Consider the following 113,174-nt stretch of genomic DNA (forward strand, 5'->3'; position numbering starts at 1 on the left):
AGGAGGCTGGCCCACGTCATTACCGAGAATGTACGCCGACCGGCGGATCTGGTCGCACGTTATGGTGGTGAGGAGTTTTCGGTGATCCTGGCGGAGACCGATAGCCACGGCGCGCAGCAGATTGCCGAGCATATTCGGCAGGCCGTGGAGCAGTTGCCGTTGGTCGACGGGGCCGAGCGGCCGATGACCGTGAGTATTGGCATCGCGACGTGGACAGCGACGAGTGAGATGACGCTGGAGCAGTTGTTGTTTGCCGCGGACAAGGCGTTGTATCAGGCCAAGGAAGGTGGGCGTAATCGGGTGATTGTTTCTTAAGATCGCCGCCCTCGGCAGCTCCTACATTTGGAATGCGTCCCCCTGTAGGAGCTGCCGAAGGCTGCGATCTTTTGCTCTTTTAAAAAGCATAAAAAAAGGCCATCCGAGGATGGCCTTCAAAAAACTAGAGAGGTTTTTTACTTACACCGCCGCAACCGGGCGCATGTAAGAGATTGGTGCGGTGCTGGCGTCTTCGAACGTCACCACTTCCCAAGCGTCTGTCTGCTCAATCAACTTGCGCAGCAGCTGGTTGTTCAGTGCATGACCGGACTTGAAGCCCTTGAACTCACCAATCAGGCTGTTGCCCAGCAGGTAGAGGTCGCCAATGGCATCGAGGATCTTGTGCTTCACGAATTCGTCTTCATAGCGAAGGCCGTCTTCGTTCAACACGCCATCGGCATCGACCACGATTGCGTTTTCAACGCTGCCGCCGAGTGCGAGGTTGTGCTTGCGCAGGTACTCGATATCACTCATGAAACCAAAGGTACGGGCGCGGCTGACTTCTTTTACGAACGAAGTGCTGGAAAAATCCACGCTTGCACTTTGGGTGCGGTCCCGGAATACCGGGTGATCGAAATCGATCTCGAAGCTCACCTTGAACCCTTCGAAAGGGACGAAAGTGGCGCGCTTGTCGCCGTCTTCCACTGTCACTTCACGCAGGATGCGGATGAATTTCTTGGCGGCGTCCTGTTCTTCCAGGCCTGCCGATTGAATCAGGAATACGAAAGGTCCAGCGCTGCCATCCATGATCGGGACTTCGGACGCGGAGAGCTCGACGTAGGCGTTATCGATGCCCAGGCCAGCCATGGCCGAGAGCAAGTGCTCTACCGTGTCCACTTTGACGTCGCCATTGATCAGCGTCGTCGACATAGTGGTTTCACCGACGTTTTCCGCGCGGGCAGGAATCTGCACCACAGGGTCGAGGTCAGCGCGACAAAACACAATGCCAGTGTCGACAGGCGCAGGCTTGAGGGTCAGATAGACCTTCTCACCGGAGTGCAGGCCTACACCTGTGGCACGGATAATATTTTTCAGTGTGCGTTGTTTAATCATGGCTTGGGCCGCTTCAGCGCAAATTGCGAACTGGTATCAACAAAGGCTGGCGATGATAGCAGACCATGCCTTTGCTGAACACCAATCACCTTCATAGCCCTGATACATTCCATCAATCGGCCTGACGACGCAGGAAAGCCGGGATGTCCAGGTAGTCCAGATCATCTTGCGGATTCATCTTCGCGGCAGCCGCAGCACCGGCCTGAGCCTGGTTGCGCATGACGGTCGGACGGTCCAGATCACGGTAATTCACCGCTGGCGCTTCCTGACGGGCCGCAGCCGGTTGTTGCACCTGAGCCGAAGCCATGGAGGTGTGAACAGTGTTGTCGATGACCTTTACAGGCTTCTCGATTTTCGCGCCCAGACCGGTGGCAACCACGGTGACGTGCAGCTCGTCGCGCATGTCCGGATCGATAACGGTACCGACCTTGACCATCGCGTGCTCAGAAGCGAAGGCTTCGATGATGCTACCCACGTCGGAGTACTCACCCAGGGACAGGTCAGGACCGGCGGTGATGTTCACCAGGATGCCGCGTGCGCCTTGCAGGTTCACGTCTTCCAGCAGCGGGTTGCGGATGGCCGCTTCGGTCGCTTCACGTGCACGGTTCGGACCGCTGGCGCAGCCAGTGCCCATCATCGCCATGCCCATTTCGCTCATCACGGTACGCACGTCGGCGAAGTCGACGTTGATCATGCCCGGACGCTTGATGATGTCGGAGATACCGCGAACGGCACCGGCCAGTACATCGTCAGCCTTGGCGAAAGCCGACAGCAGGCTTGCGTCTTTACCGAGGATGGTCAGCAGCTTCTCGTTGGGAATGGTGATCAACGAGTCGACGCTTTCGGAGAGCATGCGGATGCCTTCATCGGCGATCTGCATACGCTTGCGGCCTTCGAACGGGAACGGACGCGTTACTACAGCAACGGTCAGAATGCCCATTTCCTTGGCCACTTCGGCGATGATCGGCGCAGCACCGGTACCGGTACCGCCACCCATGCCAGTGGTGATGAACACCATGTTGGTGCCCTGCAGGACTTCGGCAATGCGCTCACGGTCTTCGAGAGCGGCCTGACGACCTACTTCAGGGTTGGCGCCAGCGCCCAGACCTTTGGTCACGCCGGTGCCCAGTTGCAGAATGGTGCGCGCGCCGATGTTTTTCAGCGCTTGAGCATCAGTGTTGGCGCAGATGAATTCAACGCCTTCGATGTTGCTCTTGACCATGTGATTGACAGCGTTGCCGCCGCCACCGCCAACACCGATAACTTTGATTACCGGGCTTGCGGGGATGTTGTCTACGAGTTCGAACATTTTCCCTCTCCTTACATTCTCTAGTTTTTTCGCCTACTGCTTTTTTGTTGCGGTGTTGCGGTAAAACGTTAGAAGTTGCCTTGAACCCACTTCTTCAATCGGTCCAGCAACGGCGCCTGTGGCTCGTCGTTGCTGTAGCTGTCGCGGCTGCCGATGCCGGAGAACGAAACCCCGTCGGACTGCTTTTGCAGGCCGTACATCAACAAACCAACGCCAGTGGAATAAATCGGGTTGCGCACCACGTCATCCAGGCCTTTGACACCGTGCGGCACGCCCAGACGAACTGGCATGTGGAAGATTTCTTCGGCCAGTTCAGTGGCGCCTTCCATCTTCGAGGTACCACCGGTCAGGACGATGCCGGCCGGGATCAGGTCTTCGTAGCCGCTGCGGCGCAGCTCGGCCTGGATCAGCGTGAACAGTTCGTCGTAACGCGGCTCGACCACTTCGGCCAGGGCCTGACGCGACAGTTCGCGCGGTGGACGGTCGCCGACGCTTGGCACCTTGATGGTTTCACCGGCACCGGCCAGTTTGGCCAGAGCGCAGGCGTAGCGGATCTTGATCTCTTCGGCGTACTGGGTCGGGGTGCGCAACGCCATGGCGATGTCGTTGGTCACCTGATCACCGGCAATCGGGATCACTGCCGTGTGGCGGATGGCGCCTTCGGTGAAGATCGCGATGTCGGTGGTGCCGCCGCCGATGTCGACCAGGCACACGCCCAGTTCTTTCTCGTCGTCGGTCAGTACCGAGTAGGCCGAGGCCAGTTGCTCGAGAATGATGTCGTCGATTTCCAGACCGCAGCGACGCACGCATTTTTCAATGTTCTGTGCGGCGTTGACGGCGCAGGTGACCACGTGAACCTTGGCTTCCAGACGCACGCCGGACATGCCCAACGGCTCGCGCACGCCTTCCTGGTTATCGATCACGTAATCCTGCGGCAGGGTGTGCAGCACGCGCTGGTCAGCCGGTATCGCAACGGCCTGGGCGGCATCAAGCACACGCTCAAGATCGGCCGAGCTGACTTCGCGATCACGGATCGCGACGATGCCGTGGGAGTTCAGGCTGCGGATGTGATTGCCCGCCACGCCGACGAACGCCGAGTGAATGCGGCAGCCCGCCATCAGTTGGGCTTCTTCGATCGCGCGCTGGATCGATTGCACGGTGGACTCGATGTTGACCACCACGCCCTTCTTCAGGCCACGGGACGGATGGGTACCGATCCCGACGATTTCCAGCGAGCCGTCGTCGGAGACCTCGCCGACCAGCGCCACCACCTTGGAGGTGCCGATATCGAGACCGACGATCATTTTGCCGCTTTGCACGTTTGCCATGGGTCCTGCCTCTTCTTAATTCTTTGCGACAGCGGGTTGGGCTGTCGTCGGCGCTACAGGTTCCCGCCAGCCAACAGCGAGGCCGTTGGCGTAGCGCAGATCGATGCGCGCAATGTTCGTAATCTGGTCTTTAAGCGTCTTGTCATAGATGGCGATAAAGCGGCGCATCTTTTCCACCAGGTTGCCGCGTCCCAGCAGCAACTCGATGCCGGGGCCGGAACTGCCGGCACCGGTGGTCAGGAACCAACTCCCGCGTTCACGCAATTCCAGGCGCGCAATCGAGAAGCCCAACGGCCGCAGCATCTGGCTCAGCACCTGATACTGCTGCATGACTTGCTGCTGAGCCCGTTGTGGGCCGAACAGCTGTGGCAGGTGTTCGTAGTTCGCCAGTTCCTTGGGCGTAAACGCCTGGCCCTGGTTGTTGAGCAACGATTCGTCGCCCCAACGCGCCACCGGCAGTTGTTCTTCGAGGCGAATCACCACCTGGTCCGGCCATACCCGACGTACTTCGGCGTGGGCGATCCACGGCATTTGCTCAAGCTCGGTGCGCATGCTGGCCAGGTCGATGGTGAAGAAGCTCGACGCCACATACGGGGCGATCCGCTGCTGCACCGCTTGCTGGCTGATGTAGCTCAGGTCGCCTTGCACGGCGATCTTGGTGATCGGCCGGTCGGCGTACGGCAGCAAACGTGTCGCACCTTCGTAAGTACCAAAGCCCAGCACCACCAACAGCACCGGCCAGAACAGGCTCTTCAGAAAGCTGAAATTGGCTTTCGGCAGGCGCGCGGACATCGGCTCTTTCGCCACCATACGGCTGGCACCCCGTGGCACCGGCTTGCGGCCGGGTGCGGGAGGCTGATGTCTGAGCTGAGCGCCTTGCATCGTCTTAACCTCGAGCGTCTTCAACACTGGCGGCCAGAATGGCCAGGACCAGTTGCTGGAAATCCAGGCCGGCCGCACGGGCCGCCATCGGTACCAGACTGTGATCGGTCATGCCCGGAGCGGTGTTCACTTCCAGGAACCAGAACTGCCCGTCGGCGTCCTGCATCACGTCCGCCCTGCCCCAACCGGCAATACCCAGCGCCTCACAGGCCTTGGCCGTGAGATCCATGAGTTCCTTTTCCTTGTCCGCATCCAGCCCGCACGGAATGCGGTACTGGGTATCGTTGGCGATGTACTTGGCGTCGTAGTCGTAGAACGTGTGCGGTGTACCCAGGGCAATCGGAGGCAACACCTGGTCACGCAGGGTGGCGATGGTGAACTCCGGACCTTGAATCCATTGCTCAACCAAGACTTGCGAATCGTAGGTACTGGCCGCTTTCCATGCGTCGATCAACTCGGACGCAGAACTCACTTTGGCCATCCCGATACTTGAACCTTCATGCGCCGGTTTGACGATCAAAGGGAAGCCCAGTTCCGTCGCCGCCGAAATACAATCGGCTTCGCTGCACAGCACGGCGTGACGCGGCGTCGGAATCCCGAGGCTGTGCCAGACCTGCTTGGTGCGTAGCTTGTCCATCGCCAATGCCGAAGCCAGAATGCCACTGCCGGTGTACGGAATGCCGGCCACTTCGAGCAGGCCCTGCATGGAGCCGTCTTCACCGCCACGGCCGTGAAGAATGATGAACGCACGGTCGATCTTTTCGCTGAGCAGACGTTGCAGAATGTCATCGCCAACGTCGATGCCGAACGCGTCCACGCCGGCGCTTTGCAGGGCGTCGAGCACGGCGTTACCGGATTTCAGCGAAACCTCACGCTCGGCACTCAAGCCACCGAAGAGCACGGCGACGCGGCCGAAGTCTTTCGGCGCAATAGTGGAGAACAGCTTGGCGTAGGCAGCAGTCATTTCAACTTCCCCTCGACCGACGCCGCCACGGCGCCAGCGAACAATTCACTTTTCAACAGCTTCGGCGCGAGACCGCCGATATCACCGGCGCCCTGGCACAGCAAAATGTCGCCAGCACGCAGCAGTGGCTTGACCAGCGGCGCCAGATCGACGCCACGCTCGATGTAGATCGGGTCGAGCTGACCGCGTTGACGAATGCTGTTGCACAGCTTGCGGCTGTCGGCGCCCGGGATCGGCTCTTCGCCGGCCGGATAGACTTCCATCAGCAGCAGCACGTTGGCGTCGGCCAGGACATTGACGAAATCGTCGTACAAATCACGGGTGCGGCTGTAACGGTGCGGCTGGTAAACCATCACCAGACGGCGCTCCGGCCAGCCACCGCGTACGGCTTTGATTACGGCAGCGACTTCGGTCGGGTGGTGACCGTAATCGTCGACCAGCATCACGTTGCCGCCGTCCACCGGCAGTTCGCCGTAGACCTGGAAGCGTCGGCCAACACCCTGGAACCCCGACAGGCCCTGAACGATGGCTTCATCGCTGACGCCTTCGTCGGTGGCGATGCAAATGGTCGCCAGCGAATTGAGGACGTTGTGGTTGCCGGGCATGTTCACCGACACGTCCAGCGGTTCACGGTCCGGACGCAGCACGGTGAAGAACGTCTGCATGCCTTGCTGGCGAATATTGATCGCGCGAACGTCAGCGTCTTCGCTGAAGCCGTAAGTCACGGTCGGACGTTTCACCAGCGGCAGGATTTCACGCACCACCGGATCGTCCAGGCACATCACTGCCAAACCGTAGAACGGCAGGTTGTGCAGGAATTCGACGAAGGTTTTCTTCAGTTTGTTGAAGTCACCGTCGTAGGTCGCCATGTGGTCGGCGTCGATGTTGGTGACCACGGCCACCAGCGGTTGCAGGTGCAGGAAGCTGGCATCGCTTTCATCGGCTTCGGCAATCAGGTAGCGGCTGGTGCCGAGCTGGGCATTGGTGCCCGCAGCATTCAGACGACCACCGATGACGAACGTCGGATCCAGACCACCGGCCGCGAACACCGAAGCGATCAGGCTGGTGGTGGTGGTTTTGCCGTGGGTACCGGCGACGGCGATGCCGTGGCGATAGCGCATCAGTTCGGCGAGCATTTCGGCACGCGGTACCACCGGAATGCGCCGCTCAAGCGCAGTCGCGACTTCCGGGTTGGAGGTGTTCACAGCGCTCGACACCACCAGCACATCGGCGGTCGCGGCGTTCTCGGCACGGTGGCCGATGAAGATGTGCGCGCCGAACGATTCCAGACGCTCGGTGACCGGCGAGGCTTTCAGGTCGGAACCGGAGACTTCATAGCCCAGGTTCAACAACACTTCGGCGATGCCACACATGCCCACGCCGCCGATGCCGACGAAGTGGATGCGACGGATGCGGCGCATTTCCGGTTGTGGCATGGCTTTCTGATTCTCAACCATGGGCCACCTCCAGACAGGTATCGACCACGCTACGGGTGGCATCGGGTTTCGCCAGACGGCGGGCCGCTTGGGCCATATCTTCGAGTCGTTGCGGTTGCATCAAGACCTCTGTCAGGCGCGCGGCAAGGTCCGCGGCACCAGTCGTTCTTTGCGGCATCAGGAAGGCAGCGCCTTCGCGGGCCAAATAATCGGCGTTGCGGGTCTGGTGATCGTCGATTGCGTGGGGCAAAGGCACCAGCATCGAGGGCAGACCGGCGGCAGCCAGCTCACTGATGGTCAACGCGCCTGCGCGGCACACCACCAGGTCAGCCCAGCCATAGGCCTGGGCCATGTCTTTGATGAACGGCTGCACCTGCGCATCGACGCCGGCGGCGCGGTAGCGCTCTGCAGTCACTTCATCGTGGTTTTTGCCGGCCTGATGAAACACTTCCGGGCGCAAATCGGCAGCGACTTGGGCCAGGGCTTCAGGCAGCAACTTGTTCAACGGTTCTGCGCCAAGGCTTCCGCCGAGGATCAGCAAACGCGCTTTGCGACCGGCCAGGGCTGGTCGCGATGTGTCGAGGAACAGCTCGCTGCGCACCGGGTTTCCGGTGGTACGGCGGGTGTCCGACAGAATAAAGGTGTCGGGGAACGCTTCACACACCCGGGCGGCGAACGGCACCAGCAACCGATTGGCGGTGCCGGCCACGGCGTTCTGCTCATGAACGATCACCGGCACGCCGGCCAGTTTCGCGGCAAGGCCACCGGGGCCAGTCACATAACCACCGAAGCCGACCACACACACCGGCTTCAAGCGACGAATGATCGCCCGCGCCTGCCATACCGATTTCAACAGCATGAACGGCGCCTTGAGCAGCGACAGCTTGCCCTTGCCGCGCAGGCCGGTAGCGTTGATCCGGTGCAGTTCCAGCCCTGCGGCCGGGACCAGTTCGTTCTCGATCCCGCGTGGCGTACCGAGCCAGTGCACGGTGTAGCCGCGCGCCTGAAACTCGCGGGCACAGGCCAGCGCCGGGAACACGTGGCCGCCGGTGCCGCCGGCCATGATCAATACGTTAGCGCCCATGATTCGGCTCCTCGGCGAAGTCGCTCTCATGGAATTCCATCTCTTCACTGCCCAGGTGGGTCCGACTCTCCCACTCGATCCGCAGCAACAAGCCGAGACAGGCACAGCAGATCACCAACGAGCTGCCGCCATAACTGAGGAACGGCAAGGTCAGACCCTTGGTTGGCAGCAGGCCGACGTTCACGCCGATGTTGATCAGGAACTGACCAATCCACAGGAACGACAGACCGTAAGCCACATACGCGGCGAAGAACTGCTTGGCTTTCTCGGCCCACAAGCCGATGTACATGCCGCGAATACACACGAACACGAACAGCGCGACGGTGCACAGCGAACCGACGGCGCCGAGCTCTTCAGCGAGAACCGAGAACACGAAGTCAGTGTGCGCTTCCGGCAGGTAGAACTGCTTCTGCACGCTGTTGCCCAGGCCGACGCCCAGCCATTCACCGCGACCGAACGCGATCAAGGCTTGCGACAACTGATAGCCGGCGCCGAACTGGTCGGCCCACGGGTCGGCGAAGTTGGTCAGACGCGCCATACGATACGGCTGCATCTGAATCAGCAAGACCACGGCCCCGACTGCCAATACCACCATCAGCGAGAAGCGGAACAGCCCGACCCCGCCCAGAAACAGCATCGCTGCCGCAGCGCCCATCATTACCACGGTGGCACCGAAGTCCGGCTCCATCAGCAACAAACCGGCCATCGGCAGCAGCACGATGAATGGCTTGAAGAAGCCCATCCAGCTCTCGCGCACTTCTTTCTGACGCCGCACCAGATAACCGGCGAGGTAAATCACCACGAACACTTTGGCGATTTCCGACGGCTGCACGTTGAAGAAGCTGAAACCGATCCAGCGCATCGAACCGTTCACTTCGCGGCCGATGCCCGGGATGATCACCATCACCAGCAAACCGAACGCACCAATCAACATCAGCCAGCCGAGGCGTTGCCAGGTGGCGATCGGAATCATCATGGTGACGATGCACGCGCCCAGACCGAGCACCACATAGATCAAGTGGCGGGTCATGTAATACAGCGCGCTGCCCGACTGTGCCGCGCCGACCTCGGTCGATGCCGAGGCGATCATGATCAGGCCCAGGCCGAGTAACGCCAGGCAACCGGCGAGCATCGGGAAGTCGAGGTCGATGCCGCGCCCGGTGATGATCGGCGATGGATACGGCTTGATGATATTGCGCAGGCTCATGCCAGATCCTCCACGGCGCGGACGAACTGGTGACCACGGTCTTCGTAATTCTTGAACATGTCGAAACTGGCGCAGGCCGGCGACAGCAGCACCACATCACCCGGCTGGGCGGCGGCACGGCATTGCGCGACGGCGTCGACCAGCGAATTGGCGCGAATCAAAGGCACGGCGTCGCCGATGGCCTCGCCGATCTTGTCGGAGTCGCGGCCCATCAGGATCACGGCGCGGCAGTTGGCCGCCACCGAATCGCGCAGATCGTTGAATTCGGCACCCTTGCCATCACCGCCGGCGATCAGGATTACCTTGCCGTCGATGTCCGCGCCGAGGCCTTCGATGGCCGCCAGCGCGGCGCCAACGTTAGTGGCCTTGGAATCGTTGTAGTAAGCGACGCCATCGAGATCACGCACCCACTGGCAGCGATGTTCGAGGCCGGCGAACGCGCGCAGGGCCGAGAGCATGGCGTCGAACGGCAAGCCCACGGCATGCCCCAGCGCCAATGCCGCGAGGGCGTTGGACTGGTTGTGTGCGCCGCGAATCTTCAGCTCACGCACCGGCATCAGGTTCTGGAATTCGAAGGCCAGATACCTCTCGCCGTCTTCTTCACGAATACCGAACGCCTTGAAATCCGGTTTGGTCAGGCCGAAGGTCCAGCATGGCTGGCCCTCGCCCATCAGCGGACGGCTCAGCGCGTCCTGACGGTTGACCACGAACTGCTTCGCACCACGGAAGATCCGGTGCTTGGCCAAGTGGTACGCCGGCAGACCGCTGTAGCGATCCATGTGGTCTTCGCTGATGTTCAGCACGGTGGCCACTTCAGCGTTGAGCTGGTCGGTGGTTTCCAGCTGGAAGCTCGACAGCTCCATCACGTACAGCTCGACGTCGTCGCTGAGCAGGTCCAGCGCCGGGGTGCCGAGATTGCCGCCGACGGCGACGCGTATGCCGGCCGCAGCCGCCATCTCGCCGACCAGGGTGGTCACGGTGCTTTTTGCGTTGGAACCGCTGATGGCCACGATCGGCGCCTGCGCGTTACGCGCGAACAGCTCGATATCGCCGGACAGTTTCACGCCACGGGCCGCAGCGGCTTGCAGGGCCGGGGTCGCCAGTGCCAGGCCGGGGCTCACGTAAAGCTCGTCGGCACGGCACAGGAATTCGACGTCCAGCTCGCCACAACGCACTTCCACGTGCGGATAGTCACGCTTGAGCGTGGCCAGTTCCGGTGGATTTTCCCGCGTATCCGCCACGGCAAACGACGTGCCCCGGTTCGCCAGGAAGCGAACCAGGGACATGCCGCTCTTGCCGAGGCCGACAACAATGCGGAAGTGGTCAGAAGCGATCAGGGACACTCGTTCTACCTCAGCTTCAGGGTGGCAAGGCCGATCAGCACGAGAATCACGGTGATGATCCAGAAACGGACGATCACGCGCGGCTCGGGCCAGCCCTTGAGTTCAAAATGGTGGTGGATCGGTGCCATGCGGAACACACGGCGACCGGTCAGCTTAAAGGACGCAACCTGAATGACGACTGACAGGGTTTCCATCACGAACACGCCGCCCATGATGAACAGGACGATTTCCTGACGGACGATCACCGCGATGGTGCCCAACGCTGCGCCGAGTGCCAGTGCACCGACGTCGCCCATGAACACTTGCGCCGGATAGGTGTTAAACCAGAGAAAGCCCAGACCGGCACCGATCAACGCACCGCAGAACACGATCAGCTCGCCCGCGCCCGGCACATACGGGATCAACAGGTATTCGGCGAATTTCACGTTACCCGACAGGTAGCAGAAGATGCCCAGACCACCGCCAACCATCACGGTCGGCATGATCGCCAGACCGTCGAGGCCGTCAGTCAGGTTGACCGCGTTACTCGAACCGACGATCACAAAGTAGGTCAGCACGATGAAACCGAGGCCCAGCGGAATGCTGTAGTCCTTGAGCATCGGCAGGATCAGCGTGGTTTCCACCGGGGTGGAAGCCGTCATATAAAGGAAGATCGCCGCGCCGAGGCCGAACACCGACTGCCAGAAATACTTCCAGCGGCTCGGCAGGCCACGCGAGTTCTTCTCGATGACTTTGCGGTAATCGTCGACCCAGCCGATGGCGCCGAACAACAGGGTCACCAGCAAAACAGTCCAGACGTAACGGTTGCTCAGGTCAGCCCAAAGCAATGTGCTGACACCGATCGAAGACAGAATCAGCGCGCCGCCCATGGTCGGGGTACCCGACTTGGACAGGTGCGATTGCGGACCATCGTTACGCACGGATTGACCGATCTGACGGTTCTGCAAAGTGCGGATCATCCACGGGCCATAGCACAGCGACAAAACCAGCGCGGTCAGCACACCGAGAATCCCGCGCAGGGTCAGGTACTGAAAGACCGCGAAGCCTTTGTAGAACTGTTGCAGATACTCCGCTAGCAGCAGCAGCATTAATGTTTCTCCAGACTGGACCCGCACAGAGCCGCAACGATGTTTTCCATCGCTGCACTGCGCGAACCCTTGATCAAAATGGTGGTGTTTGTGTCCTGCTCGGCGTCGAGGGCCTGAATCAGTTCGGCTTGGCTGCCGAAGTGATGCGCCTGCTCACCGAAAGCGTTTACGGCGTGAACCATGTTTGGTCCAACGGCATAAAGCGCGGAAACCTTGCCCCGGGCGTACTCGCCCACGTCGCGGTGCCCCTGCTCCGCCCAATCGCCCAACTCGCCGATATCTCCGAGCACCAGGACGGTGCGGCCGGAAAAGCCGGCGAGTATATCAACGGCCGCGCACATAGAGGTGGGGTTTGCGTTGTAAGTGTCATCGATCACGCGCATGCCGTTCTTCGCCAGCTGCGCGACGGTGCGACCCTTGACCGGTTGTACCGCGCCAAGCCCGGTAGTGATGCCGAACAGCGACACGCCCAAAGCGTGAGCGGCAGCGGCGGCGGCCATGGAGTTGGCGACGTTGTGGGTGCCGAGCAGGTTCAGTTGAACGCGCTCGACACCTTCAGGTGTGTGCAGATTGAAGGCCGGGCAACCACGGGCATCGGTGCTCAAGTCGCTGGCGTAGAAGTCCGCCTGCGAATTGCTCAATGCAAAGGTCAGCACTTTGCGAGCGCCCGCACGGGTCTTCCAGATACCGAAGGCTTTGTCATCGAGGTTGAGCACGGCGACACCATCAGCCGCCAGCCCATCGATGATTTCGCCTTTGGCTTCGACGATTTTTTCCGGCCCGCCAAACTCACCAACGTGAGCGGTGCCGGCATTGTTGAGGATCGCCACGTGCGGCTTGGTCAGCCCGACGGTGTAGGCGATTTCGCCAAGACGCGAGGCGCCCAGTTCGATCACGGCCGACGTGTGCTCCGGGGCCAGTTCGAGCAGGGTCAGCGGCGCGCCGAGGTCGTTGTTCAGATTGCCACGGGTGGCCAGCACCGGACCGCGCGTGCGCAGGATGCTCGCGAGCATTTCCTTGACGGTGGTCTTGCCGCTGGAACCGGTGATCGCGGCGACTGGCTGAGTGAAGGCCGCACGGTTCAGCGCGCCCAACTGGCCGAGCGCCTGACGGGTGTCTTTGACCAGCAGTTGCGGCAGCGTGCTGTCGGCGACTTCACGCTCGACCAGCGCAGCCACCGCGCCTTTGGCGGCGACGTCGTTCAAGTAGTCATGACCGTCGAAACGCGGCCCGGTCAGGGCAATAAACAGTTGCCCAGGCTGGATCGCACGGCTGTCGATGCTGACGCCGTCGAAGCTGGCATCGGCGGCGATCAAACGTGCATTGAGCGCGTTGGTCAATTCGCTGAGGTTCAGGGCCTTAAGCATGGGCTACCTCCCAAGCGGTCAGGGCGTGATCGGCCTCGACCAGATCGGAGAAAGCGTGGCGCTCGCCATTGATTTCCTGATAGTCCTCGTGACCTTTACCGGCCAGGACAATCACGTCGTCAGCCGAAGCACCGGCAATCAGTTGCGCAATCGCCTGGCCACGGCCGGCGACGAAGGTGACTTTATCCACAGCCGTAAAACCGGCGCGGATATCATCGAAAATCACCGCTGGATCTTCGGTACGCGGGTTGTCGTCGGTGACCAGCACCTGATCGGCCAGACGCTCGACCACTTCAGCCATCAACGGACGTTTGCCGCGGTCACGGTCACCGCCGCAGCCGAACAGGCACAGCAGCTGACCTTTGACGTGCGGGCGCAACGCGGTCAGGACTTTTTCCAGGGCATCCGGGGTGTGGGCGTAATCGACTACCACCAACGGCTGCGTGCCACCGCCAAGACGCTGCATGCGCCCGGCCGGGCCTTCAAGTTTCGGCAGCACTTTGAGAATTTCGTCGAGCGCGTAGTCCAGACCGAGCAAGGCGCCAACGGCGGCCATTACGTTGCTCAGGTTGAAGCGACCGAGCAAGGTGCTGCGCAGATGATGCTCACCCTGCGGCGTGACCAGCGTGGCGCGCACGCCGTGGTCATCGAACTGCGCTTCGCGGCAGTACAGATAGGCGCTGCTGTCGAGCAGGCTGTAGGTGATCAGGCGCGACTCACGTTTTTCAGCGGCCAGTTGCCGGCCGAATTCGTCGTCGAGATTGACCACGCGGCACTTCAAATCATTCCAGGCGAACAGCTTGGCCTTGGCCTCGGCGTACGCTTGCATGGTGCCGTGATAATCCAGGTGATCGCGGGACAGGTTGGTCATCACCGCAACGTCAAACGCCAGCGCAGTGACGCGGCCCTGATCCAGACCGTGGGACGACACTTCCATGGCCACGGCTTTGGCGCCGGCCTTTTTCAGGTCGCCCAAGGTCGCTTGTACAGCGATCGGGTTTGGCGTGGTGTGCAGACCGCTTTCCAGTGCGCCATAAAAGCCGGAACCCAGGGTACCGACAATGCCGCAATGCTGACCGAGCAAATCCAGCGCCTGCGCAACCAATTGGGTCACGCTGGTCTTGCCGTTGGTGCCGGTCACGCCGATCAGGTTCAGGTGATGGCTTGGCTCGCCGTAAAAACGTCCGGCGATGTCCGACAACTGCGCCGCCAGACCTTTGACCGGGATCAGCGGCACGTCAGTGATCGGCAGCACGGTGGCGCCTTCAACTTCATAAGCAACCGCAGCCGCACCACGTTGCAGGGCATCGGCAATGTGCGCACGGCCATCGAATTTGCCGCCGGGCACGGCGAGGAACAAATCGCCCGCGCGTACGTTGCGGCTGTCCAGCGCCAATTCACGGATCAACAGATCGTGGCCGGCGTGGGGGAATATCTTGTTCAGACTTAATGACATCAGCCGCGCCCTCCATTGGCTTTCAGCGGAACGACCGGGGTGGCGTTGGCTTGCTGCGTCGCCGGCAGGTTGTCCGGCGTAACGTTCATCAGGCGCAGGGTGCCGGACATCACACGGCTGAACACTGGCGCCGATACCAGACCACCGAAGTAGCCGGCCTTGGACGGTTCGTCGATCACGACCACGATGGCGTAACGCGGATCGCTCATCGGGCCGAAGCCGGCGAACAGCGAGCGGTAGGAGTTTTCCGCGTAGCCCTTGGTGCCGACCGACGTTTTACGTGCAGTACCCGACTTGCCCGCCACGTGATACGCCGGCACCTGTGCGCGGAACACGCCGCGTGGGGCTTCGATCACCTGAGTCAGCATGCCTTGCATGGTTTTTGCGACCGCTTCCGGCAGCACTTGCGTGGTCTGCGGTGGTTTGTCGGTTTTGATCAAGGTCAGTGGTGCGAGGCGACCATTGTTGGCCAATGCCGAGAACGCATGGACCAACTGGATCGCAGTCACGGAAATACCGTAGCCGTAAGACAGGGTCGCGGTTTCAGCCTTGCGCCACTCGCGGTAGTTCGGCAGGTTGCCGACACGTTCGCCCGGGAAGCCCAGGCCTGTGTCCTGGCCGAGGCCGACTTTCTGCGCGAGGCGGAAAATCGTTTCGCCGCCGATATCGAAGGCGACTTTACTCATGCCGACGTTACTGGAATTGATCAGAATGCCGGTCAGGTCGAGCACCGGGCCTTCGGTCTTGGAAACGTCCTTGATCGTGTACTTGCCGATCTGCAGGGAACCCGGATACACCTCGACGGTGTCGCTCGGTTTCCAGCGGCCGGTTTCGATCGCGGCGCTCATCGAGATGGCTTTCATGGTCGAACCCGGTTCGAACACGTCGATCATCGCGCGGTTACGCATCATCGCCGGTTGCAGGTTGCGACGGTTGTTCGGGTTGTAGGTCGGCTGGTTGACCATGGCGAGAATTTCGCCGGTCTTGACGTCCATGATCACCAGGCTGCCGGCCTTGGCGCCGTTCTCGATGATCGCGTTACGCAGCTCGCGGTTGGCCAAATACTGCAGACGCAGGTCAATCGACAACGCCAAGGGCTTGCCGGCCTTGGCGTTTTTGGTGACCTGGACATCCTTGATCAGCCGTCCGCGCCGATCCTTGATGACCTGTCGTTTGCCCGGTACCCCGGCGAGCCATTCGTCATAAGCCAGTTCGACACCTTCGCGACCGTGGTCATCAATGTCGGTAAACCCGACCATGTGCGCGGTGACTTCACCGGCCGGATAGAACCGGCGGAATTCTTCGATGCCGTAGACGCCCGGCACTTTCAGGTCGAGCACAGACTGGCCTTGCTCGGGGGTCAGCCCGCGCACCAGGTAAATGAATTCTTTGTTGGCTTGCGCCTCAAGGCGCTCGGTCAGGGCTTTCGGGTCCTGGCCCAGCGCAGCGGCGAGTGCCGGCCACTTCTCTTTGGCCGTTTGCATTTCCTTGGCGTTGGCCCACAGCGTGGTCACCGGAGTACTCACGGCCAAAGGCTCACCGTTACGGTCGGTGATCAGACCACGGTGAGCAGGAATCGGAATATGACGCAGACTGCGCGCGTCGCCCTGACCTTTGAGGAAGTCACGGTCAACCACTTGCAAATCGATGATGCGCCAGCAGATCGCCGCGACCATCACGCCGAGCAGCGCCACCATCAGGCGGAAGCGCCATGGGAACAGTGCGCCTTCGAGCTTCATCATGGCGCCACCATCTTCACGTCAGCCGCGCCGGGAATGTGCATTTTCAATTGTTCGGTGGCCAGCACTTCGATCCGGCTGTGCGCGGTCCAGGTGCTCTGTTCAAGAATCAGCCGGCCCCACTCGGCCTGCGCCTTGTCGCGCACGCTGAGTTCGTTGTAAAGGGTGTTGAGCAACTGCCGGTTCCAGTGCGCGCTGTACGATACGGCGATGGCCGACACGAGCACGCCGATGAACAGCAGCAGCATCAGAAAGCTGCCGCCGGGCAGTGGCTTGGCGAAAAGCTTGCTCACCGCAGCTTCTCCGCGACGCGCATGACGGCGCTACGGGAACGTGGGTTGGCTTTGAGTTCGGCGTCGGAGGCCGTCTGCGCTTTGCCATGGACTTTGATTTTCGGTTCGAACGCCACGTGGCGAACCGGCAGGTTGCGCGGCAGGTTGTCGGCTTCGCCTTTCACCAGCTTGCGCATGAACAGTTTGACGATGCGGTCTTCCAGCGAGTGGAAGCTGATCACGACCAGACGGCCGCCGATTTCCAGGGCGTCCAGCGCGGCTTCGAGGCCGGCTTCCAGATCACCCAGTTCGTTGTTGACGTGAATGCGCAAACCCTGAAATGCACGAGTGGCCGGGTTCTTGCCCTTTTCCCACGCCGGGTTGGCGACTTTCAACACTTCAGCCAGATCGGCAGTGCGCTCGAACGGCTTGATATCGCGGCGTTCGGCGACGGCGCGGGCCATGCGACCGGAGAATCGTTCTTCGCCGTATTCCTTGAACACCCGGGCGATTTCTTCAGCCGGCGCGGTGTTGACGAATTCGGCAGCGCTGATGCCACGAGACGGGTCCATGCGCATGTCCAGCGGACCGTCGTTGAGGAAACTGAAGCCGCGTTCAGCGTCGTCGAGCTGCGGCGAAGACACGCCCAGGTCGAGCAGAATGCCGCTGACCTTGCCGCTCAGACCCTGCTCGGCAACCACCGAACCGAGTTCGGCAAAGCTGCGCTGCACAACGACAAAGCGGCCGTCTTCGGCCGCTAGCGTTTGCCCGGTGGCAATCGCTTGAGGATCTTTGTCGAATCCGATGAGCCGACCGTCCGTGCCGAGCTGGCTGAGGATCAACCGGCTGTGGCCGCCGCGCCCGAACGTACCGTCCAGATAGCAGCCATCAGGACGTACGGCGAGAGCCTCGACGGCTTCGTCAAGCAGTACGGTGATGTGGTTAAAGCCGCTATCAATAGTCACAGGATCAAATCACGCAGTTCATCAGGCATCGCGCCCGGTTGTTGAATGGCAGCAAGGTCAGCGGCAGATACCGCGTTCCATGCATCCTCGTCCCACAATTGGAACTTGTTCAGTTGGCCTACCAGCATCGCTTTCTTATCAAGCTTTGCGTATTCGCGCAGACGCGGCGGGACCAGAAAACGACCACTGCCATCGAGCTCGAGGTCGACGGCGTTGCCGATCAATAAACGCTGCAAGCGACGGTTCTCTTCGCGAAGCGAAGGGAGGGCGCGCAACTTGGTTTCAATAATTTCCCACTCGTCGAGCGGATAGACACACAGACACGGATCAACGGCATCAATGGTCACGATCAATTGGCCGGAACTGCGCGAATCGAGCTCGTCACGGTACCGGCTCGGCATAGCGAGACGGCCCTTTGCGTCGAGACTGATAGCGTTAGCTCCGCGAAACACGTCTGCGTTTCTCCAATTTTTATCGTTTTGAGCTCAAAAAACCCACTTCATGCCACTTTCCGCCACTTGCGCACACTATAGGAATGCGCCCACCACACCGTCAAGGCGCGGATTAAAGGAAAACCCTTACAGAACGGAGATTTAGGAGCATAAAAGGAGGAGTAACGACAATCTGGCGCAGAGTTTCGACCCATAACTTGATGCAGCACTGATAGCTGCGCTCGAAAGTTAAAGTAATTTGTTAAGAGTAAGATTTTTTCGGTATTACAAAAGTGCTTCTGCTGTTGATTGAAGCAAGGTGGGAAATGGCTATTACTGCATTTGCCGCTGCCGAACTTTCAGAGCAGGCCTGCTGATATTACACAGCCCTGTCGCCAATGATTCAAGCAGGGAAAGAAAAAGGTGGAGAGTCGATCTGTAAGCCGGGTTCTGTCTTGAACAGTCATTCGTCTACGATGGCCATCACTGGACATCTTTAGCAACCTACCCGGTCCCAGCGCGGGCCACGCCTTGGGACCCTATTTGGTCTTGCTCCAAGTGGGGTTTACCTAGCCACGAACTGTTGCCAGACGTGCGGTGCGCTCTTACCGCACCTTTTCACCCTTACCGGCGCCGAAGCGCTTAGGCGGTTATTTTCTGTGGCACTTTCCGTAGGCTCACGCCTCCCAGGCATTACCTGGCACTTCGCCCTATGGAGCCCGGACTTTCCTCCCCCCCCTAATTTTCATAGAGGGCAGCGACTGTCCGATCGACTCTCCGCCGCGCAGGTTAACGGCAGAGCGCCTGAAGAACAAGCGCTAAAAGCCTCAAGACCGCTGTGGGCGACGGCTTACACGTCTTTTTGTTTGTCGAGCGCGACCTGATACAGCACGTTTTTACGCTCGCCGGTGATCTGCGCTGCCAAGGCGGCTGCGCGCTTGAGCGGCATTTCTTCGAGCAACAGATCAAGGATACGCATCGCCTCGCTGCTGACCGCGTCTTCAGACTCCGGCGCGGTCCAGCCGGCGACCAGCACTACGCATTCGCCGCGCTGCTGATTGCTGTCGGACTCGACGAACGCGCGCAGCTCGGCCAATGGCAGGCCCTTGAGTGTTTCAAAGGTTTTGGTGATTTCACGGGCGAGCAATGCCTGACGCTCACCGCCAAACACTGCTTCCATATCCTGCAGGCATTCAAGGATGCGGTGCGGGGCCTCGTAAAAGATCAGCGTGCGCGGCTCTTCTTTTACGGCTTCCAGGCGCGCCTTGCGCCCGACCGACTTGGCCGGCAGAAAACCTTCAAAGATAAAGCGATCGGATGGCAGCCCCGCAGCCGACAGCGCTGCGATAAGCGCACAGGCCCCCGGCACCGGCACCACATTGATCCCGGCCGCACGCGCCTGACGCACCAGGTGATAACCCGGATCGGAAATCAGCGGCGTCCCCGCATCGGAAATCAGCGCCACGTTATCACCGGCCAGCAAACGAGTAATAAAGCGACTACCTTCATCTCTTTCGTTGTGTTCGTGACACGCGGCCAGCGGCGTGCCAATCCCGAAGTGTTGCATCAGACGCGCCGAGTGACGCGTGTCTTCGGCAGCGATCAGCGCCACTTCGCGAAGGATTTTCAGGGCCCGGGCGCTGATGTCGTCCAGGTTGCCGATGGGCGTCGCCACCACATAAAGCGAGCCAGCAGCGGAATTCAAAGGACCTGGAGCAGTCAAAGCGCACACCTCGTGTTCGGTAAAAGCGGGCATTGTAGCGCGTCACGCGACGGGCGATACGCCTGAGCCAAACCCGGTTTTGCCCGCAGTTGTGTGCTGTCGCAACATTTACTCCAGCTAAATTGCCCGTTTCACGCCACTAACATCGCGCCCCGGCCAGTGCTTGGGTACAATTCGACGCTAATTTGATCGAGTATCAGGAACACTTACATGATCGCTTGCCTGCGGCTGTTCACTGCCCTCTGCCTCGCTGCCTTGTTGGCGGCTTGCGCCAGCTCCCCCTCCTCCAGCCTTGGCGAACTTCCACGGACCCCGGATGCCAGCATCGAGCAACTGCTCGAACAGGCTAGCCAGGCGAAAACCCCGGAAAAAGCCGCCCTGCTGCGCCTGAGCGCTGCGGATCTGGCTTACCGTCAGGGTAACGCCGGACAGTCCGCGCAGATCCTGCAACAAGTGCCGATGGAGCAACTCAAGCCCGGCCAGCAGATTTTTGCCAGCACCTTGAACGCTGAACTGGCGATGACGCGCAATCAGCCGAAAGCTGCGCTGACCGCCCTGAGCCATCCAAGCCTGCAACACTTGGGCGAGATGCCTGAAGAGCAGCAAGTGCGCACCGGCACCGTACACGCCCGCGCCCTTGAGGCCGACGGCCAGACGCTGGCTGCCGCCCGTGAGCGCGTGTTCATCGCCCCGATGCTGCAAGGCGACGCCGCGAGCAAGAACCACGAAGCGATCTGGACCCTGATTGGCTCGCTGCCCACCGATCAGCTGCAACCGAACACCACTGATGACCTCGGCGGCTGGATGGGCCTGGCCATGGCGGTGAAATCCGCGGGCACCCTGGAACAACAGCAAGCCGCGATCGACACCTGGCGCGCACAGAACCCAAAACACCCGGCCGCAATCAACCTGCCGCTGCCGCTGACCAAGCTCAAGGAACTGGCCAGCCAGCCGCTGAGCAAAATCGCCCTGCTGCTGCCGCAGGACGGCCCGCTGGCCGCTGTTGGCAAGGCACTGCGTGAAGGCTTCATGGCTGCGCACTACCAGGCTCAACAGGCCGGACAAAAACCGCCAGCGATCGAGTTCTACGACAGCTCGAAGCTGACCTCGATGGACGAGTTCTACCGCAAGGCTCAGGCTGACGGCGTGCAACTGGTTGTCGGCCCGCTGGAAAAACCACTGGTCAAACAGCTCAGCACCCGTCCGCAACTGCCGATCACCACCCTCGCGCTGAACTACAGCGAAGGTGATCAGGGTCCGGCGCAACTGTTCCAGTTCGGCCTGGCCGCTGAAGACGAAGCTCGCGAAGTCTCGCGTCGTGCCCGTGCCGATGGCCTGCACCGCGCCGCGATCATGGTGCCGAAAGGCGAATGGGGCGCCCGCGTACTGCGCGCCTTCAGTCAGGACTGGCAGGCTAATGGTGGCAGCATCGTAGCGACCGAGCGTGTTGATCAGCCGGTGCAACTGGCTCAGCAGATCGCCGACATGTTCCAGCTGCGTCAGAGCGAAGCCCGCGCCAAGAGCCTGCAAAATGCTGCCGGCACTAACGTTGCCGCACAACCTTCGCGTCGTCAGGACATCGAGTTCATCTTCCTCGCTGCCACCCCTCAGCAAGCGCAGCAGATCAAGCCGACCCTGAACTTCCAGTACGCTGGTGACGTTCCGGTTTACGCGACCTCGCACGTTTACAGCGCCAGTGGCGACGTCAACCAGTACAACGACATGAACGGCATTCGCTTCTGCGAAACCCCATGGCTGCTGGACAGCAGCGACCCATTGCGTCAACAAGTGGTTGCGCAGTGGCCGCAAGCCGCGGGCAGCCTCGGCCGCCTGTACGCCATGGGTGTCGATGCCTATCGCCTGGCGCCACGCCTGGGTCAACTCAAGGCGCTGCCGGACAGCCGCATCGACGGTGAGTCGGGCAGCCTCGGCATGACCCAGACCCAGCGCGTTGTGCGCCAGTTGCCTTGGGCGCAGTTTGTCAGCGGCCAGGTTCAGCGCCTGCCGGACACCCCGCGCTGATGCCCGACAGGTCACGCTCGCAAAGCGGCAAGGATGCCGAGCGCCAGGCGCTCGAGCATCTGCAACAACAAGGTCTGCGCCTGCTGGCGCGGAACTGGTTGTGTAAACGCGGCGAGCTTGATCTGGTCATGCTTGATGGCGATACAGTAGTATTCGTTGAAGTTCGCTACAGAAAAAACACTCAATGGGGTGGCGCGCTCGCTAGCATCGATGGGCGCAAGCAGCAGAAACTGATTTTCGCTGCGCAGTATTTTCTTCAGCGCGAGTCGCGCTGGGCCAATTCCCCCTGCCGCTTCGACGTGGTGGCCATCGACAGCCATCCGGATCAATTGAACTGGTTGCAGAATGCTTTCGACGGTTGATCGTCGGCGTTGCGACCCGGACAATCCCACCGACAAATTTTGCTCTTTGCTTTGCGGGCTGCACATTCATGTGCCGGACAGCCGCGCTACTTAAGGTCACACAGATGGACATGCAATCCCGAATTCGCCAGCTTTTCCAGGCCAGTATCGACACCAAGCAACAGGCGATGGACGTACTTGCACCGCACATCGAGCAAGCCAGCCAGATCATGGTCAACGCCCTGCTCAACGAAGGCAAAATGCTTTCGTGCGGCAATGGCGGCTCGGCCGGCGACGCCCAGCACTTCTCTTCCGAGTTGCTCAACCGCTTCGAGCGCGAGCGCCCGAGCCTGCCGGCCATCGCCCTGACCACCGACACCTCGACGATCACCTCGATCGCCAACGACTACAGCTACAACGAAGTGTTCTCCAAACAGATCCGCGCGCTCGGTCAGCCAGGCGATGTCCTGCTGGCGATTTCGACCAGTGGTAACTCGGCGAACATTATTCAAGCGATCCAGGCCGCACATGATCGCGAAATGATTGTCGTAGCTATGACCGGACGCGATGGCGGCGGCATGGCGTCGCTGCTGCTGCCCGAGGACGTAGAGATTCGCGTACCGGCCAATGTCACTGCACGTATTCAAGAAGTCCACTTGCTGGCGATCCATTGCCTTTGCGATCTGATCGACAGCCAACTGTTCGGGAGTGAAGAATGACCCCTAATCGCCTTGGCCTTCTGGCCTTGACCCTATGCCTCGGCATCAGCGGCTGCACCTCGGTGGTGAACGCCAGCCGTGAAGCACCGATCGACGACGACCGTGGCACGCGCACCTTCGGCAGCAAGATCGACGACTCGTTGATCGAAACCAAAGTCGGTGTGAACGTGGCCAAGGCCGACCCGGCCCTGGACAACGATTCGCACATCGTCGTCACCAGCTTCAACGGTGTTGTATTGCTGGCCGGTCAAACCCCTCGCGCAGACTTGAAAGCCAAGGCTGAGCAGGCGGCAGCCGCCGTCCAGCGGGTAAAAACCGTTCATAACGAACTGCAGGTCATACCGCCGTCCGGCTTCCTGGCTCGCCAGAACGACACCTGGCTGACCTCCAAGATCAAGACCCAGATGCTCACCGACGCCAGCATCCCTGGCTCGCGCATCAAGGTCGTGACCGAGAACGGTATCGTCTACCTGCTGGGCCTGCTGACCAAACAGGAAGCCACTCAGGCGACCAATCTGGTACAAGGCGTTTCCGGTGTGCAGAAGATTGTGAAGCTGTTCGAATACATCGACTGAACACCCGCGCCTGCAGGAGCTGTCGAGTGAAACGAGGCTGCGATCTTTTGATCTATCAAAACAAGATCAAAAGATCGTAGCCTTCGGCGGCTTCTACAGTTTTGTAACGCGCACAAAAAAGGCGATCCATCTGGATCGCCTTTTTTTATTTCACCACTTTCAGGCTTGGCCGGCCACTAGGGCGCGGCGGCTCGCTGTCCGGTGGCGGCAAGTCGTCATCCGACTCGATCTCTTCTTCGTCATCCATTGGCGACTCGAGATCGAATACCATACCCTGACCGTTCTCCCGGGCGTAGATCCCCAGGATCGCGCTGATCGGCACGTACAGACTGTGCGGGACGCCACCGAAGCGACCCTCGAAGGTCACCACGTCGTTGTCCATGTGCAGATGACGCACGGCACTCGGCGAGATGTTCAGGACAATCTGCCCGTCACTGGCGAAACCCTGCGGCACTTGCACCGCCGGGTATTCAGAGTTGACCAGCATGTGCGGGGTGCAATCGTTATCAACAATCCACTCGTAGAGCGCGCGGACCAGATAGGGTCGACTGGAGTTCATAGCGGCTCCTTAAGCCTTAGCGCATATCGCGTTCGACACCAGACAGACTCGCCTGGAAAGCCTCACGCGCAAACTGACGCTCCATATAATCAAGCAGCGGCTTGGCCGGCCGCGGCAGTTCAATACCCAGAATAGGCAAACGCCAGAGTATTGGTAATAGGCAGCAATCCACCAGACTTTGTTCCTCACTGAGGAAAAACGGCTTGTCGGCAAACAACGGCGACACACCCGTCAGGCTTTCACGCAATTCCTTGCGCGCCACGACTCGCGCGGCCTCCTTGGACTTGGGATCCAGAATCAGATCCACCAAACCACACCAGTCGCGCTGAATGCGATGAATCAGCAGGCGGCTGTTGGCACGCGCCACCGGGTAAACCGGCATCAACGGCGGGTGCGGGTAACGCTCATCCAGATATTCCATCACCACGGTCGACTCCCACAACGCCAGGTCACGATCGACCAGCGTCGGCAGACTGCCGTAAGGGTTTACCTCAATCAGTTTAGGCGGCTGGCGACCAGCTTCCACATAAATGATCTCGGCGCTGACACCCTTCTCTGCAAGCACAATGCGCACTCGGTGGGAATAGTGGTCGGCGGGGTCGGAGTAACAGGCCAACCGATTGGTCACGCCCATGGCGATCCTCCTCGCTTGTTGAATTTGTCGGAACCGGAAAAACGCGCGCGCCCAGAGGGCACCTCCCACAACGCCTGGCGAACCAGACGTTGCGTTATTGGAGGCGCCCTTGGGCGCGCGCGATTAACAGCAATGCTTGAAGCGTATCAGTGCACGTCTTTCCAGTATTCACGCTTGAGCAGGTAGGCGAACACAAAGAAGAACGCCAGGTACAGCAAGACATAAGTACCGATGCGCTGATGTTGCAGCTTAACCGGGTTAGCCGAGTAAGCCAGGAAGGTTACCAGATTCTTGACCTTCTCATCGAACTGCTCTGCATTCAGAGTACCGGTCTTCGGCACGATGGTCAGCTGATCACACGCTTCATGCGTCAAAGGCGTGCCGGTCAGCGGATCGTATTGCTTCTTGCCGTCCTCGACGATCTGCACTTGTTTGCAACCCACGACCTGACGACCTTGCAGGCCGACCAGCACGTTAGGCATGCCGACGTTCGGGAAGACCTTGTTGTTTACACCCCAGGGACGTGCCGGATCCTCGTAGAACGAGCGCAGGTAACCGTAAAGCCAGTCAGTACCACGCACGCGCGCCACCAGGGTCAGGTCCGGTGGTGCCGCGCCGAACCAGGTCTTGGCGTCAGCCGGCTGCATGCCAATGTTCATGTGATCGCCGATCTTGGCGCCAGTGAACACCAGCTTCTCCAGCATCATCTCGTGAGGAACGCCCAGATCATCGGCAACCCGCTCGTAACGCTGGAACTTGGCACTGTGGCAACCCATGCAATAGTTGGCAAAGGTACGCGCGCCATCCTGCAAAGCCGCCTTGTCGGAAACGTCGATGTCGACCTTTTCCAGCTCAGGACCACCGTGTTCAGCGGCAAAGGACAGCACAGGCAAAGCAGCAAAAATCAGAGCAAAAAATAACTTTTTCATCAGCCAGTCACCCTTTCCGGAACCGGTTTGGTCTTCTCGAGCCTGGTGTAGAACGGCATCAGAATGAAGTAGGCGAAGTACAGGAAGGTGCAGACCTGCGATACCAGAGTCCGCTCAGGCGTCGGGGCCAGTACGCCCAGAATGCCGAGAATCACGAACGAAATGCAGAACACCAGCAGCCAGATTTTGCTCATCCAGCCTTTATAGCGCATCGATTTGACTGGACTGCGGTCCAGCCATGGCAGCACGAACAGCACCGCAATCGCCGCGCCCATGGCAATCACGCCCATGAGTTTGTCGGGGATCGCCCGCAAGATTGCGTAGAACGGCGTGAAGTACCAAACCGGGGCAATATGCTCTGGTGTCTTGAACGGGTTGGCTTGCTCGAAGTTTGGTTTTTCGAGGAAGTAGCCCCCCATTTCCGGGAAGAAGAACACAATAAAGCAGAAGATAAACAGGAACACCACGACACCGACAATGTCTTTCACGGTGTAGTACGGGTGGAAAGCAATGCCGTCCAGCGGGATGCCGTTTTCGTCTTTGTGCTTCTTGATATCGACGCCATCAGGGTTGTTCGAACCCACTTCGTGCAACGCCAGAATGTGCAGCACCACCAGACCGAGAATGACGATCGGCAGCGCGACAACGTGCAAGGCAAAGAAGCGGTTCAGGGTGATGCCGGAGATCAGGTAGTCACCACGAATCCACTGCGTCAGGTCGTTGCCGATCACCGGAATCGCACCGAACAGCGAGATGATCACCTGGGCACCCCAGTAGGACATCTGGCCCCACGGCAGCAGATAACCCATGAAGGCTTCGGCCATCAGCGCCAGGTAAATCAGCATGCCGAAGACCCAGACCAGCTCGCGCGGCTTCTGGTACGAACCGTAGAGCAGACCCCGGAACATGTGCAGATAAACCACGATGAAAAACGCCGAAGCGCCGGTCGAGTGCAGCAGACGCAGGATCGAGCCGTACTCGACATCGCGCATGATGTATTCAACGGAAGCGAAGGCTTCTTCTGCCGACGGCGTGTAGCTCATCGTCAGCCAGACACCGGTAACGATCTGATTGACCAGCACCAACAGCGCCAGGGAGCCGAAGAAATAGAAGAAGTTGAAGTTTTTTGGAGCGTAATACTTGCTGAGATGGTCTTCCCACATTTTGGTCGCAGGAAAGCGCGCATCAACCCAATCCATGAACTTGCTCATCACGCTTTCTCCGTATCGACGCCAATGACAATCAGGTCATCGGTCTCATAGGAATGCGGGGGAACTGGCAGGTTCAAAGGCGCAGGTTGCGACTTGTAGACGCGGCCAGCCAGATCGTAGTGGGAACCGTGGCAAGGGCAGAAATAGCCACCGACCCAGTCTTTACCCAGATCCGCAGGTGCCACTTCGGGACGGAAGGTTGGTGAGCAACCCAGGTGTGTGCAGATCCCGATCAGCAGCAGAATTTCCGGCTTGATCGAGCGCACTTCAGGGTCGACATAGGTAGGTTGCGTGGAGTTTTTGGAGGTTGGATCGGAGAGCTGGCCCTCGATCTTCTTGAGATTCCCCAGGATTTCCGCAGTACGGCGGACAATGAACACCGGCTGGCCGCGCCATTCAGCAATCATCTGCTGTCCTGGCTCGATTTTGCTGATATTCACTTTCACCGGTGCACCGGCGGCTTTCGCCTTGGCACTGGGAAACCATGACCCCACGAACGGGACCGCAGCCCCCACCGCTCCTGCAGCACCCACCACGGATGTGGCTGCTACCAAGAAGCGACGCCGGCCTGCATTCACGCCGTCATTGCTCATTCAGTCCTCTCCCATCAGCTTTTGTGGCCTGTTAAATCAGGCATCTACTAAATAAATCAATGTTACTTATAAAAATTTTGCCGAATGGTAATGAAAAGCCCCAATTCTGACAAGGGAATTACCCGGAGCTCTTACCCTCAAGCCTTGCAGTATAGGGGGTCTACGGAAGTGGCAAGTTGTCGCAGCGCAATTCTTTGATAAATCACAGGCATAAAAAAACGCCCGCTTCCGTGAGGAGGCGGGCGTTCTTTTTGAACGTGGAAGCGGAATTAACGCTTCGAGTACTGCGGACGCTTACGCGCTTTACGCAGACCAACTTTCTTACGTTCAACTTCACGGGCGTCGCGAGTAACGAAGCCAGCTTTGCGCAGAGCGCCACGCAGGGTTTCGTCGTAGTCCATCAGAGCGCGAGTGATGCCGTGGCGGATTGCGCCAGCTTGACCACTTACACCACCACCGATCACGGTGACGTAGATGTCGAACTTCTCGACAGTCTCAGTCAGCTCCAGCGGCTGACGAACTACCATGCGAGCAGTTTCGCGGCCGAAGAAGTTATCCAGCGAACGGTTGTTGATGGAGATGTTACCAGTACCCGGACGCAGGAAAACGCGTGCGGTTGCGGTCTTGCGACGGCCAGTGCCGTAATTTTGAGTCGCCGACATAATGTACTATTCCGTTAAAACTTCAGTTCTTGGGGCTGCTGAGCAGTATGTGGGTGTGCAGCGCCCGCATAGACTTTCAGCTTACGGTACATGTCGCGACCCAGTGGGTTTTTAGGCAGCATGCCTTTAACCGCGGTCTCGATCACGCGCTCAGGGGCTTTAGCGATCAGCTTTTCAAAGTTGATCGACTTGATGCCGCCCGGGAAACCGGAGTGGGAGTAGTACATTTTGTCAGTGGTTTTAGCACCGGTAACACGAATCTGCTCAGCATTGATTACGACGATGTAGTCGCCGGTGTCAACGTGAGGAGTGTACTCAGGCTTGTGCTTGCCACGCAGACGGCTCGCGATTTCGGTGGCCAGACGACCCAGGGTCTGACCAGCAGCGTCGACGACAAACCAGTCGCGCTTTACTGTTTCCGGTTTAGCAGTAAAAGTTTTCATTCTTTATAGCCTCAGGGGCCGCCCTGTAAATTAGACGGCGGATCTTACTGAATAGTGCGTACTTTGACAAGTCAAAGGCAGCCGGATACAGACGCTTTCGGGGGCTCGGGTCGGCGCGTCCGTTCAACGGCAAGATTCTTCGGCGGCGGCGCATCACTTCCACTGCAGAAAGAGGTCGGCAATTATGCAGATTGCGAAAAATATTTCAACCTGCTTTTATGATTGTTTTGCCCAAGGAGCACCCGATGGACTATCGCCAGCTAGGCCGTACCGACCTGAACGTGAGTGCAATCTGCCTCGGCACCATGACCTGGGGCGAGCAAAACACTGAAGCTGAAGCCTTCGCGCAAATAGAAAGGGCCAAAGAGGCCGGGATCAATTTCATCGACACCGCCGAGATGTACCCGGTGCCGCCGAAAGCCGAAACCTACGCCACCACCGAGCGCTACATCGGCAATTACTTCAAAAGCCGCGGTGATCGCGCCGACTGGATCCTCGCCAGCAAAATCGCCGGCCCGGGCAACACCATCGACTACATCCGCGACAAAAACCTGCGCCATAACCGCCAGCACATCACCGCCGCGGTGGATGCCAGCCTCGAGCGCCTGCAGACCGATTACATCGATCTGTATCAACTGCACTGGCCGGAGCGCAGTACCAACTTTTTCGGACAACTGGGCTACAAACACAAGATCGAAGCCAACCTGACGCCGCTCGAAGACACCCTCGAGGCACTCGACGAACAGGTGAAGGCCGGCAAGATCCGCCACATCGGCCTGTCCAACGAAACGCCATGGGGCACCATGCGTTTTCTCGCACTGGCCGAAGCCCGTGGCTGGCCGCGCGCGGTGTCGATCCAGAACCCGTACAACCTGCTCAATCGCAGCTTCGAAGTAGGCCTGGCGGAAATCGCCATCCGCGAACAGTGCGGTCTGCTGGCCTATTCGCCGCTGGCGTTTGGTTTTCTTTCAGGCAAATACGAAGGTGGTGCTCGCCCGCCCAAAGGCCGTCTGAGCCTCTACAGCCGCTTCAGCCGCTATTTCAACGCTCAGTCGGAAGCGGCGTGCAGCCGTTATGTCGCATTGGCCCGTGAACACGGTCTGGATCCTGCGCAAATGGCGCTGGCGTTCGTGACGCAGCAACCGTTCGTCACCAGCAACATCATTGGCGCGACGACGCTGGAGCAACTGCACAGCAACATTGCCAGTTTTGATCTGAAACTTTCCGATGAAGTGCTGGCGGGGATCGAGGCGATTCACAAGGATCATCCGAACCCGGCGCCTTGATCTGCCGCTAAAAGCTTCTGATCGTTCCCACGCTCTGCGTGGGAATGCATCCCGTTACGCTCCGCGTCACATCCACAGCGGAACGCAGAGCGTCCCCGGCGGCATTCCCACGCAGAGCGTGGGAACGATCAAAGCTTAGAGTGAACGCGCAATGATCTCCTTCATGATTTCATTGGTCCCCGCATAAATCCGCTGCACCCGCGCATCCGCCCACGCCCGGGCTACCGGGTATTCCCACATGAAACCGTAGCCGCCATGCAACTGCACGCACTCGTCGAGCACTTTGCATTGCAGATCGGTGCCCCAGTATTTGGCCATCGCCGCTGTCGGCACATCCAGCTTGCCTTGCAGGTGCAGCTCCAGACACTTATCGACGAACACTCGGCCGATCTGGATTTCCGTGGCCATCTCCGCCAGCTTGAAGCGGGTGTTCTGGAAGTCAGCAATCGCCTTGCCGAAGGCCTTGCGATTACGGGTGTAATCAAGCGTCCATTGCAACGCCGCTTCAGCTGAAGCCAGGCCACCGATCGCTACAGTCAGACGTTCCTGAGGCAATTCCTGCATCAGATAGGCAAAGCCTGCGCCGGCCTGCCCCAACAAATTTTCCTTCGGCACACGCACGTCCTGGAAAAACAATTCCGAGGTGTCCTGCGCCTTCATGCCGACCTTCTCCAGGCGCTTGCCCTTGTCGAAGCCCGGCGTATTCGCTTCGACCAGAAACAGGCTGGTGCCCTTGGCGCCGGCCTTCGGATCGGTCTTGGCGACGACGATCACCAGGTCCGCGAGAAAGCCGTTGGTGATGAAGGTTTTCGAACCGTTGATGACATATTCGTCACCGTCCAGCACAGCGGTGGTCTTCACGCCTTGTAGGTCGGACCCCGCACCCGGCTCGGTCATGGCGATGGCTGTGACCATCTCGCCCGAAACCAGTTTCGGCAGATATTTGTGCTTCAGCGCCTCACTGCCGTAATGCAGGATGTACGGCGCGACAATGTCCGAATGCAGCGAAAATCCAATGCCGGTCAGGCCCAGTCGACCGACCTCCTCGATCACCACTGCGCTGTACAAAAAGTCCGCCCCCAACCCACCGTACTCTTCAGGGAGGTGCGAGCAGAGCATCCCCGCCTCCCCTGCCTTGTTCCAGAGTTTGCGGTCGATATAGCCTTGCTTCTCCCATTGCGCATGAAACGGCACCGCCTCTTTTTCGAGGAAGGTTCGTACGCTGTCGCGAAACAATTCGTGCTCGGGGCTAAACAAGGTTCTGGGGATCATGCGGCACCTTTCTTTGTTGTTGGAGGGAGATGACCTTCAGAGACTAAGCCTCCCCTCTGACACAGGACACTGGACACATCCGACAAAAAATAAGACGATCCAGCCGTCTGGTGACCACTTTCCCTTATAAAAACAAAACAAAAGTTGAATTATGTCCAAGCAAGTCTCCACGCCCTTGCGGCGCGTCAGCATCCTGGCAATCGACCGGGTTTTCGCCTCCACTCTCATGCAAGCCAAGGATTTCTTCCACCTGGCCAGCCTGCGTTATGGCAAACAATTGGGCCACGGCCTGACGCCAGCGTTTGAAACACGCCTGGTCAGCCCCGACGGCAAACCAGTGAACAGCTTCAGTGACGTCGTGATGCCGGTCGACGGTGGCCTGGAAAACGCCGATGTCATTATCCTCCCGGCGTTCTGGGACGATTTCGATACGCTGTGCAGCCGTTATCCACAAGTCCTGCCGTGGCTGCGCGAACAACACTCGCGCGGCGCCGTCTTGTGCGGCGAAGCCACCGGCGTGTTCTGGCTGGCCGAGGCCGGTCTGCTCAACGGCAAGGAAGCGACCACCTACTGGCGCTTCTTCAATGCGTTCGCCGAGCGCTTCCCCAAGGTTTATCTCAATCAGGACAAGCACCTGACCGACGCCGACAACTTGTATTGCGCCGGCGGCACCACGTCAGCCTGCGATCTTTACATTTACTTGATCGAGCGTTTCTGTGGGGCCAATGTCGCGCAAGCCGTAGCCCGCGACATTCTCTATGAAGTGCAGCGCAGCTATTCGCCGGGACGCATCGGTTTCGGTGGGCAGAAACTGCACCAGGACGTGATCATCCTGCAGATCCAGCATTGGCTCGAAGAGCATTTCGCCGACAAGTTCCGCTTTGAAGACGTGGCGCGCGAGCATGGCATGAGCATCCGCAATTTCATGCGGCGCTTCCAGACCGCCACCGGTGACAAGCCGCTGCATTACCTGCAACGGCTGCGTATCGAGACGGCGAAAGGCTTGTTGTCCGGCAGCCGCAAGAGCATCAAGACCATCAGTTATGAGGTCGGTTACGACGACGCGAGCTTCTTTGCGCGGTTGTTCCGTCAGCACACTGAACTGTCGCCAAACCAGTATCGGCAGCAGTTTCAGCAGGCTGCCTAAAAGCAAAAGATCGCAGCCTGCGGCAGCTCCTACAGAATGGCGTACACCTGTAGGAGCTGGCGAAGCCTGCGATCTTTTGATCTTCAGCGCACAAAAAAGGGCCTGCAATAGCAGGCCCTTTTTCCTTGCCGAAAATCCGCTTAAGGCTTGTGCGCCCGCGACAGGAATTCGTGCGATTGCATTTCCAGCAGTCGGCTCAGCGTGCGCTGGAACTCGAAATTCAGACGACCACCGGTGTACAGATCCTTCAACTCGACTTCAGCCGAAATGATCAGCTTGACGTTACGGTCGTAGAATTCGTCGACCATGTTAATGAAACGACGGGCGATGTCGTCGGTGGTCACGCTCATCTGCTCGACACCGCTGAGCAGCACGGCGTGGAAGATCTTGCCCAGTTCGATGTAGTCGTTCTGGCTACGTGGGCCATCGCACAGTTCACGGAAGTCGAACCAGGCCACGTCGTCGCATGTGCGCAGCGCTCGGATCTCGCGGTTTTCGATGATCAGCACGTCGTTCTCGACCGCTGCGGTGCACTCTGGCGTCAGCGCACGGAAGCTCTTGCGCAGGCTTTCGTGGGACGCTTCGTCGAGCGGGAAGTGGAACAGCTCCGCTTGTTCGAGGTGCCGCAGACGGTAGTCGACGCCGCTGTCGACGTTGACGATCTCGGTGTTCTGCTTGATCAGCGCAATCGCTGGCAGGAAACGCGCCCGTTGCAGACCGTCCTTGTACAAACCGTCCGGCACGATGTTCGAGGTCGCGACCAGGGTCACGCCATTCTTGAACAGCTCTTCCATCAGCGTGCCGAGGATCATCGCGTCGGTGATGTCGGAGACGAAGAATTCATCAAAGCAGATCACCCGCGACTCGGTCGCGAAGCGCTTGGCGATGATGGTCAGCGGGTTTTTCTCGCCGCCGAGGGTTTTCATTTCTTCGTGCACACGCTTCATGAAGCGGTGGAAGTGGGTGCGGGTCTTTTCCTTGAACGGCAGCGCTTCGAAGAAGGTGTCGACCAGGTAAGTTTTACCGCGACCTACGCCGCCCCAGAAATACAGGCCCTTGACCGGCGCCTGATCTTTTTTGCCGAACAGTTTGCTCAGCAGACCCGGCTTGTTCTGATCGGCGGCGATCAGATCCTCGTACAGACGCTGCAAATGACGCACAGCAGTTTCCTGCGCAGCGTCATGGAAGAAGTCCGGGCGTTTCAGATCAGCTTGGTATCGTTCTAGGGGCGTCATAATTCGTTAGCAAGGCAACAAAAACGGGCCGTCACTGTAGCGACGGCCCGTGGGAATGGCAATCGGCCCTTGGTCGGACCGTGCCGCCGATTAGTCCTGAACCGGGGTCAGCGCAACGCGCAGAGCCGCAATGGCCGCGTCCCGCGCAGCTGCGTCGGCGAATGCCGGGCTGTCGCCAACGCACTCGCCTTCCAGCCAGACGCTGAAGCTCAGGTCTACGCTGCGCACGTCCAGCGCCTGGCCGGATTGCAGTTGCTTGGTCACTTGGCCGGCGGCTTTGCCATCAGCAAAGTTGCGCGACAGCAGCAGTTGCTCGCCATCGGCTGCCAGCAGACGGAAACGGAAGCTGCCGTCGTCCTCACGGAAGCTGACGAAACGCGCGGCCTTCGCGGCTTTCTTCTTGGTGGTCGCAGCGACTTGCACCTGATTGACGAAGGAACGCAGGCCGACGGCTTCGCGCAGTTCGTTGAGGAACGGCGTGGCAACCGCTCGGGCCTTTTTCGCACCGATCTGCAGAATGTCTTCCAGATCAGCCGGACGCTCGATCAACTGGTGATACTTGTCGCGAGCCTCGCCGAGTTGGTTGTCGAGCAACTGGAACAGACGGTTCTTCGCCTCGCCCCAACCCAGACCGCCGAGCAGTTCGCTGCGGAATTCGTCAGCCTGCGCCGGCGTGGCGAAGGCCTGGAACAGAGTGAACAGGTGCGAGTTGTCCGGATCTTTCGCTTCGCCAGGCGCTTTGGAGTCAGTGACGATCCGCGAAATCGCGTCCTTCATCTCTTTGGCGCTGGAGAACAACGGGATGGTGTTGTCGTAGCTCTTCGACATCTTGCGACCGTCGAGACCTGGCAACGTCGCCACGCTCTCTTCGATCAGCGCTTCGGGCATGGTGAAGAATTCTTTGCCCTGACCGAACAGGTGATTGAAGCGCTGGCCGATGTCGCGGGCCATCTCAACATGCTGGATCTGGTCACGACCGACCGGCACTTTGTGCGCGTTGAACATCAGGATGTCCGCCGCCATCAGCACCGGGTAGCTGTAGAGGCCCATGGTGATACCGGCGTCCGGGTCTTCACCGGTTTCGACGTTCTTGTCCACCGACGCCTTGTAGGCGTGCGCACGGTTGAGCAGGCCCTTGGCGGCCACGCAGGTCAGCAGCCAGGTCAGCTCGGGGATTTCCGGGATGTCGGACTGGCGGTAGAAGGTCACTCGGTCGACATCGAGGCCACCGGCCAGCCAGGTCGCGGCGATTTCCAGGCGCGAGCGCTGGATGCGCAGCGGGTCATCGCATTTGATCAGGGCGTGGTAGTCGGCCAGAAAGTAGAACGAATCGGCATTGCTGTCGCGGCTGGCGAGGATCGCCGGGCGGATGGCACCGGCGTAGTTGCCCAAGTGCGGCGTGCCGGTGGTGGTGATGCCGGTGAGGATACGGGTACGGTTCGTCATGGGTAATCGCTTGTCAGACTGCAATCAATTCGAGAGACGCGGCAGGATCAGATCCTTGAGATCGGTCAGCTTGCCATGAAAAAAGTGTCCGCATTCTGCCACTTTCAGCAGCTCATGGGGGCGCTGGAGTTGCTCGGACCAGTCGTAAACCAGCTGCGGATCGATGACTTCGTCGGTTTCCGGCTGGATCACGGTGAGTTCGCCGTGTTGTGGCAGTTGATCCTGCTCGCCAAGACGCATCACCGCAGGCGCAACCATGAACAGATGTTTTAGCTGCACGCCTTGGGCTTCAAGACGACCGCCGAGACTTGCTGCAACAAATCCGCCGAAAGAGAAACCGAACAGCGTCAGTGGCAGATCCGGGTGTTTTTCCCGTAGCCATGCGGCAGCAGCCTGGGCGTCATCGACTTCGCCGGTGCCCATGTCGTGCGTCCCTTCGCTGGCACCAACGCCGCGATAGTTGAAGCGCAAGGTGATCAGGCCTGCGTCGCGCGCGGTGCGCTGCAGGGTCGAGACGACCTTGTTGAGCATGGTGCCGCCCTGCACCGGGTTCGGATGGCAGATCAGCGCGATGCCGTTTGGCTGCTCGTTATCCAGGTACAGCGCTTCGATTTGGCCGACTGGGCCATCAATCACTACAGGGGTTTCACGCATCAGCAAGGAAGGAACTCCGTGACCTCGAATCGGGTCGACTCGTCTAGCAAATTGTCTGTGCCAATCTATTGCGAGTGAATCGCGGTATACAGCGCAGGTTCGAGCCGTTAACGTAAAGCAAAGCCGTTTATAGAGGAAGGACTCGTGGAACACTCGCTCTTAGTTTGGTTGTTACCGACTCTTGCCCTGGTTGTGGGTGTCGCCATTGGATTCCTGATCGCGCGCGTTGCGCCGAACGCCGCACCGAGCCGTACGCAGCGTCAACTGGATGATATCCAGGAGCGTTTCGACAGTTATCAAAACGAGGTGGTCACCCACTTCAACAGCACCGCGACGCTGGTCAAGAAACTGACCCAGAGTTATCAGGAAGTGCAGGATCATCTCGCCGAGGGCGCCAATCGTCTGGCCCTGGACGAGCAGACCCGCCAGCGCCTGATCGCCGCCCTGCACGCCGACGCAGCAGTGGCGCCACGCGAACGCCTGACGCCACCGCGCGATCAGGAGCCACCACGCGACTACGCACCGAAGACCCCGAACTCGCCGGGCATGCTCGATGAGCACTATGGTTTGAAGAAATAATCAGCCTTCGCTGATAAAAAAGCCCCCGGACAATTGTGTTGTCCGGGGGCTTTTTTGTGCCTATTGAGTTTGTGTTACCTGCACAGGCCCAGTAACCCTGTAGGAGCTGTCGAGTGAAACGAGGCTGCGATCTTTTGATCTTGTTGTCAAAGCTAAAGATCAAAAGATCGCAGCGTGCCGCAGCTCCTACAGGGCGACTGCGTTCAGGCAAAAAAATGCCCGATCACTGGACCGGGCATTTCTTCATTCAGCTCTTCAGTTACGGATACTGCTGAACCGTACCCGGCTGCGGTTGCTGCTGACCACCATACTGCTGGCCCGGGATCGCCTGCAGGTTGACTTCAACCCGGCGGTTCTGCGCCCGGCCATTGACGTCACCGTTGCTGGCAATCGGGTTATCCGGACCGGCGCCTCGCGCCGACAGGTTGGCACCGCTGACACCCTGTGAAGTCAGGTAGGTCGCCACACTCTGCGCACGACGCTGGGACAGGTCCATGTTGTGCTGGCGGCTGCCGGTGCTGTCGGTGTAGCCGACGATTTCGATCTGGTTCTGGTTGAACTCTTTCAACGAACTCGCCAGGTTGTTCAGTGGCTGATAGAAGCTGGACGCGATGTTCGCCGAATCAGTGGCGAACGTGATATTGCCCGGCATGATCAACTTGATCTGATCACCCTGACGCTGCACCTCAACGCCAGTATTGGCCATACTCGCGCGCAGTTTGGCTTCCTGTTTGTCGGCGTAGTAACCGTAACCGGCAGCGGATGCACCCACCACAGCGGCACCGATCAAGGCCCCTTTGCCGCGGTTGTTGTGGTCGATGGCGGCACCGGCGAGCGCACCGGCCAGGGCGCCGAGGCCACCGTACTTGGCGGTTTTGCTCATGCCTTGCGAGCCACCGTCGGCCTGCCCCTGATTGTCATACGGGTTGGGCGAAGCACAGCCGGACAGCAAGGCCACGGCAGTAGCGACAATAATCAAACGACGCTTGGTGAACATGGAGAGCTCCTGGTTTTTGCATTCTGTGATGCAGCGGGCCACTTGGCTAATGGACCTGCGCGGGCGTTGGATCGTGACAATGCACAAAAATTCCGCCGGGCACTCGTGACAAAATATTTAGGCGCGCACAAACGGGTTTTCGCGCATCTCGTCACCCAGACGCGTATCCGGCCCATGTCCGGTCACCACGGTCGCATCCTCGTCCAACGTGTATAGCCGCTGCTTGATCGAACGCACGATGGTCGCCTGATCACCGCCCCACAAATCCGTGCGCCCTACGCCGCGACGAAACAACGTGTCGCCGGCTATCAACAGCTTAGCCTCGGAAAACCAAAAGCTCATGGAACCGGGTGTATGCCCCGGCGTGTGCAGTGCGACGCCGCAGCCGCAGGCCAGTTCTTCGTCATCGCTGAGCCAGCGATCCGGCGATGGCACCGGAACGTATGGCACACCGAACATCTGGCATTGCATTTCGAGGTTGTCCCAGAGGAACTGGTCTTCTTTGTGCAAATGCAGGGTCGCGCCGGTCTTTTCTTTCATCTGCCCGGAGGCGAGAAAGTGATCGAGATGCGCATGGGTGTGAATGATGCTGACGACTTTCAAACCCAAAGCATCGACGCGCGCCATGATGAGATCAGGGTTGCCGCCCGGGTCGACGACGATGGCTTTTTTGGTGAGCGGGTCGCCGATGATGGTGCAGTTGCACTGAAGTGGGCCGACGGGGAAGGTTTCGCGAATAAGCGCAGGACCTGGAACGGACATGAAGAATCCTCGGAAGCAAAAAGCGTTAGCTCAGGATTCTACTGCACACGCCGATACATGACGCCAGGTCAGTAATTTGACGCCATACATCAGAAAATGATGGCCCAATGATGTCAAACATACAAATTCTGGTGCAAAATCGCATTTTTTTGTAGCGGTCGCATTCAGGAAGGGCCGCAGCGCACTCAGGAACCTCGTATGCCTACACCAACGACTTATTCTTTTAGCTTCCCTTCCTCGCTGACTGGCAACAAATCTGTCGACAGCCTAATTTCAGGCACCTATTGGTTAGGCTCCAACTGGAGTCCGTTCGGCACTACCCAGCTCAGCTACAGCTTTATTTCCGAAACCACTTCGTACTTTGCCACCAAATATAGCCCTGATAATGAGTACACCGCTGCGTATGCACTGACTTCCGCACAGCAAAACGCAGTCATTGGCGCGCTGAGTGCCTGGAGTGCTGTTGCAAATATCAACTTCACACTGACGACCGATAACCTTTCTAACGTCGGCGACTTGCGCTTCGGCGGTTACTTGTCGATGGATCCGAAGACCGCCGCATGGGCTTACTTTCCCGACGATACCCCAAGGGGCGGGGATGTATGGATTGGCCCGGCGACGAACAGTGCTAACCCGGTCCAAGGCACCTATGACTACCTGACCTTTGTACATGAAATCGGTCATGCGCTGGGCCTGAAGCATCCGTTCTCCCCAAGTGCGAGCAATACGTTGCTGCTCGACCCCGCGCTGGACAGCGTCTTTTACACCGTCATGAGTTACAACGACTCGTACTCTTATCAACCCACTACGCCGATGCTATTGGACATACTGGCGATCCAGAGCCTGTACGGTGCCAACTCGCTTTGGCATAACGGGGATAATGTCTACAAGTGGGCACCGAACCAATCGGTATTCGAAACGATCTGGGACGCCGGCGGTAACGATACTATCGATGGCAGCAACCAGCTTCAGTCGGTGCGTATCAACCTGAATGAAGGTGCCTATAGCACCATCGGCAAAGCGTTTCTCGATCTCACGAACAATACCGCTGTTACTGATGCATTGACGATTGCTTTTGGCGCCAAGATTGAGAACGCCATCGGCTCGGCCTCTGATGACACGCTGATTGGTAACGCGCTGAACAACATCCTGGATGGCAAGGCTGGCGCCGATATCATGTCCGGCGGCGCCGGTAACGACTCTTACGTGGTCGATAACGCGGGCGACACCGTCATCGAACTTGGCACCTCTCTGACTGAAATCGATTCGGTTTTCTCCTACGTGAATTACGCCCTGGGAAGCAATCTCGAGAATCTGATATTGCTCGGCAGCGATAATCTCAATGGCACCGGCAATACCCTCAACAACACCATTACCGGCAACGCTGCCAACAACATCCTCGACGGTGGCGCCGGCATCGACACCCTGATTGGCGGAACCGGCAACGACACTTACATCGTCGACAACACCCAGGATGTAGTCGTCGAAACCAGCGCCCTGACCAATGAAATCGACACCGTGATGGCGTCGGTCAGCTACACCCTCAGTGCCAACGTCGAGAACCTGACCCTCACCGGGATCATGAACACCAACGCCAGCGGTAACGCCCAAAACAATGTGTTGACCGGCAACAGCGGCAACAACATCCTGAACGGCGATGGCGGTCTGGACACCCTGATCGGTGGAGCTGGCAACGATACCTATCTGGTCGATCAAGTCGGCGAACTGGCTCTGATCCAGGAGTTGGCCAGCGAAGGTCTGGACACCTTATACATCGGCTACACGCCAACGCCGCAGACCAGCACCGTCGATCTGAACATCAGCAGTTTGCGCAACATCGAAAACGTCACCCTCCAGGCTGTCGGCGCGTTTTCGGTCTTGGGCAACGACCTGAACAACACCCTGCTCGGTAATGCTCAGGCCAACAACCTTCAAGGCGGTGCCGGCAACGACATCCTCAATGGCGGCGCCGGTGTCGACACCCTCAGCGGTGGCACCGGCGATGACACGTATATCGTCGACAATGCCAACGACATCGTCATCGAAGCGGCCAACGAAGGCGTCGATCTGGTCCAGACCACCGTCAGCTACGTCTTGTCCGCCAATATCGAAGCTGGTCAGATTCTGGGCTCCGACAGCCTCAACCTGGTCGGCAACGACCTGAGCAACACCTTGACCGGCAACAGCGCCAACAACATCCTGGATGGCAAGGCTGGCGCCGATATCATGTCCGGCGGCGCCGGTAACGACTCTTACGTGGTCGATAACGCGGGCGACACCGTCATCGAACTTGGCACCTCTCTGACTGAAATCGATTCGGTTTTCTCCTACGTGAGTTACGCCCTGGGAAGCAATCTCGAGAATCTGATATTGCTCGGCAGCGATAATCTCAATGGCACCGGCAATACCCTCAACAACACCATTACCGGCAACGCTGCCAACAACACCCTCGACGGTGGCGCCGGCATCGACACCCTGATTGGCGGAACCGGCAACGACACTTACATCGTCGACAACACCCAGGATGTAGTCGTCGAAACCAGCGCCCTGACCAATGAAATCGACACCGTGATGGCGTCGGTCAGCTACACCCTCAGTGCCAACGTCGAGAACCTGACCCTCACCGGGATCATGAACACCAACGCCAGCGGTAACGCCCAAAACAATGTGTTGACCGGCAACAGCGGCAACAACATCCTGAACGGCGGTGACGGTCTGGACACCCTGATCGGTGGAGCTGGCAACGACATCCTCAATGGCGGCGCCGGTGTCGACACCCTCAGCGGTGGCACCGGCGATGACACGTATATCGTCGACAATGCCAACGACATCGTCATCGAAGCGGCCAACGAAGGCGTCGATCTGGTCCAGACCACCGTCAGCTACGTCTTGTCCGCCAATATCGAAGCTGGTCAGATTCTGGGCTCCGACAGCCTCAACCTGGTCGGCAACGACCTGAGCAACACCTTGACCGGCAACAGCGCCAACAACATCCTGGATGGCAAGGCTGGCGCCGATATCATGTCCGGCGGCGCCGGTAACGACTCTTACGTGGTCGATAACGCGGGCGACACCGTCATCGAACTTGGTACTTCTCTGACTGAAATCGATTCGGTTTTCTCCTACGTGAGTTACGCCCTGGGAAGCAATCTCGAGAATCTGATATTGCTCGGCAGCGATAATCTCAATGGCACCGGCAATACCCTCAACAACACCATTACCGGCAACGCTGCCAACAACATCCTCGACGGTGGCGCCGGCATCGACACCCTGATTGGCGGAGCTGGCGATGACACGTATATCGTCGACAATGCCAACGACATCGTCATCGAAGCGGCCAACGAAGGCGTCGATCTGGTCCAGACCACCGTCAGCTACATCTTGTCCGCCAATATCGAAGCGGGTCAGATTCTGGGCTCCGACAGCCTCAACCTGGTCGGCAACGACCTGAGCAACACCTTGACCGGCAACAGCGCCAACAACATCCTGGATGGCAAGGCTGGCGCCGATATCATGTCCGGCGGCGCCGGTAACGACTCTTACGTGGTCGATAACGCGGGCGACACCGTCATCGAACTTGGCACCTCTCTGACTGAAATCGATTCGGTTTTCTCCTACGTGAGTTACGCCCTGGGAAGCAATCTTGAGAATCTGATATTGCTCGGCAGCGATAATCTCAATGGCACCGGCAATACCCTCAACAACACCATTACCGGCAACGCTGCCAACAACACCCTCGACGGTGGCGCCGGCATCGACACCCTGATTGGCGGAACCGGCAACGACACTTACATCGTCGACAACACCCAGGATGTAGTCGTCGAAACCAGCGCCCTGACCAATGAAGTCGACACCGTGATGGCGTCGGTCAGCTACACCCTCAGTGCCAACGTCGAGAACCTGACCCTCACCGGGATCATGAACACCAACGCCAGCGGTAACGCCCAAAACAATGTGTTGACCGGCAACAGCGGCAACAACATCCTGAACGGCGGTGACGGTCTGGACACTCTGATCGGTGGAGCTGGCAACGACATCCTCAATGGCGGCGCCGGTGTCGACACCCTCAGCGGTGGCACCGGCGATGACACGTATATCGTCGACAATGCCAACGACATCGTCATCGAAGCGGCCAATGAAGGCGTCGATCTGGTCCAGACCACCGTCAGCTACGTCTTGTCCGCCAATATCGAAGCGGGTCAGATTCTGGGCTCCGACAGCCTCAACCTGGTCGGCAACGACCTGAGCAACACCTTGACCGGCAACAGCGCCAACAACATCCTGGATGGCAAGGCTGGCGCCGATATCATGTCCGGCGGCGCCGGTAACGACTCTTACGTGGTCGATAACGCGGGCGACACCGTCATCGAACTTGGCACCTCTCTGACTGAAATCGATTCGGTTTTCTCCTACGTGAATTACGCCCTGGGAAGCAATCTTGAGAATCTGATATTGCTCGGCAGCGATAATCTCAATGGCACCGGCAATACCCTCAACAACACCATTACCGGCAACGCTGCCAACAACACCCTCGACGGTGGCGCCGGCATCGACACCCTGATTGGCGGAACCGGCAACGACACTTACATCGTCGACAACACCCAGGATGTAGTCGTCGAAACCAGCGCCCTGACCAATGAAATCGACACCGTGATGGCGTCGGTCAGCTACACCCTCAGTGCCAACGTCGAGAACCTGACCCTCACCGGGATCATGAACACCAACGCCAGCGGTAACGCCCAAAACAATGTGTTGACCGGCAACAGCGGCAACAACATCCTGAACGGCGGTGACGGTCTGGACACCCTGATCGGAGGAGCTGGCAACGATACCTATCTGGTCGATCAAGTCGGCGAACTGGCTCTGATCCAGGAGTTGGCCAGCGAAGGTCTGGACACCTTATACATCGGCTACACGCCAACGCCGCAGACCAGCACCGTCGATCTGAACATCAGCAGTTTGCGCAACATCGAAAACGTCACCCTCCAGGCTGTCGGCGCGTTTTCGGTCTTGGGCAACGACCTGAACAACACCCTGCTCGGTAATGCTCAGGCCAACAACCTTCAAGGCGGTGCCGGCAACGACATCCTCAATGGCGGCGCCGGTGTCGACACCCTCAGCGGTGGCACCGGCGATGACACGTATATCGTCGACAATGCCAACGACATCGTCATCGAAGCGGCCAACGAAGGCGTCGATCTGGTCCAGACCACCGTCAGCTACGTCTTGTCCGCCAATATCGAAGCTGGTCAGATTCTGGGCTCCGACAGCCTCAACCTGGTCGGCAACGACCTGAGCAACACCTTGACCGGCAACAGCGCCAACAACATCCTGGATGGCAAGGCTGGCGCCGATATCATGTCCGGCGGCGCCGGTAACGACTCTTACGTGGTCGATAACGCGGGCGACACCGTCATCGAACTTGGCACCTCTCTGACTGAAATCGATTCGGTTTTCTCCTACGTGAGTTACGCCCTGGGAAGCAATCTCGAGAATCTGATATTGCTCGGCAGCGATAATCTCAATGGCACCGGCAATACCCTCAACAACACCATTACCGGCAACGCTGCCAACAACATCCTCGACGGTGGCGCCGGCATCGACACCCTGATTGGCGGCACAGGAGCCGATACCTTCGTGTTCGCTGCAGTCAATGAAATGGGCATCGGTGCCAATCGCGACGTCATCACCGACTTCAACAGCCTGCAGGGCGATAAGATCGACCTGACGAAGTTCGATGCCAATCTGCTGAGTGCCGGCGTCAACGGTTTCAGCTTCATTGGTGCGAATGCCTTCACGGGTGCGGGGCAGTTGCGCTTTGTTGATCACGTCCTCTCGGGCAACGTCAGCGGCAACGCCGGTGCGGACTTCGAGATCCAGCTGGTGGGTGTGAACAGCTTCAGCGCCAACGATCTGGTGGCCTGATCCAACTGCTACCCGACCTGCTCGCGGGTCAGGACATCAACAAAAAACGCCCCGATTATTCGTAATGCTGTTCACTTAAGCATTTGGATCCTCGCCGGGCTTCTTCGAAAATCCGATGCCAGATCTCTGGCATCGGATTTTTTTATGTCTGTTCAACGGGACTTGCTCGACCTCGGCGACCTTTTCAACTTCTGTGGACTTGAGCACTTAACTCAAAATATCCCAATCGAGTGCGTCGCGTCTGCGCTGGATTTGTCCAGCCAGGCCACTATCCGGCGGCGTCGCTTGCCTGCCGACCAAGTGCTCTGGCTGATGCTCGGCATGGCATTGTTTCGCGACGAACATGTTCATGAAGTCGCCCGGCGCTTGAACATCTGCGCCCAAGGTCTAGCTTCTGATCATCTGTTGGCCCGTAGCGGAGTGACCGAGGCCCGCAAGCGGCTTGGCGCCGAACCGGTTGAGTGGTTGTTTCGCATAACTGGCACTCAATGGGGCGCGCAGTGCTATCGCGATGATGCCTGGCAGGACTTGCAAGTCTTTGCAGTCGATGGTGCGCTTCTGCGCACGCCGGATACGCCGGAGTTGCGAGACCATTTCGGTTCTGGAAACACCTTGGCCGACCGCCAGACTCGCCGTGCAATTGATTGTGATGGCAGCGGCCAAACCCGTTTCGGCGAAGGGCAGACGGTTAGCAGAACGAAGAAAAGGCGTTGCCGGGCTATTTCTGGATCACCGTCAAAGGACTTCAAGGCCAAGGACGATGAAGATCTCAAAAACCCGGTTTCCCTTGGATCGCAAGGCTGCTCCGCTTAAGTGAACAGCATTACCGATTATTCGGGGCGTTTTTGTGGGTGTCGATAAGCCATAGCGCTAGATCAAAACACCCAACTCCTTGGCCCGCGCCACCGCCTGAGTACGCCGTTCAACCCCTAACTTGCTGTTAATATGGCTGGCATGGGTTTTCACCGTATGAAGCGAGATGAACAGTTGCTCGCTGATCTGCTGGTTCGAACAGCCTTGGGCGATCAGGCGTAGCACTGCAAGCTCCCTGCTGCTGAGCTGTTCAGCGGCGCCAGACTCGACGACTGGACGCGTTGCGGCAGGCGGAAAATATTCCAGCAATTGTTGCCCTGACAATGTCGGTGAAGTCTGCAGCTGCCCGCGCAACCAGTCCGTGTGCCCCTTCACCAAGCCATCGAACGGCTGCAACACGCCACCGGCCGCCGCCTCCAGCGCCTGGTGCAGCGCCTTGCGCGCTTCCGGCTCCCGCCCCCCAACCAGCAACAATGCCACTTTCTGCGTCAATGCCATCACGCTGAGCAGCTGTCGCCCGGTTTGCTGACCATTTTCATGCAACACGTTCAAACGCCCTTCGGCGAGCATCGGCTGCCCCTGAATCATGTCCAGCAACGCCTGTTGCAGTTCAACATGCAAGGGCAGCTGTGGATGAAACTCTGGCGGCGCGGCAGCGCGTTCGCCCGTGTACGTCTGGCCAAGTCGCGCCAGCCACGCCTCGGCCAGATCGGTGCGACCCTGCGCCAGCCACAGTTCGCATTTGACCAGGGTGATCATCGCCAGGTAGTAGATCGGCGGCACGTCCCAGATGTGCATCAGGCGTTCGGCTTCGGCGAGTTCGGCGAAGGCCTTGGCGAACTCGCCGCTGCTGCCATCCAGACGCGCGATGACGCAATGGCCGATCAATACGCTGATGTCGCGACAGGCCCGCGCCTCGCCGATTCCGGCCAACAAGCGCACACGTGCGGCCTGAGGCTGCAAGCGCATCGCCAACAGAAACCCCTCGTACAGGGTCAGCCGCGCGCGCACCGCATACAAACGTTGCGGCGACAGGCCGCGCAACCGCTCCAAGCCCTGATGGACTTCATCGAGTGCACGCAGAATTTCACCGCGGGCCTGCAACACCCGCGCACGATCGTAGTGCGCCAACGCTTCGAACAACGGGTTGCCAACGCGCTGCGCCAACTCCAGCGACTCTCGGTTAAGGCCGCGGGCGCGCCATAGGTCACCGTCGGCAATGGCCAGATTGGACAAGGTCGATAGACACATCAGCCGCTGGCCATAGCGCTTGGCCGGCAGACTTTCCAGAGCCTCGGTGCAATATCTGATCGTCAATTCTCGATGCCCACGACCGCGAGCGATGATCCCGCTCAGCGCCAGCCATTGCGCGAGCATCGACTTCTGCGCGGTAGCGGAAGGTGCCGGCAGGAAGCGGCTCAAGTGGCTGGACAATTCTTCGGCGGCATCGAGCTGACACGCCAGCCCGAGCGCCCAGCTGTACAACACGATCAAGCGTGGCGTGCTGATCAACAGGCTGTCGGGCAAGTCCATTTTCCAGCGCAGCAGCATGCCGACGTTTTGCTCGGCCAGCAGTTGCTCCTCCGAGAGGTTCTGCACCAGGTTTGCGGCGACATCGAGGTGACCGGCGCGCAACGCTTGTTCAACCGCTTCATCCAGCAACCCCTGTGCGTTGAACCAGCGACAGGCACGCAGATGCAGCGTGGCCGTCGGTACCATCGCTTGGGCAATCGGCCGGCTGCGCAATAAATCAGAGAATAAATGGTGATAGCGATACCAGTGACCGTGCTCGTCCAGCGGCACCAGAAAGACCTGATGGGCCAACAGGAAACGCAGAATCTCGGCGCTGTCGTGGGCTTCGCGCACGGCGTCGCACAGTTCGCTGCAAAAACGCTCTTGCGGTGCGGTGTCATAGAGGAACGCCTGCACTTCGGCGGGCAGACAATCGATGACTTCTTCCAACAGGTAATCGCGGATCAGCCCTTCCCCGCCATTCAGCGCTTGCGGCAACGCCGCATCGCTGCCCGCCTCGGACACCGCCAGCAGCCAGAAACGCAAACCGGCGACCCAGCCTTCGCTGCGCAGGATCAGGTTTTCCAAGGCTTCGCCGCGCAGGGAGCTGCTGTGGCGATCAAGCAGCGTCAGGGCTTCATCGTGGGTCAGGCGCAGGTCCTGTTCATGCAGCTCCAGCAGTTGCCGCGACAGACGCAAGCGCGCCAGATGCCAGTCCGGGCGCTGACGACTGGTGACCATTACCAGCAAGCCATCAGGCAGATGATTGAGGAAAAACTGCAGGCAACGGTCAAGCACCGGGCCTTGCGCGAGATGATAATCATCGAGCACCAGCAGCAACGGCGCAGCAGGATCGAGGTGCAGCGCCAGCTCATCGAGCAAGCCGTCGAGCCATTCTTCGAAGGCAAAGGGCTGATGGCGCTGGCGCATTTTCAGCAGGCCCAGTGCGCGACTGCCCAGTTGTGGAAAGTAGTCCTGCAAGCCTTCGAGCAGACGTTCGAGAAAGCGTCCGGGATCATTGTCGCGAGGACTCAGGCCCAGCCAGAGGCTTTGCCAATGCGCCGGCAGACTTTGGCAGAATTCCACCGCCAACGAACTCTTGCCGAAGCCGGCGGGGGCGCTGACCAGCAACAAGCGCCCACCGAGCCCGGCCTGCAGGCGCTCGCAAAGGCGTGGTCGCAAGACGTAGCCATCGGGCAACGGCGGGCGGAAAAAACGCCCGTCAAGTGCCGCGACGGCAACGCTTGCGGGACCCGGAAGTGGGGACAGATCAGTCATGGCCGGCTCTTGTTCGAATTGCTGTTGGCGGCGTTGCAGATGTCCGCAGACTAGCCTTAAACGAACCGGTTATGAAGGTTACTGCTACAAATGGCTACAAAAAGGCTACACCCACCTGTGAGTCCCCCCTGTAGGAGCTGCCGAAGGCTGCGATCTTTTGATGTTGATTTTCCAGAATCAAAAGCAGGATCAAAAGATCGCAGCCTTCGGCAGCTCCTACGCGAACGGCGCAAGATTGATCTAAAAAAAACGCCCCGAACCAGTCGGGGCGTTTTCACGAGGATGCGGCCTCGGGTTACAGCGGGTTAGCGAACACCATCCTGACGCAGGGCGGCCGGGGTGAAGTCGCTGGTGGTGGCGGTGAAACCGAAGTCATACGCCTGCTTCTCTTCGTTCTTCATGCCCAGTGCCAGATAGCGGCCGGACTGCAAGTCGTAGAGGGTTTCCAGGGCATACCACGGCACTTGCTTGTCGTAGTAGTTCTCGGCATGCGCTTCGGCCACACGCCACAGTTGGCCACGACCGTCGTAGTGGTCGATCACCGCTGCCTGCCAGGTGTCCTCGTCGATGTAGAAGTCACGCTTGGCGTAGATGTGACGCTGACCTTCCTTGAGGGTGGCAACCACATGCCAGACGCGGCGCAGCTCGTAACGCGCCAGATCCTGATTGATGTGACCGGCCTTGATGATGTCGGCGTACTTCAGCTTCGGATCGTCGAGCTTGTAGCTGTCGGAGGCGATGTACATCTCTTTCTTGCCTTCGAGCTTCCAGTCGTAGCGATCCGGCGCACCGTTGAACATGTCGAGGTTGTCGGAGGTACGCAGACCGTCGGCGGCAGTACCCGGACCGTCATAGGACACTTGTGGCGCACGGCGCACACGACGCTGACCGGCGTTGTAGACCCACGCCGAACGAGGCTCTTTAACCTGGTCGAGGGTTTCGTGCACCAGCAGCACACCACCGGCCAGCCGCGCCGGCGCGGTCACTTTCTGCTTGAAGTAGAACAGGATGTTGCCCGGGTTTTTCGGGTCGTAGTCCTTCATCTTGTCGCGGAACACGAACTGATCCTGGAAGTACACCAGGCTGAACGAGCCGTTCGGCTGAGGTGTGGCCTGGGTCACCAGACGGGTCACGCTGCCGCCGCGATAGCGGGTGATGTGGTTCCAGATGACTTCTACGCCGCTCTTCGGAATCGGGAACGGTACAGCGGTGTCGAAGTTTTCCAGACCATTACCGCCGGACACCAGGTTGGTGGTGGTGGCGTTTTTCTTGATCGCGGCGAACACGTCATCCGGCACGGTCGCACCGCGATGGGACGGATAGACCGGCATCTTGAAGGTGTCCGGGTAACGCTTGAACATCGCGTATTGGCCCGGCGCCAGTTTGTCCTTGTACTTGTCGACGTCTTTCGCGGTGATGGTGAACAGCGGTTGCTCACTGGCGTATGGATTGGACAGGAATCCCTTGCTGTCGACCGAGCCGGCATTCTTCGGCAGCGGCTTCCACGCCGGGATCGAACCGTCGGCGTTACCGGCCATTTCAGCGCCCATCGGCGTCAGGCTCTTGCCCAGTTTGTCGGCTTCGGCAGCAGGCACCGCGGCCATGACGCCGGTCGCCAGCAGCGACAGGCCCAGAACACCGGCGTGGAACAGACTCTTTGTTATTTTCATAAATTCGTTCGTCCTGAAATGCAGTGCTTAGAAGTTCACGCCGAAGCTGAGCGCAACGAAGTCGCGGTCATCCACAGTGGTGTACTTGCCGTCGAAAAAGTTGGTGTAGGCCAGGCTCGCGGTGTAGGTGTTCTGGTATTCGGCATCAACGCCCAGGCTGACCGCTTTGCGACCTTCCTCGAAGTTGCCGCCAGGGCCTGGCGAGTAACCGCTGACATCATGCGACCAGGCCACGTTCGGCTTGAGGTTCACCCCGGCGAAGACGTCGTTGTATTCCCAGATCGCACGACCGCGATAGCCCCACGACATCGATGTGGTGAAGCCGTCGTTTTCGCAATTGCGGCTGCGGTTGTTCTGTGGCGAACCCGGCCCGGCGCCGTTGATGGTGCTGGCGTTGAGAATGTTGGCGCAGGTATTGACACCGCCCGTGGCCGGCAACTCACCCGGGCCAAACACCGGATCGCGGCCATAACGCATGTCGGAGCGGCTTTCCAGCCCGCCGACGTAGGTCGCGCCGACTTCGCCGACGAGGGTCAGACGGCTGGCGCCCATGACCTGATCGAAGAAGTGCGTGAACGTTGTCTGGATCTGGGTGATTTCCTTGCGCTCGTAACCGTGCAGATCCTGGCCCGGCACACCATTGAGGATCGAAGCGTTGGTCAGCGCGCCGCCGATCGGACGTACACCGGCGAACAGGATGTCGGTGGAGTTCAGTTGCACCGGTGCGTTCGGACGGTAGCTGATCTCACCGCTCCACGCCGTACCGGTAGGCAGGGTGGTGGAAAAGCTCAGACCGTAGAGGCGAATGTCTTCAGGGTATTCAATGAAGTAGTTGGAGTTGCCCGCGACCAACAGCGGTGCGAGTGCGGCAAACGGCCCCGGCAGCGCGCGCGCTGTGTTGTAGACCGATTGCGGTGCACCGGTGGCGCTGAAGATCGGCGCACGGCTGTGGTAATTCATGAAGTAGGCGCCGAACTCGGTGTCGAGCGGTTCGTACATGTATTTGAAGGAGGCGCCCCACTGACCGCTGTCACGGGCATCGCGGTCCGGACCACGGCGCACCAGAACGCCTTCTTCGTTGACGTTGACACCGTTGGCTGCCAATGGCCCCAGGGCGACCGCCGGGATTTGCGAACGCTTGTTCAGCACGCGCAGGTTGTCGTTGCAACCGTCGGCAACGATGTCCGGCTGCGAGAAGAACGTGCCGCAGTTATCGACGACGGTCTGGTCCCATTCCAGTTGATAGAACGCTTCGGCCGAGAGGTTTTCGGTAAGGCTCTGGGACACGTAGAACATGTTGACCGGGATCAGGCCTTCCTTGATCTCGGCGCCCGGACGACGGAACGCGGAGACGTCGATCGGGTTGATCGAGTTGATGCCGCCGCCGATGAAGGTACTTTCACCCCAGCTCACCACCTGCTTGCCCAGACGCACGGAACCCGGCTGATCGGCAATCGCGTAGTTGTGGTAGACGAAGGCGTCGAGGATCTGGCCACCGGCCGATTTGGCGCCCTCTTTGCGACCCGAATCGCTGATGTCCTTGAACTCGCGGCTTTCATCCTTGAGTTCGAAGTCGTACCAGTACTTGCCACGGACGAACACGCCGGTGTCGCCGTATTTCAGTTCCAGGTCATGAATGCCCTTGAAGATCTTCGAAAAGGTTTCACCGCTCTTGAAGTTGGCGTGACCGTCATCGGATGTCTGCGACAGGCCATGGCCGCCGTTGTTGACGCCGATGAGGTTCTTGTTCGGGTTCTGAGTAGACCAACTGGCACCGATCGACAGAGACGAGTCGAACTGGCCCTCGATTTCACCGACGTTGAAACTGACGCCGAATGCGGGCCCGGCGAGCGAAGAAGCAAGACTGACCGCCAGAGGCAGTTTCGCCCGGCGCCAGAACTGGTTTACTGAGGTCATCGACGCTACTCCATGTGCATTATTGTTATGGCAGTGAGTACTTTTAAAAACGCCTGAAGGACCGGGTGCCAGAGGCGGCCCGAAATCACTCCAAAGATGCATCGCCCCGTTTTGTGCGTGTGCCCCGTTCTTAAAAATCCTTGAGCGGACTATAGCCAGCAGGTGGTACTGCTTGATCCCTCTAAAGTGTGATTTGCAGCTGCCGGCCACTCTGGAACAGTCCTTTCGCCAGTCCGACAGATGTCGGCCCGGCAAGGATGGCTGATTTTTTCGATTTCACAAGCCAAGCGCTTGCTTGGTGGGTCTGGCGCGCCGTTTTCGGCGCGCCAGCAGACACTCAAAGTGTCGAAAGGAAGGTGCTGTTGTTGGCCTGCCATTCGGTGATGTCGAGGCGGATGCGCTTCTTGTCGAGCTTGCCGACACTGGTCTTGGGAATTTCGGTAACAAGGGCGATCTGACTCGGAATCGCCCACTTGCTCAGGTGCCCCAACTCCACGAATGGCTTGAGGTGTTCCTTGAGCTCGCGCGCCCCGATCACATGCCCTTCGCGGATCACCAGCAAGGCAAACGGGCGCTCGCCCCACTGCGGATCGGCAATCCCCACCACTGCTACTTCACGTACCGCGACGTGACGGCTGATCAGGTCTTCTAGATCCAGCGAGGAGATCCATTCGCCGCCGGTCTTGATCACGTCCTTGATGCGATCGCGGATGTCGATCACGCCCATGCTGTCGAGCGTGGCGACGTCACCAGTGTGCAGCCAGCCGCCGGCCCAGAGCTCGGCGCCCTTCTGCGGCTCGTTGAAATAACCTTCGGTGAGCCACGGTGCGCGCAGCACCAGTTCGCCCTGGGTTTCGCCGTCGGCGGGCAGGAAGTTGCCTTCGCTGTCGACGATCGCCGCTTCCACCAGCGGCCCCGGCACACCGGCCTTGATCCGGTAAGTGGTGCGCTCGTCTTCGGTGCCGGCCATCAGTTCGTCGTTCAGGTGCGCGCAGGAAACCAGTGGCCCGGTCTCCGACATGCCGTACGCCGCCGTCAGCTGAATGCCCCGGGCCTTGGCGGTTTCATACAGTGTGCGATTGAGCGCACTGCCGCCGATGACAATCTTCCAGCCGCCGAAATCGGTGCCCTGCGCGCCTTTGGCGTTGAGCAGCATTTGCAGAATGGTGGGCACACAGTGGGAGAACGTGACCTTCTCTTTGCGCCACAACTCCACGAGAAACTCCGGATCGTACCGCCCCGGATAGACCTGTTTAAGGCCCAGCATGGTCGCCACGTACGGCAAACCCCAGGCGTGAACATGAAACATCGGCGTGATCGGCATGTACACATCGTTGGTGCCGAGCAGGCGCACGCTGTCGATGGAACCCATGATCGTCGACACGCCCATGGTGTGCAGGACCAGTTGCCGATGGGTGAAATACACGCCTTTCGGGTTACCGGTGGTGCCAGTAGTGTAGAACGTGGTAGCGACCGAGTTTTCGTCGAAGTCCTGGAAATCGTAGTGCGCACTGGCGGCGGCCAGCAGTTGCTCGTACTCGCCGACCAGATTCGGCAGGTCGGCAGTTTTTTCCGGCAGATCGGTCAGCAGCAGGGTTTTCTCGACCGTGGTCAGGTGTGGGGCGATGGCCTGATACAGCCCGACGAACTCGCTGTTGACCAGCACAAAGCGGTCCTCGGCGTGGTTCATGGTGTAGAGGATCTGCTCCGGCGACAGACGCACGTTGATCGTGTGGATCACCGCGCCAATCATCGGAATGGCAAACATGCATTCCAGGTAACGATGGCTGTCCCAGTCCATCACCGCCACGGTGTCACCGGCCTTCACACCGGCCGTCGTCAGCACGTTGGCCAGCCGCGCGACCCGTTCGATCAGCGTCGGGTAGCTGTAGCGCAACTGGTCACGGTAGATGATCTCGCGGGTTTTCTCGTAACGGGCGCCGGACATCAGCAGCCGTTTGATCAGCAATGGATACTGGTAGGCCCCATCGGCCGGGGGAATGACGCGAGTCTGCAACATAAGAATCCCTTTTCTGACTGCACGGTGTTGGCGTAGAGATTGGTACTCTAGAACCCTTATACGCCAGCCAAATCAGCCAAAGGAATGATTTGCAAAGCCGTACAAATGCTAGCTTTGCGCCAGCATTTGCCGGTTTTCGTCAGTTATCAGGCGGTTTGTCCTACAGCCTCTTCAGAAGGTGTCCGTGGGAAAACCACTGCCGCAAGGAAGGTCAGTGCGCCGAAACCCGCAAGAATCAGGTAAAGGCCTACAAAACCGTGGCGCGGTTCGACATAGGAAATCAGCGGAATCGCCGTCGCACTGGCGCCGAACGATAAACAGTAACGCAGGGCGAAGACCCGTGATTGCCACTGCGGCGCGACGAAGTTGGCGACCATCGCATCGTTGACGGTGACCTGACCGAACACCACGAACATGAACGCGGCACCGAGGGCAATCACGGCCCATCCATCGGCATAGGCCAGCGCCAATAACAGCGGTGCCTGGCACAGCGTCAGGACAATGAACGGCCATTTCAGGCTGAGCCGATGCAATACCCGACCAATGCTCAACTGCGCGACCGCGCCGAAGGCATACGCCAGACTGACCACCACGCCAAGGGTCTGCGGCGAGGCGAACAGCTCATGCAAACGCTCCTGAAACAGTTTTGGATAAGTCATGGTGGTGGCGTTGAACACGACGCCGCCCGTGGCCGTGGCCAGCGCCAGCACGCCGAACACCATGACCATCGAAATACGCTGACCGGCGGCACCTTTGAGGGGTGTGTGCGGGCGCTTCGGAATGGGTTCTTCGCGCACCTGCAAGGCGAAGCCAACTCCCAGCACAATCGCCACTGCACCCGGCATCAGAAACGCCGAGCGCCAACCGAATTGCGCCACCAACAACCCCGTGATCAACGCAGAAAACGCCACGCCAAGATTGCCCCACATGCCGTTGATACCGATTTCCCGGCCACGGTTTTGTGCGTAGGCCACCAGCATCGCCGTACCAACCGGGTGATAAATCGCCGCAAAAATACCGATCAGGGTCAGGCCGACAACCAGCATGGTCGGACTGCTGCTCAGGCCGGTAAAGATCGCCGAGGCACCGATACCGAAGAAAAACACCAGCATCATCTGTCGCCGACTCCAGTGATCGCCCAGCCAACCTGCGGGCAGTGAACAGGCGCCGAAGGCAATGAAACCGCCCAGCGACAGACCGATCAGCGTGGCGTAATCGAGGCCGAAAGCCTGCGTCATGCCGAGCACGGCGGCGGGAAAAATCAGCATGAACATGTGATCGATCACATGGGCGGCGTTGATGTAGCGAATGACATTTGTCGATTGAGTCATGGCGGCACGCTTTACGTTGTTGTGTGACGCTTATGCTAAGTTGGCCATAAAGCGCATTCCTGCCAAGCAAGTCATCAAATCAGACATGTTGATCAGCCACTTCGAACACGGCCCGGTGAGCGCCTACCCCCGGGATTACCTGGATGGCGCGCACCAGCCGCTGCACCTGCATCGCGAGGCGCAGCTGTTGTATGCCGTCAGTGGGATCATGCGCGTGGTCACGCAATCGGGGGCGTGGGTGATCCCGCCAAGCCGCGCCGTCTGGATTCCGCCAGAAGTGGCACACGAGATTTTCATGAGCGGCGATGTGCAGATGCGCTCGCTGTTCATCGCACCAGAACTATCACCCGCCAGCCTGCAACAGTGCTGCGTACTGGCCGTGACGCCGCTGCTGCGCGAGCTGATCCTGCGTGCCGTGCAAGGGCCGCCACATGCCGACAATCCGTTGATCCAGCAACTGATGCTCGAAGAACTTGCCGGTCTGGAAAACCTGCCGCTGCACATTCCGATGCCCGCTGACCGGCGCCTGCAAAACATCTGTCTGGCGCTGCTGCACACGCCCGATCACCCCAATACCCTGGAAGACTGGGCGCAGCAGGTTGGCGCCAGCTCACGCACGTTGGCGCGACTGTTCCAGCAACAATTGCAGATGAGTTTCAACGCCTGGCGCCAGCAACTGCGCCTGATGGAAGCCCTGCCGCGCCTGCTCGCCGGGGACAGCGTGCAGCGCGTGGCGCGGGATTTGGGTTACGGCAGCGCGCGGGCGTTCAGTGCGATGTTCCGCCGTTTGCTCGGCGAGAATCCCCGCGACTACCTGAACAACCTGGGCAAGCTCAGCGAACTCGTGTAGGCGCTGTCGAGTGAAACGAGGCTGCGATCTTTTGACGTTGTTTTTAAGATCAAGATCAAAAGATCGCAGCCTTCGGCAGCTCCTACATGGTGAGATCAGTGCATCTCGGTGAACGCGAGTTTCACGCCGATGGCAATCAGCACCGCGCCCATGGTGCGGTCGAACCAATGGCCCATGCGGGCGAAACCGGCCCGCACGCGCTGCTGACTGAACAGCATAGCCACCAGGCAAAACCACAGGGCGGTGGCAACGGCGAGGTAAACGCCATAACCCGCCTGCACCGACAACGGCGTATGCGGGTTGATCACCACCGTGAACAGCGACAGGAAGAACAGCGTGGCTTTGGGATTGAGACCATTGGTCACGAAGCCCGACGTGAACGCGCCGCGAGCCGTGCGTACGCCGGCCTCTTTATGTAGATCATCGGTCACCGTTTTCGCCGGTTGCGCACGTAGTGCCTTGAAGCCGATGTACAGCAAGTAAGCGGCAGCCGCCCATTTCAACGCGTTGAACAGCACGATCGACTGCGACACGATCAGGCCGATGCCGAGCAGCGAATAACCGACATGCAGGAAAATCGCCGTGCCCACACCCAGCGCGGTCCAGGTGCCAGCGCGGCGACCGTGGGTCACGCTCTCGCGCACCACCACGGCAAAGTCCGGGCCGGGGCTGGCGACGGCCAGCAAGTGGATCAGTGCAACGGTCAAGAACTCGGTCCAGTACATGGGGGCTCCTTTCGGCCAAGCGTATCAATTTGTTTCATCTGGTAGGCTCGGCAGATTACGCCCAACGCTCACAGCACAAAAGGTACAGTTGATGACGAACACGCGCCGCGCGGTATTCCTTGATCACCCTTCGCTGGATCTCGGCGACCTCGACCTCAGTCCGTTGCGCGAGTGTTTCAGCGATCTGCAGCTGTTCGCCCAGACCTTGCCCGGGCAAGTCGCCGAACGCCTGCAAGGTGCTACCGTAGCGATCAGCAACAAGATCCTGATCGACGCCGCCGCGATGGCCGCCAACCCCGATCTGAAACTGATCCTGATCACCGCCACCGGCACCAACAACGTCGACCTTGCTGCCGCCCGCGCTCAGGGCATCACCGTGTGCAACTGCCAGGGTTACGGCACGCCGTCGGTGGCGCAACACACGATCATGCTGTTGCTCAACCTCGCCACGCGTCTGGCCGATTATCAGACAGCCGTTGGCGAAGGTCGCTGGCAGCAGGCCAAACAGTTCTGCCTGCTCGACTACCCAATCGTTGAGCTGGAAGGCAAAACCCTCGGTTTGCTGGGTCATGGCGAACTCGGCGGTGCTGTGGCGCGGTTGGCCGAAGCGTTTGGCATGCGCGTATTGCTCGGACAGATTCCGGGGCGCCCTGCCCGCCCGGATCGCTTGCCACTGGCTGAGCTGCTGCCGCAGATCGACGCCCTCACCCTGCACTGCCCGCTCAACGAAGACACCCGCCACTTCATTGGTGCCCGCGAACTGGCGTCGATGAAACCCGGTGCATTCGTGGTCAACACGGCACGCGGCGGACTGATCGACGAGCAGGCGCTCGCCGATGCCTTGCGCAACGGTCACCTTGGCGGCGCGGCCACCGATGTGCTGAGTGTCGAGCCACCGACTCAAGGCAATCCGCTGCTGGCCGCCGACATCCCGCGCCTCATCGTCACCCCGCACAATGCTTGGGGCAGTGTTGAAGCGCGGCAACGTATCGTCGGCCAATTGCGCGAAAACGCCCAGGCGTTCTTCAGCGGTAAGGCGCTGCGGGTCGTCAGTTGATAAACTGCGGCACTTTTTTTTGAGGAGCAGTTATGGATCCGCGCAGTGAAGTACTGCTTCGTCAGCCCGAGTGGTTTCAAGGTTCGTTGTTGCTGGCTGGTTTGCCTGCCGACGATTTGCTCGGGCGCCTGCCCAATGCATTCGGCTGGTGCTGGCATGCCGGCGATCAAGCCGCGCTGGACGCTCGTTTCGAAGGTCGTAGTGATTTTGGCGTGAACGTCCCGCAGCGTGAGTTCGACAGCGCCGTGGTGTTTTTGCCCAAGTCCAAGGATCTGACCGACTACATCCTCAACGCCGTAGCTTCGCGCCTGGCCGGGCGTGAGGTGTTTCTCGTCGGCGAAAAACGCAGCGGCATCGAAGGCGCGTCCAAGCAACTCAACCCTTTCGGCAAGCCACGCAAGCTCGACAGCGCGCGCCATTGCCAGCTCTGGCAAGTCACCGTGGCCAATGCGCCTGAAGCGAAATCTTTGGAAAGCCTGGCGCAGACGTATGAATTGCCTTTGGCCGAGGGTCCGTTGAAAGTCATCAGCCTGCCGGGGGTATTCAGCCACGGTCGCCTGGACCGAGGCAGCGCCCTGCTGCTGGAGCATCTGGACAAACTGCCCAGTGGCCACTTGCTCGACTTCGGTTGCGGCGCGGGCGTGTTGGGCGCTGCGGTCAAACGTCGCTACCCACACAATCAGGTCACGTTGCTGGACGTCGATGCGTTCGCCGCCGCCAGCAGCCGCCTGACCCTGGCGGCCAATGGTCTGGAAGCCGAAGTGCTGACCGGTGACGGTATCGATGCGGCACCGATGGGTTTGAGCGCGATTCTAAGCAACCCGCCGTTCCATGTCGGCGTGCACACCGACTATTTCGCCACCGAGAACTTGCTGCGAAAAGCAGCGAAACACCTGAAAAACGGCGGCGAACTGCGGCTGGTGGCGAACAGCTTCCTGAAGTATCAACCGCTGATCGAGGAGCATCTGGGTGTCTGCGCAATCAAGGCCGAAGGCAATGGTTTCCGCATCTACCGCGCCAAGCGCGGCTGAAACTTCTTTTAAAAAAGAGGCTTGCTCAATCGGTTTTGCGAAGGCAGAATCCGCTCCGTCCTAGGGGAGTAGTCTCCCACGAGCGCCAAGCTCGTCCGGCATACGTCAACATACTTGATCCTCAGATCATGGCGTATGCGACCCAAGCGTCCGCAGCAGACGGATCGCAGGGTTTGACAAGACCTATGACACGCACACCTTACCCGGGGCGGGAAGGCTGTACGTGTCATAGCCGTGTCGACCCGCCCCTTAGGAAATCCTGATGCTGGACTCGTTACTCGTTCCCACCGCAATCGTTGCCTTGGCCGAAATCGGCGACAAGACGCAACTGCTCGCGCTGATTCTCGCCGCTCGCTTTCGCAAACCCTGGCCGATCATTGCCGGTATTGTTGCCGCGACCCTGGCCAACCACGCAGCGGCCGGTGCGGTAGGCGCCTGGTTCGGCAGTTTTTTCTCAGACGCCGTACTTCACTGGATTCTCGCCGCGAGCTTCACCGCCACGGCACTGTGGACATTGGTCCCGGACAAAATGGATGACGATGAAACCAGCACCGCGCGCAAGTTCGGGCCTTTCCTGACCACGCTGATTGCGTTTTTCCTGGCTGAAATGGGTGACAAGACTCAGGTCGCCACGGTGATGCTGGCCGCGCAATATCCGGAACTGTGGCTGGTGATTATCGGGACGACGGCGGGCATGTTGATTGCCAACGTGCCGGTGGTATTGGCGGGTAACTTTGCGGCGGACAAATTGCCGCTGACCTTGATCCGTCGCCTCGCGGCATCGGCGTTCATGATTCTGGCAATCGTTGCGGTGTACAAGGCGATGCAGAGCAGTGGCTGGGTTTAACCCTGAGAGAAGGAGCGTTCCCACGCTCTGCGTGGGAACGCAGCCGGGGACGCTCTGCGTCCCTTTTGGAACGCGGAGCGTCCCTTGAGGCATTCCCACGCAGAGCGTGGGAACGATCACCGACTCAGGATTTAGGAGCCTGTTCGTACAGCGGCATGACTTTCGGAATCGCCGCCTGCAGCGAGGCAATCCGGCTGGCCGAGGCCGGGTGAGTGCTCATGAACTCCGGCGGCGAACCTTCCGACGCCTTGCTCATCTTGTTCCACAAGGTGATCGCGGCGTTCGGGTTGTAGCCGGCGCGAGCGGCCAGTTCCAGGCCGATCAGGTCGGCTTCGTTTTCGTTGGCACGGCTGTTCGGCAGGGTCATGCCGTAGTTGGCCACGGTGTCGGCCAGCGCCAGGCTGTCCTGACCCAGACCGAGCAACGCACCCGCGCCCTGCTTGGCCATTTCAATCCCGTAAGCCTTCGACATTGCTTCACGACCGTGTTCGCGCAGGGCGTGGGCAATCTCATGGCCCATCACTGCGGCGATTTCATCGTCAGTCAACTTCAGGCTGTCGATCAGCCCTGTATAGAAAATGATCTTGCCGCCAGGACCACAGTTGGCGTTGAGCTCATCGCTCTTGATCAGATTGACTTCCCACTGCCATTGCGCCGCATCCGGACGGAAGTTCGGCGCCTGGGCGATCAGGCGGTTGGCAATCGCCTGAACCCGCTTGGCCTCGGGGCTGGTCTTGTCCAGCACACCCTTGCTGGAGGCCTCGCCGACGGTCTTCTGATACGACTGGGCATACATCTGGTCGACCTCTTGCGAGGACAGCATGCTGAACATGTACTGCTTGCGCTCCACACCCACGGCACCGCCGCTGGTGGTGTTGACCGACTGACAACCGGCCAGCAACAGCGCTGCGCTCAGTGCACTTACAACCAATGTCTTGTTCATTCAAAAACTCCCTGAAAACCTGCCGCGTATCCTAGGCGGGTAATTGTATCGACGCTAGATACAACGGACGTGTTGCAGCGACTTTCAGACGCTTCCCACTTGAGCTGTCGTAAAAAATTCACAGCGATCGCCAGGCCCGCAGCAACTGCGTCGCGCACCGATCCATTTGCGACATCGGCTTTCAATTGCACCGGCTCGCACTCATGGCCCGATGCCGACTGCCGATACATCAGCGCAGACGTCCTCTTGCGTGCGGAGCTCCCATGAAGTTCAAGTCGATCCAGTTTTCCGTCGCCGCCCTGGCCGGCGCCATCGTGCTTAGCGTGGTGGTCGCGCTGGTGCTGTATGCGCTGTTTTCCGGCGCCCGTACTCAAGAGATGGTGCAACAGCGCACCCAGGCCCAGTTCGAGCAAGTCATCGAACAGCGCCTGACGTCGCTGGCACAAACCCAGGTCAGCCAGATCCAGCGCGAACTCGAAGCGCCGCTGCTGATTGCCGGTGGGCTGGTGCGGGTCAACGCCCTGCTCGGCACGCCCGACGCCGATGGCCAGCCGCGCTTGAACGTCAGCCGCGAGCAACTGATCAGCCTGATCAAGGAGAACGTCGAAAAGAACCCGAAAATTCTCGGCACCTACATCGGCTGGGAAAAAAATGCCCTCGACCACAATGACGCGGCCTATGTCGGCACCCGCGTGGTCGGTATCGACGCGGCCAACGGGCGCTTCCTGCCGTGGTGGTTCCGCAACGACGACGGCAGCCTGGGCCTCGACAAACTGGTCGACGTCGACGACCAGAAGACCCTGTCCACCGGCGTGCGCGCCAGCGAGTATTACTTGTGTTCGAAAGAGAGCAAAAAAGCCTGCGTGATTGATCCGGCGCCGTACAAGGTCGGCGACAAGATCGTCATGCTCGCCTCCTTCATTGAACCGATCATGCTCAACGGCACCTTCCAGGGCATCGTCGGCGCCGACCTGTCGGTGAACTTCATTCAGGAAATGCTCCTCGCCGCCAACCAGAAGCTCTACAGCGGAGCCGGGCAAATGGCCCTGATCGGCGGCAACGGCCGGATCGTTGCCTACACCCAGGACGCCAGCAAGTTCGGCGAAAAAGTCAGCGACATCCTCGACGCCGAGCAGATTGCCAACATGGCCAATCTCAAACGCGGCGAAGTGACTTACTCCGTCAACAAAGACAAGGGCCGCATCGAGCTGTACCTGCCGTTCGGCATCGGCCAGACCGACGCACGCTGGACATTGATGCTGCAACTGCCGCTCAACGCGGTGATGGCGGATCTGCAAAAACTGCAGGCCGACCTCGATGCCGAACGCAAGTCCGACACGTTCGGCATGGCCATGGTCGGTCTGATCATCGCCGGCATTGGCTTGCTGGTGATCTGGCTGGTCGGCCACGGCATCGCCCGACCGCTGAAGCAAATGGTCGCCATGCTTAATGACATCGCTCAAGGTGAAGGTGATCTGACCCGACGCCTGAGCAGCGACCGCAGTGATGAACTGGGTTCGATCGCCAAGGGCTTCAATACCTTCCTCGCCAAATTGCAGGCGATGATCACCCAAGTGGTGACGTCGGTGCAGAGCGTCAGCGATTCTTCGGAGCACACCGCCGACATCGCCATTCGCACCAACATCGGTATCCAGAAACAAATGGCCGAGATCGATCAGGTCGCCACGGCGGTGCAGGAAATGACCGCCACCGCCCAGGATGTCGCGCGCAATGCGACGCAGGCAGCCCAAGCGGCCGGCCATGCTGATCAGGCGGCCAGTCAGGGCATGCAGATCGTCCGTGATACATCGAACTCGATCGGCGTATTGGCAGTGGAAATCGGCAAGGCGGTGGACGTGGTGCAGACGTTGGCCAAGGACAGCGAGAACATCAACGCGATCCTCACGGCGATTCGCGCGATTGCCGAGCAGACCAACCTGTTGGCCCTGAACGCGGCGATTGAAGCAGCGCGTGCCGGTGAGCAAGGTCGCGGCTTTGCTGTCGTGGCCGACGAGGTGCGCAATCTGGCGCAAAAAACGCAGAAAGCCACCGAAGAAATCCAGACGATGATCCAGCAACTGCAACAGGGCACCCGCGATGTCGTGCGGGTCATGGAAGACAGCCAGAACCGCACCGACGAAAGCGTGCAGCACGCGGCGAAAGCGGCACAAGCGCTGGAGACGATTACTCAGGCAGTGTCGGTGATCAACGACATGAATACGCAGATTGCCAGTGCCGCCGAAGAGCAGAGCGCGGTGGCCGATGATATCAACCGTAACGTGATCAATATCGGGCAAGTGGCGAATGAAGTGGCGGGGGGTGCGGATGAGTCGAGTTCGGCGAGTGCGGATTTGACCAAGCTGGCGGAGCAGCAGCGGCGGTTGATCAATCAGTTCAAGGTCTGAAAAGCGCAAAGCCCCTCACCCTAACCCTCCCGAAACGTCGGACCGCCCAGAGGGAGAGGGGACTGATTGCGGGATGCTTAAGGAATACGCCGACCTGAAAGATACTCGCTGAATCCATAATCGACTCGATGCATCAGGTCGGTAGATCACTCGAGACAACTCGGTCGGCCCCCTCTACCTCCGGGAGAGGGCTGGGGTGAGGGGCTTTTGATCTGCCCCAGTCAACCCGGGGTCAGACACTCCGGCCCATTGAGCTTCGGATCATTGATCAAATTCGCCAGCACCCGCTCACGCAACGCCGCCGGTTCACTGGCCAGCAAGCCCTGCAACACATGCAACGGCGTCTCGGGATCGAGCCACGCCGCCTGCCCCGCCTCATCGAGAATCAACGGCCGCCGCTGACTCGACGCCGGCTGCGTAATCACCGCCGTGCTCAACCAGACCTGCTCCTGCACCGGATACGCTTCCCAGATCGCCGCAAAAAACAGCGAAGCGCCCTCCCCCGGCGTCAGCCAGTACGGCCGCTTGCGCTGCGTTCCGCGCCATTCGTAGAAACCATTCGCCGGCAGCAGGCAGCGACGCTGGCGCAGTGCCTCACGAAACATCGGTTGCTCAGCCACGGTTTCCGCACGGGCATGCGCCGGCGTCTTCGACAAATCGGTCAGCCACGGCGGCGTCAGTCCCCAACGGGCGCGGGCCAGGGTGCGCTCACCGTCTTCACCGGCACGCAGCATCAACACCGAATCATTGGGGGAAATGTTCCACTGCGCCTGTTGATCGGCGGGAAAACCTGGCAGGGCCGCAAAATCACGGTTCCAGCGAAACAGGGCATAACGTCCACACATGGGGCAACACGACTCTGAAGTAAAACGAAGCTCAGCCTAACAGACCAGCGTCCCGGGAAAGCTCTCCGGTTCATCGCCGGGCAGCGGCAGCGCGGCATTGTACGCGGTGATCAGCTCACGGGCGTATTCGGCCTGATCGTTATCCACCGACAGCCCGAGCAGGCCGAAGATCGGCAGCTCACCGGTGCCGCCAAGCAAATCGCGGCCGACCAGATGCGCTTCGATGCCCTCGCTGGCGAGCATGCCCTTGAGCATTTCACCTTCCATCAGGTTTTCCGGATCGTAGATTCGCTGCATGGGCGCGCCTCACTCGTTTTCGCTGAACACTTCCAGAAACCAGTCCTCTCCGTGGACCTGCAATACAAACGTGATTGGCCGGCAACACACCTGACAATCTTCGATATAGGTCTGATCGCCGCCGGACAGGTCCACTGACGTCTCGACCGCTTCCCCACAATAAGGACATTCGTATTCAGCAGGTTCCAGCATCGCGGTCTCCCAAGTGACTTGTGCGTATAATCGCCGGTCTATTTGCAGGGCTATTTTTGTCTGGCTACTTTTTCAGACCGTGCCCCGCGGGTTTTCGATCAAAACCTTTACTTACCCTAGCCGTTTCCAACAAGAGAGCATGATGGGCGAATTCGATGCCATCCGACCTTACGACGACAGCGAAGTACCTGTGGTACTGGCAAGACTGCTTGGCGACAAGGCGTTTCTAGATATCCTCACCCACTTCCGCTTCCCGCGTTTTGCCGGTGCCTTCGGCTGGATGCTCAAACCACTTATAGCCCATCGGCTGCGTCGTGAGTTCGCCGACGTGACCTCGGTGGCGACGTTGCAGGACAAGGTCGAGTCCTACGTCGACCACACCATCGAGCGCGCCACCGACGGCGTGACCTACACCGGTGTCGAGCAATTCAAGTCGGGCAGCGCCTATCTGTTCATCGCCAACCACCGCGACATCGTGATGGACCCGGCCTTCGTCAACTACGCCGTGTACCACGCCGGCCTGCCGACGCCGCGCATCGCGATCGGCGACAACCTGCTGCAGAAGCCGTTCGTCAGCGACCTGATGCGTTTGAACAAGAGCTTTATCGTTCACCGTTCGATCACCGGCCGTCGCGAAAAAATGGCTGCGTATCAACTGTTGTCGGCGTACATCAACCACTCGATCCGCAACGATTGCGCCTCGATCTGGATCGCTCAGGCAGAAGGTCGGGCGAAGGACGGCGATGACCGCACCGAGTCGGCGATCCTCAAGATGTTCCACATGAGCCGCAAGGACGAGCCGTTCGGCGAGGTCATCCGTTCGCTGAACGTCACCCCGGTGTCGATCAGCTACGAATACGACCCGTGCGACCAGGCCAAGGCCCGTGAGCTGTACATCCGCGCCACCACCGGAACCTACGCGAAAGCGCCGGGTGAGGACGATGTGAGCATTGCCAAGGGCATCACCGGCTACAAGGGCCGCGTGCACGTGAACTTCGCCGCGCCAATCACCGAGCTGTTTGAAGACACCAAGCAATTGGCGGTCGAAATGGACAAGCAGATTCTCGGCGGTTACCGCTTGTTCCCGGTGCATTACCTGGCGTATGCCCAGTGGGCTGACACCGATCCGCAGTTGAATGTGCCGAAGGCTGCCGAGGTGTTCCCGGCGGATGAACTGGCCAAGGCGCAGGAAGAGTGGCAGAGCCGACTGGACGCTTGCCCTGAGGAACATCGTCCGTATCTGGTGCTGCAATATGCGACGCCGGTGCGCAATCAGTTCCGGGTCAAGGCTGGGTTGCCGCTGTAAAACAACGGCAAGATCAAAAGATCGCCGCCTGCGGCAGTGCCTGCATGAGATTCGTGTAGGCGCTGCCGCAGGCGGCGATCTTTTGCTTTTAGAAGCGCGTACTGATCCAGGAAACGATCAGCGCCAGGCCCAGGCAGGCAAAACCGAAACGATAGAAAAACCGGTTCATGCGCAAGGTCGCCCAATCCAGAATCGGCTCGGCATTCGGCTGCGCCTGGCGCTGGGCGGCAATGCTGGCCATCGCGCGTTGTTCACGGCGGCGGGTCGCGTGCAACAGCCAACTGCCCGGAAACGCCAACAACAGCGCCAGCAGATTGATCAATTTGGCGGGATGGGCGGTAAACAGCGTCATCAAGTGCAGCGACATCACAGACCTCTATCTGAACCGGTGTGGCAGACGCCAGATCGACGACTGCGGCGCGGATTCTACCCAAACCTCGCCACCCTGCCCCAGCCTTTGCGACAAATTACCTGACAATCGACCGATGGCTGTCCTGTGTCACGGCATCGTCATGTGGATAGGCCACCCTGCGCGCCTCGAAACACACATGGAATGCGACATGCTTCACGCTGAAAACCAGGACCGTCTGTACCTCATCACACCTTACGACGAACAACAGAGTCTCGTCGGCAGCCTTGCCTTCAATGTCCAGGATCGCCATTGGCTGGTGTATTGCGCGCTGGGCGGGCATCAGCATGCGGATTTGCCCGAGACTGATTTGCTGACGGGCGTGAGCGTTCTCGATTTCTACTCACAGGCCGCCTAAAAGCAAAAGCACCCTCACCCTAGCCCTCCCGAAACGTCGGACCGCCCGTAGGGAGAGGTGACTGACCGGGTTGTTTGGTCGAAATACATCGACCTGAAACTTCGAGGTGGATGTAGATCTCGAGAACAACGCAAATCGGCTCCCTTCCCCCTCTCCCCCTTGGGGGAGAGGGCTGGGGTGAGGGGGATCGATTTCCCATACGACACAAATTCCAACCCTGACACCCACAAAAAAGCCCGAAACCATAACTGGTCCGGGCTTTTTTCACATCCGTCGAAAACTTACTCGCCGAGCACCTGACCCACAGTCGGGTCCTTGAACAGACGCGTCAGCGCATCGCTCAACACATCGCTGACCAGTTTGGTGTTGGTTTCCTGGTTCGGCGCCATGCCGAAACGCTGGTCCAGCGACGCACCGTAACGGCCGCTGTAGCGACGGTTGGCGTTCTGTACATCGGAGCGGAAGGTCGCGCCGATGGTTGCTTCAGTCACGTACATGCCCTCTTTCGGCGACTGATACTTCAGCTCGGCCAGGGTCACGGTCAGTTGCGGAGCGTTTGGCGCGTTGTTGGTCGGGGTGAAGCCGAGCAGACGCACGGCGGCTTCAGCCTGAGCCTGCAACTTCGGCAGGATCTGCTCGCGCTGCACGGTGATGGCGCTGGTTTCCGGGTACAGGCCGCCACGGGTGCCCAACGTTGGCGACGGACGACCGTCAACCACACGAACGACGACTGGCTGGCCACGGCCGACGGCTGCCAGCTGAGTGGTCAGCTTCGGCTCCGGGCTCAGTTGTTGCGGGCTGTGGGCGCAGCCGGCCAGGGTCAAACCGGCCACAGTGATCAAACCGAACAACAGGCGTTGCAACATGCTCTTCTCTCCAGAATCAGGCACAAACAGGCCGGCAGTATAGCGGTGGGCCACTGCGGGTAACCAGCGCCCGGCAGCGAATACTGAAATGTCTGACAAACCCATGGGAAAGCGGTTCCTGTCACAGATTATTCACCCGGCATACACGCTCACGTCACGGCGCATTAGCAACCTTGCAATCAGTCCCCCACAAGGTACTCAATCATGCGTTATCTGATCTCGTTGTTCGCGCCACGCCCGCTACACCGCAGCTTCGCCCTGCTCGATCGCAACGGTCATTGCCAGGCATTCAAGCAGTGCAGCCTGCAGCCAATGGGCGACGGTTGGGTGGAAATCGAAGAAATCCGCCTCAACTGGTTGCACCAGCCTCTGCCCGCCAGCGCCCGCGTCATAGCGTCGCAGCCCCACGCACGGGTGCAGGCGATGTTGAGCATCTGACCGGATGCCTAATAAAAGTCATTAAACACGAGCAACTGCGCGCATTTCTTCGATACAATCTCCCCCCGATTATAAGGACGTCTCCTGATCGGGCCCCGCAACAGCGTCAATGCGCATGCATCGACACCCAAAATCGCCCACAGAGAGCCGCCCACACAGATCGAGTGAAGTTGGCGCGCTTGCCTGTTCTTCCGGCAAAAACCCCGCTTTTCGCGAATCTGCAGAGCTGTCATGACGCTCGGCCACCGCGTTGTTTTGCCTTTGCGGGCAAGGTGCCAGGCCTGGACAGCCCTTTTTTGAGGTTCACGTCTTCAAAAGAGCGTGAAAAAAACGGGTTTTCACAACTTCACAAGAGTGTGGCGAGCAAATGAAAAGTTTTGCGTCTGAACATGCACCATTAGCGTCTGAAACAGCCCAACGACACAGGACCGGGTATACCTCGAATATCGGAGCCTGAAGCCTGTCCGCTACGGATTTGGTTGCACAAAAACGGATGTCTCGACCATAAGTCGAATTGCCAGCCGCGTGCTGAAATGAGTTCATGGAGCTCTTGAAGCCAGGCCGCACGCATCCGTCGAAGTTGCGAAAAATTGCGAAGATTCGGACATGGCGACCTGACCACGGATAGCCTGGACACAATTGATCTGTCCCGGAACGCCTGGCAGCCATGCCGACAATTTGGTGCTGCAGATTTTGGAGACGCGTTAAATGGCGCATAACGAAGCAGTCGACGTAGTACTGGTTGGGGCCGGCATCATGAGTGCCACTCTTGCCGTACTGCTCAAAGAGCTCGACCCCGCGATCAAGCTGGAAGTCGTCGAGCTGATGGATTCCGGTGCTGCGGAGAGTTCCAACCCGTGGAACAACGCCGGTACCGGCCACGCGGGTCTGTGCGAGCTGAACTACACGCCGCAGGCCGCCGATGGCACCGTCGACATCAAGAAAGCCGTGCACATCAACACCCAGTTCGAGGTGTCGAAGCAGTTCTGGTCGTACCTGACCAAGAAAGGCACCTTCGGCTCGTGCAAATCCTTCATCAGCCCGGTGCCGCACCTGAGTTTCGTCCAGGGCGATAAAGGCGTTTCCTTCCTCAAGGAGCGCTTTGACGTGTTGAGCAAGCACCATGCTTTCTCCGACATGGAGTACACCGAAGACAAGGCCAAAATGGCCGAATGGATGCCGTTGATGATGCCGGGCCGCTCGCCGGACGAAGTCCTCGCCGCCACCCGCGTGATGAACGGCACCGACGTCAACTTCGGCGCCCTGACCAATCAGTTGCTCAAGCACCTGACCAGCGCTCCGGACACTCAAGTCAAATACTGCAAGCGCGTCACCGGCCTCAAGCGTAACGGCGCTGGCTGGACCGTCAGCATCAAGGACGTCAACAGCGGCAACACCCGTGAAGTCGACGCCAAATTCGTCTTCCTCGGCGCGGGCGGCGCGGCGTTGCCGTTGCTGCAGGCTTCGGGCATCGAAGAAAGCAAAGGCTTCGGCGGCTTCCCGATCAGCGGCCAATGGCTGCGCTGCGACAACCCGGAAGTGGTCAAACAGCACCAGGCCAAGGTTTACAGCCAGGCCGCTGTGGGTTCGCCACCGATGTCGGTGCCGCACCTGGACACCCGCGTGGTCGATGGCAAGAAATCCCTGCTGTTCGGGCCATACGCCGGTTTCACCACCAAGTTCCTCAAGCACGGTTCCTTCATGGACCTGCCGCTGTCGGTTCGCGCCGGCAACATCGGGCCGATGCTGGCGGTGGCGAAAAACAACATGGACCTGACCAAGTACCTGGTCAGCGAAGTGATGCAATCGATGGAGCAGCGTCTGGATTCCCTGCGCCGCTTCTACCCAGAGGCGAAAGCCGAAGACTGGCGTCTGGAAGTGGCCGGCCAACGGGTACAAATCATCAAGAAAGACCCGAAAAAGGGCGGCATCCTGCAGTTCGGTACCGAACTGGTGTCGGCCAAGGACGGTTCGCTGGCGGCCCTGCTCGGCGCTTCGCCAGGCGCTTCGGTAACCGTTTCGATCATGCTGGAACTGATCGAGAAGTGCTTCCCGGCCAAGGCCAAAGGCGAGTGGGCCGGCAAACTGGCGGAAATCTTCCCGGCCCGTGAAAAAGTCCTGGAAACCGATGCTGCGCTGTATCGCAAGATCAACACGCAGAACAACATCGCGCTGGAGCTGGTTGAAGAAAGCAGCGAGACCCCAAGCTACGCTTGATCACGCCGCATAAAAAACGCCCCGTACTCAGTGAGTGCGGGGCGTTTTTTTATGCCTGATGAAACGCAAAAGATCGCAGCCCTCGGCAGCTCCTACAGGGTGTACGTCAATCCCATGAAGGAGTTGCCGCAGGCTGCGATCTTTTGATCTTAAGCGCGAGCTTTGTCGATCAGCTCGATGTACTCGGCCGCGTTACGCTGATCAGCGATCAGGTCAACAAAGGTCTTGCCCTGCTCGTCCTTGCCATCGACGTCGTAACCGGCCGCGACGAAGAAGCCCAGAAAGCGTTCGAAGTCATCGATACGCAGGCCACGGTAGGCCTTGATCAGTTTGTGCAACGACGGCGAAGTGGCGTCGACCGGCTCAAAATCGAGGAACAGCTTGATCTGCTCATCGCCGATCTCGTCACCAATCACTTGTTTCTTATCTTTACGCATTGCCGACTCCAGCTCGCAGACATGACACGGGGCGGGCAGTTTACCCCTGCCCTGCCGCCGGGCTCAACGCGAACGCGTGCTGCCAGTGTGCAAATCGGCCCAGATGTGGCCGTTGGCGTAACTGAGGAACTGCACATACACGGTGTCGTTGCGCAGCAGATCGATGATCACGCGGTATTGGGCCTGTGGATAAAACAGCGTCAGGGTTTTGCTCTTGTCGTCATAAACCGGCTTTTTCAGGCTTTTGCTTTCGCCGTCGAAATTGACCAGGACCTGAGAGATGGTCGCGCCCTTGTTCAGGGACTTGCCCTTGAGGCGGATCATCAGCGGTGAAGTGACCGGGATCGGTTGTTGATTGGACTGGCGTTGTGCGCCGACAACCACGGAGTAGTCGGTGACCTGCAGCAATTGCTGCTGCTCGGGTTCGGCATCGCGCACCGTCAGATCGTCCGGCGGCAGGAATTGACTGTGCATCGGCGCGGCAAAAAGCGGCAGGCTGAAGGTCAGCAACAGGGCGGCGAGGCTGCGGATCAAGAGGTGCATGACAGGCTCCGTGGGGCGGGGCCGAGCACTCTAGCATGGGATTAAAAGCAAAAGATCGCAGCGTTCCGCAGCTCCTACAGGGTGTACATCAATCCCATGTAGGAGCTGCCGAAGGCTGCGATCCTTTGATCTTGCTTACATGCCTTTAACAGCAAAAATCCCGTTGGCATTGCGCCAGTAGCCTTTGTAGTCCATGCCGTAACCGAAGATGTAGCGGTCGATGCACGGCAGGCCGACGAAATCGGCTTTCAAGTCAGGACGCGCCTTGCGGTCGTGATCCTTGTCGATCAGCACGGCAGTGTGCACTTTGCGTGCGCCGGCGTGTTTGCAGAAGTCGATGATCGCGCCGAGGGTGTGCCCTTCGTCGAGGATGTCGTCGATGATCAGCACGTCGCGGTCGATGAACGAGACTTCCGGCTTGGCTTTCCAGAACAGGTCGCCGCCGCTGGTTTCATTGCGATAACGGGTCGCGTGCAGGTAGGACGCTTCCAGCGGGAATTGCAGATGCGTCAGCAGTTTGCCGGAGAAAATCAGGCCGCCGTTCATCACGCAGAACACCACCGGGTTGCTGTCAGCCAGTTGTTCGTTGATTTGTGCACCGACGCGGGCGATGGCGGCCTCGACTTCAGATTCGGTGTACAGGCAGTCAGCCTCTCGCATGATTTGACGGATATGCTCGAGATCAGCGGACATGGCGCTCTCCAGGGGGTTGGCGGAATTGGAAAAGCGGGCAAAGGTACGCATCCCGCCCGGTCGAATCAAGCCTTAATGGACTAACGTACAGAATGTCCTATAGGACATCACCCTCGGATAGATTAATCTAGGCCGGTTTTTTTGCCCGCCGCCGGAGTTTTTCCATGCCCATCCTCGAGATCCGCCATCCGCTGATCCGCCATAAACTCGGCCTGATGCGCCGCGCCGATATCAGCACCAAGAATTTCCGTGAGCTCGCTCAGGAAGTCGGCGCCCTGTTGACCTATGAAGCTACAAAAGATTTGCCGCTGGAGTCCTACGATATTGCAGGCTGGTGCGGCACCGTGTCGGTCGAGAAGATCGCCGGCAAGAAGATCACCGTCGTGCCGATCCTGCGCGCCGGTATCGGCATGCTCGAAGGCGTGCTGAGCCTGATCCCGGGTGCCAAGGTTTCCGCGGTGGGCGTCGCCCGCAACGAAGAAACCCTGCAAGCGCACACTTATCTGGAAAAACTGGTTCCGGAAATCAATGAACGCCTGGCGATGATCATCGACCCGATGCTCGCCACCGGCAGCTCGATGGTGGCGACCATCGACCTGCTGAAGAAAGCCGGTTGCAAGGACATCCGCGCGATGGTGCTGGTTGCCGCGCCGGAAGGCATTGCCGCCGTAGAAAAGGCTCACCCGGACGTGACCATCTACACCGCGTCCATCGATGAGCGCTTGAACGAGCACGGTTACATCATTCCTGGGCTTGGCGACGCCGGTGACAAGATCTTCGGCACCAAGCAGAAGGACGCGTGACCATGCAGCAAGAGTTCAACGATCCGCTCTGGCGCACGGTGCTGTCCGGCGCCCAGATGCTGTTCGTGGCTTTCGGCGCCCTGGTGCTGATGCCGCTGATCACCGGCCTTGACCCGAACGTGGCACTGTTTACCGCGGGTCTGGGGACGATCCTGTTCCAGATCGTCACCGGGCGTCAGGTGCCGGTGTTTCTGGCGTCGAGCTTCGCTTTCATCACGCCGATCATTCTCGCCAAGGGCCAATTCGGCCTCGCCGCGACCATGGGCGGTGTGATGGCAGCCGGTTTCGTCTACACCTTCCTCGGCCTTGCCGTGAAGATCAAAGGCACGGGCTTCATTGACCGCTTGCTGCCGCCGGTGGTGATTGGTCCGGTGATCATTTCCATCGGTCTGGCCATGGCGCCAATTGCCGCGAACATGGCGATGGGCAAGGCTGGCGATGGTTCTGAACTGATCCACTACCAGACCGCGATGATGATCTCGATGCCGGCGCTGCTGACCACGTTGATCGTGGCGGTGTTCGGTAAAGGCATTTTCCGTCTGGTGCCGATCATCTCGGGCGTACTGGTCGGCTTCGGCATGGCGTTCTATTTCGGCGTGGTCGACACGGCGAAGATTGCCGCTGCGCCGTGGTTCGCGATTCCGCATTTCACCGCGCCGGAGTTCAACTGGCAGGCGATTCTGTTCATCGTTCCGGTAGCGTTGGCCCCGGCCATTGAGCACATCGGTGGCGTGATTGCCGTCGGCAGCGTGACTGGCCGCGATTACCTGAAGAAGCCAGGCCTGCATCGCACCCTGCTCGGTGACGGCATTGCCACCACCGCCGCCGGCCTGTTCGGCGGTCCGCCGAACACCACCTACGCCGAAGTGACTGGCGCAGTGATGCTGACCAAGAACTACAACCCGAAAATCATGACCTGGGCGGCGATCTTTGCCATCAGCCTGGCGTTCATTGGCAAGTTCGGCGCGCTGCTGCAGAGCATTCCGGTGCCGGTGATGGGCGGGATTTTGTGCTTGCTGTTCGGCTCGATTGCAGCGGTGGGGATGAACACCCTGATCCGTCACAAGATCGATCTGGGCGAAGCACGCAATCTGGTGATCGTGTCGGTGACGTTGGTGTTCGGCATTGGCGGTGTGCTGGTCGGCACCGGCACTGGCCCGGATGATTTCGGCCTCAAAGGCATCGCGCTGTGCGCGGTGGTGGCGATTGCGCTGAACCTGATTCTGCCGGGCAATGATGGCTGGAAGAACAAGAAGGCGGATGAGCCGCTGATCTAACCCTGAGTGATCGTTCCCACGCTCTGCGTGGGAATGCCTCTAGGGACGCTCTGCGTCCAGTGACGCGGAGCGTCACGGGCTGCATTCCCACGCAGAGCGTGGGAACGATCATCACAGCGCCAGCGGCGCTCGTTCGCAGAGGGTCGCCAACGCCTTCGCCCATTGCCGGTCGTCGTTCAGACACGGCACCAGCACCAACTCCTCGCCCCCCGCTTCGCGGAACTGTTCCTTGCCGCGATCACCAATTTCCTCCAGGGTCTCGATGCAGTCGGCAACAAACGCCGGGCACATCACCAGTATCTTCTTCACGCCGCTTTTCGCCAGCTCATCCAGGCGCGCTTCGGTGTACGGTTCGATCCACTTCGCCCGCCCCAGACGCGACTGAAACGACACCGACCACTTGCCCTCCGGCAAGCCCATGCGCTCGGCGAACAACGCCGCTGTCCGCAGGCATTGCGCGCGATAACACGTCGCCAATACCGCAGGCGAGGCGTTCTTGCAGCAGTCCTCATTCTTGAAGCAATGATTGCCACTCGGATCGAGTTTGGTCAGGTGCCGCTCAGGCAAACCGTGGAAGCTCAGCAGCAAGTGATCGTAGTCCTGCTGCAGATGCGGCCGGGCGCTTTCAACCAGCGCATCGAGGTACTCCGGCTGATCGTAGAATGGCTGCAGCACCGACAATTGCACGTCGAGTTTCTTCTGGCGAATCACCCGTTTTGCTTCTTCGATGACTGTGGTCGTGGTGCTGTCGGCGAACTGCGGATAGAGCGGCGCCAGCGTGATGCGCTTGTGCCCCGCCGCCACCAGTTTGAGCAGGCAGGTTTCAATCGATGGCTCGCCGTAACGCATGGCCAGCTCTACCGGGCCGTGGGTCCATTGCGTGGTCATCTGCTGCTGCAGACGACGGCTGAGCACCACCAGCGGCGAGCCCTCCTCCCACCAGATCGAGGCGTAAGCGTGGGCCGACTGTTCTGGACGCTTGACCAGGATCAGCGACACCAGCAGACGCCGCACCGGCCATGGCAGGTCGATGACGTACGGGTCCATCAGGAATTGATTGAGGTAGCTGCGTACATCGGCCACTGAGGTTGAGGCCGGGGAACCCAGGTTGACCAGAAGCAAAGCGTGATCGGTCATGCAACGTCCTATTTCAGAGGCGGCCGGAGAGATCGTCCAGAGCCGCGCGTAAATCCGTGAACTGGAAAGTGAAACCCGCTTCCAGCAAGCGTGCCGGGATGGCCTTCTGGCCGCCGAGCAACAACAAAGACATCTCACCGAGGCCGACTTTCAATGCCAGCGTCGGCATCGGCATGAACGCCGGGCGGTGTAGAACGCTGCCCAGCGTCTTGGCAAATTCGCGATTGCGCACAGGTTGCGGCGCGCACGCATTATAAGGACCAGTGGCCTGCTCGCGGTGCAGAAGAAAATCAATCAGGGCGATTTGATCGTTGATGTGAATCCACGGCATCCACTGCCGACCATTGCCCAAAGGCCCGCCCAGCCCGAGTTTGAACGGCAACAGCAAGCGCGACAAAAAGCCGCCCTCGGCCGACAGCACCAGCCCGGTTCGCACCAGCACCACGCGGACACCCAGGGCTTCGGCGCGCAGCGCGGTTTCCTCCCAGGCAATGCACAACTGGCTGGCGAAGTCATCGATCACCGGCGGTGATTCTTCCGTCAGCTCGCGCTCACCGCCGTCGCCGTACCAGCCGATCGCCGAACCGGAGATCAGCAGCGCCGGTTTTTGTGCACGCGTTTCCACCCAGGCCAACAGGGTTTCCGTGAGGGTGATACGGCTGCTCCACAGCAACGCTTTGCGGCGATGAGTCCACGGCCTATCGGCAATCGGCGCACCGGCCAGATTGATGATCGCGTCCACAGACGCTTCGCCGAGGTCTTCCAGACGCGCAATACCACGCACCTGCGCACCACAGATTTTCGTGACTTTCTCCGGTTTGCGGCTCCACACCGTCAGGCGGTGGCCCTGCCCCAACCAGTGTCGGCAGAGCTGACGCCCGATCAAACCAGTACCGCCGGTCAGCAATATGTGCATGACATCTTCCTCGCGTGGCGTTTAACCCGGATCACTAGTCTATTTTTATAAGCAGGGATCTTTTCAATCGGGCAGGCTCTATTGTTTAACCATAGGCCAAGCTGTCAGAACGAGAACGTTAGAAGTTATACCAAAAAACAAAATTGTACAGGTTTCATCCACGGCGTAGTCTGTACAGAAAGGTAAACGAGGCCCCTATGACTGTACCTATCGCAATCATCGGCACCGGCATCGCCGGACTCTCCGCCGCCCAGGCTCTGACAGAGAGCGGGCACACCGTCCAGTTATTCGACAAGAGTCGCGGCAGCGGCGGGCGCATGTCGAGCAAGCGCAGCGACGCTGGCTCGCTGGACATGGGCGCGCAATATTTCACTGCCCGCGACCGCCGCTTCGTCACCGAAGTGCAGCGTTGGCAAAGCCAGGGCTGGGTCGCCGAGTGGACACCACAGCTCTACACCTATCAGGGCGGGCAACTGAACCTGTCGCCGGACGAGCAGACCCGTTGGGTCGGTGCGCCGCGCATGAGCGCCATCACCCGTGGCTTGCTCGATGGTCTGGAAGTGCACTTCGCCTGCCGGATTACCGAGGTCTATCGCGGTGAAGAACATTGGCATCTGCAGGACGCCGAAGGTTTCACGCACGGGCCGTTCAGTCATGTCGTGATCGCCACGCCAGCGCCGCAAGCGACTGCCCTGCTGGCCGCCGCACCAAAACTTGCCGGGGCTGCCGCCGGGGTGAAAATGGACCCGACCTGGGCCGTCGCCCTCGCTTTCGAAACACCACTGGATACGCCGATCGAAGGCTGCTTTGTGCAGGACAGCCCGCTCGACTGGCTGGCGCGCAACCGCAGTAAACCGGGGCGCGACAACACCCTCGACACGTGGGTTCTGCATGCCACCAGCGCGTGGAGCCGGCAACATATCGACCTGTCAAAGGAAGCGGTGATCGAACAACTGCACGGTGCGTTTGCCGAATTGCTGCACAGCGCCATGCCCGCGCCGAGCTTCAGCCTCGCCCACCGCTGGCTCTACGCACGTCCCGCGACCGGCCACGAATGGGGCACCTTGGCCGACGCCGATCTGGGTCTGTATGCCTGCGGCGACTGGTGCCTGTCCGGGCGAGTCGAAGGCGCATGGCTCAGCGGTCAGGAAGCCGCGCGCCGTTTGCACGAACACCTGCAATGAACCGCATCAATCCGCGTAAATTGCTGCTGTCGAAATGGACAGCAACTCACCCGCTGAATCGTGAAAAACATTTTCTGGTGACCGAGCTGTTCCGTGATGAGGAGGGCACGGTGCTGGAAGTCGAATTGCAGGCGGTCTTGACCAAGCGTGCTGAGCGCCTCGATTGGCAGACGCTACAAAACAACGCTGAATGGCTGCAGGGCTGGAAATAACCACCGCCCCCCTGTGGGAGCGAGCCTGCTCGCGAACGCGGTGTGTCAATCAATGCATTTGTTGAATGTTATTCCGTATTCGCGAGCAAGCTCGCTCCCACAGGAATTGCGTCCAATCGCAAAAAAACCTATACAAATGATTTGACTTGTACACCCATGAATCTATGCTGAAGAAAGTTGTACAGAGACACAGCTCTGTACAGGTATAGATTCGAGGTGTCCATGTCAGATCCTTGCGCAGCCAAACCAAAAATCGCCATCAGCGCCTGCCTGCTCGGTGCCGAGGTGCGCTACAACGGTGGGCACAAGGAATCGCGACTGTGCAGCCGTATCCTCACCGAGCATTTCGACTTTGTCCCTGTATGCCCTGAAGTCGCCATCGGTCTGGGCATCCCGCGCGAACCCATCCGCCTCATTGGCGAGGCCGAGCATCCACAAGCGGTCGGCACGGTAAACCCGTCGATCAACGTTACCCAGCCATTGGCTGAGTACGGCACGAAAATGGCCGCCGAACTTAATGACATCTGCGGCTACATCTTCATGCAGCAATCGCCGTCCTGCGGCCTGGAGCGGGTCAAGGTCTACCACGCCAACGGCGCCCCGGTGAACGGCGGCGGGCGCGGGATCTACGCCCAGGCGTTCTGCGCCCGCCATCCGGATTTGCCGGTGGAAGAAGCCGGGCGACTCAACGATCCGGTGCTGCGCGAGAACTTCATCACCCGCGTGTTCGCCTACAGCGAATGGCAACACGTCCTCGCCGGGGGCCTGAGTCGTCGCGCCCTCACCGAATTCCATTCGCGCTACAAATACTTGCTGATGGCCCACAACCCGCTGCAATACAAAGCGCTGGGCAAACTGCTCGGCAACATGGCCGATACCGATCCCGTCGAACTCGGCCCCCGCTACTTCTGCGAACTGATGGCAGCCTTGAAAAAATGCGCCACACGCGGCACCCACAGCAATGTCCTGCAGCACATCAGCGGTTATCTGAAACAGGCGATCAGCGCCGAAGACAAACAGGAAATGCAACACGTCATCGGCCAGTACCGCCAAGGCATCGTGCCGCTGGTAGTGCCGTTGACCTTGCTCAAGCATCACTTTCGCCTCCATCCGGATTCGTACATCGCGCAACAGGTTTACCTGCAACCGCACCCGGAAAACCTCAGTCTGCGAAACGCAATCTAATGAATGACAAACTCGATACCAGCGCCCAGGAAGACCTGGGCGCGGATTTTAAAAAAGCCCTCGACGAGGGCTGGCTGCCGATCCGCGAAGTCGCCCGGCAGACCGGCGTCAATGCCATCACTCTGCGCGCGTGGGAACGCCGCTACGGGCTGGTCGTGCCGCAACGCACGCCCAAGGGTCACCGGCTGTATTCGGCCGAACACGTGCAACAGATTCTGACCATCCTCACCTGGCTCAACCGTGGTGTTGCCGTCAGTCAGGTCAAACCGCTGCTCGACGCACCGCAGGCGTTCAGCGAATCCGTGGAGAACGACTGGCAGCGCTTGCGCCAAACCCTGCTCACCGCCGTCACCCAGCTCAATGAACGCAGCCTCGACGACAGCGTCAATCAGGCCATGGCGCTCTATCCGCCACGCACGCTGTGCGAGCAATTGCTGATGCCGTTGCTGGCGGAACTGGAGCAGCGCTGGCAAGGCCAGTTCGGCGCGCAGATGGAGCGGGTGTTCTTTTATTCGTGGTTACGCAGCAAATTCGGCGCACGCATCTACCATAACAATCGTCAGTTGAATGGCGCCCCGCTGTTGTTGATCAATCATTCCGACCTGCCACTGGAACCTCATCTGTGGCTATGCGCGTGGCTGATCAGCAGCGCCGACTGTCCGGTGCAAGTGTTTGACTGGCCGCTGCCGGCTGCCGAACTGGCGCTGGCGATCGAACATCTACAAGCCCGTGGCGTACTGCTGTATTCCAGCAAATCCATAAACCTTGCGCAGTTGCCCAAGCTACTGAACGGAGTCAGTTGTCCAAAAATGCTGGTCGGACCAACGGTATGCATCCACCACGCCGAGTTGTCCGTAAAAACCTCTGAGATGGCTGATGTGTTCCTGGCTGAAGACGCGCTTCTGGCGCATCAGGAACTCGTTCAGCGTGGGCTGATTTAATGGACGCCGTGAGTGCCGACATGCAATTGATCTGGCTGCGCAGCGACTTGCGCCAACATGACAACACTGCCCTCGCGGCTGCCGCAGCGCGCGGCCCGACGGTCGCCGTGTACCTGTTGAGCCCGCAGCAGTGGCTGGAACATGACGATGCGCCGTGCAAGGTCGACTTCTGGCTGCGCAACCTGCGTGAGCTGAGCGCAAGCCTTGGCAAGCTCAACATCCCGTTGCTGATTCGCACTGCAAACCATTGGGATCAAGCCCCGGCGGAACTGCTCAAACTCTGCCGCCAGCTGAAGATAGCGGCGGTTCACGTCAATGAAGAATATGGCGTCCATGAAAGCCGTCGCGATGCAGCAGTAGGCGAAACGTTAAAGGCCGAGGGCATCACGTTTCACAGCTATCTCGACCAGTTGCTGTTCAAACCCGGCAGCGTGCTGACCAAGACCGAGAGTTACTTCAAGGTGTTCAGTCAGTTCCGCAAAGTCTGTTACGAACGCCTGCATCGCTCGATGCCTGCGTTGGTCAAGGCCCCAGGCAAACAGGCAAAACTTGCCATCGACAGCGACCCGATTCCCGACTCAGTGAAGGGTTTCTCGACGCCGAGCCAGACCTTGCGCGATCTATGGCCCGCCGGTGAACAGGAAGCCCGGCGCCGCCTCGACACCTTCACCGACGCGCAGATCGACTACTACCAGAGCGAACGCGACTTCCCGGCCAAACCCGGCACCAGTCAGCTCTCGGCGTATCTTGCTGCCGGGGTGATCTCGCCACGGCAATGCCTGCACGCCGCCCTGCAAAGCAATCAGGGTGAATTCGAAAGCGGCAAGGTCGGTGCGGTTACCTGGATCAACGAGCTGCTCTGGCGCGAGTTCTACAAACACATTTTGGTCGGCTATCCACGTGTCTCACGCCACCGTGCGTTTCGCCCGGAAACCGAGGCGCTGGCCTGGCGTGATGCGCCGGACGATCTTGCCGCATGGCAAGAAGCGCGCACCGGTCTGCCGATCATCGACGCGGCCATGCGCCAATTGCTTGAAACCGGCTGGATGCACAATCGCCTGCGCATGATCGTGGCGATGTTCCTGACCAAAAACCTGCTGATCGACTGGCGCGAAGGCGAGCGTTTTTTCATGCGCCACCTGATTGATGGTGATCTGGCGGCAAACAACGGTGGCTGGCAATGGAGTTCGTCGACGGGCACCGATTCGGCGCCGTACTTCCGCATCTTCAACCCGCTGAGCCAGTCGGAAAAATTCGACAGCGAAGGCCTGTTCATCAAGCACTGGCTGCCGGAACTGGCCGACCTCAACAAAAAAGAAGTGCACAACCCGGCCAACCTCGGTGGCTTGTTCGGCGCCGCGGACTACCCGTCACCGATCGTCAACCTCAGCACCTCGCGCCAGCGGGCACTGGCGGCCTTCAAGAATCTGCCTTCGCGTACGTCTACAGGAGGCGATGATGAGTGAATTCCTGCGCCGCTTCGCCCGGCAATTTTCAGCGTTGAACAAAGACAACCTGCAAAGCCTGGGCGAGCTGTACAGCAATGACATTCACTTCACCGATCCGCTGCACGAGGTGCAGGGACTCACACAGCTACGCGAATATTTCGGCGAGCTGTACGCCAACGTCAGCGAGCTGCGTTTCGACTTTCATGGTTTCGACCAGATCGGCGACGGCGAAGGCTACCTGCGCTGGCTCATGAGTTATCGCCACCCGCGCCTGGCGGGTGGCCGCGTGATTCGTGTCAGCGGCTGCTCGCATCTGTTGTGGCACGACAAGGTTTATCGCCATCGGGATTATTTCGATGCCGGGGCGCTGCTGTATGAACACTTGCCAGTATTGGGCCGGGTCATCGCCTGGCTGAAAAGGAGAATGGGATGAGTCGTACACCTCCACGGCGTTATTGGTTGACCGGGGCCAGCAGTGGCATCGGCGCGGCGCTGGCTGAAGAGATCCTGAAAACCGGTGCACATCTGGCCGTCAGTTCTCGCCAGGTCGCACCGCTCAAGGTCTTGTCGCAACGCTATCCAGGGCAGGTCCTGGTGGCGCCGGGAGACCTGACCAACAGCCAGACGGTTCGAGAAATCGGTGAGCGCATCGCCGAAGACTGGGGTTCGCTGGACTCGGTGATTCTCAACGCTGGCACCTGCGAATACGTGGATGCCAAGCAGTTCGACTCCTCGATCATCGAACATGTGGTGCGCACCAATTTGCTCGCCAGCAGTTATTGCATCGAGGCCGCCCTGCCGCTGCTGCGCAAAGGCACCGCGCCGCATCTGATTGGCGTGGCCAGTTCGGCGACCTACCTGCCGCTGCCACGGGCCGAAGCCTACGGGGCCTCAAAGGCAGGTTTGCGTTACCTGTTCGAATCGCTGCGCATCGATCTGGCCGACGAAGGCATTGAAGTAACGGTGGTCAGCCCCGGTTTCGTTGAAACACCGTTGACCGCCAAAAATGATTTCCCCATGCCCTTGAGCTGGCCTGTGGATAAAGCCGCGCGGCACATCTTCGCCAAGCTCAAGGACCGGCCGCTGGAGATCGCCTTCCCGGCGCTGTTCATGGCCGCGCTGTGGCCGCTTTCGAAACTGCCGGCACGCGTCCAACTGGCGATCGGCAAGCGCATGGTGCGCAAATCACCTCCGCTGACGGATCCGACATGAAAATCGCCATCGTCGGCAGCGGGATCGCCGGACTGACTTGTGCCCACCTGCTCAATCGCCGGCACGAGGTCACGGTGTTCGAGGCCAGCGACTGGGTCGGTGGCCACACGCACACCGTCGACGTCACGGTCGCAGGACGGCAGTACGCCGTCGACACCGGCTTCATCGTGTTCAATGACTGGACCTATCCGAACTTCATCCGCCTGCTCAGCCAGCTCGGCGTAGCGTTCAAGCCGACGCAAATGAGTTTTTCGGTGACCGACCCGGACACCGGCCTGGAATACAACGGCAACAACCTCAACAGCCTCTTCGCCCAGCGCAGCAATCTGTTGTCACCGGGGTTCTGGGGCATGTTGCGCGATATTCTGCGCTTCAACAAAGAAGCCCAGCGAGACCTGGTTGAACTGCGCATCGGCGCCGACACCACCCTCGACGACTACCTCAAGGCTGGCGGCTACGGTGAACGCTTCATCCTGCATTACATCGTGCCGATGGGCTCGGCGATCTGGTCAATGCCGATGGCGGAAATGCTCAATTTCCCGCTGCAATTTTTCGTGCGGTTCTTCAAGAACCATGGACTGTTGTCGGTCAGTGATCGTCCGCAGTGGCAGGTCATCGAAGGCGGTTCCAGCACCTATATCGCGCCGTTGACGGCAGCATTCAAAGACAGGATCCGCCTCAATTGTCCCGTAACCCGGGTCGATCGCGATGGGCATGGCGTAGTTATCCACAGCCCGGCAGGTCTCGAACACTTCGATCAGGTGGTGTTCGCCTGCCACAGTGATCAAGCGTTGAAACTGCTGGCAGTCCCAAGCGATGCCGAACGCGCGATCCTCGGTGCCCTGCCCTACGCCGACAACGAAGTGGTACTGCACACCGACACGCGCTTGTTGCCGACGCGAAAACTGGCCTGGGCGAGCTGGAACTATCGGCTCAGCGGCGCCGGCCACACCCACGCCGCTGTCACCTACGACATGAACATTCTGCAGGGCATTCAGAGCGACACCACGTTTTGTGTCAGCCTCAATCAGAGCGCCGGCATCAGCCCCGACAAAGTGCTCGCCCGCTACACCTACGCCCATCCACAGTTCAGCCTCGCCGCAGCGGCCGCACAGCAACGCTGGGGCGAACTGGATGGCGCGCAACACACGCATTATTGCGGCGCCTATTGGGCCAACGGTTTCCATGAGGACGGTGTCGTCAGCGCCTTGCGCGTGGCCGCCGCGTTCGGGGAAACCCTATGAACAGCGCTCTGTACAGCGGCTGGATCGGCCATCGGCGTTTCTCGCCACGCCGCCATGAGTTCCGCTACCGGATCGGTTTGCTCTACCTCGATCTCAGTGAACAGGACGCGGTGCTTGAACTGTCGCCTCTGGCCGGGCGCAGTCGCTTTGCTCCATTTTCGTTTCGCGAAACGGACTATCTCAAGGCATTCACCGGCCGCGGCATGCGCCTGATCGATGCCGTGCGGCAGCAGGTCGGCATCGCCATCGGCCATGAACCGCAAGGTTCGATCTGCCTGCTGACCCAGGCGCGCAGTTGGGGATTGTCGTTCAATCCGGTGAGTTTCTTTTACTGCCATGAGGCCGACGGGCAACTCGCCGCAATCGTCTGCGAAGTCACCAACACGCCGTGGCGCGAGCGTTATCACTACGTGCTGCCGGCGCGCACACCTGTCGACCTGCACGATTTCCACCAGCACTTCGCCGTGGCCAAGGCCTTTCACGTTTCGCCGTTTTTGCCGCGCGATCTCGAATACCGCATGAGCTTCAGCCCCGCCGCGCAAAACCTCGGCGTGCACATGGCCGACTGGCAAGGCGAACACAAACTGTTCGATGCGACGCTCAATCTGCAACGCGAAAGTCTTGATCGCCGCAGCCTGCACCGTTACTTGCGGCGCTTTCCGTGGATGACCGCGAAAACAGCCTTGGCGATTTACTGGCAGGCACTGCGCCTGCTGCTCAAACGCGCACCGCTCTTTGCTCATCAGGCTGCCGACGGCAGTTTTCAAACCGCCACCGTGCCTCCCAAGGAGCACCGCCATGAAATCCTCTAGTCTGTCGGTCAGTCGGTTCAGCGCCAACGGTTTGACCGGATCGCTGCTGCGTCGCGGCGTGTTGCGCCAATTGGCGCAGCTCAAACACGGGCAATTACTGGTGGTCGAGGATGGCGAACGACTGATGTTCGGTACGCCGGGCAGTGCCTTGCTCGGGGAAATCCATGTGCTCGACTCGGCCGTCTGGGGCATGGTTGCCGGCAACGGTTCGATTGGTGCCGGCGAGGCCTTTATTCACGGCTATTGGAGTTCACCGGATCTGACGGCGGTGGTTCGCGTATTCGTCAGCAATCTCGACGTGCTCGATGCCATGGAGGGTGGCCTGGCCCGCCTCGGCCGGCCGTTGGTGCAAGGCCTGCACTGGCTCAACCGCAATACGCGTAAGGGGTCGCAAAAGAACATCGCCGCGCACTACGACCTCGGCAACGATCTGTTCGAGCAATTTCTTGATCCGACCATGATGTATTCGGCGGCGCAATTTCTCACCCCTGAAGACAGCCTTGAGCAGGCGCAGCTGAACAAGCTGGAGCGGATCTGCCAGAAGCTTGCGCTCAAACCCGCTGATCATTTGCTGGAGATCGGCACCGGTTGGGGCAGCATGGCGCTCTACGCCGCGCAGAATTACGGTTGCCGGGTAACCACCACGACATTGTCGAAAGAGCAGTACGCGTATACCGCGCAACGCATCGAACAATTGGGTTTGCAGGATCAGGTCACGCTGCTGCTCAAGGACTACCGTGATCTCAGCGGCGAATACGACAAACTGGTGTCGATCGAAATGATCGAAGCGGTCGGTCACCGCTTCCTGCCGACCTACTTCAAACAGTGCGCGCACCTGCTCAAGAGCAACGGCCTGATGCTGATTCAGGCGATCACCATTCGTGAGCAACGCTATGAACAGGCAAAGCGCGGCGTCGACTTTATCCAGCGTTACATCTTCCCCGGAGGCGCTCTGCCCAGCGTGCAGAAAATGCTCGAAGTGGTCAGCCGCAACACCGACATGAATCTGTTGCACATGGAGGATTTCGGCCTGCACTACGCCCGCACCCTGCGCCTGTGGCACGAGAACTTCCGCCGCGCGCACGTCCGCTTGAGCGAGTTGGGCTACGACGATTATTTCCTGCGGCTGTGGGAGTTTTATCTGTGTTACTGCGAGGGCGGCTTCCTCGAACGCACCATCGGCACCGCGCAATTGCTGCTGGCCAAACCGGCCGCGATGACCGCGCCGCTGCTCGGACGCTTCGATGCTTGAGCGTGTCGCCAATGCCGTGTTGTTCCAGATCGGCTGGCTGACCTGCGTGCTCGGCGGCAACAGTTTGTGGTTGCTGCTGGCGTTGGCGGTGCTGGTGATTCATCTGCGCTGGATCAGCAGTTGGGCCGCCGAGGGGCGCCTGGTGTTGAGCGTGGTGATTGTCGGCACGGCGGTGGACAGCGTTTTGCGCGCGGCGGGCGTGTTCGAATTTCAGGATCAGTCGCCGCTGATTCCGTTATGGCTGATGCTGCTCTGGGCGTTGCTCGCGACCACCTTGCGTCACTGCCTGGCCTGGAGCGCGCGGCCCTGGTGGCTGGCGAGTGTGCTCGGCGCCGTCGGTGGCGCGCTGTCGTATTACGGTGGCGGGCGACTGGCCGGCGTGCAATTTCCCTATGGTGAACTGCCGACCCTGATCGGCATCGGACTACTCTGGGCGCTGCTGTTTCCGCTGCTGCATGCGATGGCGCGGCGACTGACGCACTGAGCGTCTGTCAGACCTTTCACACACGCATCGGTCGCTGCCTTACACTGGCGCCATGAAAACCATCCCCCACCAGCAAATCGCCGAACCGGCCGTCACCTGCTCGACTTGCGCAGCGTGCTGCTGTCAGCTTGAAGTGATGCTGATCACCGACACCGGCGTGCCTGATCGCTTTATCGATACCGATGAGTGGGGCGGCGAAGTGATGCTGCGTCTGGACGACGGCTGGTGCGCGGCGCTGGATCGCGACAGCATGATGTGCACGATCTATGAGAAACGCCCGCTGATCTGCCGCGAGTTTGAAATGGGCGCGCCGGAGTGCATTGAAGAACGCAAAGGCATCACGACCGCCTACCGCTGATTTAAAGCAAAAGATCGCAGCCTTCGGCAGCTCCTACAGGAGAAATCATTCCCATGTAAGAGCTGCCGAAGGCTGCGATCTTTTGATCTTTTTTACAGCGGCATTGTGTAATGCAGCGAGTAACTTTCTACACCGTCGTTGCTGCTGGCCAGGCCGGCGTTGGAATAGTGCGTCGCACGAATCCCGACTTCATGCCCGCCATTGAAACGCAGACCAAAACCGAAGCGGTCTTCAAACTGGAAGGAGCCGCCGAGATTGTTGGATTCGTACTTGGTATTGGAAAACGCCGCTACACCAATCCCCGCCTCTACATACGGTTTAACCGATTGACCGGCAAACTCGTAAACAAATACCGGAGAGAACGACAGGCTGTTGTTGCTGGACGTCTTGTCGCCTTCCCAGTAGGTGTAGGCACCGCTCCAGTAACCGGTCAGGCGACCGACGTCACTTTGCAGCCAGCTCTTGTCCCAGTCGAAATTCATGCCCAGGCGATAGGTCATGGTCGAGTCGCTGGTGGCCCCCACCGCGAACTCCACGCCTGCCGCTTGTGCAGTAATACTTTGCCCCATCAGTGCGGCCGCAATCGCGGCCAAGCAGAATAGTCGCTTCACGTTGAAACTTCCTTTTCCGGAACGATCGTTTGGTTTTCTAGATAACTCTCCGCTATAGAAGCTAGCGCCTGCTTAGAAGTTCAGCTGATTTTTTAGTTATTTCACATTTTTTTTACAAACTGAATTTCTGCACTTCGCCGGCAGCTTGCCCCAGTAGCGGCAGGATCTTTTTGAAGTACGCAGGATCCGCGCTGGTCCAGAATCTGACCGGCTGGTTCGGGCCGGCAGCGAGCAAGTCACGCTCCGCCAAAAGCCGCTGAAGTTGCCGCGCCACAGCAGCGCCGGTATCGATCAGGCTGATGTCCTCGGGGATCATCGACTTGAGCATTGGCTTGAGAAAGGGATAGTGGGTGCAGCCCAGAATGATCGTGTCACAACCGCTGGCCAGCAATGGCTCGACATAACGTTGCAGCAACTGACGCAACTCGGCGCTGTGCAGATCGCCGCTTTCAATCAGCTCGACCAGGCCGGGGCATGGCTGGGTGATCACGCGTACGTCAGTGGCAAAGCGATCGAGCAGCGCGGCGAACTTGGCGCTCTGCAACGTGCCTGTGGTGGCGAGCACGCCGACCACACCGCTGCGGGTCGCAGCCGCGGCCGGTTTCACTGCTGGCTCCATGCCGACAATCGGCCAGTCGGGAAAATCACCGCGCAACTCGGCGACAGCTGCCACCGTGGCGGTATTACAGGCCAGCACCAGGGCCTTGGCGCCTTGCTCGCGGAAAAACCCGGCCATCACGCTGCAACGCTGGCGAATGAACTCCGGGGTTTTCTCGCCATAGGGAATGTGCCCGCAATCGGCGAAGTACAGTAGCGATTCATCGGGCAACAGATGCTGGATCTCCGCCAATACCGACAGACCGCCGACACCGGAATCGAACACCGCGATCGGTGCCTCACGCATGGCGCGATCCACAGACAGTGCAACCCGGATCACGCTTGACCCGCAGTTCCCGGAAGCGCGAACCCAGGGCGTCGATCAGCAACAAGCGCCCCACCAGCGGCTCGCCGAAACCGACCAGCACCTTCAAGGCTTCCAGCGCTTGCAGACTGCCGACCAGCCCGACCAGCGGCCCGACCACACCGGCTTCGCTGCAGGTCAGTTCGGCTTCGCTGCCGTGCCCGTACAGGCAGTGGTAGCACGGACTTTCCGGGCGACGCGGGTCGAATACCGACAGTTGCCCTTCCAGACGGATCGCCGCACCGCTGACCAAAGGCTTGCACGCGGCCACACACGCCGCATTGACCGCTTCGCGGGTGGAGAAGTTATCGGAACAGTCGAGCACCAGATCCACCGCTGTCACGGCAGCCGCGAGAGAATCCTCGTCCAGCGCCTGACGATGGGCGATCAGTTCAATCTCGGGGTTGATCGCGGCCAGACGCTTGAGCGCCGAGTCGACCTTGCTCATGCCGACGCTGTCGGTGTCATGGATGATCTGGCGTTGCAGGTTGGTCAGATCGACCGTATCGAAATCCGCCAGATGCAGTTCGCCGACACCCGCCGCCGCCAGATACAGCGCAACCGGCGCACCGAGACCGCCAAGGCCGACGATCAACACACGACTGTCCTTGAGCTTCAACTGCCCGTCGATGTCGATGTGTTGCAGCAGAATCTGCCGGCTATAGCGCAGCAATTCCTGATCATTCAGCACGGCAGGCGCCCCAGACTGATGCGTTGATGGCCGCCCAGATCGGTGCGGCTGTGGACTTCTTCAAAACCGCGCGTGAGCAGCAGATCGCGCACGGCTTCGGCTTGATCATAGCCGTGTTCGAGCATCAGCCAGCCACCTGCTTGCAGATGATCCGGGGCCTGCGTAACGATCAGACGCAGATCGTCGAGACCGTCTTCACCGGCGACCAGCGCACTGGCCGGTTCGAAACGCACATCGCCTTCGACCAGATGCGGATCGGCGGCGGCAATGTACGGCGGGTTGCTGATGATCAACTGGAAGCGCTGACCTTCCAGCGCGCTGAACCAGTGGCTGCTCAGCACGGTGGCATTGTTCAAGTGCAGTCGCTGGCGATTGCGTTCAGCCAAGGCTACGGCCTCGAGCACACGATCCACCGCTGTGACTTTCCACGCCGGACGTTCGCTGGCCAAGGCCAATGCGATCGCGCCGCTGCCAGTGCCGAGGTCGAGCACGTTGGCCGGGGTTGCGGGGAGCAATTCCAGCGCTGCTTCCACCAGCAATTCAGTGTCCGGGCGCGGGATCAGCGTGTGCGGCGCGACTTCCAGATCGAGCTTCCAGAAACCCTGCTGACCCAGAATGTAGGCCACCGGCTCACCGCCACGGCGACGTTGCAGGTATTCGGCAAACGTCAGCGCCGCTTCACTCGGCACGATGCGTTCGGGCCAGGTGTGCAGAAAACTGCGCGATTTGCCCAAGGCCGCCGCGAGGAGCAATTCGGCGTCAAGACGCGCGGTGGGCGAGTCCGGCAGTTCGGCGGCGCGCAACAGGCTGGCAATGATGGTCATTTATTCACCTATCGCTGCGAGTTGGTCAGCCTGGTATTCGGCCAGCAACGGCTCGATCACCGCTTCAACGCCACCGGCGAGAATTTCATCGAGCGAATACAGGGTCAGGTTGACGCGATGGTCAGTGACCCGGCCCTGCGCAAAGTTATAGGTGCGAATACGCTCGGAACGGTCGCCGGAACCGACGAGCAGTTTACGTTCGCTGGCGATGGCATTCGCCGCCGCTGCGGTTTGCTGATCGTTAAGCTTGGCCGACAGCCAGGCCATCGCACGGGCGCGGTTCTTGTGCTGGGAACGTTCTTCCTGACACTCAACCACGGTGCCGGTCGGCATGTGCGTGATGCGGATCGCCGAGTCAGTAGTGTTGACGTGCTGACCACCGGCCCCGGAAGAGCGATAGGTGTCGACGCGCAAATCCGCCGGGTTGATCTCGATGGCTTCGCGCTCATCCGGCTCGGGCAACACCGCCACGGTGCAGGCCGAGGTGTGGATACGGCCCTGGGATTCAGTGGCGGGTACACGCTGTACGCGGTGCGCGCCGGATTCGAATTTCAGCTTGCCGTAAACGTTGTCGCCTTCGATGCGCGCGATGACTTCTTTATAGCCACCGTGTTCGCCTTCGTTTGCCGAAAGGATCTCCACGCGCCAGCCACGTCGCTCGGCGTAACGCGAGTACATGCGGAACAAATCGCCGGAGAAGATCGCCGCCTCATCGCCTCCCGTGCCGGCGCGAATCTCGAGATAGACGTTGCGGCCGTCATTCGGATCCTTGGGCAGCAACATGCGTTGCAGATCACCCTCCAGCGTGATCAGCAATTCCTTGGCTTCGCGGACTTCTTCCACGGCCATTTCACGCATGTCCGGGTCGCTGTCCTTGAGCAACGCCTGGGCGCCTTCCAGATCGCCTTGTACGCTGAGCAGCTTTTTATAGGCTTGCACGACCGGCTCGAATTCGGCGTATTCCTTGGAATAAGCGCGGAACTTGGTCTGATCGGCAATGACTTCGCCGTCGCCGAGCAGCGCGGTCAGTTCCTCGAAACGATCCTGGAGGGTGTCCAGCTTATTGAGCAGTGACGCTTTCATTGCGGTTTTTTATCCGAAAAGCTATCCGGTGAGCCCTCAAGGGCAAAGAGTTCCTGGGCCATGGCCAGCGCATCGAGGCGGCCTTCGGCAGAAAGCTTTTTCAATTGCACGCTGGGCGCGTGCAACAGTTTATTGGTCAGGCCACGGGCCAATTGTCCGAGCACGTCTTCAGCGTTGCCGCCGTTGGCCAGCAGACGCAGGGCTTTTTGCAGCTCTTCGTCGCGCAGGCGTTCGCTCTGTTGACGATAGGCCTTGAGCACATCGACCGCCGCCAACTCGCGCAGGCGCACCATGAAATCATCGGCGCCGACCGAAACCATCTCTTCCGCTGCCTGGGCTGCACCCTGACGGCTCTTGAGGTTTTCGGCGACCACTTCGTGGAGATCGTCGACGCTGTAGAGGTAAACGTCGTCCAACTCGCCGACTTCCGGTTCGATATCGCGGGGAACGGCGATGTCGACCATAAAGATCGGCTTGTGCTTGCGCAGCTTCAACGCGCTTTCCACCGCGCCTTTGCCGAGAATCGGCAACTGACTGGCGGTCGAACTGATCACGATATCGCTGCGCACCAGTTCTGCCGGGATGTCCGACAGCAACACCGCGTGAGCGCCGAACTGTTCAGCCAGCTGACTGGCGCGTTCCAGCGTGCGGTTGGCGACGACGATGCGCTTGACCCCCAGCTCGTGCAAATGGCGTGCAACCAGGGTGATGGTCTCGCCGGCGCCAATCAGCAGGGCCTGACTGCGTTGCAAGTCGCTGAAAATCTGTTTGGCCAGGCTGACTGCGGCAAATGCCACGGACACCGGGTTTTCACCAATCGCAGTGTCGGTACGCACCTGTTTGGCGGCATTAAACGTTGCCTGAAACAGTCGCCCCAGCAGCGGGCCGATGGTGCCGGCCTCGCGGGCCACGGCGTAGGCCGACTTCATCTGACCGAGAATTTGCGGTTCGCCCAACACCAGCGAGTCGAGCCCGGAGGCGACGCGCATCATGTGACGAACTGCCGCATCATCTTCATGCACATAAGCACTCGCACGCAGCTCATCGAGGCTTAAATGGTGATAGTCGGCCAGCCAGCGCAGCACGATATCGGCAGAAAGCTGATCCTGTTCTATATAAAGCTCACTGCGATTGCAGGTCGAGAGGATCGCAGCTTCGCGGCTGTCGGTCAGTCGGCAGAGCTGCTGCAAGGCTTCCACCAGCTGCTCAGGGGTAAAGGCCACGCGCTCGCGGACGTCTACTGAAGCAGTCTTGTGGTTGATACCGAGTGCAAGGAAGGCCATTCAAAGTCGCTGATGGTGACGTGAAGCCGGCAATTGTCCTACTTCGAAAGATTCAGAACAACTACCGCTGACTATTGTCCCAATCGTCAGCCCCTATAATGGGCACAATTGAGTCTCGGTTATGTTTGGTCGAAGGCTTGTGTCATGATGATCCGACCGCAGGTTAGTCGTCCTCTTCCTATATGAATAGATCTTCCGCGTTGCTCCTCGCTTTTGTCTTCCTCAGCGGCTGCCAGGCCTTGGCCCCCGTTTCGCCGGACGGTACGCCGTCGGTTGAAGACACCACGCCCGCGCCTGAAAAGCCCAAGGTTTACAGCTCGTTCAGCGAGGAAACCGTTTTCAGCCTGTTGAGCGCCGAACTCGCCGGCCAGCGCAATCGTTTCGACATTGCCCTGGACAACTACGTGACCCAGGCCATCAATACCCAGGATCCGGGTGTGTCCGAGCGGGCATTCCGTATCGCCGAATATCTGGGGGCCGATCAACCGGCCCTCGATACGGCGCTGATCTGGGCGAAAAACGCTCCGGACGACCTCGAAGCGCAACGCGCCGCTGCCGTGCAACTGGCGCGCGCCGGGCGCTATGACGACTCGATGGTCTATATGGAGAAAGTCCTGCAAGGCAAGGGCGATACCCATTTCGACTTCCTCGCGCTGTCGGCGGCGGACACCGACCAGGAAACCCGCAACGGCCTGATGAAAAGTTTCGACCGTTTGTTGCAGCGTCATCCGAACAACAGCCAGCTGATTTTCGGCAAAGCCTTGCTCTTGCAGCAGGATGGCGACAACAAAGCCGCCCTGGCCTTGCTCGAAGACCATCCGCCGGAAGAAGGCGAGATTGCGCCAATTCTGCTGCGCGCACGTCTGCTGCAACTGCTGAACCGTGGCGACGAAGCCCTGCCACTGCTGCAAAAAAGCATCAAGAAGTACCCGGACGACAAACGCCTGCGCCTGACTTACGCGCGCATGCTGGTGGAACAGGACCGGATGGACGACGCCAAGGCCGAGTTCTCCAGCCTTGTTCAGCAATATCCTGAAGACGACGAACTGCGTTACTCGCTGGCACTTGTATGCCTGGAAGCCAAGGCCTGGGATGAGGCCAAGGGTTACCTGGAAGACCTGATCGCTCGCGAAAGCCATGTCGATTCGGCGCACCTGAACCTCGGTCGCATTGCCGAAGAACGCAACGACCCGCAGGGCGCCCTCATCGAGTACGCCCAGGTCGGCCCGGGCAATGACTATCTGCCGGCGCAATTGCGTCAGGCCGATATCCTGATGAACAACGGCAAGACCGCCGAAGCGCAAAGCAAACTCGCCGCCCAGCGCGACGAGCAGCCGGATTACGCGATTCAGCTGTACCTGATCGAATCGGAAACCCTGTCGGCCAACAAACAGGACGACAAAGCCTGGAAAGTCTTGCAGCAAGCCTTGCTGCAATATCCGGACGACCTGAATCTGCTCTACACCCGGGCCATGCTCGCGGAAAAACGCAATGATCTGGGGCAAATGGAAAAAGACCTGCGCCTGATCATCAAGCGTGATCCGGACAACGCCATGGCCCTCAACGCGCTGGGCTACACCCTGTCCGACCGCACCACACGCTACGCTGAAGCGAAGGCGCTGATCGAGCAGGCACACCAGATCAATCCGGAAGACCCGGCGGTGCTCGACAGCCTCGGCTGGGTGAACTTCCGCATGGGCAATCTGGACGACGCCGAGAAATATCTGCGTCAGGCGCTGGAGCGTTTCCCCGACCACGAAGTCGCCGCGCACTTGGGCGAAGTATTGTGGGTCAAGGGCAACCAGCGCGAAGCCAAACAAGTCTGGGGCAAATTCCTCAAGGATCAGCCCGACAGCACCATTCTGCGCAGCACCATCAAGCGCCTGACCGGATCCGAGACTCTTTAACTCATGTTTTTGCGCCACGTTATTGTTTTCAGCTTCATCGCCCTGCTCGCTGGCTGCTCGGGTTTTGGCACTCGCGAATCGGTCGAGGGCCACGGCAGTCCGGCTCAATGGGCCGCGAACAAACAACAGCTGACCGGCCTCGACGGCTGGCAGATCGATGGCAAGATCGGCATCCGCGCACCGAAAGATTCCGGTAGCGGCACGCTGTTCTGGCTGCAGCGTCAGGACTATTACGACATTCGTCTGTCCGGCCCGCTGGGTCGTGGCGCCGCTCGACTGACCGGGCGTCCGGGCAAAGTGTCGCTGGAAGTCGCCAATCAGGGTCGCTACGACTCCGAGTCGCCGGAAGCGCTGCTCGAAGAACAGCTCGGCTGGAAACTGCCGGTGTCGAATCTGGCCTGGTGGGTGCGTGGCCTGCCGGCGCCGAACAGCAAAAGTCGCCTGAACCTGGATGCGGACAGTCGCCTGGCCAACCTGGAACAGGATGGCTGGAAAGTCGAATACACCGCCTACACCGAACAAAACGGTTACTGGTTGCCCGAGCGCATCAAGCTGCACGGCACTGACCTCGACGTGACGCTGGTGATCAAGACCTGGCAACCGCGCAAGTTGGGGCAATAAAGCATGACCGCTGCACGCCTGACCCTGCCCTCGCCGGCCAAACTCAACTTGATGCTGCACATTCTCGGGCGCCGCGAAGACGGTTATCACGAGTTGCAGACGCTGTTTCAGTTTGTCGATTACGGCGATGAAATCACTTTTGCCGTACGTGATGACGGCGTGATTCGACTGCACACCGAATTCGCCGGCGTGCCGCACGACAGCAACCTGATCGTGCGCGCGGCGAAAATGCTCCAGCAGCAATCCGCGTGTTCGCTCGGTATCGATATCTGGATTGATAAAGTACTGCCCATGGGCGGCGGCATCGGTGGCGGCAGCTCAAATGCAGCGACGACTTTGCTTGGCCTGAATCATTTGTGGCAGTTGGGTTGGGATGAAGATCGCCTGGCTACCCTGGGCCTGACGCTGGGTGCCGACGTGCCGGTTTTCGTCCGTGGCCATGCGGCGTTTGCCGAGGGCGTGGGTGAGAAACTGACCCCGGTGGATCCCGAAGAACCGTGGTATCTGGTGCTCGTACCGCAAGTCTCTGTAAGTACGGCAGAAATTTTTTCCGATCCTTTGTTGACACGTAACACGCCGCCCATTAAAGTGCGCCCCGTTCCCGAGGGAAACAGTCGAAATGACTGCTTGCCGGTGGTTGCAAGGCGTTATCCAGAAGTACGTAACGCATTGGATTTGTTAGGTAAATTTACCGAAGCAAAACTCACCGGAACTGGAAGTTGTGTGTTTGGGGGCTTCCCAAGCAAAGCTGAAGCTGATAAAGTCTCGGCCCTTCTGACAGAGACCCTTACAGGGTTTGTAGCGAAAGGAAGCAACGTTTCGATGTTGCACCGAAAACTGCAAAGTCTGCTCTAAAGGAACCAGGTGCTCGGCACTTGATGCAACAGATACAGGGGCGTCGCCAAGCGGTAAGGCAGCAGGTTTTGATCCTGCCATGCGTTGGTTCGAATCCAGCCGCCCCTGCCATTTTCTATACTCATCCAGGTTACCCTCAGCCTCTAGGTACTGCGCGTGTCCAAGATGATGGTCTTTACGGGGAATGCTAACCCCGATCTGGCTCGGCGTGTTGTACGTCAGCTGCATATCCCTCTCGGTGACATCTCTGTCGGCAAGTTTTCCGACGGCGAAATTACAGCCGAGATCAATGAAAACGTTCGCGGTAAAGACGTTTTCATTATTCAGCCGACTTGCGCTCCGACCAACGATAACCTGATGGAACTGGTAGTGATGGCTGATGCCTTCCGCCGCTCCTCGGCTACTCGTATCACTGCTGTTATTCCTTATTTTGGTTATGCCCGTCAGGATCGCCGTCCGCGTTCCGCACGTGTAGCTATCAGCGCGAAAGTCGTTGCTGACATGCTTACCGTAGTCGGCATCGACCGTGTTCTCACGGTTGATCTGCATGCTGACCAGATTCAGGGTTTCTTCGATATTCCGGTAGATAACATCTACGGCTCCCCGGTTCTGGTGGATGACATTGAAGATCAGCGCTTCGAAAACCTGATGATTGTGTCCCCGGACATTGGTGGCGTCGTGCGTGCACGTGCCGTTGCCAAATCCCTGGGCGTAGATCTCGGGATCATCGACAAACGCCGTGAGAAAGCCAATCACTCTGAAGTGATGCATATCATCGGTGATGTCGAAGGGCGTACCTGTATTCTGGTCGATGACATGGTCGATACCGCCGGCACGCTGTGCCACGCGGCCAAGGCCTTGAAAGAGCATGGCGCAGCCAAGGTCTTTGCCTACTGCACACACCCTGTGCTGTCGGGTCGGGCCATCGAGAATATCGAAAATTCCGTGCTGGACGAGCTGGTGGTGACCAACACCATCCCGCTGTCCGCTGCCGCACAAGCCTGTGCACGTATCCGTCAACTGGATATCGCACCGGTTGTTGCCGAAGCGGTTCGCCGCATCAGCAATGAAGAATCGATCAGCGCGATGTTCCGTTAAGGGCCCTGCCCTTCTCGAAATGTCTCGTTGACGAAAAGCGCCCCGCCCCGGCATTCCTGTCGGGGCGGGGCTTTTTTGCCCATACCGTGTTCGGCGCTGGTCGCAAACGCCACTCGGTCATGGCTATTTTGGAGATACAAAATGAACGATTTTACTCTGAATGCTGAAGTGCGTTCCGACCTGGGGAAAGGTGCGAGCCGCCGCCTGCGTCGTCTCGCCGCCCTGGTTCCAGCTGTTGTTTACGGTGGCGAAAAAGCCCCTGAATCCATCAGCATGCTGGCCAAAGAAGTTGCCAAACTGCTCGAAAACGAAGCGGCTTACAGCCACATCATCGAGCTGAACGTTGGCGGCACCAAGCAGAACGTAATCATCAAAGCTCTGCAACGTCACCCGGCTAAAGGCCACGTTCTGCACGCTGACTTCGTACGCGTTGTCGCTGGCCAGAAACTGACCGCTACCGTTCCTGTGCACTTCATCAACGAAGCTGCTCCAGTGAAGAAAGGCGGCGAGATTTCGCACGTTGTTGCTGAAATCGAAGTTTCCTGCCTGCCGAAAGATCTGCCTGAGTTCATCGAAGTCGACCTGGCTAACGCTGAAATCGGTTCGATCATTCACCTGTCGGACCTCAAAGCTCCTAAAGGCGTTGAGTTCGTTGCTCTGGCACACGGCGATGACAAGGCTGTTGCCAACGTCCACGCTCCACGTGTTGCTCCAGAAGCTACCGAAGAAGGCGCAGCAGAGTAATTCACTCTGTCATGCCTGAGTGAGCAAGTAACATCGCGGACTGGAACGTAGCGAGAAAGCGGGCGAGAACGCGGAGTTTACATCCATGGTAAATGAGCATTTTTCGTCCACTTTCGCCGCTTTTCCTGATCGCGGCGATGTTACTCACCACTCAAAGGAAGGGCCCCTATCGTGACTGCCATCAAACTGATCGTTGGCCTGGGAAATCCAGGCGCCGAATACGACCAGACCCGGCATAACGCAGGGGCCCTTTTTGTTGAGCGCATCGCCCAAGCACAGAATGTGAATCTTGTGGCCGATCGCAAATATTTCGGCCTGACAGGGCGCTATTCGCATCAGGGTCAGGATGTTCGTCTGCTGATTCCCACCACTTACATGAACCGCAGCGGCCAGGCCGTGGCGGCACTCGCCGGTTTCTTCCGCATCAAGCCTGAAGAAATCCTCGTGGCGCATGACGAACTCGACTTGCCTCCGGGCGTTGCCAAGCTCAAGCAGGGCGGCGGCCATGGCGGTCATAACGGGTTGCGCGACATCATTGCGCAACTGGGCAATCAGAATACGTTCTACCGCCTGCGGCTTGGCATCGGCCACCCGGGCGTCGCCAGTATGGTTTCAAATTTCGTCCTGGGTCGTGCGCCACGCGCCGAACAGGAAAAACTCGATGCCAGCATCGACTTTGCCCTCGGCGTGCTGCCGGATATCCTCGCCGGTGAATGGAACCGCGCGATGAAAAACCTGCACAGCCAGAAGGCCTGACTCTACTCCGAGGGGAAACACCATGGGATTCAATTGCGGCATCGTCGGCCTGCCTAACGTCGGCAAGTCCACCCTGTTCAACGCCCTGACCAAATCCGGTATCGCGGCCGAGAACTTCCCCTTCTGCACCATCGAGCCGAACAGCGGCATCGTGCCGATGCCGGATCCGCGTCTGGAAGCCTTGGCGGCCATCGTCAATCCGAAGCGCATCCTGCCGACCACCATGGAATTCGTCGACATCGCGGGCCTCGTTGCCGGCGCCTCGAAAGGTGAAGGCCTGGGCAACAAGTTCCTCGCCAACATCCGCGAAACCGACGCGATCGCTCACGTGGTGCGCTGCTTCGAAGACGAGAACGTGATCCACGTTTCCAACAGCGTCGACCCGAAGCGCGACATCGAAATCATCGATCTGGAACTGATCTTCGCCGACCTCGACAGCTGCGAGAAGCAACTGCAGAAAGTCGCGCGCAACGCCAAGGGTGGTGACAAGGACGCCGTCGTTCAGAAGGCTCTGCTGGAGCAACTGATCGCACACTTCACCGAAGCCAAGCCTGCGCGCAGCCTGATGAAGAACATGAGCGCTGACGAAAAGGCCGTGATCAAGGGCTTCCACCTGCTGACCACCAAGCCGGTCATGTACATCGCCAACGTTGCTGAAGACGGTTTCGAGAACAACCCGCATCTGGACGTGGTTCGCGCCATTGCCGAAGAAGAAGGCGCGATGGTGGTTCCGGTCTGCAACAAGATCGAAGCGGAAATCGCCGAGCTCGATGACGGCGAAGAGAAAGACATGTTCCTCGAGGCCCTGGGCCTGGAAGAGCCTGGCCTGAACCGCGTGATCCGCGCCGGCTACGAAATGCTGCACCTGCAGACCTACTTCACCGCCGGTGTCGAAGAAGTCCGCGCCTGGACCGTCAAAGTCGGTGCCACCGCACCTCAGGCTGCCGGCGTGATCCACACCGACTTCGAGAAAGGCTTTATCCGCGCCGAAGTGATCGCCTACAACGACTTCATCCAGTACAAGGGCGAAGCCGGTACCAAAGAAGCCGGTAAATGGCGTCTGGAAGGCAAGGATTACATCGTCAAGGATGGCGACGTGATGCACTTCCGCTTCAACGTGTAAGCGTTACGCCCAAGAAAAAGCCGCGTTTGATACGCGGCTTTTTTGTGCCTGAAAGATTGTTAAAAGATCGCAGCCTTCGGCAGCTCCAACAGGTGTACATCAATCCCATGTAGGAGCTGCCAAAGGCTGCGATCTTTTGATCTTAGGCCTTTTTGGTGCGCGGCAAGAAAATCGCCAACACGCCAAACAACGGCAAGAACGAGCAGAGGAAATACACGTACTCAATCCCGTGCACATCCGCCAGATGCCCGAGCAACGCCGCACCAATCCCGCCAAACCCGAACATCAAACCGAAGAACACCCCGGCAATCATCCCGACATTGCCCGGCACCAACTCCTGCGCATACACCACAATCGCCGAGAACGCCGAGGCGAGGATGAAGCCGATCACCACGCTGAGGACTGTGGTCCAGAACAGATCGACATGAGGCATCAGCAACGTGAACGGCGCAACACCGAGGATCGAGAACCAGATCACCGCCTTACGCCCGATCTTGTCGCCAATCGGCCCGCCGAAGAACGTCCCAGCCGCCACCGCGCCCAAGAACAGGAACAAGTGCAGCTGCGAACTGGCCACCGACAGGTCGAACTTCTCGATCAGGTAGAACGTGAAGTAACTGGTCAGGCTGGCCATGTAGAAATACTTCGAAAACACCAACAGCCCCAGCACCACCAACGCACTGGTCACCCTGCCCTTCGACAGCCCGTGAGTCGCGGCCTGACCGGCCTTGAGCTTGAACAGATTGAGGTGATGGGCGTACCAGCGACTGATGCGGTACAGCACGAACAGCGCAAACACCGCGAACAGGCCGAACCACGCCACGTTGGCTTGACCGAACGGAATGATGATCGCCGCCGCCAGCAACGGCCCGAACGCGGAACCTGCGTTACCGCCGACCTGGAAGGTCGATTGCGCCAGACCAAAGCGTCCACCGGAGGCCAGCCGCGCAATCCGCGAGGCTTCGGGGTGGAAGGTCGATGAACCGATACCGATCAGCGCCGCTGCCAGCAGAATCAGCGGAAAACTGCCGACCATCGACATCATCACGATGCCAATCAGCGTGCAAATGGAGCCTACCGGCAACAGCCACGGTTTCGGATGCCGATCGGTGTGATAACCGACCCACGGCTGCAACAGCGATGCAGTCAGCTGGAAGGTCAGCGTGATCAGGCCGACCTGAGTAAATGTCAGGCCGTAATTGGCCTTGAGCATCGGGTAGATCGACGGCAGTACCGATTGGATCAGGTCGTTGATCAAATGCGCCAGCGCCACCGCGCCGATGATACGCATCACCAATGGACTGCTTTGAGGAGCAGCAGGCGCCGAGGCAGCGGCGGTCTGAACGTTGCTGGTAGACATGGAAGTTTCCGGACAACAGATGGGTGCACACAGGCAGGTGCGTCAATGTGCCATTTTTCAGTGCGTCAGCGCCATCCCCTTAGCCAGCTAACTAACTGATCAACGATCGATCCCTCCTGTAGGAGCTGCGATCTTTCAAGATCAAAAGATCGCAGCCTTCGGCAGCTCCTACAGGGGAAATCATTTTTTCCGGGAAGGTAATAGCGCAACGCCATGGTCTGAATCTTGCCTTGCTTCATCCCTTGAACGCGGCGCCCTTACAAAGGGCACCGACAATGGGAAGTTTCGCTACAGAGCCGGCCTACAGAGCGGGCGAGAGTGAACTTTCGAGGCCTTTTAGCAGGGCACAACATCAACGTCGAACGACCGCGATGCACGCCGATGGTGCGTGGTGTCCAGAGGAGTCATGGGGCATGCAGGCTTTCCTTTCACCGGGGATCAAATTGCTGGGGCGGTTTGGCTTCGCAGGTAAATTCCAGTTGTTGTTTCTGCTGTTCATTCTGCCGTTGGCCGGCAGCCTGTTGATGATCGGCCAGGACTATCGCGACAAGCTCAATCTGATCTCCGGCGAACGCGCCGGCGTGCGCCAGTTGCTCGCGCTGGATGCGCTGGACAACCTGCTCGCCGCCCAACGTGACCGCGCCGCCCGCTGGCGCGCCACGGAAACCAATCGCCAGCCGACGCCGGCCACCCTCGCCGCCATGGGCGCGTTCGACGCGGTGCAACCGGCGGTTGTGCAAGCCACTAGCGACTTGGGCAACGCCCTGAAAAACGAAGGCGCCGAAGGCGAAACCCTTACCCGCTATCAAGCGCTGCAAACCGCACTGGGTGGCCTCGACTCGAAAAGCCTCAGCAGCGTCGGTTGGTGGCCGGACGGCTACGACCGTTTCACCAACGCCCTCAGCGCCCTGCAAGCGTTACGCGAACAGATCGTCATGGACAACCGCCTGACCCTCGCGCCATGGCTGGAAACCTATCTGCTCACGCAAATCTCCACGCAACACGCGCCGGACTTGATTGAACGCGTCGGCCGCCTTGCTGCAGTCGGCCAGGCCTCAGTCGTTTCTGGCCAGTTCACCCTGCAGAGCCGTTTGCAATTGCGCGACTTGCGCAGCCGCATCGGCGATGCCCGCGAGCAACTGGTGAAAACCGCCACGCTGCTCGAAGCACGCCTGCCGAAAGATCAGCAGAGCTGGGCCAGCCAATACCACGACAGCCTGAAACGCCTCGACAGCGGCCTGAAGGTGCTCGACGACGGCGTGTTCGGTGGCAGCATCACGCTCAAGCCGGAAGACTTCGAGCGCAACCTCGATGCCCTGCTGACCGACCTCGCCGCCCTGCGCCAGCAATCGCTGGTGTCGCTGGATCAGCGCCTCGACGCCTACCACGGCTCGGCGATCCGTCAGTTCATCATCGTCGCGGCGATCTTCGGCTGCCTGCTGCTCGCGGCGCTGTACCTGTTCATCTGCCTGCAAGCCTCGATTCGTCGTAGCGCCAGCGGCATCACCCTGCTCGCCGAAGCCCTGCGCGATGGCAACCTGAGCCTGCAAGTGCCGGTGGTGGGCCGCGATGAGTTGGCGGCGATCAGCACCGCGCTCAACGTTGCCGTGGTGCAACTGCGCGCGAGCATGCTCGGTGTCGATCACGAAACCTCGCAGTTGAGCCATGCCGTACGCAGCCTCAACGAACACTCCAGCGGCGCTCTCAGCGAAGTCGAAGCGCAACAGTTGCAGATCAGCCAGATCGCCGCAGCCGCCACGCAATTGGCCGCCACCTCGCAAGGCGTCGCGCAAAGTTGCGAACAGGCCTCCGGCAGCGCCCAGCACACCCGGCGCATTGCCGCCGACAGCAGCCGCGACAGCCAGCGCACCACGGCGAGTATTCAGCAACTCAATCAACGTTTGAACGACACCGCAGCGGCGTTGGGCCGGGTCAGCGAGCAAGGCCAGCAGATTCAATTGGTGGTCGACACCATTCGTGGTGTCGCCGAGCAAACCAACCTGTTGGCGCTTAACGCCGCCATCGAAGCCGCACGCGCCGGAGAACAGGGACGTGGCTTTGCCGTGGTCGCCGACGAAGTGCGCAGCCTGTCGCAACGCACACAATCGTCTACCGCGCAGATCGCTGGCACAGTCGACAGCTTGCGCGCCACGGTCAACGAAGCCGTGAGTTTGATGGAAGCCGCGTGCGGTCAGGCGCAAACCGATGCCGAGTCGGTCACCGGTCTCGGTGAGCGCCTGGGCGAAATCGCCAGCGCCGTGCAGAGCGTCACCGATACGTTGGCGCAGATCGCCACGGCAGTGGAGGAACAGGCCAGCACCGCCGATGAAGTCAGCGGCAATATCCAGCAGGTCGATCAGGCGGCGGTCCGTTTGCTTGAAGGCGCACGGGCGGTGAATCTTGCCGCAGACACCCTCAGCCAAGGCAGCAAGGCGCTGAGTGACAACACCGCGCGCTTCCGCCTCAGTTGATCACGGCCTCGGGGAAGTCCGTTTCCAGTTCGGCCTTGAGCCATTGAATAAACCACGCCACGTCCGCCGAGAGCTCGGCGGACGGCGTCAGCACGCGATAACTCTCAAGCTTCACCTGGGCGTCGACTGCGCGCACCAGTGTGCCGCTGGCCAGTTCATGCCGCACCAGCACTTCGTTGGCCAGTGCGATGCCCTGCCCGCTCTCGGCGACTGACAGCGCGTGGTCATTGTTGACGTAGAGCATGTCGGAATTGAGATGGATATCGAGGTCGTGCGCGGCGAACCACAGGTTCCACCATTCGCCATCATCGACATGGATCAGTTCGTGGCTGACCAGATCGGCCGGGCTGTTGATCGGTGCGACGCTGGCCAGATACGCCGGCGTGCAGATCGGAAAAACCCGTGGGCAAATCAGCGCTTCCCGTGAGTCGGCATATTGCCCGTCGAGGCCATAGACGATGCCGAGATCCGCGCTTTTGCCATCCACTTCGGTGAAGGTCGAATTCGGCTCGATCGCCAGTTTCAATCCCGGCCGCAGATGGCGCAGCGCTTCGATGCGTGGCATCAACCAGCGCTTGGCGAAACCCGGCACCACCATGATCCGCAACCAGCGCTCGGCATCTTTCGGCCGCGCCTCCTTGCCCGCCTCGATGATCAACTGCAATGCGGCGCTGATCTTGCGGTGGTACTTCTCCCCCGCCGGCGTCAGGTTGACCCCGCGCGAGGTGCGCTCGAACAGTTGAATGCCCAACCAGTCCTCAAGCAATTTCACATGGCGGCCAATTGCAGGCTGGGTCACGTGCAAGGCTTTCGAGGCTTCGACGTAGCTGCCCAAACGGGCGGCGGCATCAAAGGCACGCACCGCGTTGAGCGGCGGCAAACGGTGGTCGGGCATGATTCCTGGCACCTTCGGCTGTTAAATTAACTAACACCTGCCATGTTTAAATTGAAGTGTCGCGCCGCGCAACCCCTGGCTGATAATCGAGCCACAGCAGAACAAAAAAACAGCTGGTTTCACACCCGAACGCAATCTCGATCCTGCCCAAAAAAATAATATCCATGGCCCGACGGCAACGCTTTGCAAAGCGAGTCGCAGGCGATGGGGGAATCGGAGGTAACGCATGAATGCCCTGCATTCGCTGCAAACGCTGGCGGTCTCGATCCGCTCAGTGCGCAAGGTTTACGGTGATCCGCAGACCGGTCCGGTGGCGCTGAAAAGCATCGACCTGGACATCCGCGACAACGAATTCTTCACCCTTCTCGGCCCGTCCGGCTGCGGCAAGACCACGCTGCTGCGGATGATCGCCGGCTTCGAATTTCCCACTGAAGGCGAGATCCTGCTCTACGGCGAAAACATCGCTGATCGCCCGCCGTTCCAGCGCCCGGTCAACACGGTGTTCCAGCATTACGCGCTGTTCCCGCACATGACCATCGCCGAGAACCTGGCTTTCGGTCTTGAATCGCACCCGATGGGCAAAATCCTCACCAAGGCGCAAATCGCCGAGCGCGTACGCGAGATGCTGGCGCTGGTGCAGATGGAACGTTTCGCCAATCGCAAACCGGCGCAACTGTCGGGCGGCCAGCAACAACGTGTCGCTCTCGCCCGCGCTTTGGCACCGCATCCAAAAGTGCTGCTGCTCGATGAACCGCTTTCCGCGCTCGACCTCAAGCTGCGTCAGGCGATGCGCGAAGAGTTGAAAACCATCCAGGCCAAGACCGGCATCACCTTCATCTTCGTCACCCACGATCAGGAAGAAGCGCTGACCATGTCCGACCGCATCGCCGTGTTGTCCGAAGGCGAAGTGCAGCAGGTTGGCCGTCCGGAAGACATCTACGAACGGCCGCGCAATCGCTTCGTCGCCGATTTCATTGGCGAAACCAATTTCATCGAAGGCACCGTCACTCGTGTGGAAGACGGTCAGGCATGGTTCGCCGGCCCGGCGGGTCATCCGCTGCCGGCACAGCCGTGCAGCGATGTGCAGGTCGGCGCCAACGTTACGTTGTCGGTACGCCCCGAGCGCCTGCATCTGCTGCCGGCCAACAGCGAAAACGCGCTGCCGTGCCGGATCGAAGCGCAGATCTATCTCGGCACCGACCTGCAATATCAGGTCAGCCTCAGCGACGGTTCGCGCCTCACCGTGCGCACGCCCAACTGCGTCGACCAGAGCCTGCGCTTTGCCGTCGGCTCCCAGGCCGGTCTGTTGTTCGACCGGGGAAGCGCCAGCGTCCTGCACGATTGAGCCGGAGGAATTGCCATGCATGCCTTACCGATTGCCAACACGCTGGAACGCCGCAAGGCCTTCCAGAGTTTCCTCGGGGTCAGCCCGGCGCTGATCGCCATCTGTTTGTTTTTGGTGGTGCCGATCCTCATCGTCATCGGCTATTCGCTGATGGAGGCCAACCCCTATGGCGGGGTCAACAAAGTCTTCAGCAGTGACGCCTACACCTCGCTGCTGTTCGAGCGGCAACTGGACGACAGCCTCGCGTTTGCCGACTCGTATTTGCTCATCGCTTTGCGCTCGATCGGCATTGCCGGGCTGACCACGATCATCACGTTGCTGATCGGTTTTCCGGTGGCGGTGTGGCTGGCGATGCAACCGGCGCATCGACGTGGTTTGCTGATCTTTCTGATCACCGTGCCGTTCTGGGCCAACCTGTTGATTCGCACCTACGCGTGGATTTTGCTCCTGCGTAACACCGGAGTGATCAACAACAGCCTGATGGGCATGGGCGTTATCCATGAACCGTTGCAGCTGTTGTACACCGACGGCGCGGTGCTGCTGGGGCTGGTTTACACCTACGCGCCGTTCGTGGTGCTGCCGATTTACGCGACGCTGGAAAAGATGGATATCCGCCTGCTCGAAGCGGCGCAGGATCTCTACGCCGGACGTGTGCGCACGTTACGCAAAGTGGTTTTGCCAATCGCCAAACCGGGGATTCTGGCCGGCGCCATCCTCACCTTCGTGCCATGCCTGGGCGCGATGATCGCCCCGGAACTGCTCGGCGGCGGCACGCGAATGATGCTCGGCAATCTGATCTTCCGGCAGTTCAGCGATGCGCGTAACTGGCCATTTGGCGCAGCGCTGTCGCTGGTGCTGATGGCCGCGGTGATGCTGGTGTTGACCGTTTATGCCCTGCGCGCCGAACGCCAGCGCATCGCCAAAGGAGGTGCGTGATGATCGGAATATTCAAACGCAAAGGGCTGGGCGTGCAGGACTTTCCCGGTTTCGGCGGCTTCAGTTTTCTGTTCTATCTGTACCTCTACGCGCCGATCGTGGTGCTGGTGGTGTTCTCGTTCAACGCCAACCAATCGGCGACGGTGTGGACCGGTTTCAGCCTCGACTGGTACCGCGCCGCGTTCGCCAATCAGGCTTTGCGCCAGGCCGCCGGCAACAGCCTGTTGATCGCGGTGTGCGCGAGCATGATCGCCACGGCGATTGCCACCCTCGCCGCTCTCGGCACCTCGCGCGGCGCCAAGTTCAAGGGCCTGCAATTGTCGATGGGCGCAATCATGTTGCCGCTGGTGCTGCCGGAAATTGTCGTCGGTGTGGCGACGCTCGCATTGTTCTCAACCATCGGTCTGTCCCTGGGTTACGGCAACCTGATCATTGCGCACACGGTGTTCTGCATTCCCTTTGCTTACCTGCCGATTCGGGCGCGACTGAACGATATGGACCTGTCGCTGGAGCAAGCCTCGTCCGACCTCTACGCCGGCCCGTGGCGGACCTTTCGCAAAGTGACCTTGCCGCTGCTGATGCCGGGGATTTTCTCCGGGCTGATGCTGGCCTTCATCGTCTCGCTGGATAACTTCGTGATCTCGATGATGGTCTCGCAGGCCGGCACGACAACGCTGCCGATTTTCATTTTCGGCCTGCTACGGATGGGCGTGACACCCGACGTCAACGCCGTGTCGACGCTGATCCTCGGCGTCTCGGTGCTGTTCGTCAGCCTCTCTTACCTGTTGGGCAAAAAGAACGCCTGAACCTTCTACGACCTGTGGGGAAATAGCATGAGCAAGTGGATAAAAAGCATCGGCACTTCGTTGTTCCTGACATTGCCGCTGAGCATGGCCGCGAGTGTTCAGGCCGCCGAGAAACTCAACGTGGTGAGCTGGAGCGGCTACTTTTCGCCGGAGATTCTCGCCAAGTTCCAGAAGCAGACCGGCATCGAAGTCACCGTCGATTCCTACGATTCCAACGAGACCTTGTTGGCGAAATTGAAACAGGGCGGTGCAGGTTATGACGTGGCGATTCCGTCGCACCAGTTCGTGCCGATCCTGATCAAGGAAAACCTGCTGGAGCGTTTCGACCCGGTCAAGGAACCCTACTACGCCAGCGTTGTGGATAACCTGAAAAAACCGAGCTGGGATCCGGAAGGCGCGTATTCGGTGCCGTTCATCTGGGGCACCACCAGCGTTGTGCTGGACTCCGCGCGCTACAAAGGCCCGGCCGACAGCTACAAGGTTTTGTATGAGCCGCCGACCGAGTTGCAGGGGCGCATCAACATGTTCGACTCGGTCAGCGACATGGTCGACATGGCCAGCCTGTACCTGAACATTCCGCTGTGCAGCGAAGACCCGAAACAGATGCAACAAGTGCTGACGCTGCTCAAAGCGCAGAAGCCGTTCGTGAAAACCTACAGCTCCAAGGCCGGCTCGATACGCGAGAACCTCGCCTCGGGTGAAATCGACATGTCGATGTTCTGGGGCGGCTCGTCGATGCGTGCCCGCGAGATGAAACCGACGCTGAAATATCTCTACCCGAAAGAAGGCGTGCTGGCCTGGGTCGACAACATGGTCATCCCCACCGGCAGCAAGAATCCGGCGAATGCCAAGGCGTTTATTGCCTTCCTCAGCCAACCGGAAAACTCGGCGATGACGCAGAACTTCCTCAAGCACCAGAGCCCAATCAAAGGTGTCGAACCGTTCCTCGATGCAGCGCTCAAGGATGCGCCGGAACTGCACATTCCCGAAGGCACCAATGTGGTATTCAGCAAGACCTGCGGCGAAGGCGCGATCCGTCTCGCTGATCGTCTCTGGACCAACCTGATGCGTTGATCTCTATCGCCCCGTCACACTGGCGGGGCGTTTTTCCAGCCGTCTGAAAGGCCGCTTGCAATGAACTCTAATAACATCAGCGAACTGGTCCTGTTGCAGGCCCACGAGCTCGCCGACCGCATCCGCCTGCGCCAGGTGTCCTGCCGGGAAGTGATGCAGACTTATCTTGCCCATATCGAACGTTTCAACCCCCTGGTGAATGCGCTGATCAGCCTGCAGTCACCGGAACATCTGCTGGCTCAGGCCGATGAGCGCGATGCCGAACTGGCGCGTGGCGAATACCGGGGCTGGATGCATGGCTTACCGCACGCGATCAAGGATCTGTCGCTGACCCAAGGCATTCGCACCACGCTGGGTTCACCGCTGTACAAGGATTTTGTGCCTGAGCGCGACGGCATCATGGTCGAGCGGATCAAGGCAGCCGGCGCGATCATTATCGGCAAGACCAACACCCCGGAATTCGGCCTCGGTTCGCAAAGCTACAACCCGTTGTTTGGTGCCACAGGCTGCGCTTTTGATTCGAGCAAAACCGCGGGTGGCAGTAGCGGTGGCGCAGCGGCCGCACTGGCGATGCATCTGGTGCCGGTGGCCGATGGCAGCGACATGATGGGGTCGCTGCGTAATCCGGCGGCGTTCAACAACATCTTTGGCTTTCGCCCGTCGCAGGGGCGTGTGCCGTTTGATGACAGTGCTGATTTGTTTTTCGATCAGTTGGGTTACGAAGGGCCGATGGCGCGCAGCGTGAGGGATGCAGCATTGCTGTTGTCGGTGCAGGCGGGTGGCGATGCGCGGGCGCCGCTGTCCATTGCTGAATCCGGTGAGGCGTTTGCGGCGCCGTTGGAGCGGGATTTCAAAGGCACGCGGCTGGGCTGGCTGGGGGACTTCAACGGGTATCTGCCGATGGAGCAAGGCGTGCTGTCGCTGTGTGAGAAGACCTTTGCCGATTTTGAGAGCCTTGGCTGTCACGTGGAGTCGGTGGAGCCTGGGTTCGCGCCTGAGCGGCTTTGGAACAGTTGGCGGACGTTGCGGCACTGGATGGTCGCGGGGTCTTTGGGCGCAACCTATGCCGATCCGCAGAAACGCGCGTTGCTGAAACCGGAAGCGATCTGGGAAGTGGAAAACGGTCTGAAGCTTTCGGCCAGCGAAGTGTTCGCCGCGTCCGTGGTGCGCAGCGATTGGTATCGGGCGATTTCTCGGTTGTTCGAACACTACGATTACCTGCTGCTGCCCAGTGCCCAGGTCTTCCCGTTCGATAAAACCCAGCCGTGGCCGACGTCGATTGAGGGCGTGGCGATGGACACGTATCACCGCTGGATGGAGGTGGTCATCCCCGGCACGCTGTCGGGTTGCCCGGTCGCCAACGTTCAGGCGGGATTCAATCCAAACGGTTTACCGATGGGCCTGCAAATCATCGGCAAGCACCAGGCCGACTTCGCTGTCCTGCAATTGGCGCATGCGTATGAACAGGTCAGCCGCTGGTTCCAGCGCTACCCTTCGCCACTGCTGAGCCAGTGATTTTGATAAACGGTTGAAAGCGTAGAAAAAATTTTTAAATTTACGCTTGACGCTTTCCCATTTCAGGGGAATAATGCGCGCCACTTGGCTACATAGCTCAGTTGGTTAGAGCATAGCATTCATAATGCTGGGGTCCGGGGTTCAAGTCCCTGTGTAGCCACCAAGTACTAAAAACGGCTTACCGAAAGGTAGGCCGTTTTTTTATGCCTCGAGAAAAGTCTCGGTGATCTGTTATTCCGCGGTAATCACCAGACACCCCTTCATCACCCGGACTTTGACGTTCTCGTTTACCTCGAATCCTGCCTGCCGTAACCACAGGCCACGTAGCCTGATCCAGGGCACCGGTTTGGCGGGGCTGTAGGTTTTTTCCTTGGTGTGGACCGGGTAAAAGTCTGCGGCGATTTTCAACCGGCGTTCAGTGATGGGGGTTGATGACGTATGATTTGTTTTAGCCATGATTAGCTCCAGTTTAGCTGCTTGTGGTTAGCGGGGCCAAGGTGTTGGTGCACCTTGGTTCCGCGTTCTTTGGGTTACTTCAAACTTCTTTTTCTTCGTCGCTCCCTTTGTTCGCTGCCTGTGCAATCAGGGCGTCGAGCATCTGCGCAATAACCTTTTGTTGAACCTTCGAAAGCTCATTGATGGACTGCAGCCGTCGATACCACGTCGAGGTCAAACTGCGTCTGGGCGTCTCCCTGTACGAGGGAACCCCGAGCAGGTCTTCAACAGGCACGCGCAGCGCAAATGCCATCTTCACCAGTGTCGTGACCGGCATGCTGCGCGTACCCTCCTCGTAGCCCTGAAAGGTCTGCCGGGAAAGACCTAAAGCCCGTGCAAACCGAGTCTGTGTAATCTCGTGCACTGTGCGTAGGTGAGCAATGCGACTGCCCATCGCCACCAGAAAATCGCGATCCTCATTGGAAATGCTCATGACAATGGCCGACTGGAAATAGAGTTGAATGGCAACGGACTCATCCTTTTCATCTGAAATCCATCCTGGAAAAAAACGATAGAAACCATCCTCAAGTAAAGGCGCGTAAGTTGTCGACCTGAAAAGTCTGTAGGAGAAATGCAGTCTGCTCCGCCATCCAAACCGAAAGACTACAAGCGCAAAACCCCGCTGTTTCATCTGAATCAATCGACCCAGAAGCAGCCGTAGGAAACGGGTGCGATTCAAGTGCGAATTGGATTTTTCGTAAAATCTCGCGCCTGAAACTCACCCCATCGGTTTGCCCGAATCCCCCATCGACCGACAAGCTTCCCTGGCTCGATTCAAAGCCATACAGGGAGTTGGCATGGCTCGATTCAAATCTCTTTTCGATGAAGATTGGCCTTGGAAACGTCCGAGATGGAACGGCTCGTGGGCCGCTTGGAATCCGCCTCCCCCTCCGGAGCCGGTGTACGTCGAAAAGGATGAATGGCCAACGCCCAAGCCTCGCGAAGATCAGGTGTTCGCCAAGTCCTGCACTGTGGATAACTGGTGCCGAACGGACGCCGGTACGGCACCCGAACCCGCTAGCAACTTCGGCAAGATCATGGTTGCGGGTGCCATGCTCTTTCCCTCCGCCAGCACCGCTGTCGCGACGGCAATAGGTGCCGATCTCGCCTTGGGCCGCTTGGCCGGCGGCGGGATTCTGCAACAACGCCTCAACTGGGCCATTCGCGGCGCTGCTGGGCCGGCCAGCGTGTTCATCCTCGGGATGCTGCCGACCCGAATGGGCGACGGCACGCTGCATACCGATGAACAGCTGCGCCGCATGAGCCGCGCCGCCACTCGTGTGCGCTTCCAGTTCCGGCGTGATGCCGAAGGCGCCATGCAGATTTACGGCATCCACTCCGGCGCCTCGGGCGATGACTCGGTGCGTACCGTCAAAGTCGAGTGGAACAGCGACAAGACTGCGATGGAGGCCAAGCTCAACGGCATTACGATTTTGTGGACGCCGCAACGCGGGCCACTGGGATCAATGCCGCCGCTGGTCTATCCCGAACACGGCGAGCAACTGAACACGATCCTTGTTCATCCGATTCCCGAGAACACTGATAGCCAGATAGAAGGCTTGCCGGGCGAGGACATTACTGCCGAGGATTGTATTCTCGTGTTCCCGGCAGAGACTGGGTTGAAGTCGCTGTATGTGGTGTTTTCGAAACCGGCCAGATTGACGCCGGGCACGGTGACGGGGGTTGGGGAGGATGTATCCGGCGTCTGGTTGGAACATGCCCGGACGGGATCTGGCGCACCAATCCCAACCACTATTGCTGATTCACTGAGAGGGCGCGAATACTCTACTTTTGATTCATTCAGACGAGCCTTCTGGACCGCGGTCTCGAGAGATGGTGCGGTAGCTGGGCAGGTTAGCGATGACAGCTTGGAACGTATGCGCAACGGGAAGGCGCCGCGAGCTCGCTTGATGGATGCTGCGGGCAAGAGGATCTCTCACGAGATTCACCACGTGGAATTGATATCCGAAGGCGGCGAGGTCTATGACGTTGATAACCTGCGGATCCACACGCCAAAAAATCACGTCGAAATACACCAAGAATAGGGAACAGCATGAACGATCCATTCATCAAACCCAGCTTTTCGGACTACACCGAACAAGACTTCGTTGAATTCGTGGACGAGATTAGAAAAGAAGATAAGGCGCCCACTGATGAGCGTGCAGATGTTTTAGTGCGGCACTTCAACTCGATTGTTGGACATCCAAGCGGGATGGACCTTATTTACTATCCAGAACCCGGAGCTGACACATCGTCCACTGGTATAGCTCGTACAGTTGCAGCATGGCGTGCAGCCAACGAACTGCCTGGTTTCAAGCAATAGGCATCGAACGCAAAATATGATCTCTCCTTTTACCAAAAACAGTATTTCGGAGTACACCGAGGCAGAATTTCTGCGTTTTATGCAGGAGATTCGAACAGCCAATAAAAATGCTTCTGACGATGTGCTTGACCCGATGTTAGATCACTTTTGCAGCATCACGGAACATCCAGATGGAACTGATTTGATCTACTACCCAGAAGATGGGGCGGACAACTCCAACGAAGCAATCACCGAAACCGTGAAAAAGTGGCGAGCCGCGAATGGACTTCCGGGCTTCAAGCAATAAGCACCCGGGCTCTAATGACCCCGAAGCAAGATGCAAATGTTCACAGGGAAGATAGAAATGGTTACTGGACAAAGCCTTTCGGATTACACAGAACAAGAGTTCATTGAACTGCTTGAGCGCATCATGGGAAACGATGAAACCGAGGAGGAAGAAAGCAGACTCGTCTTTCACTTCAATTCTATTTGCGGACATCCCGAAGGATCCGATTTGATTTTCTATCCGCCAGTGGATACCGATGATTCTGCAGAAGGCATCAACGAAACCTTGAAGAAGTGGCGTGCCGCGAATGGACTGCCCGGATTTAAGCAATAAGCGCTTTTTATCCCTCGAGACAACACCGAACCCGTGGCGAAGGGATTTATCCCCGATGGGGTGCGAAGCGCCCCCTCCTCTTCATTGAAAATGAATGGGACTGCTGCGCAGCCCATCGGGGATAAATCCCCTCGCAACAGGACTCTGGCAGACCTAATCGGGATTCTCTGCCGACAGTGCCGCCAAACCCTTCGCCCAAATCTGCCGAGTCCGCAACCCCACCATCGCCCGCCAATCCGGATCCGCCGGATAAAACTGCTCCAGCAGATTCAACTTGATCCCCCGCCCCGTCGCATCCAGCGGATCGCCATGCAGAAGCAGCCAATGATCATCACGCAAATGCCGATGCACGTCTGGCCCCGGATACGTTCCGCACTCGATCACGAATGGCATCAATTGCACGTCCGGTAAAGCATTGAGCAATGCTTGCGAGGTGTAACCGGTAGCCGTCGCCGCCACTCCAGTTTCGCTCAAGGTGTCGGCGCCCGTGTGCAGCGTATAAAGCCATGGGCCGTGGATCGCTTGGGCTTGCGCCAGTGCCGGATAAGGCGCCTGGGTGATGGTGAGCAACATCGGATGACCGTATTCGCCGGCGCCGGTGTGCAGGTCGAAGCACATTACGGTTTCAGCGCCAGCCAGATGCGCGTCGATGATTTGATGCAAGGTGCGATTCGACCAACTCGGCGCGCGACCACCGTAAAACAGTCCGTCGGGATGGCTGTGCTGACCGCCCTCGACAATCGACATCACCGCCGGCCAGCCGTGTTCGTTGATTTGCGCATCGAGCAAGGCATCGGCGCGTTGGCGCTCGGGGCCGTTCAAGTCGCTGCACGCATAGATTTCATGCAGTGCGGCGTAAGCGCGGTTTTCCGGCAACGGCCCGGTGAAATCGAGGTGATTGCGGTTGAGGTCGATGTTGTCTTCGTTGACTCGCCGCAACCACGCGGTGCCCCATGGGTTGATCAGGTGAACCATGATTACCGCAACATCCTTGGGCAGTGAGCCGGGTTCGAAGGTTTTCAGCCATTCGATCTGACAGTCCGAACCGTAATAGCCCTCGACGCCGTGCGTGCCGCTGAGCGCTACCAAGCGACGCTTGGCCTGCGGATCGCCGAGCACGGCGACGTCGGTGCTCAGCGGTTCACCGAATGGCCCACAGCGCGGATGCGCGTAGGAGGTGAGCGTGGCGCCAGCGGCATTGGCGGCGGCCAGAAACTGTTCGCGTTGGGCGCGGTAGCTGGACTCGGTGGGGAACTCGTTGTGCATATCGGTCTCTTGTTGATCTCGTAATTGTGGGAGTGAGCTTGCTCGCGATAGCGTCATCACATCCAACATCATTGCTGACTGACCCACCGCTATCGCGAGCAGGCTCACTCCTACA

General features: G+C 59.4%; 107 protein-coding genes, 2 tRNA genes, 1 other RNA gene, 1 pseudogene and 1 riboswitch (1 of these 112 running past the window's edge). Of the genes and pseudogenes, 52 read left to right on the forward strand and 59 right to left on the reverse strand.

The features are described from left to right. Positions 1-315, forward strand: partial view of a sensor domain-containing diguanylate cyclase gene (locus P3G59_RS23835; RefSeq protein WP_277759213.1) — the 3' portion only. The gene continues 1,191 nt to the left of window position 1, outside the view; 315 of the gene's 1,506 nt are visible here — the last part of the coding sequence; its start codon lies off the left edge, out of view; the stop codon is at positions 313-315. Positions 316-456: 141 nt separating this feature from the next. On the opposite strand, the gene lpxC is transcribed toward P3G59_RS23835, so the two are convergent. The 18 genes from lpxC to rsmI form a co-directional block, all read right to left on the reverse strand. After that, positions 457-1,368 (reverse strand): UDP-3-O-acyl-N-acetylglucosamine deacetylase, encoded by a 912-nt coding sequence (gene lpxC / locus P3G59_RS23840; RefSeq protein ID WP_007916984.1) that lies wholly within the window; start codon positions 1,366-1,368, stop codon positions 457-459. A 112-nt stretch (positions 1,369-1,480) separates the two neighbouring features. Further along, positions 1,481-2,677 (reverse strand): cell division protein FtsZ, encoded by a 1,197-nt coding sequence (gene ftsZ, locus P3G59_RS23845; RefSeq protein ID WP_007916986.1) that lies wholly within the window; start codon positions 2,675-2,677, stop codon positions 1,481-1,483. 68 nt (positions 2,678-2,745) lie between these two features. Continuing rightward, the gene (ftsA, locus tag P3G59_RS23850; RefSeq protein ID WP_208939834.1) at positions 2,746-4,005 is read right to left on the reverse strand and encodes a cell division protein FtsA; all 1,260 of its coding nucleotides are present in this window, start codon (positions 4,003-4,005) and stop codon (positions 2,746-2,748) included. A gap of 15 nt (positions 4,006-4,020) precedes the next feature. Continuing rightward, positions 4,021-4,887, reverse strand: coding sequence for a cell division protein FtsQ/DivIB (locus P3G59_RS23855; RefSeq protein WP_277759214.1), 867 nt, complete (start codon positions 4,885-4,887; stop codon positions 4,021-4,023). A gap of 4 nt (positions 4,888-4,891) precedes the next feature. After that, on the reverse strand, positions 4,892-5,851 hold the full coding sequence (locus P3G59_RS23860; RefSeq protein ID WP_277759215.1) for a D-alanine--D-alanine ligase: 960 nt from the start codon (positions 5,849-5,851) through the stop codon (positions 4,892-4,894). Beyond that, the gene (gene murC / locus P3G59_RS23865; RefSeq protein ID WP_077574475.1) at positions 5,848-7,308 is read right to left on the reverse strand and encodes a UDP-N-acetylmuramate--L-alanine ligase; all 1,461 of its coding nucleotides are present in this window, start codon (positions 7,306-7,308) and stop codon (positions 5,848-5,850) included. Before murC ends, P3G59_RS23860 begins: the two co-directional genes overlap by 4 nt. Next, the gene (murG, locus tag P3G59_RS23870; protein WP_277759216.1) at positions 7,301-8,371 is read right to left on the reverse strand and encodes an undecaprenyldiphospho-muramoylpentapeptide beta-N-acetylglucosaminyltransferase; all 1,071 of its coding nucleotides are present in this window, start codon (positions 8,369-8,371) and stop codon (positions 7,301-7,303) included. Before murG ends, murC begins: the two co-directional genes overlap by 8 nt. Beyond that, positions 8,361-9,572, reverse strand: a complete 1,212-nt coding sequence (gene ftsW / locus P3G59_RS23875; protein ID WP_177431449.1) for a putative lipid II flippase FtsW — start codon at positions 9,570-9,572, stop codon at positions 8,361-8,363. Before ftsW ends, murG begins: the two co-directional genes overlap by 11 nt. 2 nt (positions 9,573-9,574) lie before the next feature. Beyond that, entirely contained in the window at positions 9,575-10,921 is a 1,347-nt protein-coding gene (gene murD, locus P3G59_RS23880) for a UDP-N-acetylmuramoyl-L-alanine--D-glutamate ligase (protein WP_277759217.1), read from the reverse strand. A 5-nt stretch (positions 10,922-10,926) separates the two neighbouring features. After that, on the reverse strand, positions 10,927-12,009 hold the full coding sequence (gene mraY, locus P3G59_RS23885) for a phospho-N-acetylmuramoyl-pentapeptide-transferase (RefSeq protein ID WP_007917000.1): 1,083 nt from the start codon (positions 12,007-12,009) through the stop codon (positions 10,927-10,929). After that, complete coding sequence (murF, locus tag P3G59_RS23890; RefSeq protein ID WP_277759218.1) at positions 12,009-13,376, reverse strand: UDP-N-acetylmuramoyl-tripeptide--D-alanyl-D-alanine ligase; 1,368 nt, start codon at positions 13,374-13,376, stop codon at positions 12,009-12,011. The genes mraY and murF overlap by 1 nt, the downstream gene beginning before the upstream one ends. After that, positions 13,369-14,832, reverse strand: a complete 1,464-nt coding sequence (locus tag P3G59_RS23895; protein ID WP_277759219.1) for a UDP-N-acetylmuramoyl-L-alanyl-D-glutamate--2,6-diaminopimelate ligase — start codon at positions 14,830-14,832, stop codon at positions 13,369-13,371. Before P3G59_RS23895 ends, murF begins: the two co-directional genes overlap by 8 nt. Next, positions 14,832-16,571, reverse strand: coding sequence for a penicillin-binding protein 2 (locus P3G59_RS23900; RefSeq protein WP_171057288.1), 1,740 nt, complete (start codon positions 16,569-16,571; stop codon positions 14,832-14,834). The genes P3G59_RS23895 and P3G59_RS23900 overlap by 1 nt, the downstream gene beginning before the upstream one ends. Further along, complete coding sequence (gene ftsL, locus P3G59_RS23905; RefSeq protein WP_007917008.1) at positions 16,571-16,864, reverse strand: cell division protein FtsL; 294 nt, start codon at positions 16,862-16,864, stop codon at positions 16,571-16,573. The genes P3G59_RS23900 and ftsL overlap by 1 nt, the downstream gene beginning before the upstream one ends. Continuing rightward, the gene (rsmH, locus tag P3G59_RS23910; RefSeq protein ID WP_085989806.1) at positions 16,861-17,802 is read right to left on the reverse strand and encodes a 16S rRNA (cytosine(1402)-N(4))-methyltransferase RsmH; all 942 of its coding nucleotides are present in this window, start codon (positions 17,800-17,802) and stop codon (positions 16,861-16,863) included. Before rsmH ends, ftsL begins: the two co-directional genes overlap by 4 nt. 2 nt (positions 17,803-17,804) lie before the next feature. Continuing rightward, positions 17,805-18,260, reverse strand: a complete 456-nt coding sequence (gene mraZ, locus P3G59_RS23915; protein ID WP_042560992.1) for a division/cell wall cluster transcriptional repressor MraZ — start codon at positions 18,258-18,260, stop codon at positions 17,805-17,807. Positions 18,261-18,662: 402 nt separating this feature from the next. Further along, positions 18,663-19,016: RNase P RNA component class A (rnpB, locus tag P3G59_RS23920), an RNA gene on the reverse strand. A gap of 73 nt (positions 19,017-19,089) precedes the next feature. Next, complete coding sequence (rsmI, locus tag P3G59_RS23925; protein ID WP_277759221.1) at positions 19,090-19,995, reverse strand: 16S rRNA (cytidine(1402)-2'-O)-methyltransferase; 906 nt, start codon at positions 19,993-19,995, stop codon at positions 19,090-19,092. A gap of 177 nt (positions 19,996-20,172) precedes the next feature. On the opposite strand from rsmI, the gene P3G59_RS23930 reads away from it, so the two are divergent. The 4 genes from P3G59_RS23930 to P3G59_RS23945 all read left to right on the forward strand — a co-directional run bounded on the left by P3G59_RS23930 (position 20,173) and on the right by P3G59_RS23945 (position 23,619). After that, a complete protein-coding gene (locus P3G59_RS23930; protein ID WP_277759222.1) occupies positions 20,173-21,984 on the forward strand; it encodes a penicillin-binding protein activator in 1,812 nt (603 codons plus the stop codon). Then, on the forward strand, positions 21,984-22,346 hold the full coding sequence (locus tag P3G59_RS23935; RefSeq protein ID WP_277759223.1) for a YraN family protein: 363 nt from the start codon (positions 21,984-21,986) through the stop codon (positions 22,344-22,346). The genes P3G59_RS23930 and P3G59_RS23935 overlap by 1 nt, the downstream gene beginning before the upstream one ends. A 104-nt stretch (positions 22,347-22,450) precedes the next feature. Continuing rightward, entirely contained in the window at positions 22,451-23,044 is a 594-nt protein-coding gene (locus P3G59_RS23940; RefSeq protein ID WP_007917022.1) for a phosphoheptose isomerase, read from the forward strand. Then, entirely contained in the window at positions 23,041-23,619 is a 579-nt protein-coding gene (locus tag P3G59_RS23945) for a BON domain-containing protein (RefSeq protein WP_007917023.1), read from the forward strand. The genes P3G59_RS23940 and P3G59_RS23945 overlap by 4 nt, the downstream gene beginning before the upstream one ends. 145 nt (positions 23,620-23,764) lie before the next feature. Here P3G59_RS23945 and P3G59_RS23950 read toward each other — a convergent pair whose 3' ends face one another. The 7 genes from P3G59_RS23950 to rplM form a co-directional block, all read right to left on the reverse strand. Continuing rightward, positions 23,765-24,178 (reverse strand): ClpXP protease specificity-enhancing factor, encoded by a 414-nt coding sequence (locus tag P3G59_RS23950; protein WP_007917024.1) that lies wholly within the window; start codon positions 24,176-24,178, stop codon positions 23,765-23,767. 16 nt (positions 24,179-24,194) lie between these two features. After that, positions 24,195-24,812 (reverse strand): glutathione S-transferase N-terminal domain-containing protein, encoded by a 618-nt coding sequence (locus tag P3G59_RS23955; protein WP_007961620.1) that lies wholly within the window; start codon positions 24,810-24,812, stop codon positions 24,195-24,197. A 146-nt stretch (positions 24,813-24,958) separates the two neighbouring features. Next, positions 24,959-25,741 carry a cytochrome c1 gene (locus P3G59_RS23960; protein WP_277759224.1) on the reverse strand — a complete coding sequence of 261 codons (783 nt, stop codon included), beginning with the start codon at positions 25,739-25,741 and terminating at the stop codon, positions 24,959-24,961. Continuing rightward, the gene (locus P3G59_RS23965; RefSeq protein WP_129395442.1) at positions 25,741-26,952 is read right to left on the reverse strand and encodes a cytochrome bc complex cytochrome b subunit; all 1,212 of its coding nucleotides are present in this window, start codon (positions 26,950-26,952) and stop codon (positions 25,741-25,743) included. Before P3G59_RS23965 ends, P3G59_RS23960 begins: the two co-directional genes overlap by 1 nt. Next, positions 26,952-27,545 carry a ubiquinol-cytochrome c reductase iron-sulfur subunit gene (gene petA, locus P3G59_RS23970; protein ID WP_160059354.1) on the reverse strand — a complete coding sequence of 198 codons (594 nt, stop codon included), beginning with the start codon at positions 27,543-27,545 and terminating at the stop codon, positions 26,952-26,954. The genes P3G59_RS23965 and petA overlap by 1 nt, the downstream gene beginning before the upstream one ends. 269 nt (positions 27,546-27,814) lie before the next feature. After that, complete coding sequence (gene rpsI, locus P3G59_RS23975; protein ID WP_003205364.1) at positions 27,815-28,207, reverse strand: 30S ribosomal protein S9; 393 nt, start codon at positions 28,205-28,207, stop codon at positions 27,815-27,817. Between the two features lie 14 nt (positions 28,208-28,221). Beyond that, complete coding sequence (rplM, locus tag P3G59_RS23980) at positions 28,222-28,650, reverse strand: 50S ribosomal protein L13 (protein ID WP_007917032.1); 429 nt, start codon at positions 28,648-28,650, stop codon at positions 28,222-28,224. 245 nt (positions 28,651-28,895) lie between these two features. Here rplM and P3G59_RS23985 point away from each other — a divergent pair, with 245 nt between their 5' ends. Further along, positions 28,896-29,936: an NADP(H)-dependent aldo-keto reductase gene (locus P3G59_RS23985; protein WP_277759226.1), complete on the forward strand. Its 1,041-nt coding sequence runs from the start codon at positions 28,896-28,898 to the stop codon at positions 29,934-29,936. Between the two features lie 135 nt (positions 29,937-30,071). Here the strand turns inward: P3G59_RS23985 and P3G59_RS23990 are convergent, their stop codons facing one another. Continuing rightward, complete coding sequence (locus tag P3G59_RS23990) at positions 30,072-31,208, reverse strand: acyl-CoA dehydrogenase family protein (RefSeq protein ID WP_277759227.1); 1,137 nt, start codon at positions 31,206-31,208, stop codon at positions 30,072-30,074. Between the two features lie 250 nt (positions 31,209-31,458). Between P3G59_RS23990 and P3G59_RS23995 the strand changes: the two genes are divergently transcribed. Beyond that, positions 31,459-32,355, forward strand: coding sequence for a GlxA family transcriptional regulator (locus P3G59_RS23995; RefSeq protein WP_242206864.1), 897 nt, complete (start codon positions 31,459-31,461; stop codon positions 32,353-32,355). Between the two features lie 140 nt (positions 32,356-32,495). Here the strand turns inward: P3G59_RS23995 and zapE are convergent, their stop codons facing one another. The 3 genes from zapE to P3G59_RS24010 all read right to left on the reverse strand — a co-directional run bounded on the left by zapE (position 32,496) and on the right by P3G59_RS24010 (position 35,690). After that, positions 32,496-33,590 (reverse strand): cell division protein ZapE, encoded by a 1,095-nt coding sequence (gene zapE, locus P3G59_RS24000; RefSeq protein WP_277759228.1) that lies wholly within the window; start codon positions 33,588-33,590, stop codon positions 32,496-32,498. A 90-nt stretch (positions 33,591-33,680) separates the two neighbouring features. Further along, entirely contained in the window at positions 33,681-35,036 is a 1,356-nt protein-coding gene (locus tag P3G59_RS24005; RefSeq protein ID WP_277759229.1) for a tryptophan--tRNA ligase, read from the reverse strand. Positions 35,037-35,060: 24 nt separating this feature from the next. Then, entirely contained in the window at positions 35,061-35,690 is a 630-nt protein-coding gene (locus P3G59_RS24010) for an alpha/beta fold hydrolase (protein WP_277762198.1), read from the reverse strand. 144 nt (positions 35,691-35,834) lie between these two features. Here P3G59_RS24010 and P3G59_RS24015 point away from each other — a divergent pair, with 144 nt between their 5' ends. Continuing rightward, entirely contained in the window at positions 35,835-36,269 is a 435-nt protein-coding gene (locus P3G59_RS24015; RefSeq protein WP_277759230.1) for a DUF1043 family protein, read from the forward strand. Between the two features lie 259 nt (positions 36,270-36,528). Here the strand turns inward: P3G59_RS24015 and P3G59_RS24020 are convergent, their stop codons facing one another. Together P3G59_RS24020 and P3G59_RS24025 are read right to left on the reverse strand one after the other, a co-directional pair. Next, positions 36,529-37,266 carry an OmpA family protein gene (locus tag P3G59_RS24020; RefSeq protein WP_277759232.1) on the reverse strand — a complete coding sequence of 246 codons (738 nt, stop codon included), beginning with the start codon at positions 37,264-37,266 and terminating at the stop codon, positions 36,529-36,531. A 117-nt stretch (positions 37,267-37,383) separates the two neighbouring features. Then, entirely contained in the window at positions 37,384-38,028 is a 645-nt protein-coding gene (locus P3G59_RS24025) for an MBL fold metallo-hydrolase (RefSeq protein ID WP_277759233.1), read from the reverse strand. A gap of 198 nt (positions 38,029-38,226) precedes the next feature. Here P3G59_RS24025 and P3G59_RS24030 point away from each other — a divergent pair, with 198 nt between their 5' ends. Both P3G59_RS24030 and P3G59_RS24035 read left to right on the forward strand, forming a co-directional pair. Beyond that, positions 38,227-43,953, forward strand: coding sequence for a M10 family metallopeptidase C-terminal domain-containing protein (locus P3G59_RS24030; protein WP_277759234.1), 5,727 nt, complete (start codon positions 38,227-38,229; stop codon positions 43,951-43,953). Between the two features lie 144 nt (positions 43,954-44,097). After that, positions 44,098-44,770 (forward strand): annotated as a pseudogene (locus tag P3G59_RS24035) (transposase domain-containing protein). Positions 44,771-44,823: 53 nt separating this feature from the next. Here the strand turns inward: P3G59_RS24035 and P3G59_RS24040 are convergent. The 5 genes from P3G59_RS24040 to P3G59_RS24060 all read right to left on the reverse strand — a co-directional run bounded on the left by P3G59_RS24040 (position 44,824) and on the right by P3G59_RS24060 (position 54,494). Continuing rightward, positions 44,824-47,556, reverse strand: coding sequence for a LuxR C-terminal-related transcriptional regulator (locus P3G59_RS24040; protein WP_277759235.1), 2,733 nt, complete (start codon positions 47,554-47,556; stop codon positions 44,824-44,826). A gap of 305 nt (positions 47,557-47,861) precedes the next feature. After that, a complete protein-coding gene (locus tag P3G59_RS24045) occupies positions 47,862-49,226 on the reverse strand; it encodes a DUF1329 domain-containing protein (RefSeq protein WP_166221238.1) in 1,365 nt (454 codons plus the stop codon). Between the two features lie 27 nt (positions 49,227-49,253). After that, the gene (locus tag P3G59_RS24050) at positions 49,254-51,143 is read right to left on the reverse strand and encodes a DUF1302 domain-containing protein (protein WP_277759236.1); all 1,890 of its coding nucleotides are present in this window, start codon (positions 51,141-51,143) and stop codon (positions 49,254-49,256) included. Positions 51,144-51,480: 337 nt separating this feature from the next. Continuing rightward, entirely contained in the window at positions 51,481-53,163 is a 1,683-nt protein-coding gene (locus P3G59_RS24055) for a fatty acid--CoA ligase (RefSeq protein WP_277759237.1), read from the reverse strand. 146 nt (positions 53,164-53,309) lie between these two features. Further along, positions 53,310-54,494 carry an MFS transporter gene (locus P3G59_RS24060; RefSeq protein WP_277759238.1) on the reverse strand — a complete coding sequence of 395 codons (1,185 nt, stop codon included), beginning with the start codon at positions 54,492-54,494 and terminating at the stop codon, positions 53,310-53,312. 85 nt (positions 54,495-54,579) lie between these two features. Here P3G59_RS24060 and P3G59_RS24065 point away from each other — a divergent pair, with 85 nt between their 5' ends. Beyond that, positions 54,580-55,344, forward strand: a complete 765-nt coding sequence (locus P3G59_RS24065) for a helix-turn-helix transcriptional regulator (RefSeq protein ID WP_277759239.1) — start codon at positions 54,580-54,582, stop codon at positions 55,342-55,344. 95 nt (positions 55,345-55,439) lie between these two features. Here P3G59_RS24065 and P3G59_RS24070 read toward each other — a convergent pair whose 3' ends face one another. Beyond that, entirely contained in the window at positions 55,440-56,069 is a 630-nt protein-coding gene (locus tag P3G59_RS24070; RefSeq protein WP_277759240.1) for a LysE family transporter, read from the reverse strand. Between the two features lie 91 nt (positions 56,070-56,160). Here P3G59_RS24070 and P3G59_RS24075 point away from each other — a divergent pair, with 91 nt between their 5' ends. The 3 genes from P3G59_RS24075 (at position 56,161) to P3G59_RS24085 (ending at position 59,004) form a co-directional block, all read left to right on the forward strand. Further along, on the forward strand, positions 56,161-57,126 hold the full coding sequence (locus tag P3G59_RS24075) for a 2-hydroxyacid dehydrogenase (RefSeq protein WP_277759241.1): 966 nt from the start codon (positions 56,161-56,163) through the stop codon (positions 57,124-57,126). Positions 57,127-57,158: 32 nt separating this feature from the next. Next, a complete protein-coding gene (locus P3G59_RS24080; RefSeq protein ID WP_277759242.1) occupies positions 57,159-58,157 on the forward strand; it encodes a class I SAM-dependent methyltransferase in 999 nt (332 codons plus the stop codon). A 51-nt stretch (positions 58,158-58,208) separates the two neighbouring features. Beyond that, a riboswitch (yybP-ykoY riboswitch) is annotated at positions 58,209-58,331 on the forward strand. An 88-nt stretch (positions 58,332-58,419) separates the two neighbouring features. Continuing rightward, on the forward strand, positions 58,420-59,004 hold the full coding sequence (locus P3G59_RS24085; RefSeq protein ID WP_277759243.1) for a TMEM165/GDT1 family protein: 585 nt from the start codon (positions 58,420-58,422) through the stop codon (positions 59,002-59,004). A 124-nt stretch (positions 59,005-59,128) separates the two neighbouring features. Here the strand turns inward: P3G59_RS24085 and P3G59_RS24090 are convergent, their stop codons facing one another. Next, entirely contained in the window at positions 59,129-59,947 is an 819-nt protein-coding gene (locus P3G59_RS24090; RefSeq protein WP_158836139.1) for a M48 family metallopeptidase, read from the reverse strand. 263 nt (positions 59,948-60,210) lie between these two features. Here P3G59_RS24090 and P3G59_RS24095 point away from each other — a divergent pair, with 263 nt between their 5' ends. Further along, positions 60,211-62,352 carry a methyl-accepting chemotaxis protein gene (locus P3G59_RS24095; RefSeq protein WP_277759245.1) on the forward strand — a complete coding sequence of 714 codons (2,142 nt, stop codon included), beginning with the start codon at positions 60,211-60,213 and terminating at the stop codon, positions 62,350-62,352. 221 nt (positions 62,353-62,573) lie between these two features. Here P3G59_RS24095 and P3G59_RS24100 read toward each other — a convergent pair whose 3' ends face one another. From P3G59_RS24100 to P3G59_RS24110, 3 genes are read right to left on the reverse strand one after another with little or no spacing between them, the layout of a single operon-like run. After that, a complete protein-coding gene (locus P3G59_RS24100) occupies positions 62,574-63,197 on the reverse strand; it encodes an SOS response-associated peptidase (RefSeq protein ID WP_277759246.1) in 624 nt (207 codons plus the stop codon). A gap of 36 nt (positions 63,198-63,233) precedes the next feature. After that, complete coding sequence (locus P3G59_RS24105; protein WP_277759247.1) at positions 63,234-63,494, reverse strand: DUF2007 domain-containing protein; 261 nt, start codon at positions 63,492-63,494, stop codon at positions 63,234-63,236. A gap of 9 nt (positions 63,495-63,503) precedes the next feature. Next, a complete protein-coding gene (locus P3G59_RS24110) occupies positions 63,504-63,686 on the reverse strand; it encodes a CPXCG motif-containing cysteine-rich protein (RefSeq protein ID WP_277759248.1) in 183 nt (60 codons plus the stop codon). A 142-nt stretch (positions 63,687-63,828) separates the two neighbouring features. Here P3G59_RS24110 and P3G59_RS24115 point away from each other — a divergent pair, with 142 nt between their 5' ends. Further along, entirely contained in the window at positions 63,829-64,992 is a 1,164-nt protein-coding gene (locus P3G59_RS24115; protein WP_277759249.1) for a 1-acyl-sn-glycerol-3-phosphate acyltransferase, read from the forward strand. Positions 64,993-65,080: 88 nt separating this feature from the next. Here the strand turns inward: P3G59_RS24115 and P3G59_RS24120 are convergent, their stop codons facing one another. Beyond that, positions 65,081-65,359, reverse strand: coding sequence for a hypothetical protein (locus tag P3G59_RS24120; protein WP_016985168.1), 279 nt, complete (start codon positions 65,357-65,359; stop codon positions 65,081-65,083). Between the two features lie 193 nt (positions 65,360-65,552). On the opposite strand from P3G59_RS24120, the gene P3G59_RS24125 reads away from it, so the two are divergent. Further along, entirely contained in the window at positions 65,553-65,759 is a 207-nt protein-coding gene (locus P3G59_RS24125; RefSeq protein ID WP_008083982.1) for a hypothetical protein, read from the forward strand. Positions 65,760-66,040: 281 nt separating this feature from the next. Here P3G59_RS24125 and P3G59_RS24130 read toward each other — a convergent pair whose 3' ends face one another. Beyond that, positions 66,041-66,625: a YajG family lipoprotein gene (locus P3G59_RS24130; protein ID WP_277759250.1), complete on the reverse strand. Its 585-nt coding sequence runs from the start codon at positions 66,623-66,625 to the stop codon at positions 66,041-66,043. 204 nt (positions 66,626-66,829) lie between these two features. Between P3G59_RS24130 and P3G59_RS24135 the strand changes: the two genes are divergently transcribed. Continuing rightward, positions 66,830-67,063 carry a hypothetical protein gene (locus P3G59_RS24135; RefSeq protein ID WP_277759251.1) on the forward strand — a complete coding sequence of 78 codons (234 nt, stop codon included), beginning with the start codon at positions 66,830-66,832 and terminating at the stop codon, positions 67,061-67,063. Between the two features lie 708 nt (positions 67,064-67,771). Beyond that, positions 67,772-69,280, forward strand: a complete 1,509-nt coding sequence (gene mqo / locus P3G59_RS24140) for a malate dehydrogenase (quinone) (protein ID WP_277759252.1) — start codon at positions 67,772-67,774, stop codon at positions 69,278-69,280. A gap of 149 nt (positions 69,281-69,429) precedes the next feature. On the opposite strand, the gene P3G59_RS24145 is transcribed toward mqo, so the two are convergent. From P3G59_RS24145 to P3G59_RS24155, 3 genes are all read right to left on the reverse strand, one after another. Further along, positions 69,430-69,717, reverse strand: a complete 288-nt coding sequence (locus P3G59_RS24145; RefSeq protein ID WP_277759253.1) for a PA4642 family protein — start codon at positions 69,715-69,717, stop codon at positions 69,430-69,432. Between the two features lie 63 nt (positions 69,718-69,780). After that, positions 69,781-70,260, reverse strand: coding sequence for a hypothetical protein (locus P3G59_RS24150; protein ID WP_277759254.1), 480 nt, complete (start codon positions 70,258-70,260; stop codon positions 69,781-69,783). Between the two features lie 135 nt (positions 70,261-70,395). Next, positions 70,396-70,953, reverse strand: coding sequence for a hypoxanthine-guanine phosphoribosyltransferase (locus tag P3G59_RS24155; RefSeq protein ID WP_016987197.1), 558 nt, complete (start codon positions 70,951-70,953; stop codon positions 70,396-70,398). Positions 70,954-71,117: 164 nt separating this feature from the next. Between P3G59_RS24155 and upp the strand changes: the two genes are divergently transcribed. Both upp and P3G59_RS24165 read left to right on the forward strand, forming a co-directional pair. Continuing rightward, on the forward strand, positions 71,118-71,756 hold the full coding sequence (upp, locus tag P3G59_RS24160) for a uracil phosphoribosyltransferase (protein ID WP_102359089.1): 639 nt from the start codon (positions 71,118-71,120) through the stop codon (positions 71,754-71,756). A 2-nt stretch (positions 71,757-71,758) separates the two neighbouring features. After that, a complete protein-coding gene (locus P3G59_RS24165) occupies positions 71,759-73,033 on the forward strand; it encodes a uracil-xanthine permease family protein (protein ID WP_103306094.1) in 1,275 nt (424 codons plus the stop codon). A 111-nt stretch (positions 73,034-73,144) separates the two neighbouring features. Here P3G59_RS24165 and hemH read toward each other — a convergent pair whose 3' ends face one another. Beyond that, entirely contained in the window at positions 73,145-74,170 is a 1,026-nt protein-coding gene (gene hemH, locus P3G59_RS24170) for a ferrochelatase (protein ID WP_277759255.1), read from the reverse strand. A 13-nt stretch (positions 74,171-74,183) separates the two neighbouring features. Next, positions 74,184-75,086: a TIGR01777 family oxidoreductase gene (locus P3G59_RS24175; protein WP_277759256.1), complete on the reverse strand. Its 903-nt coding sequence runs from the start codon at positions 75,084-75,086 to the stop codon at positions 74,184-74,186. Positions 75,087-75,283: 197 nt separating this feature from the next. On the opposite strand from P3G59_RS24175, the gene P3G59_RS24180 reads away from it, so the two are divergent. The 12 genes from P3G59_RS24180 (at position 75,284) to P3G59_RS24235 (ending at position 85,418) form a co-directional block, all read left to right on the forward strand. Beyond that, positions 75,284-76,270 (forward strand): FAD-dependent oxidoreductase, encoded by a 987-nt coding sequence (locus P3G59_RS24180; protein WP_277759257.1) that lies wholly within the window; start codon positions 75,284-75,286, stop codon positions 76,268-76,270. Next, positions 76,267-76,482: a TIGR02450 family Trp-rich protein gene (locus P3G59_RS24185; RefSeq protein WP_277759258.1), complete on the forward strand. Its 216-nt coding sequence runs from the start codon at positions 76,267-76,269 to the stop codon at positions 76,480-76,482. The genes P3G59_RS24180 and P3G59_RS24185 overlap by 4 nt, the downstream gene beginning before the upstream one ends. Positions 76,483-76,704: 222 nt before the next feature. Next, a complete protein-coding gene (locus tag P3G59_RS24190; protein WP_277759259.1) occupies positions 76,705-77,667 on the forward strand; it encodes a DUF523 and DUF1722 domain-containing protein in 963 nt (320 codons plus the stop codon). Then, positions 77,667-78,608 carry a MerR family transcriptional regulator gene (locus tag P3G59_RS24195; protein ID WP_277759260.1) on the forward strand — a complete coding sequence of 314 codons (942 nt, stop codon included), beginning with the start codon at positions 77,667-77,669 and terminating at the stop codon, positions 78,606-78,608. Before P3G59_RS24190 ends, P3G59_RS24195 begins: the two co-directional genes overlap by 1 nt. A 20-nt stretch (positions 78,609-78,628) precedes the next feature. Further along, complete coding sequence (gene phrB, locus P3G59_RS24200) at positions 78,629-80,074, forward strand: deoxyribodipyrimidine photo-lyase (RefSeq protein WP_277759261.1); 1,446 nt, start codon at positions 78,629-78,631, stop codon at positions 80,072-80,074. Beyond that, positions 80,067-80,489, forward strand: a complete 423-nt coding sequence (locus tag P3G59_RS24205; RefSeq protein ID WP_277759262.1) for a nuclear transport factor 2 family protein — start codon at positions 80,067-80,069, stop codon at positions 80,487-80,489. Before phrB ends, P3G59_RS24205 begins: the two co-directional genes overlap by 8 nt. Continuing rightward, positions 80,486-81,268, forward strand: coding sequence for an SDR family NAD(P)-dependent oxidoreductase (locus tag P3G59_RS24210; RefSeq protein WP_277759263.1), 783 nt, complete (start codon positions 80,486-80,488; stop codon positions 81,266-81,268). Before P3G59_RS24205 ends, P3G59_RS24210 begins: the two co-directional genes overlap by 4 nt. Further along, positions 81,265-82,512 (forward strand): FAD-dependent oxidoreductase, encoded by a 1,248-nt coding sequence (locus P3G59_RS24215; protein WP_277759264.1) that lies wholly within the window; start codon positions 81,265-81,267, stop codon positions 82,510-82,512. The genes P3G59_RS24210 and P3G59_RS24215 overlap by 4 nt, the downstream gene beginning before the upstream one ends. After that, positions 82,509-83,324, forward strand: coding sequence for a DUF1365 domain-containing protein (locus P3G59_RS24220; protein ID WP_277759265.1), 816 nt, complete (start codon positions 82,509-82,511; stop codon positions 83,322-83,324). Before P3G59_RS24215 ends, P3G59_RS24220 begins: the two co-directional genes overlap by 4 nt. Further along, positions 83,311-84,576 (forward strand): cyclopropane-fatty-acyl-phospholipid synthase family protein, encoded by a 1,266-nt coding sequence (locus P3G59_RS24225; RefSeq protein WP_277759266.1) that lies wholly within the window; start codon positions 83,311-83,313, stop codon positions 84,574-84,576. The genes P3G59_RS24220 and P3G59_RS24225 overlap by 14 nt, the downstream gene beginning before the upstream one ends. After that, the gene (locus P3G59_RS24230; protein ID WP_277759267.1) at positions 84,569-85,060 is read left to right on the forward strand and encodes a DUF2878 domain-containing protein; all 492 of its coding nucleotides are present in this window, start codon (positions 84,569-84,571) and stop codon (positions 85,058-85,060) included. Before P3G59_RS24225 ends, P3G59_RS24230 begins: the two co-directional genes overlap by 8 nt. A 52-nt stretch (positions 85,061-85,112) precedes the next feature. Then, positions 85,113-85,418 carry a YkgJ family cysteine cluster protein gene (locus P3G59_RS24235; protein WP_064120447.1) on the forward strand — a complete coding sequence of 102 codons (306 nt, stop codon included), beginning with the start codon at positions 85,113-85,115 and terminating at the stop codon, positions 85,416-85,418. A 92-nt stretch (positions 85,419-85,510) separates the two neighbouring features. Here the strand turns inward: P3G59_RS24235 and P3G59_RS24240 are convergent, their stop codons facing one another. The 6 genes from P3G59_RS24240 to hemA all read right to left on the reverse strand — a co-directional run bounded on the left by P3G59_RS24240 (position 85,511) and on the right by hemA (position 90,871). Continuing rightward, on the reverse strand, positions 85,511-86,029 hold the full coding sequence (locus P3G59_RS24240; RefSeq protein ID WP_034156029.1) for an acyloxyacyl hydrolase: 519 nt from the start codon (positions 86,027-86,029) through the stop codon (positions 85,511-85,513). Between the two features lie 112 nt (positions 86,030-86,141). Next, positions 86,142-86,933, reverse strand: coding sequence for a glutamate racemase (gene murI, locus P3G59_RS24245; protein WP_277759268.1), 792 nt, complete (start codon positions 86,931-86,933; stop codon positions 86,142-86,144). After that, positions 86,926-87,681, reverse strand: coding sequence for a molybdopterin-synthase adenylyltransferase MoeB (locus P3G59_RS24250; protein WP_277759269.1), 756 nt, complete (start codon positions 87,679-87,681; stop codon positions 86,926-86,928). Before P3G59_RS24250 ends, murI begins: the two co-directional genes overlap by 8 nt. Then, on the reverse strand, positions 87,675-88,505 hold the full coding sequence (prmC, locus tag P3G59_RS24255; protein WP_277759270.1) for a peptide chain release factor N(5)-glutamine methyltransferase: 831 nt from the start codon (positions 88,503-88,505) through the stop codon (positions 87,675-87,677). The genes P3G59_RS24250 and prmC overlap by 7 nt, the downstream gene beginning before the upstream one ends. Continuing rightward, positions 88,506-89,588, reverse strand: a complete 1,083-nt coding sequence (prfA, locus tag P3G59_RS24260) for a peptide chain release factor 1 (protein WP_277759271.1) — start codon at positions 89,586-89,588, stop codon at positions 88,506-88,508. Beyond that, positions 89,585-90,871, reverse strand: coding sequence for a glutamyl-tRNA reductase (gene hemA / locus P3G59_RS24265; protein ID WP_277759272.1), 1,287 nt, complete (start codon positions 90,869-90,871; stop codon positions 89,585-89,587). Before hemA ends, prfA begins: the two co-directional genes overlap by 4 nt. Before the next feature lie 182 nt (positions 90,872-91,053). Here hemA and P3G59_RS24270 point away from each other — a divergent pair, with 182 nt between their 5' ends. The 8 genes from P3G59_RS24270 (at position 91,054) to ychF (ending at position 97,975) form a co-directional block, all read left to right on the forward strand. Beyond that, the gene (locus tag P3G59_RS24270) at positions 91,054-92,778 is read left to right on the forward strand and encodes a tetratricopeptide repeat protein (RefSeq protein ID WP_277759273.1); all 1,725 of its coding nucleotides are present in this window, start codon (positions 91,054-91,056) and stop codon (positions 92,776-92,778) included. A gap of 3 nt (positions 92,779-92,781) precedes the next feature. Further along, positions 92,782-93,399: a lipoprotein insertase outer membrane protein LolB gene (gene lolB, locus P3G59_RS24275; protein ID WP_007912895.1), complete on the forward strand. Its 618-nt coding sequence runs from the start codon at positions 92,782-92,784 to the stop codon at positions 93,397-93,399. A 3-nt stretch (positions 93,400-93,402) separates the two neighbouring features. Then, positions 93,403-94,254, forward strand: a complete 852-nt coding sequence (gene ispE / locus P3G59_RS24280) for a 4-(cytidine 5'-diphospho)-2-C-methyl-D-erythritol kinase (protein WP_277759274.1) — start codon at positions 93,403-93,405, stop codon at positions 94,252-94,254. Between the two features lie 36 nt (positions 94,255-94,290). Further along, positions 94,291-94,365, forward strand: a tRNA-Gln gene (locus P3G59_RS24285). Positions 94,366-94,410: 45 nt separating this feature from the next. Next, positions 94,411-95,352 (forward strand): ribose-phosphate pyrophosphokinase, encoded by a 942-nt coding sequence (locus P3G59_RS24290; RefSeq protein WP_003171603.1) that lies wholly within the window; start codon positions 94,411-94,413, stop codon positions 95,350-95,352. Between the two features lie 141 nt (positions 95,353-95,493). After that, complete coding sequence (locus P3G59_RS24295; protein ID WP_277759275.1) at positions 95,494-96,096, forward strand: 50S ribosomal protein L25/general stress protein Ctc; 603 nt, start codon at positions 95,494-95,496, stop codon at positions 96,094-96,096. Between the two features lie 171 nt (positions 96,097-96,267). Beyond that, the gene (pth, locus tag P3G59_RS24300; RefSeq protein ID WP_129395494.1) at positions 96,268-96,852 is read left to right on the forward strand and encodes an aminoacyl-tRNA hydrolase; all 585 of its coding nucleotides are present in this window, start codon (positions 96,268-96,270) and stop codon (positions 96,850-96,852) included. A gap of 22 nt (positions 96,853-96,874) precedes the next feature. Continuing rightward, entirely contained in the window at positions 96,875-97,975 is a 1,101-nt protein-coding gene (ychF, locus tag P3G59_RS24305) for a redox-regulated ATPase YchF (RefSeq protein ID WP_007912904.1), read from the forward strand. Between the two features lie 142 nt (positions 97,976-98,117). Here ychF and P3G59_RS24310 read toward each other — a convergent pair whose 3' ends face one another. Beyond that, positions 98,118-99,335: an MFS transporter gene (locus P3G59_RS24310; RefSeq protein WP_277759276.1), complete on the reverse strand. Its 1,218-nt coding sequence runs from the start codon at positions 99,333-99,335 to the stop codon at positions 98,118-98,120. A 413-nt stretch (positions 99,336-99,748) separates the two neighbouring features. On the opposite strand from P3G59_RS24310, the gene P3G59_RS24315 reads away from it, so the two are divergent. After that, a complete protein-coding gene (locus P3G59_RS24315) occupies positions 99,749-101,806 on the forward strand; it encodes a methyl-accepting chemotaxis protein (protein ID WP_277759277.1) in 2,058 nt (685 codons plus the stop codon). Here the strand turns inward: P3G59_RS24315 and P3G59_RS24320 are convergent. Continuing rightward, positions 101,799-102,701 carry a LysR substrate-binding domain-containing protein gene (locus P3G59_RS24320; RefSeq protein WP_277759278.1) on the reverse strand — a complete coding sequence of 301 codons (903 nt, stop codon included), beginning with the start codon at positions 102,699-102,701 and terminating at the stop codon, positions 101,799-101,801. The genes P3G59_RS24315 and P3G59_RS24320 overlap by 8 nt on opposite strands. A gap of 226 nt (positions 102,702-102,927) precedes the next feature. Between P3G59_RS24320 and P3G59_RS24325 the strand changes: the two genes are divergently transcribed. The 6 genes from P3G59_RS24325 (at position 102,928) to P3G59_RS24350 (ending at position 108,540) form a co-directional block, all read left to right on the forward strand. Beyond that, entirely contained in the window at positions 102,928-104,046 is a 1,119-nt protein-coding gene (locus tag P3G59_RS24325; protein ID WP_277759279.1) for an ABC transporter ATP-binding protein, read from the forward strand. Between the two features lie 15 nt (positions 104,047-104,061). After that, positions 104,062-104,982, forward strand: a complete 921-nt coding sequence (locus P3G59_RS24330; protein WP_277759280.1) for an ABC transporter permease — start codon at positions 104,062-104,064, stop codon at positions 104,980-104,982. Further along, a complete protein-coding gene (locus P3G59_RS24335) occupies positions 104,982-105,788 on the forward strand; it encodes an ABC transporter permease (RefSeq protein WP_277759281.1) in 807 nt (268 codons plus the stop codon). Before P3G59_RS24330 ends, P3G59_RS24335 begins: the two co-directional genes overlap by 1 nt. 27 nt (positions 105,789-105,815) lie before the next feature. After that, a complete protein-coding gene (locus P3G59_RS24340) occupies positions 105,816-106,862 on the forward strand; it encodes an extracellular solute-binding protein (RefSeq protein ID WP_277759282.1) in 1,047 nt (348 codons plus the stop codon). Positions 106,863-106,922: 60 nt separating this feature from the next. Continuing rightward, complete coding sequence (locus P3G59_RS24345; RefSeq protein ID WP_277759283.1) at positions 106,923-108,377, forward strand: amidase; 1,455 nt, start codon at positions 106,923-106,925, stop codon at positions 108,375-108,377. Positions 108,378-108,463: 86 nt separating this feature from the next. Further along, positions 108,464-108,540: transfer RNA gene (locus tag P3G59_RS24350), tRNA-Met, on the forward strand. Between the two features lie 68 nt (positions 108,541-108,608). On the opposite strand, the gene P3G59_RS24355 is transcribed toward P3G59_RS24350, so the two are convergent. After that, positions 108,609-108,833: a SymE family type I addiction module toxin gene (locus tag P3G59_RS24355; RefSeq protein WP_123535560.1), complete on the reverse strand. Its 225-nt coding sequence runs from the start codon at positions 108,831-108,833 to the stop codon at positions 108,609-108,611. A 79-nt stretch (positions 108,834-108,912) separates the two neighbouring features. Next, positions 108,913-109,305, reverse strand: coding sequence for a helix-turn-helix transcriptional regulator (locus P3G59_RS24360; RefSeq protein WP_277759284.1), 393 nt, complete (start codon positions 109,303-109,305; stop codon positions 108,913-108,915). Between the two features lie 364 nt (positions 109,306-109,669). On the opposite strand from P3G59_RS24360, the gene P3G59_RS24365 reads away from it, so the two are divergent. Genes P3G59_RS24365 through P3G59_RS24380 form a run of 4 tightly spaced genes read left to right on the forward strand, consistent with a single transcriptional unit; the run spans position 109,670 to position 111,793 of the window. Next, positions 109,670-110,917, forward strand: a complete 1,248-nt coding sequence (locus P3G59_RS24365) for an S-type pyocin domain-containing protein (protein WP_277759285.1) — start codon at positions 109,670-109,672, stop codon at positions 110,915-110,917. 8 nt (positions 110,918-110,925) lie between these two features. Continuing rightward, on the forward strand, positions 110,926-111,195 hold the full coding sequence (locus P3G59_RS24370; protein WP_277759286.1) for a bacteriocin immunity protein: 270 nt from the start codon (positions 110,926-110,928) through the stop codon (positions 111,193-111,195). A 16-nt stretch (positions 111,196-111,211) separates the two neighbouring features. Then, positions 111,212-111,481 carry a bacteriocin immunity protein gene (locus P3G59_RS24375; RefSeq protein WP_277759287.1) on the forward strand — a complete coding sequence of 90 codons (270 nt, stop codon included), beginning with the start codon at positions 111,212-111,214 and terminating at the stop codon, positions 111,479-111,481. Positions 111,482-111,538: 57 nt separating this feature from the next. Continuing rightward, positions 111,539-111,793: a bacteriocin immunity protein gene (locus P3G59_RS24380; protein WP_095190649.1), complete on the forward strand. Its 255-nt coding sequence runs from the start codon at positions 111,539-111,541 to the stop codon at positions 111,791-111,793. Positions 111,794-111,946: 153 nt separating this feature from the next. Here the strand turns inward: P3G59_RS24380 and P3G59_RS24385 are convergent, their stop codons facing one another. Then, complete coding sequence (locus P3G59_RS24385) at positions 111,947-113,059, reverse strand: DUF2817 domain-containing protein (protein ID WP_277759288.1); 1,113 nt, start codon at positions 113,057-113,059, stop codon at positions 111,947-111,949. Between the last annotated feature and the right edge of the window lie 115 nt (positions 113,060-113,174).

Origin of the sequence: Pseudomonas sp. A34-9 (genome assembly GCF_029543085.1) — a bacterium.
Classification (GTDB): Bacteria; Pseudomonadota; Gammaproteobacteria; order Pseudomonadales; family Pseudomonadaceae; genus Aquipseudomonas.

What these genes read in the sequence shown, in the direction of transcription:
- P3G59_RS23985 (WP_277759226.1), top strand. Translation starts at nt 28,896, where the DNA reads ATGGACTATCGCCAGCTAGGCCGTACCGACCTGAACGTGAGTGCAATC.
- P3G59_RS24215 (WP_277759264.1), top strand. Translation starts at nt 81,265, where the DNA reads ATGAAAATCGCCATCGTCGGCAGCGGGATCGCCGGACTGACTTGTGCC.
- petA (WP_160059354.1), bottom strand. Translation starts at nt 27,545, where the DNA reads ATGAGCAATGACGGCGTGAATGCAGGCCGGCGTCGCTTCTTGGTAGCA.
- prfA (WP_277759271.1), bottom strand. Translation starts at nt 89,588, where the DNA reads ATGAAAGCGTCACTGCTCAATAAGCTGGACACCCTCCAGGATCGTTTC.
- P3G59_RS24195 (WP_277759260.1), top strand. Translation starts at nt 77,667, where the DNA reads ATGAATGACAAACTCGATACCAGCGCCCAGGAAGACCTGGGCGCGGAT.
- P3G59_RS24025 (WP_277759233.1), bottom strand. Translation starts at nt 38,028, where the DNA reads ATGTCCGTTCCAGGTCCTGCGCTTATTCGCGAAACCTTCCCCGTCGGC.
- P3G59_RS24030 (WP_277759234.1), top strand. Translation starts at nt 38,227, where the DNA reads ATGCCTACACCAACGACTTATTCTTTTAGCTTCCCTTCCTCGCTGACT.
- P3G59_RS24070 (WP_277759240.1), bottom strand. Translation starts at nt 56,069, where the DNA reads ATGTACTGGACCGAGTTCTTGACCGTTGCACTGATCCACTTGCTGGCC.
- P3G59_RS24155 (WP_016987197.1), bottom strand. Translation starts at nt 70,953, where the DNA reads ATGTCCGCTGATCTCGAGCATATCCGTCAAATCATGCGAGAGGCTGAC.
- P3G59_RS23945 (WP_007917023.1), top strand. Translation starts at nt 23,041, where the DNA reads ATGACCCCTAATCGCCTTGGCCTTCTGGCCTTGACCCTATGCCTCGGC.
- mraY (WP_007917000.1), bottom strand. Translation starts at nt 12,009, where the DNA reads ATGCTGCTGCTGCTAGCGGAGTATCTGCAACAGTTCTACAAAGGCTTC.
- P3G59_RS23990 (WP_277759227.1), bottom strand. Translation starts at nt 31,208, where the DNA reads ATGATCCCCAGAACCTTGTTTAGCCCCGAGCACGAATTGTTTCGCGAC.
- P3G59_RS24185 (WP_277759258.1), top strand. Translation starts at nt 76,267, where the DNA reads ATGAACCGCATCAATCCGCGTAAATTGCTGCTGTCGAAATGGACAGCA.
- P3G59_RS24230 (WP_277759267.1), top strand. Translation starts at nt 84,569, where the DNA reads ATGCTTGAGCGTGTCGCCAATGCCGTGTTGTTCCAGATCGGCTGGCTG.
- P3G59_RS24340 (WP_277759282.1), top strand. Translation starts at nt 105,816, where the DNA reads ATGAGCAAGTGGATAAAAAGCATCGGCACTTCGTTGTTCCTGACATTG.
- P3G59_RS24045 (WP_166221238.1), bottom strand. Translation starts at nt 49,226, where the DNA reads ATGAAAATAACAAAGAGTCTGTTCCACGCCGGTGTTCTGGGCCTGTCG.
- P3G59_RS24100 (WP_277759246.1), bottom strand. Translation starts at nt 63,197, where the DNA reads ATGTGTGGACGTTATGCCCTGTTTCGCTGGAACCGTGATTTTGCGGCC.
- mqo (WP_277759252.1), top strand. Translation starts at nt 67,772, where the DNA reads ATGGCGCATAACGAAGCAGTCGACGTAGTACTGGTTGGGGCCGGCATC.
- P3G59_RS23955 (WP_007961620.1), bottom strand. Translation starts at nt 24,812, where the DNA reads ATGGGCGTGACCAATCGGTTGGCCTGTTACTCCGACCCCGCCGACCAC.
- P3G59_RS23950 (WP_007917024.1), bottom strand. Translation starts at nt 24,178, where the DNA reads ATGAACTCCAGTCGACCCTATCTGGTCCGCGCGCTCTACGAGTGGATT.
- P3G59_RS24115 (WP_277759249.1), top strand. Translation starts at nt 63,829, where the DNA reads ATGGGCGAATTCGATGCCATCCGACCTTACGACGACAGCGAAGTACCT.
- P3G59_RS24175 (WP_277759256.1), bottom strand. Translation starts at nt 75,086, where the DNA reads ATGCACATATTGCTGACCGGCGGTACTGGTTTGATCGGGCGTCAGCTC.
- P3G59_RS24060 (WP_277759238.1), bottom strand. Translation starts at nt 54,494, where the DNA reads ATGACTCAATCGACAAATGTCATTCGCTACATCAACGCCGCCCATGTG.
- ispE (WP_277759274.1), top strand. Translation starts at nt 93,403, where the DNA reads ATGACCGCTGCACGCCTGACCCTGCCCTCGCCGGCCAAACTCAACTTG.
- P3G59_RS24110 (WP_277759248.1), bottom strand. Translation starts at nt 63,686, where the DNA reads ATGCTGGAACCTGCTGAATACGAATGTCCTTATTGTGGGGAAGCGGTC.
- P3G59_RS24320 (WP_277759278.1), bottom strand. Translation starts at nt 102,701, where the DNA reads ATGCCCGACCACCGTTTGCCGCCGCTCAACGCGGTGCGTGCCTTTGAT.
- ychF (WP_007912904.1), top strand. Translation starts at nt 96,875, where the DNA reads ATGGGATTCAATTGCGGCATCGTCGGCCTGCCTAACGTCGGCAAGTCC.
- P3G59_RS24180 (WP_277759257.1), top strand. Translation starts at nt 75,284, where the DNA reads ATGACTGTACCTATCGCAATCATCGGCACCGGCATCGCCGGACTCTCC.
- ftsA (WP_208939834.1), bottom strand. Translation starts at nt 4,005, where the DNA reads ATGGCAAACGTGCAAAGCGGCAAAATGATCGTCGGTCTCGATATCGGC.
- P3G59_RS24370 (WP_277759286.1), top strand. Translation starts at nt 110,926, where the DNA reads ATGAACGATCCATTCATCAAACCCAGCTTTTCGGACTACACCGAACAA.
- P3G59_RS24010 (WP_277762198.1), bottom strand. Translation starts at nt 35,690, where the DNA reads ATGCGTGAAACCCCTGTAGTGATTGATGGCCCAGTCGGCCAAATCGAA.
- P3G59_RS24235 (WP_064120447.1), top strand. Translation starts at nt 85,113, where the DNA reads ATGAAAACCATCCCCCACCAGCAAATCGCCGAACCGGCCGTCACCTGC.
- P3G59_RS24375 (WP_277759287.1), top strand. Translation starts at nt 111,212, where the DNA reads ATGATCTCTCCTTTTACCAAAAACAGTATTTCGGAGTACACCGAGGCA.
- P3G59_RS23855 (WP_277759214.1), bottom strand. Translation starts at nt 4,887, where the DNA reads ATGCAAGGCGCTCAGCTCAGACATCAGCCTCCCGCACCCGGCCGCAAG.
- P3G59_RS24210 (WP_277759263.1), top strand. Translation starts at nt 80,486, where the DNA reads ATGAGTCGTACACCTCCACGGCGTTATTGGTTGACCGGGGCCAGCAGT.
- P3G59_RS23930 (WP_277759222.1), top strand. Translation starts at nt 20,173, where the DNA reads ATGATCGCTTGCCTGCGGCTGTTCACTGCCCTCTGCCTCGCTGCCTTG.
- murG (WP_277759216.1), bottom strand. Translation starts at nt 8,371, where the DNA reads ATGGGCGCTAACGTATTGATCATGGCCGGCGGCACCGGCGGCCACGTG.
- murC (WP_077574475.1), bottom strand. Translation starts at nt 7,308, where the DNA reads ATGGTTGAGAATCAGAAAGCCATGCCACAACCGGAAATGCGCCGCATC.
- P3G59_RS24165 (WP_103306094.1), top strand. Translation starts at nt 71,759, where the DNA reads ATGCAGCAAGAGTTCAACGATCCGCTCTGGCGCACGGTGCTGTCCGGC.
- P3G59_RS24135 (WP_277759251.1), top strand. Translation starts at nt 66,830, where the DNA reads ATGCGTTATCTGATCTCGTTGTTCGCGCCACGCCCGCTACACCGCAGC.
- P3G59_RS24310 (WP_277759276.1), bottom strand. Translation starts at nt 99,335, where the DNA reads ATGTCTACCAGCAACGTTCAGACCGCCGCTGCCTCGGCGCCTGCTGCT.
- hemA (WP_277759272.1), bottom strand. Translation starts at nt 90,871, where the DNA reads ATGGCCTTCCTTGCACTCGGTATCAACCACAAGACTGCTTCAGTAGAC.
- P3G59_RS24085 (WP_277759243.1), top strand. Translation starts at nt 58,420, where the DNA reads ATGCTGGACTCGTTACTCGTTCCCACCGCAATCGTTGCCTTGGCCGAA.
- P3G59_RS24325 (WP_277759279.1), top strand. Translation starts at nt 102,928, where the DNA reads ATGAATGCCCTGCATTCGCTGCAAACGCTGGCGGTCTCGATCCGCTCA.
- upp (WP_102359089.1), top strand. Translation starts at nt 71,118, where the DNA reads ATGCCCATCCTCGAGATCCGCCATCCGCTGATCCGCCATAAACTCGGC.
- P3G59_RS24365 (WP_277759285.1), top strand. Translation starts at nt 109,670, where the DNA reads ATGGCTCGATTCAAATCTCTTTTCGATGAAGATTGGCCTTGGAAACGT.
- P3G59_RS24130 (WP_277759250.1), bottom strand. Translation starts at nt 66,625, where the DNA reads ATGTTGCAACGCCTGTTGTTCGGTTTGATCACTGTGGCCGGTTTGACC.
- P3G59_RS24150 (WP_277759254.1), bottom strand. Translation starts at nt 70,260, where the DNA reads ATGCACCTCTTGATCCGCAGCCTCGCCGCCCTGTTGCTGACCTTCAGC.
- P3G59_RS24315 (WP_277759277.1), top strand. Translation starts at nt 99,749, where the DNA reads ATGCAGGCTTTCCTTTCACCGGGGATCAAATTGCTGGGGCGGTTTGGC.
- P3G59_RS24345 (WP_277759283.1), top strand. Translation starts at nt 106,923, where the DNA reads ATGAACTCTAATAACATCAGCGAACTGGTCCTGTTGCAGGCCCACGAG.
- P3G59_RS24075 (WP_277759241.1), top strand. Translation starts at nt 56,161, where the DNA reads ATGACGAACACGCGCCGCGCGGTATTCCTTGATCACCCTTCGCTGGAT.
- P3G59_RS24005 (WP_277759229.1), bottom strand. Translation starts at nt 35,036, where the DNA reads ATGACGAACCGTACCCGTATCCTCACCGGCATCACCACCACCGGCACG.
- prmC (WP_277759270.1), bottom strand. Translation starts at nt 88,505, where the DNA reads ATGACCATCATTGCCAGCCTGTTGCGCGCCGCCGAACTGCCGGACTCG.
- P3G59_RS24055 (WP_277759237.1), bottom strand. Translation starts at nt 53,163, where the DNA reads ATGTTGCAGACTCGCGTCATTCCCCCGGCCGATGGGGCCTACCAGTAT.
- murI (WP_277759268.1), bottom strand. Translation starts at nt 86,933, where the DNA reads ATGCGTGAGGCACCGATCGCGGTGTTCGATTCCGGTGTCGGCGGTCTG.
- P3G59_RS24105 (WP_277759247.1), bottom strand. Translation starts at nt 63,494, where the DNA reads ATGCAGCGAATCTACGATCCGGAAAACCTGATGGAAGGTGAAATGCTC.
- P3G59_RS23900 (WP_171057288.1), bottom strand. Translation starts at nt 16,571, where the DNA reads ATGAAGCTCGAAGGCGCACTGTTCCCATGGCGCTTCCGCCTGATGGTG.
- P3G59_RS24050 (WP_277759236.1), bottom strand. Translation starts at nt 51,143, where the DNA reads ATGACCTCAGTAAACCAGTTCTGGCGCCGGGCGAAACTGCCTCTGGCG.
- P3G59_RS24125 (WP_008083982.1), top strand. Translation starts at nt 65,553, where the DNA reads ATGCTTCACGCTGAAAACCAGGACCGTCTGTACCTCATCACACCTTAC.
- P3G59_RS24065 (WP_277759239.1), top strand. Translation starts at nt 54,580, where the DNA reads ATGTTGATCAGCCACTTCGAACACGGCCCGGTGAGCGCCTACCCCCGG.
- P3G59_RS24080 (WP_277759242.1), top strand. Translation starts at nt 57,159, where the DNA reads ATGGATCCGCGCAGTGAAGTACTGCTTCGTCAGCCCGAGTGGTTTCAA.
- P3G59_RS24220 (WP_277759265.1), top strand. Translation starts at nt 82,509, where the DNA reads ATGAACAGCGCTCTGTACAGCGGCTGGATCGGCCATCGGCGTTTCTCG.
- rpsI (WP_003205364.1), bottom strand. Translation starts at nt 28,207, where the DNA reads ATGTCGGCGACTCAAAATTACGGCACTGGCCGTCGCAAGACCGCAACC.
- P3G59_RS24120 (WP_016985168.1), bottom strand. Translation starts at nt 65,359, where the DNA reads ATGTCGCTGCACTTGATGACGCTGTTTACCGCCCATCCCGCCAAATTG.
- P3G59_RS24145 (WP_277759253.1), bottom strand. Translation starts at nt 69,717, where the DNA reads ATGCGTAAAGATAAGAAACAAGTGATTGGTGACGAGATCGGCGATGAG.
- P3G59_RS24295 (WP_277759275.1), top strand. Translation starts at nt 95,494, where the DNA reads ATGAACGATTTTACTCTGAATGCTGAAGTGCGTTCCGACCTGGGGAAA.
- P3G59_RS24270 (WP_277759273.1), top strand. Translation starts at nt 91,054, where the DNA reads ATGAATAGATCTTCCGCGTTGCTCCTCGCTTTTGTCTTCCTCAGCGGC.
- P3G59_RS24385 (WP_277759288.1), bottom strand. Translation starts at nt 113,059, where the DNA reads ATGCACAACGAGTTCCCCACCGAGTCCAGCTACCGCGCCCAACGCGAA.
- P3G59_RS24225 (WP_277759266.1), top strand. Translation starts at nt 83,311, where the DNA reads ATGAAATCCTCTAGTCTGTCGGTCAGTCGGTTCAGCGCCAACGGTTTG.
- P3G59_RS23895 (WP_277759219.1), bottom strand. Translation starts at nt 14,832, where the DNA reads ATGTCATTAAGTCTGAACAAGATATTCCCCCACGCCGGCCACGATCTG.
- P3G59_RS24330 (WP_277759280.1), top strand. Translation starts at nt 104,062, where the DNA reads ATGCATGCCTTACCGATTGCCAACACGCTGGAACGCCGCAAGGCCTTC.
- P3G59_RS23860 (WP_277759215.1), bottom strand. Translation starts at nt 5,851, where the DNA reads ATGACTGCTGCCTACGCCAAGCTGTTCTCCACTATTGCGCCGAAAGAC.
- P3G59_RS23960 (WP_277759224.1), bottom strand. Translation starts at nt 25,741, where the DNA reads ATGAAAAAGTTATTTTTTGCTCTGATTTTTGCTGCTTTGCCTGTGCTG.
- P3G59_RS23965 (WP_129395442.1), bottom strand. Translation starts at nt 26,952, where the DNA reads ATGAGCAAGTTCATGGATTGGGTTGATGCGCGCTTTCCTGCGACCAAA.
- P3G59_RS24360 (WP_277759284.1), bottom strand. Translation starts at nt 109,305, where the DNA reads ATGAGCATTTCCAATGAGGATCGCGATTTTCTGGTGGCGATGGGCAGT.
- P3G59_RS24095 (WP_277759245.1), top strand. Translation starts at nt 60,211, where the DNA reads ATGAAGTTCAAGTCGATCCAGTTTTCCGTCGCCGCCCTGGCCGGCGCC.
- zapE (WP_277759228.1), bottom strand. Translation starts at nt 33,590, where the DNA reads ATGACGCCCCTAGAACGATACCAAGCTGATCTGAAACGCCCGGACTTC.
- rplM (WP_007917032.1), bottom strand. Translation starts at nt 28,650, where the DNA reads ATGAAAACTTTTACTGCTAAACCGGAAACAGTAAAGCGCGACTGGTTT.
- P3G59_RS24020 (WP_277759232.1), bottom strand. Translation starts at nt 37,266, where the DNA reads ATGTTCACCAAGCGTCGTTTGATTATTGTCGCTACTGCCGTGGCCTTG.
- phrB (WP_277759261.1), top strand. Translation starts at nt 78,629, where the DNA reads ATGCAATTGATCTGGCTGCGCAGCGACTTGCGCCAACATGACAACACT.
- murF (WP_277759218.1), bottom strand. Translation starts at nt 13,376, where the DNA reads ATGCTTAAGGCCCTGAACCTCAGCGAATTGACCAACGCGCTCAATGCA.
- P3G59_RS23935 (WP_277759223.1), top strand. Translation starts at nt 21,984, where the DNA reads ATGCCCGACAGGTCACGCTCGCAAAGCGGCAAGGATGCCGAGCGCCAG.
- lolB (WP_007912895.1), top strand. Translation starts at nt 92,782, where the DNA reads ATGTTTTTGCGCCACGTTATTGTTTTCAGCTTCATCGCCCTGCTCGCT.
- ftsZ (WP_007916986.1), bottom strand. Translation starts at nt 2,677, where the DNA reads ATGTTCGAACTCGTAGACAACATCCCCGCAAGCCCGGTAATCAAAGTT.
- hemH (WP_277759255.1), bottom strand. Translation starts at nt 74,170, where the DNA reads ATGACCGATCACGCTTTGCTTCTGGTCAACCTGGGTTCCCCGGCCTCA.
- lpxC (WP_007916984.1), bottom strand. Translation starts at nt 1,368, where the DNA reads ATGATTAAACAACGCACACTGAAAAATATTATCCGTGCCACAGGTGTA.
- P3G59_RS24205 (WP_277759262.1), top strand. Translation starts at nt 80,067, where the DNA reads ATGAGTGAATTCCTGCGCCGCTTCGCCCGGCAATTTTCAGCGTTGAAC.
- P3G59_RS24335 (WP_277759281.1), top strand. Translation starts at nt 104,982, where the DNA reads ATGATCGGAATATTCAAACGCAAAGGGCTGGGCGTGCAGGACTTTCCC.
- P3G59_RS24190 (WP_277759259.1), top strand. Translation starts at nt 76,705, where the DNA reads ATGTCAGATCCTTGCGCAGCCAAACCAAAAATCGCCATCAGCGCCTGC.
- P3G59_RS24040 (WP_277759235.1), bottom strand. Translation starts at nt 47,556, where the DNA reads ATGACTGATCTGTCCCCACTTCCGGGTCCCGCAAGCGTTGCCGTCGCG.
- rsmI (WP_277759221.1), bottom strand. Translation starts at nt 19,995, where the DNA reads ATGCCCGCTTTTACCGAACACGAGGTGTGCGCTTTGACTGCTCCAGGT.
- P3G59_RS23940 (WP_007917022.1), top strand. Translation starts at nt 22,451, where the DNA reads ATGGACATGCAATCCCGAATTCGCCAGCTTTTCCAGGCCAGTATCGAC.
- P3G59_RS24090 (WP_158836139.1), bottom strand. Translation starts at nt 59,947, where the DNA reads ATGAACAAGACATTGGTTGTAAGTGCACTGAGCGCAGCGCTGTTGCTG.
- P3G59_RS24380 (WP_095190649.1), top strand. Translation starts at nt 111,539, where the DNA reads ATGGTTACTGGACAAAGCCTTTCGGATTACACAGAACAAGAGTTCATT.
- P3G59_RS24355 (WP_123535560.1), bottom strand. Translation starts at nt 108,833, where the DNA reads ATGGCTAAAACAAATCATACGTCATCAACCCCCATCACTGAACGCCGG.